This window comes from Haloarchaeobius litoreus (assembly GCF_024495425.1).
Classification (GTDB): domain Archaea; phylum Halobacteriota; class Halobacteria; order Halobacteriales; family Natrialbaceae; genus Haloarchaeobius; species Haloarchaeobius litoreus.
Genome location: NZ_JANHJR010000003.1, coordinates 886554 through 1001896, shown reverse-complemented (window position 1 = coordinate 1001896; position 115343 = coordinate 886554). Strand labels below are relative to the sequence as shown.

Annotated in this window: 103 protein-coding genes (2 of these 103 cut by a window edge); 57 read left to right on the top strand and 46 right to left on the bottom strand. The window is 68.8% G+C overall.

Annotated elements, in window-relative coordinates:
* On the bottom strand, nt 1-46 hold the 5' end (the start) of the coding sequence (locus NOW55_RS17415; RefSeq protein ID WP_256401380.1) for a DUF2237 family protein. It extends 332 nt beyond the left edge of the window; the window shows 46 of its 378 coding nt (coding positions 1-46); the start codon lies at nt 44-46; its stop codon lies off the left edge, out of view.
* 568 nt (nt 47-614) lie between these two features.
* Between NOW55_RS17415 and NOW55_RS17410 the strand changes: the two genes are divergently transcribed.
* Nucleotides 615-1760, top strand: coding sequence for a right-handed parallel beta-helix repeat-containing protein (locus NOW55_RS17410; protein WP_368407784.1), 1146 nt, complete (start codon nt 615-617; stop codon nt 1758-1760).
* 56 nt (nt 1761-1816) lie between these two features.
* On the opposite strand, the gene leuS (NOW55_RS17405) is transcribed toward NOW55_RS17410, so the two are convergent.
* Complete coding sequence (gene leuS / locus NOW55_RS17405; RefSeq protein ID WP_256401379.1) at nt 1817-4699, bottom strand: leucine--tRNA ligase; 2883 nt, start codon at nt 4697-4699, stop codon at nt 1817-1819.
* A gap of 219 nt (nt 4700-4918) precedes the next feature.
* On the opposite strand from leuS (NOW55_RS17405), the gene leuS (NOW55_RS17400) reads away from it, so the two are divergent.
* Together leuS (NOW55_RS17400) and NOW55_RS17395 are read left to right on the top strand one after the other, a co-directional pair.
* Nucleotides 4919-7609: a leucine--tRNA ligase gene (gene leuS, locus NOW55_RS17400; RefSeq protein ID WP_256401378.1), complete on the top strand. Its 2691-nt coding sequence runs from the start codon at nt 4919-4921 to the stop codon at nt 7607-7609.
* A gap of 25 nt (nt 7610-7634) precedes the next feature.
* Nucleotides 7635-8105 carry a hypothetical protein gene (locus NOW55_RS17395; RefSeq protein ID WP_256401377.1) on the top strand — a complete coding sequence of 157 codons (471 nt, stop codon included), beginning with the start codon at nt 7635-7637 and terminating at the stop codon, nt 8103-8105.
* A 6-nt stretch (nt 8106-8111) separates the two neighbouring features.
* Here NOW55_RS17395 and NOW55_RS17390 read toward each other — a convergent pair whose 3' ends face one another.
* The 10 genes from NOW55_RS17390 to lipA all read right to left on the bottom strand — a co-directional run bounded on the left by NOW55_RS17390 (nt 8112) and on the right by lipA (nt 17882).
* Nucleotides 8112-8516 carry an Hsp20/alpha crystallin family protein gene (locus tag NOW55_RS17390; RefSeq protein WP_256401376.1) on the bottom strand — a complete coding sequence of 135 codons (405 nt, stop codon included), beginning with the start codon at nt 8514-8516 and terminating at the stop codon, nt 8112-8114.
* Between the two features lie 173 nt (nt 8517-8689).
* The gene (pheA, locus tag NOW55_RS17385) at nt 8690-9496 is read right to left on the bottom strand and encodes a prephenate dehydratase (protein ID WP_256401375.1); all 807 of its coding nucleotides are present in this window, start codon (nt 9494-9496) and stop codon (nt 8690-8692) included.
* Nucleotides 9497-9547: 51 nt separating this feature from the next.
* Entirely contained in the window at nt 9548-9730 is a 183-nt protein-coding gene (locus tag NOW55_RS17380; protein WP_256401374.1) for a hypothetical protein, read from the bottom strand.
* Between the two features lie 73 nt (nt 9731-9803).
* Nucleotides 9804-9971: a DUF7837 family putative zinc-binding protein gene (locus tag NOW55_RS17375; RefSeq protein WP_256401373.1), complete on the bottom strand. Its 168-nt coding sequence runs from the start codon at nt 9969-9971 to the stop codon at nt 9804-9806.
* A 105-nt stretch (nt 9972-10076) separates the two neighbouring features.
* A complete protein-coding gene (lpdA, locus tag NOW55_RS17370) occupies nt 10077-11543 on the bottom strand; it encodes a dihydrolipoyl dehydrogenase (protein ID WP_256401372.1) in 1467 nt (488 codons plus the stop codon).
* A 115-nt stretch (nt 11544-11658) separates the two neighbouring features.
* Nucleotides 11659-12426: a helix-turn-helix transcriptional regulator gene (locus NOW55_RS17365; RefSeq protein WP_256401371.1), complete on the bottom strand. Its 768-nt coding sequence runs from the start codon at nt 12424-12426 to the stop codon at nt 11659-11661.
* 312 nt (nt 12427-12738) lie between these two features.
* Nucleotides 12739-14304 (bottom strand): dihydrolipoamide acetyltransferase family protein, encoded by a 1566-nt coding sequence (locus NOW55_RS17360; RefSeq protein ID WP_256401370.1) that lies wholly within the window; start codon nt 14302-14304, stop codon nt 12739-12741.
* A 1-nt stretch (nt 14305) separates the two neighbouring features.
* A complete protein-coding gene (locus tag NOW55_RS17355; RefSeq protein ID WP_256401369.1) occupies nt 14306-15313 on the bottom strand; it encodes an alpha-ketoacid dehydrogenase subunit beta in 1008 nt (335 codons plus the stop codon).
* 3 nt (nt 15314-15316) lie between these two features.
* Nucleotides 15317-16426, bottom strand: coding sequence for a pyruvate dehydrogenase (acetyl-transferring) E1 component subunit alpha (pdhA, locus tag NOW55_RS17350; RefSeq protein ID WP_256401368.1), 1110 nt, complete (start codon nt 16424-16426; stop codon nt 15317-15319).
* Between the two features lie 511 nt (nt 16427-16937).
* Nucleotides 16938-17882, bottom strand: coding sequence for a lipoyl synthase (gene lipA, locus NOW55_RS17345; protein ID WP_256401367.1), 945 nt, complete (start codon nt 17880-17882; stop codon nt 16938-16940).
* A 150-nt stretch (nt 17883-18032) separates the two neighbouring features.
* Here lipA and NOW55_RS17340 point away from each other — a divergent pair, with 150 nt between their 5' ends.
* From NOW55_RS17340 to NOW55_RS17330, 3 genes are all read left to right on the top strand, one after another.
* A complete protein-coding gene (locus NOW55_RS17340) occupies nt 18033-19460 on the top strand; it encodes an MATE family efflux transporter (protein ID WP_256401366.1) in 1428 nt (475 codons plus the stop codon).
* Nucleotides 19461-19953: 493 nt separating this feature from the next.
* Complete coding sequence (locus NOW55_RS17335) at nt 19954-22299, top strand: DEAD/DEAH box helicase (RefSeq protein WP_256401365.1); 2346 nt, start codon at nt 19954-19956, stop codon at nt 22297-22299.
* A gap of 75 nt (nt 22300-22374) precedes the next feature.
* Nucleotides 22375-22872, top strand: a complete 498-nt coding sequence (locus NOW55_RS17330) for an RNA-binding protein (protein ID WP_256401364.1) — start codon at nt 22375-22377, stop codon at nt 22870-22872.
* 2 nt (nt 22873-22874) lie between these two features.
* Here NOW55_RS17330 and NOW55_RS17325 read toward each other — a convergent pair whose 3' ends face one another.
* Nucleotides 22875-23528, bottom strand: coding sequence for an HAD family hydrolase (locus NOW55_RS17325; RefSeq protein ID WP_256401363.1), 654 nt, complete (start codon nt 23526-23528; stop codon nt 22875-22877).
* 158 nt (nt 23529-23686) lie between these two features.
* Here NOW55_RS17325 and NOW55_RS17320 point away from each other — a divergent pair, with 158 nt between their 5' ends.
* From NOW55_RS17320 to endA, 3 genes are all read left to right on the top strand, one after another.
* Nucleotides 23687-24136 (top strand): RDD family protein, encoded by a 450-nt coding sequence (locus NOW55_RS17320; RefSeq protein WP_256401362.1) that lies wholly within the window; start codon nt 23687-23689, stop codon nt 24134-24136.
* A 47-nt stretch (nt 24137-24183) separates the two neighbouring features.
* Complete coding sequence (locus NOW55_RS17315; RefSeq protein WP_256401361.1) at nt 24184-24939, top strand: topoisomerase DNA-binding C4 zinc finger domain-containing protein; 756 nt, start codon at nt 24184-24186, stop codon at nt 24937-24939.
* A 75-nt stretch (nt 24940-25014) separates the two neighbouring features.
* The gene (gene endA / locus NOW55_RS17310) at nt 25015-26058 is read left to right on the top strand and encodes a tRNA-intron lyase (protein WP_256401360.1); all 1044 of its coding nucleotides are present in this window, start codon (nt 25015-25017) and stop codon (nt 26056-26058) included.
* Between the two features lies 1 nt (nt 26059).
* On the opposite strand, the gene NOW55_RS17305 is transcribed toward endA, so the two are convergent.
* The 3 genes from NOW55_RS17305 to NOW55_RS17295 all read right to left on the bottom strand — a co-directional run bounded on the left by NOW55_RS17305 (nt 26060) and on the right by NOW55_RS17295 (nt 29735).
* A complete protein-coding gene (locus tag NOW55_RS17305) occupies nt 26060-27430 on the bottom strand; it encodes an MFS transporter (protein WP_256401359.1) in 1371 nt (456 codons plus the stop codon).
* A 96-nt stretch (nt 27431-27526) separates the two neighbouring features.
* Nucleotides 27527-28441 (bottom strand): ArsR/SmtB family transcription factor, encoded by a 915-nt coding sequence (locus NOW55_RS17300; protein ID WP_256401358.1) that lies wholly within the window; start codon nt 28439-28441, stop codon nt 27527-27529.
* Nucleotides 28442-28511: 70 nt separating this feature from the next.
* Nucleotides 28512-29735, bottom strand: a complete 1224-nt coding sequence (locus NOW55_RS17295) for a tryptophan--tRNA ligase (protein WP_256401357.1) — start codon at nt 29733-29735, stop codon at nt 28512-28514.
* A gap of 245 nt (nt 29736-29980) precedes the next feature.
* Between NOW55_RS17295 and NOW55_RS17290 the strand changes: the two genes are divergently transcribed.
* The gene (locus tag NOW55_RS17290; RefSeq protein ID WP_256401356.1) at nt 29981-32368 is read left to right on the top strand and encodes a DUF7282 domain-containing protein; all 2388 of its coding nucleotides are present in this window, start codon (nt 29981-29983) and stop codon (nt 32366-32368) included.
* Nucleotides 32369-32434: 66 nt separating this feature from the next.
* A complete protein-coding gene (locus NOW55_RS17285; protein WP_256401355.1) occupies nt 32435-33913 on the top strand; it encodes a DUF7282 domain-containing protein in 1479 nt (492 codons plus the stop codon).
* Here NOW55_RS17285 and rio1 read toward each other — a convergent pair whose 3' ends face one another.
* Both rio1 and eif1A read right to left on the bottom strand, forming a co-directional pair.
* On the bottom strand, nt 33914-34798 hold the full coding sequence (gene rio1 / locus NOW55_RS17280; RefSeq protein WP_256401354.1) for a serine/threonine-protein kinase Rio1: 885 nt from the start codon (nt 34796-34798) through the stop codon (nt 33914-33916).
* A 59-nt stretch (nt 34799-34857) separates the two neighbouring features.
* On the bottom strand, nt 34858-35145 hold the full coding sequence (eif1A, locus tag NOW55_RS17275) for a translation initiation factor eIF-1A (RefSeq protein ID WP_256401353.1): 288 nt from the start codon (nt 35143-35145) through the stop codon (nt 34858-34860).
* A 189-nt stretch (nt 35146-35334) separates the two neighbouring features.
* Here eif1A and NOW55_RS17270 point away from each other — a divergent pair, with 189 nt between their 5' ends.
* Nucleotides 35335-35574, top strand: a complete 240-nt coding sequence (locus tag NOW55_RS17270; protein ID WP_256401352.1) for a DUF7470 family protein — start codon at nt 35335-35337, stop codon at nt 35572-35574.
* Here the strand turns inward: NOW55_RS17270 and NOW55_RS17265 are convergent.
* From NOW55_RS17265 to rnz, 3 genes are all read right to left on the bottom strand, one after another.
* The gene (locus NOW55_RS17265; protein WP_256401351.1) at nt 35571-37553 is read right to left on the bottom strand and encodes a DUF460 domain-containing protein; all 1983 of its coding nucleotides are present in this window, start codon (nt 37551-37553) and stop codon (nt 35571-35573) included. The genes NOW55_RS17270 and NOW55_RS17265 overlap by 4 nt on opposite strands.
* A gap of 89 nt (nt 37554-37642) precedes the next feature.
* Entirely contained in the window at nt 37643-38524 is an 882-nt protein-coding gene (locus NOW55_RS17260; RefSeq protein WP_256401350.1) for a PhzF family phenazine biosynthesis protein, read from the bottom strand.
* A 128-nt stretch (nt 38525-38652) separates the two neighbouring features.
* Nucleotides 38653-39582, bottom strand: a complete 930-nt coding sequence (gene rnz / locus NOW55_RS17255; RefSeq protein ID WP_256401349.1) for a ribonuclease Z — start codon at nt 39580-39582, stop codon at nt 38653-38655.
* Nucleotides 39583-39744: 162 nt separating this feature from the next.
* Between rnz and NOW55_RS17250 the strand changes: the two genes are divergently transcribed.
* From NOW55_RS17250 to NOW55_RS17230, 5 genes are all read left to right on the top strand, one after another.
* Nucleotides 39745-40923 (top strand): DUF4382 domain-containing protein, encoded by a 1179-nt coding sequence (locus NOW55_RS17250; protein WP_256401348.1) that lies wholly within the window; start codon nt 39745-39747, stop codon nt 40921-40923.
* A gap of 401 nt (nt 40924-41324) precedes the next feature.
* Nucleotides 41325-44588: a S8 family serine peptidase gene (locus tag NOW55_RS17245; protein ID WP_256401347.1), complete on the top strand. Its 3264-nt coding sequence runs from the start codon at nt 41325-41327 to the stop codon at nt 44586-44588.
* A gap of 149 nt (nt 44589-44737) precedes the next feature.
* Entirely contained in the window at nt 44738-45454 is a 717-nt protein-coding gene (locus tag NOW55_RS17240) for a cohesin domain-containing protein (protein ID WP_256401346.1), read from the top strand.
* Between the two features lie 42 nt (nt 45455-45496).
* Nucleotides 45497-46507 (top strand): AAA family ATPase, encoded by a 1011-nt coding sequence (locus tag NOW55_RS17235; protein ID WP_256401345.1) that lies wholly within the window; start codon nt 45497-45499, stop codon nt 46505-46507.
* A 185-nt stretch (nt 46508-46692) separates the two neighbouring features.
* On the top strand, nt 46693-47133 hold the full coding sequence (locus NOW55_RS17230) for an acyl-CoA thioesterase (protein WP_256401344.1): 441 nt from the start codon (nt 46693-46695) through the stop codon (nt 47131-47133).
* Here NOW55_RS17230 and NOW55_RS17225 read toward each other — a convergent pair.
* Nucleotides 47130-48182 (bottom strand): methyltransferase domain-containing protein, encoded by a 1053-nt coding sequence (locus NOW55_RS17225; RefSeq protein ID WP_256401343.1) that lies wholly within the window; start codon nt 48180-48182, stop codon nt 47130-47132. The genes NOW55_RS17230 and NOW55_RS17225 overlap by 4 nt on opposite strands.
* A gap of 229 nt (nt 48183-48411) precedes the next feature.
* Between NOW55_RS17225 and NOW55_RS17220 the strand changes: the two genes are divergently transcribed.
* The 4 genes from NOW55_RS17220 to NOW55_RS17205 all read left to right on the top strand — a co-directional run bounded on the left by NOW55_RS17220 (nt 48412) and on the right by NOW55_RS17205 (nt 51729).
* The gene (locus NOW55_RS17220) at nt 48412-48972 is read left to right on the top strand and encodes a TATA-box-binding protein (RefSeq protein ID WP_089731057.1); all 561 of its coding nucleotides are present in this window, start codon (nt 48412-48414) and stop codon (nt 48970-48972) included.
* An 81-nt stretch (nt 48973-49053) separates the two neighbouring features.
* On the top strand, nt 49054-50901 hold the full coding sequence (locus tag NOW55_RS17215; RefSeq protein WP_256401342.1) for a hybrid sensor histidine kinase/response regulator: 1848 nt from the start codon (nt 49054-49056) through the stop codon (nt 50899-50901).
* Between the two features lie 75 nt (nt 50902-50976).
* Nucleotides 50977-51354, top strand: coding sequence for a DUF7473 family protein (locus NOW55_RS17210; protein WP_256401341.1), 378 nt, complete (start codon nt 50977-50979; stop codon nt 51352-51354).
* Nucleotides 51355-51414: 60 nt separating this feature from the next.
* Entirely contained in the window at nt 51415-51729 is a 315-nt protein-coding gene (locus NOW55_RS17205; protein ID WP_256401340.1) for a hypothetical protein, read from the top strand.
* A 27-nt stretch (nt 51730-51756) separates the two neighbouring features.
* Here NOW55_RS17205 and hisG read toward each other — a convergent pair whose 3' ends face one another.
* Both hisG and NOW55_RS17195 read right to left on the bottom strand, forming a co-directional pair.
* Nucleotides 51757-52602, bottom strand: coding sequence for an ATP phosphoribosyltransferase (gene hisG, locus NOW55_RS17200; RefSeq protein WP_256401339.1), 846 nt, complete (start codon nt 52600-52602; stop codon nt 51757-51759).
* A gap of 78 nt (nt 52603-52680) precedes the next feature.
* Nucleotides 52681-53457, bottom strand: coding sequence for a stage II sporulation protein M (locus tag NOW55_RS17195; protein ID WP_256401338.1), 777 nt, complete (start codon nt 53455-53457; stop codon nt 52681-52683).
* Nucleotides 53458-53682: 225 nt separating this feature from the next.
* On the opposite strand from NOW55_RS17195, the gene NOW55_RS17190 reads away from it, so the two are divergent.
* Nucleotides 53683-54966 carry an amidohydrolase gene (locus NOW55_RS17190; RefSeq protein ID WP_256401337.1) on the top strand — a complete coding sequence of 428 codons (1284 nt, stop codon included), beginning with the start codon at nt 53683-53685 and terminating at the stop codon, nt 54964-54966.
* Between the two features lie 26 nt (nt 54967-54992).
* On the opposite strand, the gene NOW55_RS17185 is transcribed toward NOW55_RS17190, so the two are convergent.
* Entirely contained in the window at nt 54993-55970 is a 978-nt protein-coding gene (locus tag NOW55_RS17185; protein ID WP_256401336.1) for an archaellin/type IV pilin N-terminal domain-containing protein, read from the bottom strand.
* 216 nt (nt 55971-56186) lie between these two features.
* On the opposite strand from NOW55_RS17185, the gene NOW55_RS17180 reads away from it, so the two are divergent.
* The gene (locus NOW55_RS17180; RefSeq protein WP_256401335.1) at nt 56187-56777 is read left to right on the top strand and encodes a hypothetical protein; all 591 of its coding nucleotides are present in this window, start codon (nt 56187-56189) and stop codon (nt 56775-56777) included.
* Nucleotides 56778-56907: 130 nt separating this feature from the next.
* On the opposite strand, the gene NOW55_RS17175 is transcribed toward NOW55_RS17180, so the two are convergent.
* Entirely contained in the window at nt 56908-57639 is a 732-nt protein-coding gene (locus NOW55_RS17175; RefSeq protein ID WP_256401334.1) for an aspartate/glutamate racemase family protein, read from the bottom strand.
* 40 nt (nt 57640-57679) lie between these two features.
* Nucleotides 57680-59647: an ATP-binding protein gene (locus NOW55_RS17170; RefSeq protein WP_256401333.1), complete on the bottom strand. Its 1968-nt coding sequence runs from the start codon at nt 59645-59647 to the stop codon at nt 57680-57682.
* A gap of 163 nt (nt 59648-59810) precedes the next feature.
* Here NOW55_RS17170 and NOW55_RS17165 point away from each other — a divergent pair, with 163 nt between their 5' ends.
* The 3 genes from NOW55_RS17165 (at nt 59811) to hjc (ending at nt 64464) form a co-directional block, all read left to right on the top strand.
* Nucleotides 59811-61094, top strand: coding sequence for an adenosylhomocysteinase (locus NOW55_RS17165; RefSeq protein ID WP_256401332.1), 1284 nt, complete (start codon nt 59811-59813; stop codon nt 61092-61094).
* Nucleotides 61095-61213: 119 nt separating this feature from the next.
* Complete coding sequence (locus NOW55_RS17160) at nt 61214-63979, top strand: coiled-coil domain-containing protein (RefSeq protein WP_256401331.1); 2766 nt, start codon at nt 61214-61216, stop codon at nt 63977-63979.
* 59 nt (nt 63980-64038) lie between these two features.
* The gene (gene hjc / locus NOW55_RS17155) at nt 64039-64464 is read left to right on the top strand and encodes a Holliday junction resolvase Hjc (protein ID WP_256401330.1); all 426 of its coding nucleotides are present in this window, start codon (nt 64039-64041) and stop codon (nt 64462-64464) included.
* Between the two features lie 135 nt (nt 64465-64599).
* Here hjc and NOW55_RS17150 read toward each other — a convergent pair whose 3' ends face one another.
* Nucleotides 64600-65217 (bottom strand): SWIM zinc finger family protein, encoded by a 618-nt coding sequence (locus NOW55_RS17150; RefSeq protein ID WP_256401329.1) that lies wholly within the window; start codon nt 65215-65217, stop codon nt 64600-64602.
* A gap of 195 nt (nt 65218-65412) precedes the next feature.
* Here NOW55_RS17150 and NOW55_RS17145 point away from each other — a divergent pair, with 195 nt between their 5' ends.
* The 5 genes from NOW55_RS17145 to NOW55_RS17125 all read left to right on the top strand — a co-directional run bounded on the left by NOW55_RS17145 (nt 65413) and on the right by NOW55_RS17125 (nt 69119).
* Nucleotides 65413-65757, top strand: a complete 345-nt coding sequence (locus tag NOW55_RS17145) for a DUF7471 family protein (protein WP_256401328.1) — start codon at nt 65413-65415, stop codon at nt 65755-65757.
* Nucleotides 65754-66266 (top strand): winged helix-turn-helix transcriptional regulator, encoded by a 513-nt coding sequence (locus NOW55_RS17140; protein WP_256401327.1) that lies wholly within the window; start codon nt 65754-65756, stop codon nt 66264-66266. The genes NOW55_RS17145 and NOW55_RS17140 overlap by 4 nt, the downstream gene beginning before the upstream one ends.
* 165 nt (nt 66267-66431) lie before the next feature.
* Nucleotides 66432-67730, top strand: coding sequence for a DUF7405 family protein (locus NOW55_RS17135; RefSeq protein WP_256401326.1), 1299 nt, complete (start codon nt 66432-66434; stop codon nt 67728-67730).
* A gap of 68 nt (nt 67731-67798) precedes the next feature.
* Nucleotides 67799-68854 carry a DUF7350 domain-containing protein gene (locus NOW55_RS17130; protein ID WP_256401325.1) on the top strand — a complete coding sequence of 352 codons (1056 nt, stop codon included), beginning with the start codon at nt 67799-67801 and terminating at the stop codon, nt 68852-68854.
* A gap of 43 nt (nt 68855-68897) precedes the next feature.
* Nucleotides 68898-69119: a DUF7472 family protein gene (locus NOW55_RS17125; RefSeq protein ID WP_256401324.1), complete on the top strand. Its 222-nt coding sequence runs from the start codon at nt 68898-68900 to the stop codon at nt 69117-69119.
* Here NOW55_RS17125 and NOW55_RS17120 read toward each other — a convergent pair whose 3' ends face one another.
* Both NOW55_RS17120 and NOW55_RS17115 read right to left on the bottom strand, forming a co-directional pair.
* Nucleotides 69120-70148 carry a DNA primase large subunit PriL gene (locus NOW55_RS17120; protein WP_256401323.1) on the bottom strand — a complete coding sequence of 343 codons (1029 nt, stop codon included), beginning with the start codon at nt 70146-70148 and terminating at the stop codon, nt 69120-69122. It lies immediately after the preceding gene.
* A gap of 236 nt (nt 70149-70384) precedes the next feature.
* Nucleotides 70385-70819: a MaoC family dehydratase gene (locus NOW55_RS17115; RefSeq protein ID WP_256401322.1), complete on the bottom strand. Its 435-nt coding sequence runs from the start codon at nt 70817-70819 to the stop codon at nt 70385-70387.
* 88 nt (nt 70820-70907) lie between these two features.
* Between NOW55_RS17115 and NOW55_RS17110 the strand changes: the two genes are divergently transcribed.
* From NOW55_RS17110 to NOW55_RS17065, 10 genes are all read left to right on the top strand, one after another.
* The gene (locus tag NOW55_RS17110) at nt 70908-71753 is read left to right on the top strand and encodes an alpha/beta fold hydrolase (RefSeq protein WP_256401321.1); all 846 of its coding nucleotides are present in this window, start codon (nt 70908-70910) and stop codon (nt 71751-71753) included.
* Nucleotides 71746-73425 (top strand): AMP-binding protein, encoded by a 1680-nt coding sequence (locus NOW55_RS17105; protein ID WP_256401320.1) that lies wholly within the window; start codon nt 71746-71748, stop codon nt 73423-73425. Before NOW55_RS17110 ends, NOW55_RS17105 begins: the two co-directional genes overlap by 8 nt.
* A gap of 236 nt (nt 73426-73661) precedes the next feature.
* Entirely contained in the window at nt 73662-74591 is a 930-nt protein-coding gene (locus NOW55_RS17100) for a hypothetical protein (protein WP_256401319.1), read from the top strand.
* Between the two features lie 112 nt (nt 74592-74703).
* Nucleotides 74704-75408, top strand: a complete 705-nt coding sequence (locus NOW55_RS17095) for a helix-turn-helix domain-containing protein (protein WP_256401318.1) — start codon at nt 74704-74706, stop codon at nt 75406-75408.
* An 86-nt stretch (nt 75409-75494) separates the two neighbouring features.
* Nucleotides 75495-76898, top strand: coding sequence for an ABC transporter substrate-binding protein (locus NOW55_RS17090; RefSeq protein WP_256401317.1), 1404 nt, complete (start codon nt 75495-75497; stop codon nt 76896-76898).
* A gap of 3 nt (nt 76899-76901) precedes the next feature.
* Complete coding sequence (locus NOW55_RS17085; protein WP_303648766.1) at nt 76902-77738, top strand: ABC transporter ATP-binding protein; 837 nt, start codon at nt 76902-76904, stop codon at nt 77736-77738.
* Nucleotides 77735-78433: an ABC transporter ATP-binding protein gene (locus tag NOW55_RS17080; protein WP_256401316.1), complete on the top strand. Its 699-nt coding sequence runs from the start codon at nt 77735-77737 to the stop codon at nt 78431-78433. The genes NOW55_RS17085 and NOW55_RS17080 overlap by 4 nt, the downstream gene beginning before the upstream one ends.
* A complete protein-coding gene (locus NOW55_RS17075) occupies nt 78430-79437 on the top strand; it encodes a branched-chain amino acid ABC transporter permease (protein ID WP_390293372.1) in 1008 nt (335 codons plus the stop codon). The genes NOW55_RS17080 and NOW55_RS17075 overlap by 4 nt, the downstream gene beginning before the upstream one ends.
* Before the next feature lie 274 nt (nt 79438-79711).
* The gene (locus NOW55_RS17070) at nt 79712-80884 is read left to right on the top strand and encodes a branched-chain amino acid ABC transporter permease (protein ID WP_256401441.1); all 1173 of its coding nucleotides are present in this window, start codon (nt 79712-79714) and stop codon (nt 80882-80884) included.
* Nucleotides 80881-81954, top strand: a complete 1074-nt coding sequence (locus tag NOW55_RS17065; protein WP_256401315.1) for a 3-oxoacyl-ACP synthase — start codon at nt 80881-80883, stop codon at nt 81952-81954. Before NOW55_RS17070 ends, NOW55_RS17065 begins: the two co-directional genes overlap by 4 nt.
* A gap of 59 nt (nt 81955-82013) precedes the next feature.
* Here the strand turns inward: NOW55_RS17065 and NOW55_RS17060 are convergent, their stop codons facing one another.
* Nucleotides 82014-82205: a hypothetical protein gene (locus tag NOW55_RS17060; protein WP_256401314.1), complete on the bottom strand. Its 192-nt coding sequence runs from the start codon at nt 82203-82205 to the stop codon at nt 82014-82016.
* 187 nt (nt 82206-82392) lie between these two features.
* On the opposite strand from NOW55_RS17060, the gene NOW55_RS17055 reads away from it, so the two are divergent.
* The 4 genes from NOW55_RS17055 to NOW55_RS17040 all read left to right on the top strand — a co-directional run bounded on the left by NOW55_RS17055 (nt 82393) and on the right by NOW55_RS17040 (nt 87518).
* A complete protein-coding gene (locus NOW55_RS17055; protein WP_256401313.1) occupies nt 82393-83478 on the top strand; it encodes a sulfite exporter TauE/SafE family protein in 1086 nt (361 codons plus the stop codon).
* A 56-nt stretch (nt 83479-83534) separates the two neighbouring features.
* Nucleotides 83535-83969 (top strand): universal stress protein, encoded by a 435-nt coding sequence (locus tag NOW55_RS17050; protein WP_256401312.1) that lies wholly within the window; start codon nt 83535-83537, stop codon nt 83967-83969.
* 72 nt (nt 83970-84041) lie between these two features.
* Nucleotides 84042-85664, top strand: a complete 1623-nt coding sequence (locus NOW55_RS17045; RefSeq protein ID WP_256401311.1) for a tryptophan--tRNA ligase — start codon at nt 84042-84044, stop codon at nt 85662-85664.
* A gap of 69 nt (nt 85665-85733) precedes the next feature.
* Nucleotides 85734-87518: a hypothetical protein gene (locus NOW55_RS17040; protein WP_256401310.1), complete on the top strand. Its 1785-nt coding sequence runs from the start codon at nt 85734-85736 to the stop codon at nt 87516-87518.
* Nucleotides 87519-87521: 3 nt separating this feature from the next.
* Here NOW55_RS17040 and NOW55_RS17035 read toward each other — a convergent pair whose 3' ends face one another.
* The gene (locus NOW55_RS17035; RefSeq protein WP_256401309.1) at nt 87522-88169 is read right to left on the bottom strand and encodes a class I SAM-dependent methyltransferase; all 648 of its coding nucleotides are present in this window, start codon (nt 88167-88169) and stop codon (nt 87522-87524) included.
* Nucleotides 88170-88307: 138 nt separating this feature from the next.
* Here NOW55_RS17035 and NOW55_RS17030 point away from each other — a divergent pair, with 138 nt between their 5' ends.
* Complete coding sequence (locus NOW55_RS17030) at nt 88308-89072, top strand: hypothetical protein (RefSeq protein ID WP_256401308.1); 765 nt, start codon at nt 88308-88310, stop codon at nt 89070-89072.
* 9 nt (nt 89073-89081) lie between these two features.
* Here the strand turns inward: NOW55_RS17030 and NOW55_RS17025 are convergent, their stop codons facing one another.
* Nucleotides 89082-91436: an ATP-dependent DNA helicase gene (locus NOW55_RS17025; protein ID WP_368407783.1), complete on the bottom strand. Its 2355-nt coding sequence runs from the start codon at nt 91434-91436 to the stop codon at nt 89082-89084.
* Between the two features lie 143 nt (nt 91437-91579).
* Between NOW55_RS17025 and NOW55_RS17020 the strand changes: the two genes are divergently transcribed.
* On the top strand, nt 91580-92197 hold the full coding sequence (locus NOW55_RS17020; protein ID WP_256401306.1) for a DUF1684 domain-containing protein: 618 nt from the start codon (nt 91580-91582) through the stop codon (nt 92195-92197).
* Nucleotides 92198-92218: 21 nt separating this feature from the next.
* Here NOW55_RS17020 and NOW55_RS17015 read toward each other — a convergent pair whose 3' ends face one another.
* Nucleotides 92219-92899, bottom strand: a complete 681-nt coding sequence (locus NOW55_RS17015) for a class I SAM-dependent methyltransferase (RefSeq protein WP_256401305.1) — start codon at nt 92897-92899, stop codon at nt 92219-92221.
* A 111-nt stretch (nt 92900-93010) separates the two neighbouring features.
* Here NOW55_RS17015 and NOW55_RS17010 point away from each other — a divergent pair, with 111 nt between their 5' ends.
* The 3 genes from NOW55_RS17010 to NOW55_RS17000 all read left to right on the top strand — a co-directional run bounded on the left by NOW55_RS17010 (nt 93011) and on the right by NOW55_RS17000 (nt 94496).
* A complete protein-coding gene (locus tag NOW55_RS17010) occupies nt 93011-93454 on the top strand; it encodes a DUF2391 family protein (protein WP_256401304.1) in 444 nt (147 codons plus the stop codon).
* Nucleotides 93455-93592: 138 nt separating this feature from the next.
* Nucleotides 93593-94171 (top strand): DUF7090 family protein, encoded by a 579-nt coding sequence (locus tag NOW55_RS17005; RefSeq protein WP_256401303.1) that lies wholly within the window; start codon nt 93593-93595, stop codon nt 94169-94171.
* A 13-nt stretch (nt 94172-94184) separates the two neighbouring features.
* On the top strand, nt 94185-94496 hold the full coding sequence (locus tag NOW55_RS17000) for a nucleoside triphosphate pyrophosphohydrolase (RefSeq protein WP_256401302.1): 312 nt from the start codon (nt 94185-94187) through the stop codon (nt 94494-94496).
* Nucleotides 94497-94521: 25 nt separating this feature from the next.
* Here the strand turns inward: NOW55_RS17000 and NOW55_RS16995 are convergent, their stop codons facing one another.
* The 4 genes from NOW55_RS16995 to NOW55_RS16980 all read right to left on the bottom strand — a co-directional run bounded on the left by NOW55_RS16995 (nt 94522) and on the right by NOW55_RS16980 (nt 97602).
* Complete coding sequence (locus tag NOW55_RS16995; RefSeq protein WP_256401301.1) at nt 94522-95307, bottom strand: DUF7089 family protein; 786 nt, start codon at nt 95305-95307, stop codon at nt 94522-94524.
* 257 nt (nt 95308-95564) lie between these two features.
* On the bottom strand, nt 95565-96563 hold the full coding sequence (locus tag NOW55_RS16990) for an OapC/ArvC family zinc-ribbon domain-containing protein (protein ID WP_256401300.1): 999 nt from the start codon (nt 96561-96563) through the stop codon (nt 95565-95567).
* Nucleotides 96563-96949 (bottom strand): DUF2073 domain-containing protein, encoded by a 387-nt coding sequence (locus tag NOW55_RS16985; protein ID WP_256401299.1) that lies wholly within the window; start codon nt 96947-96949, stop codon nt 96563-96565. The genes NOW55_RS16990 and NOW55_RS16985 overlap by 1 nt, the downstream gene beginning before the upstream one ends.
* 5 nt (nt 96950-96954) lie before the next feature.
* Nucleotides 96955-97602 carry an Era-like GTP-binding protein gene (locus NOW55_RS16980; RefSeq protein WP_256401298.1) on the bottom strand — a complete coding sequence of 216 codons (648 nt, stop codon included), beginning with the start codon at nt 97600-97602 and terminating at the stop codon, nt 96955-96957.
* Between the two features lie 1744 nt (nt 97603-99346).
* Between NOW55_RS16980 and NOW55_RS16975 the strand changes: the two genes are divergently transcribed.
* Nucleotides 99347-100876, top strand: coding sequence for a Cdc6/Cdc18 family protein (locus NOW55_RS16975; protein WP_256401297.1), 1530 nt, complete (start codon nt 99347-99349; stop codon nt 100874-100876).
* 21 nt (nt 100877-100897) lie between these two features.
* Here NOW55_RS16975 and NOW55_RS16970 read toward each other — a convergent pair whose 3' ends face one another.
* Nucleotides 100898-102034 (bottom strand): S26 family signal peptidase, encoded by a 1137-nt coding sequence (locus NOW55_RS16970; protein ID WP_256401296.1) that lies wholly within the window; start codon nt 102032-102034, stop codon nt 100898-100900.
* Nucleotides 102035-102176: 142 nt separating this feature from the next.
* On the opposite strand from NOW55_RS16970, the gene NOW55_RS16965 reads away from it, so the two are divergent.
* A complete protein-coding gene (locus tag NOW55_RS16965) occupies nt 102177-104093 on the top strand; it encodes a DNA-directed DNA polymerase II small subunit (RefSeq protein ID WP_256401295.1) in 1917 nt (638 codons plus the stop codon).
* 21 nt (nt 104094-104114) lie between these two features.
* Here the strand turns inward: NOW55_RS16965 and NOW55_RS16960 are convergent, their stop codons facing one another.
* Nucleotides 104115-104552 (bottom strand): hypothetical protein, encoded by a 438-nt coding sequence (locus tag NOW55_RS16960; protein ID WP_256401294.1) that lies wholly within the window; start codon nt 104550-104552, stop codon nt 104115-104117.
* Nucleotides 104553-104930: 378 nt separating this feature from the next.
* Between NOW55_RS16960 and NOW55_RS16955 the strand changes: the two genes are divergently transcribed.
* Together NOW55_RS16955 and NOW55_RS16950 are read left to right on the top strand one after the other, a co-directional pair.
* On the top strand, nt 104931-106109 hold the full coding sequence (locus tag NOW55_RS16955) for an aspartate kinase (protein WP_256401293.1): 1179 nt from the start codon (nt 104931-104933) through the stop codon (nt 106107-106109).
* Nucleotides 106110-106253: 144 nt separating this feature from the next.
* Nucleotides 106254-107594: a tryptophanase gene (locus tag NOW55_RS16950; protein ID WP_256401292.1), complete on the top strand. Its 1341-nt coding sequence runs from the start codon at nt 106254-106256 to the stop codon at nt 107592-107594.
* Between the two features lie 141 nt (nt 107595-107735).
* Here the strand turns inward: NOW55_RS16950 and NOW55_RS16945 are convergent, their stop codons facing one another.
* Nucleotides 107736-108395 (bottom strand): metallophosphoesterase family protein, encoded by a 660-nt coding sequence (locus NOW55_RS16945; RefSeq protein WP_256401291.1) that lies wholly within the window; start codon nt 108393-108395, stop codon nt 107736-107738.
* Between the two features lie 68 nt (nt 108396-108463).
* The gene (locus tag NOW55_RS16940) at nt 108464-109039 is read right to left on the bottom strand and encodes an IMP cyclohydrolase (RefSeq protein ID WP_256401290.1); all 576 of its coding nucleotides are present in this window, start codon (nt 109037-109039) and stop codon (nt 108464-108466) included.
* A 188-nt stretch (nt 109040-109227) separates the two neighbouring features.
* Here NOW55_RS16940 and NOW55_RS16935 point away from each other — a divergent pair, with 188 nt between their 5' ends.
* Entirely contained in the window at nt 109228-110052 is an 825-nt protein-coding gene (locus NOW55_RS16935) for a hypothetical protein (RefSeq protein WP_256401289.1), read from the top strand.
* Nucleotides 110053-110068: 16 nt separating this feature from the next.
* On the opposite strand, the gene NOW55_RS16930 is transcribed toward NOW55_RS16935, so the two are convergent.
* Nucleotides 110069-112219: a heterodisulfide reductase-related iron-sulfur binding cluster gene (locus NOW55_RS16930; protein ID WP_256401288.1), complete on the bottom strand. Its 2151-nt coding sequence runs from the start codon at nt 112217-112219 to the stop codon at nt 110069-110071.
* 210 nt (nt 112220-112429) lie between these two features.
* Here NOW55_RS16930 and NOW55_RS16925 point away from each other — a divergent pair, with 210 nt between their 5' ends.
* Both NOW55_RS16925 and NOW55_RS16920 read left to right on the top strand, forming a co-directional pair.
* Nucleotides 112430-113029 (top strand): conditioned medium-induced protein 4, encoded by a 600-nt coding sequence (locus NOW55_RS16925; RefSeq protein ID WP_256401287.1) that lies wholly within the window; start codon nt 112430-112432, stop codon nt 113027-113029.
* A gap of 25 nt (nt 113030-113054) precedes the next feature.
* Nucleotides 113055-113708: a hypothetical protein gene (locus tag NOW55_RS16920; RefSeq protein WP_256401286.1), complete on the top strand. Its 654-nt coding sequence runs from the start codon at nt 113055-113057 to the stop codon at nt 113706-113708.
* Between the two features lie 17 nt (nt 113709-113725).
* Here NOW55_RS16920 and NOW55_RS16915 read toward each other — a convergent pair whose 3' ends face one another.
* The 3 genes from NOW55_RS16915 to NOW55_RS16905 all read right to left on the bottom strand — a co-directional run.
* Entirely contained in the window at nt 113726-114190 is a 465-nt protein-coding gene (locus NOW55_RS16915) for a GyrI-like domain-containing protein (protein WP_256401285.1), read from the bottom strand.
* Between the two features lie 67 nt (nt 114191-114257).
* Nucleotides 114258-114842, bottom strand: coding sequence for an L-threonylcarbamoyladenylate synthase (locus NOW55_RS16910; protein WP_256401284.1), 585 nt, complete (start codon nt 114840-114842; stop codon nt 114258-114260).
* 53 nt (nt 114843-114895) lie between these two features.
* On the bottom strand, nt 114896-115343 hold the 3' portion of the coding sequence (locus tag NOW55_RS16905) for a redoxin domain-containing protein (RefSeq protein WP_256401283.1). 68 nt of this gene lie beyond the right edge of the window; the window shows 448 of its 516 coding nt (coding positions 69-516); its start codon lies beyond the right edge, outside the window; the stop codon is at nt 114896-114898.

Below are 115343 nucleotides of genomic sequence, written 5' to 3'. Positions count from 1 at the left end.
CGAGCGGCTCGCCGTGGACGTTCCGGTCGTCGTGGTCGTCGCTCATAACCGGGCTTCGGACGGGAGGGAGAAATGCCTGTTCGACGGCGACGGTGACCGGCGGCTCCCCGTCCAGGGACGACAGCTCAGGACCCGTCGGACCGCGGCCGGACGACCAGCCCCGACCGGACACTCGCAACGTCGCCGGACCCGGGTCACCCCACCCGGGATGGCAGGGTGGTAGGAACGGCTTTCGAAGCGCGGCGTCGACCGTCGACCGACCGACTGCTTCGGGCCGTGCTCGCGGGCGTCACCTGGCCGGCGGGCTCGCGGACGCTCCTCTGTCGACCCAGGACGGCCACCGTTCGGCGGTGCCTGACGGCCGCGAAACCGAACGTTGCGCTCCATAACAATCACCCGTGCCACGTCACTCGTTCCCGATGGCACTCCAACCGATACGAATGTCGACCGTCCTGGTGCTGGTCGCGTGCCTCCTGGCCGCACCAGCGTTCGGGGCGGTCCCGGTCGGCGCAACCGACACACCTGTCACGAGCATCAGCTCGTGTCGAACCATCAGCTCCTCCGGGACCTAGGAGCTCACCAGGGACCTCCGTGACCGCGGCGAGACGAACTGCATCGTCATCGAGGCGGACGACGTCACGTTCGACGGCGACGGCCACCTGGTCGAGGGGCAGTCCCGCTCGGGCACCGTCGGCATCCTGATCCGTGGCGCCGACGGGGTCACCGTCGAGGACGTCGAGGTTCGCGAGTGGGGCAACGGCATCGAGCTCGAGTACAAGTCGCCGGGCACCCGGAACGTGAGAATCGTCGACAGCCACGTCACCGACAACGTCCGCACCGGCATCCGCGGGGACGACGTGGGTAAGACGACGATCCGCGCCACCCACGTCGGGGACAACGGCGTCGGCATCCACTTCAGCGTGTCGAGCACGCTCGCCGTCCACGACACCGACATATACGACAACGACGGCCGCGGCATCTACCTCGACGACACCTCCAGGGCGAGCATCGAGGGGAACGAGATCTTCGACAACGGCGGCCAGGGCATCTACACCATCGACCTCGGCGCCGACGTCGTCGACAACGAGGTCTCCGGAAACGCCATGACCGGCATCCACGTCGATGCTGACAACAACGCCCGGCTCTACGAAATCTCCGGCAACGAGGCCTGGGACAACGGCGAGCACGGCATCGTCGTCCGCGAGATCGCCGAGACCGAGGTCTCCGACAACGAGGTTCGGGGCAACGACGTCGACGGCATCCTGCTCGTCGACTTCCACGACGGCGAGGTCATCGACAACGAAGCCCGGAAGAACGGCGACGACGGCCTCCACGTCCTCAAGGAGTCGACCGGGTCCTTCGGTGGTGACTCGAACGTCATCGAGAACAACGTCCTCGAGGAGAACGACGACGACGGCCTCTTCGTCGAGTTCTCGTCCGAGAATGTCGTCGAGAACAACGAGATGACCGGCAACGGTGACGACGGCGTCCAGTTCTCCGGCACCGAGGACAACGAACTCGTCGACAACGAGGTCACCGACAACGACGACGACGGCGCCCGCTTCGTCGAGGCGAACGACAACGACGTCGTCGGGAACACCATCGAGGAGAACGACGACGACGGCCTGGACCTCGAGAACTCGGACGACAACGACATCGAGGAGAACTCCATCTGCGGCAACGGCGACTCCCAGATCGTCGACGACGCCACCTCCACCGGCAACGACTACGACGACAACGACGTCGCCAGTCGGTGCTGAGCTGGCCGTCTACTCGACATTTTTCGCGGCGATGGTCGGCCCTGTTCCGGCTCGGTCTACTCGATGTGGACCGCCGGCCGGAACGGGATGGCCTGTCCGGCCTTCCCGCCGGGGTCGACCACGTCGTCGTCGTCCTCGCGGTAGAGTTCGACGGTGGCGTCGTACTCGCGTTCGAGCGCGTCGAGCGCCTCGGCGTACACGGCGGCCTCGTCGAGGCCGGCCAGCGTCTCCAGCGTCCCGTCGTCGCGCTCGCGGACGAACGCGACGAGGTCCTGCACGAGGTCGTTGACCGCGTCGCCCCTCTCGCGCAGGTCAGGGTCCGACATGACCTGGCCCATCACCGCACCCACGTCGGGGCCGGTGTCGACGACCTGTGCGAACACGTCGTGCTTCCAGTCGGCGGCGACGTAGACGCGGACGGTCTCGGGGTCGGTGTCGGTCACGTCGACGATGTCGCGCACGTCGTCGGTGAGGTCCGCGACGAGGGACTCCTCGACCTCGACCTGCGGGTCGACCAGCGCCTCGTCGACCGACGGCCACGGGGCGTCCTCGGCGGGCTCGCCCGCGAGCTGCTCGTGGAGGTCGTTCGCCATGTAGGGGACGAACGGCGCGAGCATCCGCAGGCGGGCCTCCAGCACGGTCCGGCGGGTGCGCCGTGCGCCCTCGCGCTCGGTGTCGGTACGTCGGCGGTACCAGCGCAGGTTCTCCTGGAAGTCGTAGAAGGCGGCCTGGCTCGCCGACCGGGTCTCGAAGTTCTCCATCGACTCGGTGACGATCCCGATGGTGTCCTGCAGCTTCGAGAGCAGCCAGCGGTCGATGCGCTGGAGGTCGTCGGCGTCGCTCGCGTCGACCGGTTCCGGCACGTCGCCGTCGCCGATGAGCTCCTCGGCGCGCCGCCAGAAGCGGTCGAGCTGGTCGCGCGTGCTCGTCACCTGGTCCGCGCGCCAGTCGAAGTCCTGCCACGGCTCCGCGGAGTTCATCAGGAAGAACCGGACGGTGTCGGCCCCGTACCGGTCGATGGCCTCGCCGGGGAGGACGACGTGGCCCTTCGAGGAGGACATCTTCTCGCCCTCCAGCAGGCCCATGCCCATCACGGTGATGCCCTGGGGCCAGTTCGGCTGGTCGAACAGCTCGGCGTGGTGGAACAGGTAGAACGTCAGGTGGTTGTTCACCAGGTCGTTCGCCGAGCAGCGGTAGTCGACGGGGTACCAGTAGTCCCACTCCTCGCGCAGGGAGAGGGCGGTCTCGTCGGGGTCGTCGACGGCCTCGGGGCCGTAGAACAGCGTGTCGAAGAACTCCCGGTCCATCGCCTCGGGCTCGACCTCGTCGATGCGGTGGGCGATGGTGTAGTACGACATGTACAGCGTCGAGTCCGACAGCGGCTCGATGACGAAGTCCTGGTCCCACGGCAGGCGGGTGCCCAGCCCGTAGTTCCGGATGCAGGGCCACTCGTTGAGCCAGTCGATGGTGTGGTCGTACTGCTCGCGGGTGTTCTCCGGGATGGCGTCGAGGTTCGCGACGGCCTCGTGGGTCTTCCCCTTCCAGTCGGGGTCGTTGTAGCGGAGGAACCAGGTGTCCTGCTGGGCGACCTCGACGTCGCCGCCGCAGCGACAGACGACCTCCTCGGAGAACTCCTGCATCGTGCCGAAGGCAGTACCCAGATAGGACTGCTTGAACTCGTCGCGCACGTCCTCGACGACGCCACCGGCGAACTCGCCGTAGCTGTCGAGCAGCTCGCCCGAGTGGAACTCGGCGTTGTAGAGGTCCTGCGTGACCGCCTTCAGCCCGGGGTCCTCGGAGGAGTCGATGCCGGCGGACTCGACGGCGTCCTTCGCGGGGATGTCGCCGTAGCCCTCGATGGTGAGGATGGGGACCGGCTCGATTCCGCGGACCTCGTCGGCGTCGATGCCGTACTCGGCCATGTCGTCGGCCGCTTCCTTCGCCTCCTGCAGCGCGAGGTAGTCGTCGGGCGAGTGCGCCGGGACGGACATCACGACGCCCGTCGCGTTGTCGGCGTCGACGAAGCCAGCGGGCAGCACGAGCACGTCGTCGCCGGTGACGGGGTTCGTCACCCGCTTGCCGACGAGATCGCGGCCCGCGTACTCGTAGCGGGTCTCGACCTCGTGACCCTGGAGTCTGAGCTTCTCGGCGGCGCTCGCGGAGACGAACCAGAACTCGCCGTCGACCTCCGCGACCACGTAGTCGGCGTCGGGGTCGACGAACGCGTTCGTCACCCCACGAACGGTCTCCGGTCGGAGCGTCGCCATCGGCGCGACGACGTCGGCCCCGTCGATCTCGGTCTCGAACTTGACCAGCGTGTACTCCTGGAACTCGGCCTCCTCGCCCTCCAGGATGTCGTGGGTCGTCACCGGCTGGTCCTCGTTCGTGCAGTACTTGACCGGGTGCAGCCCCTTCTCCAGCAGGCCGCGCTCCCTGAGCGTCTCGTACTGCCAGGTGATGAACTTCGAGTAGCGCTCGTCGTTCGTCGTGAACTCGCGTCGCCAGTCGACCGAGATGCCGAGGCGCTTCATCCCCTTCTTGTAGTGCTCCTCGATGAAGTGCCGGGCGAAGCCCATCGGCGTCTCCAGGTCCTGCAGGGTCTCCTCGGGGACGTTGTACGTGTTCTTGAGCACGTCCATCTGCTCCGGCTCGCGCTTCTTCAGGCGCTCGACCGCACCGATGATGGGCGTGCCGGTGACGTGCCACGCGATGGGGAAGAGGACGTTGTCGCCCTGCTGGCGTCGGTATCGCGCGTAGACGTCCGGCACGGTGTACGTCCGGGCGTGCCCGATGTGCATCCCGCCGCTGGGGTACGGGTAGGGCACCGTGACGAATGTGGGGTCCTCGTCCGCGACGGCGTCGGGATTCGCCTCGTAGCGCCCCTCGCTCCGCCAGCGGTCCCGCCACTCCGATTCGAGTGTCTGCGGGTCGTAGGTCATGGGGAACCGTTCACTCGGAGTCGTTAAAAGGACTATCAATCCCGTCTCGTGGGGCGGACCGGCCAGTCCTCCCACTGCGGCGTGGGCCGGTGAGCGTCGCTCCCCCACGATACACCACCACACGCCACCGTCAATTATTGCCGCGACCAGACACACCGGAATGTCAGATGGACACGAATTGAACGACTGCCCACCTCCCACGAACCAAGAGTCCCCACGATGCCACAACAGACGCAGCAGACGGAGTTCGACCACACACGAATCGAGCGACGATGGCAGGACCGCTGGGACGACGCCGACGTGTTCCAGGTCCCGGACGACGCCGACGACCCGACGTACGTGCTCGCGATGTTCCCCTACACCTCCGGCGAGCTCCACATGGGTCACGTCCGGAACTACGCCATCACCGACGCCTACGCGAGATACCGCCGGATGCGAGGCGAGACGGTGCTCCACCCGATGGGCTGGGACGCGTTCGGCCTGCCCGCCGAGAACGCCGCGCTGGAGCGCGACACCGACCCCGACGCCTGGACGCGCCGCTGCATCGAGCGGATGCGCGAGCAGTTCGAGTCGCTGGGCTTCGGCTACGACTGGGACCGCGAGGTCACCACCTGCGACCCCGACTACTACCGGTGGAACCAGTGGCTGTTCGCCCGGTTCCGCGAGGCCGGCCTCGTCGAGCGCGAGGCCAGCGCGGTCAACTGGTGTCCCGGCTGCGAGACGGTGCTCGCCGACGAACAGGTCGAAGGAGCGGCCCCGACGGCGTCCACGAGCGGCGACGGCGACGGCGTCTGCTGGCGCTGTGACTCCCCCGTAGCGGCCCGGGAGCTGGACCAGTGGTTCCTGCGCATCACCGACTACGCCGACGAGCTGCTGGACGACATCGACCGGCTGGACGACTGGCCCGCCGGCGTGCGCGACCGCCAGCGCAACTGGATCGGCCGCACCGAGGGTGCCGAGGTGCCCTTCCCCGTCCAGACGCCCGACGGCGAACGCGAGATGACCGCCTTCACGACCCGGCTGGACACCATCCACGGCGCGACCTTCGTCGCGCTCGCGCCGGACCACCCGCTGGCCGAGGCCGCCGCCGAGCGCGATTCCGAGGTGGCGCACTTCGTCGAGAACGTGGCCGACCCCGACGCCGACGACCCCCAGGGCGTCGTGACCGACATGACCGCCACGAACCCCGCGACCGGCGAGGAGCTACCCGTCTACGTCGCCGACTTCGTCCTGAGCGACGTGGGCACGGGCGCGCTGATGGCCGTGCCCGCCCACGATGAGCGCGACCACGCGTTCGCGACGGCGCACGACCTCGACATCCGGCCGGTGGTCGAGCCCGCAGACGGAAGCGAGGTCGACGTACTGGAGGCCGCATTCAGCGACGACGGCGTGCTCGTCAACTCCGGCGAGTACGACGGGCTGGACAGCGCCGCCGCTCGCGAGCGGCTGGTCGCTGACCTGCCCGGTGCCGAGGCGACGACACAGTACCGGCTGCGCGACTGGGGCATCTCCCGCCAACGGTACTGGGGGACGCCGATTCCGGTCGTCCACTGCGACGACTGCGGCCCGGTCACGGTACCGGACGAGGACCTGCCGGTCGAGCTCCCCGAGTTCGTCCACACGACGGGGAACCCGCTGGACGCCGCTACGGAGTGGAAGCAGACCGCCTGTCCGGAGTGCGGTGCCGACGCCGTCCGCGAGACGGACACGATGGACACGTTCGTCGACTCCTCGTGGTACTACCTGCGGTTCGTCGCACCCGACCTGACGGACGCACCGTTCGACACCGACCGTGCGAACGACTGGCTGCCGGTGGACGAGTACGTCGGTGGCGACGAACACGCCGTCATGCACCTGCTGTACGCCCGGTTCGTGACGAAGGCGCTCGCCGACCTGGGGCTACTCGACCACCGCGAGCCGTTCGACGCAGTGCTCACGCAGGGGATGGTGCAGGGTGAAGATGGCGCGAAGATGTCCAAGTCGGGCGACAACGGCGTCTCCCCGGAGCGCATCGTCTCGGAGTTCGGCGCGGACACCGCCCGGCTGTTCGTCCTGCGGGCGGCCCGTCCGGCCAAGGACTTCGCGTGGCGCGAGGAGGGCGTCCGTTCGAGCCACCGGCTGCTCCAGCGACTCTACCGGCTGTCGACCACGGTGTCGGGCGACGTCGAAGGCGACTTCGACAGCCCGGCCGCCGCGTACGTCGCCCACGAAGTCGACGCGACGGTCGCCGCTGCCACCGACGCCTACGAGTCGATGCGGTTCGAGCGCGCCGTCCGCGAGATGACGGACCTGTTCGAGCTGCTGACCCGGTACCGGGAGCGCGACGAAAACGAGCCCGGTGTCGTCGCTCGCGGCGTCGCCGCCGTCGTGCGACTGCTGGCCCCGATCGCCCCGCACGTCTGCGAGGAGGCGTGGCGTGAACTCGGCCACGAGGGGTTCGTCGCGACGGCCGACTGGCCGACAGCGGAGCACGAGATGGACGACCACGAGCGAGACCGGTCGCTGGTCGAGAACACCCGGAGCGACGTGCGCCAGATACTCGACGTGGCCGACATCGACGACCCGGCCGCCATCGACGTGGTCGTCGCGCCGGCGTGGAAGTACCGCGCACTGGAGCTCGCCCGCGGCATCGACGATGGCGACGTGGTCGGCGCGGTGATGGCCGACCCGGAACTGCGCCAACAGGGCGAGGCGGCTGCCAGCTTCGCGAAGGACCTCGCGGCCGAGCATCCCGGGCTGGACGCGTCGCTCGGCGCTGACCGGGAGCGCACCGTCCTGGGGCGGGCCGCGTGGCTGGTCGAGGACGAGTTCGACGCGCCGGTACGGGTGCTGTCGCCCGACGAGGCCGACGACGGATTGGCGTCGAAGGCACGGCCCGGGCGGCCCGCGATTCACGTCCACGAGGACTAAGTCGAGGGCGGCCCAGCTGCAGCTCGTGGGCGAGTTCGCACGCGAGGGACAGGAACGACTGGCCGCGGACCTCGAAGCGGCGCGACCGGACCTGACGTGGGCGGTCGAACACCAGATCGGCTCGACACCCGTCGACGTGGCCGGCGTCGGCGAGGACGTGCTGGTGCTCGTCGAACTGGAGATGCGTCGGGCGGACCCGGCGAACAACACGGTGACGCTCCTGCGCTCGCTGGAGGCCGGCACTCTCGACGAGTACGAGACGGTCGTCGTCTGCCAGGCGTTCAGCGCGTACTACGACCTCGCCAGCGGCGGTGTGAGCACGAAGCGGGAGAACGCGGCGTTCGTGGGACGACTCGCCGAAGACGCGTTCGACCGGGTGACGTTCCACGCCGCCGAGTTCCCGGTCGAACCGCCGAAACGTGGGGCGGATTGGCCCGACGACTGGACCGACGCGCTCGCGACGACCGTTGACGCGGTCGTCGACGCGACACCGTAGCTCGCGTCAGTCGATGTCGATGCGGTGGCCCTCGTCCGCCTCGGCCTTCGGCGCGGTGACCGTGAGGGTGCCGTTCCGGTAGCTCGCGCTGATGGCCTCCTCGTCGACAGCCTCGGGGAGCCGGATGCTGCGACTGACCGAACTGTGGCGCTCGCGGTGGACGTAGTGGCCATCATCCTCCTCTTCGGTTTCCTCCTCGCGGCTCGCGTCGATGGTGATTGCACCCTCGGAGAACGTGAGTTCGATGTCCTCGGTGTCGTACCCAGGGACGTCCGCGACGATCTCGTACTCGTCGCCGTGGTCCTGCATGTCGACCGGCACCGATTCGAGCGTCGGCATGCCGCGCTGCTCGAACTGTCGGCCCATGCGGTCGAACATCTCCTCTAGCTCCTCGAACGGATTCCGTCGCATTGTGTCCGACAGATACGGCGGGCTGATACTTAAGTTCAGCGCGTGGCCGGGGCTCGGGAGTGGCGAACAGGCGGCGGTCTCGCACCCCGGGGTGTGCCGCACACCTGCCTCGTCCCCCGGGGCAGCCGGGGTCAGGTCACGCCGGTCCTGGCCCCGGCATCGGACAAAAAGACTCAGTCCAGCACGTGCTCGACGTCGTACGACCCGAGCACGCGCACCCAGCCCGCACTCGCGAGCTCCCGAACATCCTCCAGCGCGGCCTGCGTGCGCTCCTCGAACAGGCCGGCGTCGACGTCGACGTGGAAGGCGTAGTCGCCGAGGCGCTCGCCCGACGGCCGGGATTCGAGCCGGGAGAGGTTGATGTCCCGGTCGGCGAACGGCTGGAGGAGTTCGAGCAGGAGTCCGGGGTAGTTCGCGCCGGGGTAGACGACGAGCGTGGTCTTCCCGCCGGCGTCCGAGCGGTCCTCCGGCGGCGCGACGACGAAGAACCGGGTCGCGTTCGACGTGCGGTCCTGGATGTCCTCGGCGAGCAGCGAGACGGTGTCGTCGGCGGTGCCGGGGTGGGCGATGGCCGCGACGGTGGCATCCTCGCGGGCCCGTTCGACCCCGCGGGCGGTGCTGGCGACGGCCTCGCGGTCGGCGTCGGGGTAGTGTTCGTCGAGGAAGCCCCGGCACTGCGCGAGCGCCTGCGGGTGGCTCGCGACGGTGTCGAACACCTCGCCCTGGGCGAGCAGCGCATGGCGGATGGGCGTCACGACCTCCTGCGTGACGGCCACGTCGAACTCGGCGAGTGCGTCCAGCGTCTCCGTCACGCTGCCCTCGATGCTGTTCTCGATGGGGACGACGCCGCGCTCGGCGTCACCGTCGGCGACGGCCTCGACGATGCTCGTCACGGACTCGCGGAACTCGACCCCGTCGGCGACGGCGCTGGCGGCGCGGTGCGAGTACGTCCCGGCGGGCCCGAGCGTGACGACTGTCATGGCGGGCCGTACAGCGCTGGTGGCCAAAAGGGCGTCGGGGCGACAGGCTGCTCAGCGCTGCTCGTCGGGGGTGTCGTCTCCGGAGCCGTCCCCATCGTCGAGAGCCAGTCCGAGGGTGAGGAACACCGTCCCGACCGCGATGAACGTCCCCCACAGCGTCACGTCGCTCCCGACCGAGGTGGCGATACCGATGGCGAGGAACACCGCTCCGATGACGAGGAACACCGCCTGCATGGTGATAGCACGACTCTAGGCGGCAAATACGTGCCGATGATCGTGCGGTCGCCGACGGTCGAACGGCGGGCGGCTAGGCCGGATGCACGACGACCTCGCAGTCGGGACACTCCGCGAGGAGCTGCGGCCAGCCGTCGGGGGGCTCGTACACCGCGAGCAGTCGTCCGGACGGAATCGACACCTCGCAGTCCGGACAGCGTCCGAGGAACCGCCGTAACGCCGTACTGTCGCTCCCTCCCATACGACGACGTTGGGACTGCTCGGGCATTGTTACGGGCAACCTATGGAACAGCGGGCACGGCCTACCGGATGGGAACGTGTCGGAGCCGTCCGTCGAATCCGGCGATCAGCGGTTCAGCGTGTGGATGGCGTGGCCAAGCGCGTTCTCGGCGGCCTCCATCGTCGACTCGGCGAGCGTCGGGTGCGTGTGCACCGTCGAGGCGACGTCTTCGAGCGTCGCACCCATCTCGATGGCGAGGGCGAGCTCGGCGATCAGTTCGCTGGCCTCCGGGCCGACGATCTGTGCGCCCAGCACGAAGCCGCTGGGCTCGTCGGCGACGATGCGGACGAAGCCGTCGGTCTCGTTCGCGGTCATCGCACGACCGCTGGCGTTGAACGGGAACTTGCCGATGACGGGTTCGAAGCCCTGCTCTTCGGCCTCGTCGGCGGTCAGGCCGACGGTGCCGATCTCGGGCGAGGTGAACACGGCTGCGGGCATCGCCTGGTAGTCGATGGCCGAGGGCTCGCCGGCGATGACCTCGGCGGCGACCTGCCCCTCCGTGCTGGCCTTGTGCGCGAGCATCGGCTCGCCGGCCACGTCGCCGACCGCGAAGATGTGCTCCTTCTCGGTGCGGGCGCGGTCGTCCGTCTGGATGAAGCCGCGCTCGTCCGTCTCGATGCCGGCCGCTTCGAGGCTCATCGTGTCGGTGACCGGCTGGCGGCCGACTGCGACGAGCACCTTGTCGGCCGAGAGTTCGAGGGTCTCCCGTTCGTCGTCCTCCTCGGCCTCGGCGGCCTCGCCACCGTCGGCGGCGGCGGGCGTGGCGGTGACGACGACCCCGTCGCCCGATTCCTCCCAGTCCTCGGCGGTGTAGCCGAAGTGGAACTCGACGCCGAGCTCCTCGGCGTGCTTGCGGACGACGCGGCTCACGTCGTCCTCGTACGGTGGCAGCACGTCGTCGAGCATCTCGATGACGGTCACGTCGGTGCCGAGACGGGCGTAGACCCCGGCGAGCTCCATGCCGATGTAGCCCGCGCCGACGACGACCAGCTCGTCCGGAACGGTCTGGAGGTCGAGCGCGCCCTCGGCGGAGATGACGTGCTCGCCGTCGAACTCGAAGCCGGGCACCTGGATGGGCCGCGAGCCGGTGGCGATGATACAGTGCTCGAAGTCGATGGACTCGCTGCCCTGGCCCTCGCCGCCGTGGACGACGCGGACCGAGTTCTCGCCCGAGAACTCCGCGGTGCCCTCGACCAGGTTGACGCCGTTGGCCTTGCAGAGCTTCTCGACGCCGCCGGTCAGCCCGTCGACGATTCCGTCCTTCCAGTTCATCATCTGCGAGAGGTCCACGGCGGGGTTCGCGTGGATGCCGAGGTCCTCCGCGTTGCCCGCGTCGTGGGCGAGCTTCGAGCCAGTGATGAGCGCCTTCGACGGGATGCAGCCCCGGTTGAGGCAGGCCCCGCCGTAGGCGTCGCGCTCGACGAGCGTCACGTCGAGGTCGAGCTGTCCGGCGCGGATGGCGGCCACGTAGCCCCCCGGACCCGCGCCGATGACCAGTACGTCCGTGCCAGTAGTGACGTCTCCGACGACCATACTACAACAGCCGACCAGCAGCCATAAAAAGCCGCAGGAATTGCCAGCGCGGGCGGAACCGGGAGACTGCACCGCGGCCGAGGGCGTCGTGTGTGAGCACGTGACGAAGACCGGGTCAGTCGAGCGGCTCTGCCCGGTCGCGACACGCCTCGAAGACGCCGCGTGCCCACTCGACGGCTGCGGCGTCGTCGGTCCACGCCATCGCCGTGACGGCACCGCTCTCCCCGTCGTAGCCGGGAACCACGAGCCTGTCGTCGTAGATGGCGATGTCGAGCGGTGGGTGCTCGATGAGGTAGGTGGCCGTCGTGTCCATCGCCATGAGCTGGTCGTGTCCCTCACCGTGCTGTTCGAGGACGCCCTCGAACGCCGCCGGCGTGAGGACCCACTCGACCGCGACGCCCCTCCGGATGACCTCGTACGTCCGCTCCATCACCGTCGGCGACCCGAAGGAGGTCGTGACGCCGACCATCTCCCGCTCGGTGTCGGCGACGATGGCCGCGAGCTCCTGGTCGAGGCGGTACGGTGCGGACGGGTCCACGGTGACGACCGTCGCGTCGGTGAACAGCTCGGTGTTGGAGACGAGTTCGGGTGCGTCGACGTGGGCCAGCACGGGTGCCAGCGTCCGGGCTCCCGCCAGCCCCCGATCGAACGACTCGATGTGGGTGAGGACGGCACGCCCGAGCCCGGTGAGCCGGTAGCCCGCGGCCTCTCGCTCCAGGACGCCCCGCTCGGTCAGGGCGTTCGTCGCCCGGTACGCCGTCGCCCGCGAGACCGACGCACGCTCGGCGATGGTGGCCCGGTCCGCGGGACCGTCGCGACAGGCGGCGAGGACGGGCGCACGTTGCAACAGGGCGACGGCGTCGTCGACAGCGTCCCGGTCCATGCTGTCGCATTCGAGGGAGCCGAGTTAACCGTTCGCAAACCGACGTGGCGTCTCACGGCTGAGACGGCGTCTCAGCGGTGCCTATAACCGATATTCGTGCATCAGAGTAGTTGGGCAGACCGAATTCGACGACGGTTCGGGGGGACCGTCGCGGCGCTGCCGAGTGCGCGGCCGTCGGGGGGCGGTCGCCACGGGGGAACGGGGCGGCTCGCCCGACCGGGGCGGCCGCTTCCGTGCGACAGCGGCGGTTCGTACTCTTGTGTGGCTGTGTCCCGCGAACTACGAGCGGTGCGTTGTCGAAAGGGAGAGAGACTACTCCAGCAGGAGCAGCTGCGGGTTCTCGAGGTACTTCATGACCTCGTTGGTGAACTGTGCGCCCTCCGCGCCGTCGATGATGCGGTGGTCGAACGAGAGCGACAGCGTCAGCACGTGGCGGATCTCGATGGAGTCCTCGCCGTCGTCGTCGGTGACGACGCGGGGCTTCTTCTTGATCTCGCCGAGCGCGAGGATGGCGGTCTCGGGGTAGTTGATGATCGGCGTGGCGTACTCGCCGCCGATGCCGCCGATGTTCGTGATGGTGAACGTGCCGCCGCGCATCTCCTCCAGCGCGATCGAGCGCTCCCGGGCCTTCGAGACGAGCTCGTTCATCTCGGAGGAGAGCTGGAGCAGGCCCTTCCTGTCGGCCTGCTTGACGACGGGGACCATCAGGCCCACGTCGGTCGCGGTGGCGACGCCGATGTTGTAGTAGTGCTTCTTGACGATCTCCTCGTTCTCCTCGTCGAGCGAGGAGTTGACGATGGGGAACTCCTTCAGCGCCGCCACACACGCCTTCATCACGAACGGCATGTAGGTCAGCTTGATGTCCTTCTCGGCGGCGTGGGGCTTGAGCTCCTCGCGGGCCTCGACGAGCGCGGTCACGTCCACCTCGTCGTGGTGGGTGACGTGCGGGGCGGTGTACTTCGACTCCGCCATCGCGTCGGCGATGGTCTGGCGGACGCCACGGAACGATTCGCGCGTCTCGCGCTGCTGGGGCTCGCCCATCGGCTCGCCGGCGGCCATCGCCTGCGCGTCGGCCTCCTGGGCCTGGCGCTGTGCCTCGGCGTACTCGCGGACGGCCTCCGGCGTGACGAACGCCTCGCCGTCTTTCGTCTCGTCCGTCGGGACGGCGTTCAGGTCGACGCCCTCCTCCTCGGCGAGCTTCCGGGTCGCCGGCGCGGCCAGCGTCTGCTCGCGGTTCGCGGCCTCGACCTGCTGCGGCGCGGCCGTCGTGGCGCTCGCGGACGCCTGCCCGCCGGCAGCGCCCGTGTCGGCGGACTCGCTCGCGGCGGCACCGTCGTCGCCACCTTCGGCGGTCGCCGGTTCGGGCTCGGCCTCGTCGCCGCCCTCGGCGTGGGCGCGCACGTCCTGGTCGGTGACGCGGCCCGAGGGGCCGGTCCCCTCGACCGCGCCGATGTCGACGCCGAGTTCGCGGGCGAGCTTCCGGGCGCTCGGCGGGGCGAACACGCGACCCGAGGGGGTCTCGACCTCCTCGGTGTCGCCGGCGGGTTCGGCGTCGGCCGCTGCCTCGGCACCGCCGGCGTCGGCCTCAGCGGACTCCTCGCTCCCGCCGGACGGCGTCGTGTCGTCGAGGTCGTCCTCGCCCTCGACGTTGTACACCATGATGACGTCGCCGACGGGCACCATCTCGCCCGCCTCGACGAGCAGTTCCTTCACCGTGCCGTTGTACGGCGAGGGGACGTCGACCGCGGCCTTGTCCGTCTCGACCTTCGCGACCGGCTGGTCCTCGGTGACGGTGTCGCCGGGCTCGACGAGCCACTCGAGCAGCTCGCCCTCGGCGACGCCCTCGCCCACGTCGGGAAGCTTGAATTCCTTGGGCATGTCAGAAGCTCACCGCGTCGCGGATGCCCTTCTTGATGCGTGCGGGCTCCGGCAGGTAGTAGTCCTCGAGCGCGTACAGCGGGAACGGCGTGTCGAAGCCGGTGATGCGCTCGACCGGTGCCTCCTGGTACAGCAGCGCCTCCTCCTGGATGATGGAGGCGATCTCGCCGCCGAGACCGCCGGACTTCGGGGCCTCGTGGACGACGGCCGCGCGGCCGGTCTTCTTGAATGACTCGACGATGGTCTCCTCGTCGAGCGGCGAGATGGAGCGGATGTCGACGACCTCGACGTCGATTCCGTCCTCCTCTGCGAGCTCCTCGGCGGCCTCCATCGTCGGCCGGGACATCGCACCCCACGTGTACACCGAGATGTCGGTGCCCTCGCGGCGCACGGCGGCCTCACCGAGCGGGACCTCGTAGTCGTCCGTCGGGACCTCGTCGCGGAACGCGCGGTAGATGAGCTTCGGCTCGAGGAACACGACCGGGTCCGGGTCGCGGATGGCCGAGATGAGCATCCCCTTCGCGTCGTAGGGCGTGCTCGGGATCTGGACCTTCAGACCGGGCTGGTGGGCGAACATCGCCTCCGTCGACTCGGAGTGGTGCTCCGGCGCACGGATGCCGCCACCGTACGGTGCGCGGACGACCATCGGGCAGGTGAACCGACCGCGGGAGCGCGTGCGGATGCGCGCCGCGTGACTCACGATCTGGTCGAACGCGGGGTAGATGAAGCCCATGAACTGGATCTCGGGGACGGGCTTCAGGCCGTAGGCGGCCATCCCGATGGCCGTGCCGACGATGCCGGACTCGGCCAGCGGCGTGTCGATGACGCGGTCCCCGCCGAACTCCTCGTAGAGCCCCTCGGTCGCGCGGAACACGCCGCCGTTCTTCCCGACGTCCTCGCCCATGACGAGCACGTCTTCGTCCTTTTTCATCTCGGTGTACAGCCCGTCGCGGACGGACTGCACGAGCGTCAGGTTCTCCGTCTCGGATGCAGTGTCTTGCGTTGCCATGTGTTAGTCCTCCAGGAGTGCGTCGTCGCCGAACTCTTCGCGGACGCTGTTGAACCACTCCAGCTGTTCGTCCAGCTTCTTCGGCATGCCCGCATAAACGTGTTTGAATATCTCTTCGGGCTCGGGGCGCTCGACGGCCTCGGCCGCGGCGATGGCGTCGGCGACCTCGTCCTTGATCTCGGCCTCGATGGCGTCGACGCGCTCGTCGTCGAGCAGCCCGTGCTGGCGCAGGAACGTCTCCATGCGCGGGATGGGGTCCTTCTGCTTCCAGCGCTCGACCTCCTCGTCGTCGCGGTAGACCGAGGGGTCGTCGGCGGTGGTGTGTGCGCCGAAGCGGTACTGGACCGCCTCGATGAGCGTCGGGCGCAGCTCGTCGTCGTCGGGGTTCTTCGCCTTCTCGACGGCATCGCGCGTGACCTTGTACACCGCGAGGGGGTCCATCCCGTCGACCTGCACGCCCTCGAAGCCGTAGGCGGTGGCCTTCTGGGCGATGGTCTCGCTCGCGGTCTGCTTCTCCCGCGGGACCGAGATGGCCCACTGGTTGTTGTTGCAGAAGAACACGTTCGGCGTGTCGAAGACGCCGGCGAAGTTCAGGCCCTCGTGGAAGTCACCCTCCGAGGTCGCGCCGTCGCCGAAGTAGCAGATGAACGCCCTGTTCTCGTCCTTGAGCTTCGACGCCCAGGCCGCGCCGGTCGCGTGGGGCACCTGCGTCGCGATGGGGACCGCGGTGGTGAACATGTTCACGTCGTCCGGGATGTTATTGCCGGTCTCGTGGCCCATCCAGGTCAGTAGGGTCTTCTCCAGCGAAACGCCACGGACGAGCGCCGCGCCGTGTTCGCGGTAGGACGGGAACAGCCAGTCCTCCTGGTCCAGCGCGTGGGCGCTCGCGATCTGTGCGCCCTCCTGCCCGGAGAGTGGGGGGTAGGTCCCCATGCGGCCCTGCCGCTGGAGCGAGACGGCCCGCTGGTCGAAGTGGCGGGCCAGCCGCATCTGTTTGTACATCTCGACGAGCTCGTCGTCGTCGACGTCCGGCACCTCCGCGTCGTCGAGCACCCGGCCCGCGTCGTCGAGCACCTGTACGCGCTCGCGGGGGTCGTGCTGAATCGTACTCACGGTAGAACCCACCTTGACATGTATCGAATGTCTCCCGCTCGCGTTATATGGTTTTCGTAAAAACGTTACTATCAACCCTATTCTTGCCATACAGTCGCACAGATTTGCGATTTTCGCCCGGAAGCTGAACACATCTCCACTTTCGTTCCGCAATAGCCGGGTGTCCTAGGTTCCTCACGGTCTTCTATCCTCAATTCTGGACGAATGGGCGGGAGTTTATTTCGCCGTGTGCGTGTGTCTCTATCCCGATGGTGTGGTGTGTTCACGTGGGGCGTCTCCGGTCTGGCTTCCAGGTTTCGTTCCGGGGTCGTGTGCGACGCCGAAGACGAGGGAGTTCGTGCAATCGGGCGCTGTTTGTACGCGAAACACGATGTCAGAGCCCGACGCAACCCGTCAGAGCCCGACGCAACCGAGAAACCGGACCCGTACCGCAGGCCCCGGACCTCCTCGACCGGTTCCTCACGGCTCGTCCACTCGTCGTTCGTCAGCCCTCACGCGATGGCCCGGACGACTAGTCCGAGGCGACGCTCCGTGCCGCCTCCCTCGCCTCCTCGACGCTCTTCCCGTCGCGCAGCACGGCGTCGACGAACAGCTCGCCGGCCTTGTACGACGAGCGGACCATCGGGCCGGAGGCGCAGTAGAGGAACTCGAACTCCTGTTCCGCCACGTCGCGCCAGGTGTCGAACTCGTCGGGGTGGACGTACCGCTCCACGTCGAGGTGGGTCAGCGACGGCTGGAGGTACTGGCCGAGCGTGACGATGTCGAGGTCGATCTCGGCGAGATCCGAGAGCGTCTGCCAGATCTCGTGGTGGTACTCGCCGACGCCGAGCATCAGGCTCGTCTTCGTGTAGATGTCGGACTCCCGGGACACCTGTTCGAGCACCGCGAGCGACTGCTCGTAGCCGGCACGGCGGTCCCGCACCGGCCACTGGAGGCGCTCGACGGTCTCGACGTTGTGCGCGATGACGTCGGGTTCGGCGTCGATTATCTTCCGGACGAGGTCGGATTCGCCCTGGAAGTCCGGGATGAGGACCTCCACCAGAATCCCGGGGTGGCGCTCCTTGATCTCGCGGATGGTCTCGGCGAAGTGGCCCGCGCCCTGGTCGGGGAGGTCGTCCCGGTCGACCGACGTGAGGACGACGTAGTCCAGCCCGATCTCGGCGATGGCCTCGGCGACGTTCGTCGGCTCGTCGGGGTCGAGCGGCTCCATCCCGCCGGTCTCGACGTCGCAGAAGTTACAGCCGCGCGAACAGCGGTGGCCCATCAGCATGAACGTCGCCGTGCCGCCGTCGCTGCTCCCGTTGCGGCCGCTCCAGCACTCACCGAGGTTCGGGCAGTTCGCCTCCTCGCAGACGGTGTTGAGGTCGTGCTCGCGCAACGTCTGCTTGATGTCGGTGAACTCCCGGCCCGCCGGCGGTTGCATCTTCAGCCAGTCGGGCTTCCGCGAACGGCTCATACCGAGAACTGCGGTCCGGGAGGGGAAAAAGCGTCGGGGTTCCGGACACGCCCCCCGACCGCGTCGGGGGACCATGAGTATTCAACACCGACCATCGGTGATGGTCGACAGAGTTTTGTGCCAGTCGCGTACCAGTGCACTAACGAGCAGATGTTCGACGTGTCACCGGACGACATACGGACGGGCTCCATACCGAAGGTGCTCGTGGCACTCGCGGCACCGCTGGTGGTCCAGAACCTCGTCCAGGTCGTCCAGCAGGTGGTCGACGCCTTCTGGCTCGGCCGTATCGGCGAAGCCGAGCTCGGAGCGGTCGGGCTCGTGACGCCGCTGACATCCGTCCTCGTCGCGCTGGCCGTCGTCGGTCCGATGGTCGGCTCGCACGTCGTCGTCTCCCAGCGCGTCGGCGCGGACGAGGAGGAGTCGGCCCGTCGCGCCGCGTTCAACGGCGTCGTCCTCACGTTCCTGTTCGGCTCCGCGGCCGCGCTGCTGGCCTTCTTCTTCGCAGACGAACTCGTCTACGCTATCGCGGCCGTCAACCCCGACGCACCCGCCGTCGAACCCGCCATCACGTACTTCGCGGCCTACGCACCCGTCTTCCTGTTCATGGGCCTCTCGGACTCGCTGGAGGCCGGCTTCCTCGGCTGGGGCGACACCCGCGCGACGCTGTACGTCAACGTCACCGCCGTCGCCGTCAACGTCGTCCTCGATCCGGTCCTCATCTTCGGCTACGGCGTTCCCGGCTTCGACGGGCTGGCGGTCACCGGGGCCGCGCTCGCGACCGCCGCGGGCTACGCCGCGAGCTTCTGCCTCGTGCTCGCGTTCGCCCTCGGTGTCCGTGACTCCTTCCGACTCACCCGCGACGACGCCACCGTCTCCGTGTCGGACTGCCGCGAACTCCTCGACGTGGGCTGGCCCACCACCGGCCAGCGCGTCGCACAGGACGCCGTCCGCATCGTCGTCGTCGTCCTCGTGTTCGTCGCCGGCGGCACCGCCGGCCTCGCCGCCTACGTCATCGGCGCACGGATCGCCAGCGTGGCGTTCATCCCCGCCAGCGGCCTCCAGCAGGCCGCCCAGTCGATGATCGGGCAGAACCTCGGCGCGGGCCACACCGAGCGCGCCCGCTCGACCACCTGGACCGGCGTCGTCATCGCGGTCGTCATGCTCACCCTCGCCGGGGTCGTCCAGTGGCTCGTCCCCGGTGCCCTCGCGACCGTCTTCGTCCCCGACATCGCGCCGCAGGCGCTCGCGTACACGGTCGACTACCTTCAGATCCTCGCCCTCGGCTACTGGGCCATCGGCGCGGGCTACCTGCTCCGGGGCGGGTTCAACGCCGCCCGGCGGACCAAGACCAGCATGGTCGCCTCCCTCCTGCAGTACTGGGGCGTCCGCCTCCCCATCGCCGCCGTCGGCGTCTACCTGCTCGACGGCGGCGTCCAGTCCATCTTCTGGGCCGTCACGCTCTCGAACGTCGCCGTCGCGCTCGGGTTGGCGGCGTACTACTGGTACGAGACCAGCGACGGGATGCTGGAGCGCGCCGCGGCGAAGGCGTCCGACGCCGCCGCCGAATCCGCCGGGTGAACGCCGTCGTTCCGTGTCAGTTCGCACCACCCGACCAATCAGCCGGCCGGCGCGCGCTGGCGAGCGTGTCGAGCGAAGCGAGGTCTCCGCGAACGCAGTGAGCGGAGGGCAGCGAGACGACGGAGGAGTCTCGCCAGGCCGCGAGCCATTCCGCGCGAGGGATGAGCACCGCAGCGGAGCGAGGAGCGCAAGAGGCTGGGGAGGCGTGAGGTGCGGTCGCAGTTGGGCAGGACTGAAAGGGGCGAGGTTCTCGGTGAACCCCGACGAAGCAAGGACCGGAACGGAGTGAGGACCGCAGCGAGTCGCGGGAGCCGAGAACCTCGGGGCTTTCTGGCTGTTGTCGTCTCCAGTTTTTCCCACGACTGACGGGACGCTCCAGCTGTCTCCACGACCATCACAGCCACCACAAAGAGACACGATAACACGCACCAGTATCACTTTCGCTCCGCTACGGAAACGCCTTTGAACACACGGCTCTCGGACACACACGAGAATGGAGGTCGCCGAGGTCGTCCCCGATTTTGCAGACGCCTTCGCCTTCGACGAGTTCAACAGGATGCAGCAGGAGGCACTGCCCGCGCTGCTGGACTCGGAGGCGAACGTCGTCGCCAGCGCGCCGACCGCGAGCGGGAAGACGGCGCTCGCCGAGCTCGCCATCTGCAAGACGCTGGACGCCGGCGGCACCGCGCTGTTCATCGCGCCGCTGCGCGCGCTGACGAACGAGAAGGAGGCGGACTGGGACCGGTTCGAGGAGCTGGGCTACTCGGTGTACGTCGTCACGGGCGAGCGGGACCTGAACCCCCGAAGAGCCCGCCACGCGGACATCCTCGTGATGACGCCGGAGAAGCTGGATTCGGCGACGCGCAAGCACGACACGGCGCGGTACGACTTCATCACGGACGTGGACGTCTGCATCATCGACGAGGTGCACCTGCTGGATTCGGACCGGCGCGGCGCGACCCTGGAGGTGACGGTGTCGCGGCTCCGGCGGCTCTGTGACCCCCGGGTCGTGGCGCTGTCGGCGACGATGCCGAACGTCGACGACGTGGCGGCGTGGCTGGACGCGCCGCCGGAGGCGACGTTCGAGTTCGGCGACGAGTACCGACCCGTAGATTTGAACGCGGGCGTGAAGACGTACACCCACGGCGAGAACTCCTTCGCGGACAAGTACCGCCGGCTCTACCGGGCCCTCGACCTCGCGGAGCCGCACCTGAACGAGGACGGACAGGCGCTCGTGTTCGTCTCCTCGCGTCAGGACACCGTGCAGGCGGCGAAGAAGGCCCGCGACGAGGTCGCTGAACGTGACGTGGACATGGGCGCACGAGGCGACTACGACTTCCACACGGAGACCCAGCAGCTGGACAACGACACGCTGCGCAACTCCTGCATCGACGGGGTGGCGTTCCACCACGCGGGCCTCTCGAAGAACGACAAGGACCTCGTCGAGGAGTGGTTCAAGCGGGGGAAACTGGAGCTGCTGTTCTCGACGTCGACGCTGGCGTGGGGCGTGAACCTGCCCGCGCGCTGCGTCGTCATTCGGGACACGAAGCTGCACGACCCCCTCGAAGGGGAGGTGGACATGAGCCCGCTCGACGTGCTCCAGATGCTCGGGCGCGCGGGGCGACCGGGCTACGACGACGTGGGCTACGGCTGGGTGGTCTGCGACGGGTCGGACGCCGGGAAGTACCGCCGGCTGCTCCGCGAGGGCAAGGAGATCGAGAGCCGACTCGCCGAGAACCTCGACGCGCACCTCAACGCCGAGATCGCCATGGGGACGGTGCAGGATCTGGACGACGTGATGAGCTGGCTGGAGACGACGTTCTACTTCCAGCGCGCCCGGTCGAATCCGGAGGCGTACGGCTTCGAGGACCGCCGCGAGCGCGTCCGGACGGTGCTCGAATCCCTCGTCGAGCGGGGGTTCGTCGAGACCGGCGCGGACCTCGGCATCGAGGCGACGGGACTCGGCGTGCTCGCCTCGAAGTTCTACCTCCGACTCGACACCGCGGAGCGGTTCTACGACCTCGCGACGAGCGAGGGAATCGACGAGAAGGCGGTCCTCGGCGCGGTCGCGACGGCCGCCGAGTTCGACAGCGTGAGCGCGCGCCAGTCCGAGAAGGAGGCCGTCGACGACGTGCTCGTGGGACAGGACACGGGCGACATGGACGCCGGCGCGCGGAAGGTGCTCGCCATCCTCGTCGGCTCGATGAACGGGACGACGCCGGCGGACCTCCGCTCGGACGCCTGGGTCATCAAGCAGAACACGCTGCGGCTGCTCGCCGCGCTGCAGGCGTTCCTCGACCGGTTCGCCGACCCCCACGCCGCGAACTGCGCACGCCGCGCCGAGGCCCGCGTCGAGAACGGCGTCGCTCCGGACGCGGTCGGCCTGACCGCCATCGACGGCGTCGGCGCGGGACGCGCTTCGAAGCTCGCGAAGGAGGGCTACCGCACACCCGGCGACGTGGCCGACGCGGGGCCCGACGCGCTGGAGGACGCCGGACTCTCGGCTGGCGTCGCCGAGCAGGTCCACGAGGGCGCGTCGGGCCTCCCGAACGTCGCGGTCGAGTGGGGCGACTTCCCCGACACGGTGGCCCGCGGCGAGAACGAGATGTGTGAGGTGACGGTCCGGAACAGCGGGGACGGTGCGAACGCGGGAATCCAGGTGACCGTCAACGGCGTCGAGATGACTGCCACCGGGACGTACCTCGACGGCGAGGCGACGGTCCCGGTGGGCGTCTTCGGCGCGACCGACGACGTGCTCTCCTACGAGGTGTCCGTCGCGTTCCCCGACCTCCCGCTGGTGCCGGTGACGGCGACGCGGACCGTACAGGTCGAGGACTGACGCGGCCCCACGGTCATCCCTGCCCGGGTGATCGCCACCAAAACCGTTAGTGAGCGCGGCCGGAAACAGGGTGGTATGGAGTCGGACGGCCGCGTCGACGTGCTCCGGTATCCCGACAGCGTCGATGAGCCGCGCGTCCGCGCCGTCACCGCCGGCGAGGGCCGGTCGGTCGTGCACGAGGCGGCCGCCGAGTACCGCCGGAAGCGCCGGAAGGACCGCTTCCCCCTCTGGATATCGTTCCCGCTGGTCGCCGGCGCGATGACGATCGGCCCGACCGGCCAGCTCGACCTGCCGCTGTGGACCCCGGTCGCTGCTGCCTTCGCGGCGCTGTCGCTGCTGTGGTGGCTGTTCACCGCCGTCGACGCGCGCCGGGGCGACCCGGTTCCCGAACTCGTCGCCACGGACTGCACGGTCGCGGTGGCGCGGAACCGGTTCGGTGCGACCGTCGTGGAGGAGCCGGTACCGCCCGACGACGGCGGGGCGGCCGAACCGACGTGGACCGGCGAGACCGCGGCGGCCGACGACACGCCAGCAGTCGGCGACGCGACGGCGGTCGAGGAGCGCGAGACGTGACCTCAGTTTCGGCCGAGCAGCTCGTCGACAGTCGCGAGCAGTCCCGCTGGCGAGTCGACGACGTGGTCGGCCCCGGAGTGGTCGAGGCTGTCGTCCGCGCCGGAGACGTAGCCGATGCATGTGCAGCCGGCCGCGACGGCCGACGCGATGCCGTGCTCGGAGTCCTCGACGGCGACGCAGCGTTCGGGCGCAGCGCCGACGACCCCGGCTGCGTGTTCGTAGATGTCGGGCTCGGGTTTACCGGGGGCGTCGATGTCCTCGGCGCTGACGCGAGCGTCGAACGCGAGGTCGAAGCGCTCACAGACCATCGCGATCCAGTCCTGCGGCGAGGAGGAGACGACAGCGACCGGGACGTCCTCGCGCGCGGCCGGTAGCCAGTCCGCAAAGCCCGGCAACAGGGCCGCGTGCTCGGTGTATATGTCGGCGGCCGTCTCGTCGAAGCGGTCGACCCAGGCCTCCTTGCTGACGGCCACGTCGTAGTGTTCGGCGAGGTAGTCGTGTATCTCGCGGTAGTTCATCCCGGTTATCTCGCTGGGTGCGACGGTCGCGTCGGGGACCGCCCACGGGAGGATGTCGCGCTCCTCGCGCTCGACCCAGTAGTGCTCGGAGTCGACGAGCACGCCGTCCATGTCGAACAGGACCGCCTCGTGGTGCATACGTTCGCTCGGACCGCGAGCCGTATCGGTCCGTCGGTCCCCGCCACGGGTCGGCTGGGGCGACGGCGGTCTCCGACGGCTGGCACCGTTCGCGTCTGTTTTGTTGCCAACGTCTTTGGGCCGATAATTTTTATACCCGGTAGGCAGGAAGGGTCCGTATGGCAACCCAACACAGTCACGCGCGGAGAGCCGGAAACACGGACACGCTGGGGGCGCGAATCGTCGCATACTTCATCGACAGCATCATCGCCAGCGTCATCGGTGGGGGGCTGGCGCTCGTCGGCCTCTTCGCCGGCGGCATCATCGGCTCGGTGTCGGAGGGGCTCGGTGCGCTCGTCATGTTCCTCTTCTTCGCTCTCGCGTTCGTCGGCGCGGCCGGCTACAAGATCTACTTCGAGGCGAACGGCGGCCAGCCCTTCGGCAAGCAGATGATGGACATCAGGGTCGTCATGGACGACGGCCGCGAGTGCACGTGGGGTGCCTCCATCATCCGGAACCTGCTGCTGGGCTTCGAGGGCGGCCTCATCGCCGTCATCGTCATCCTCGTCACCGACGACAGCCAGCGCATCGGCGACCTCCTCGGCAGCACCGTCGTCGTCAAGGCGTAGGCACCCCCGTCTCAGGGTTCAAGTACCGGAACGCGACCAGAGGGGGTATGTCCGATACCCTCCGCCTCTTCGTCGGCGACTGTACGGCAACGTTCGAGAACGGCGACCGCACCGAGCACCGCGGTCAGGTCGCCGTCGTCGTCAAACCGGACGACACCGTCCTCGTCCACGACGCCGACGGCTACCAGCCGGTCGCGTGGCTCACCCGCGCCGACGCGGTGGCAGTCACCACCAGCGACGGCCTCGACCTGACCGCCCACGACGGGGACCGGACGCTCCGTGTCCGCTCGCACGCGCTCCACCTCGCCGGCTCGTACCCCGTCTCCGACGCCGGCGAACCGGTCGGGCACTGCCCCGACTGCGACGGCGTCCTCGTGCGGACGACCCGTGCCATAACGTGCGTCGGCTGCGACCGTCGCTACGGCATCCCCACCGACGCGACCTGCCACGGCGGGCGCTGTGACTGCGGACTCCCCCGGATCCGGGTCGAGCGCGGCACGCCCATCGACTGCTGCATCGACTACACCTGCGAGTCGCTGTACGAGGCCGTCATCGACCGGTTCGACCGCGCGTGGGCCTGCCCGGACTGCGGCGACGACCTCCGGGTGTTCCGCAAGGGCGGCCTGCTCGTCGGCTGCGACGACTACCCCGACTGCGATGCGACCTACAGCTTCCCATCGGGGAGCGTCGTCGGCGATTGCGACTGCGGCCTCCCCGTGTTCGAGACGGGCGGCGGCCGGCGGTGTCTGGACGCCGCCTGCGGAGGAGACGCCGAGCGGGCCAGCCCGACGCCGGGGACGTGAGACGGAGCGCCGGCCAGTCCTCCCGTGCCGGCCCGGACCGTCACCGCTTTGCGGCGCGGGACCGCAAAATCCCCCATGAACGGACACATCGACGGTGACGTCGTTCGCGTGGGGGGCGACGCCCGTCAGCGGTTCCACGACTCGCGGGGGTACGGCTACCCCACCGGGGGGAACGGCATCGCCCTCGCACACGTCGAGGCCGCACACCTGCTCTACCGGGGTGACCTCGACGCGGTCGACGGGATGGACTTCCGCGCGTTCGTCCGCGACGCGACCGGCAACAGGTTCCTCCCGCAGTTCCTCGTCTACGCCGACCTCCGGGAGCGCGGGTTCTACGTCTCGCCCGCCCGCGAGGAGTGGCTCCAGCAGGTCACCGCCCCGGAGTCGGATCTTGTCGTCTACCCGCGAGGGAAGGGGCCGGGCGACGGCGAGGTCGCCTACCGCGTCCGCGTCGTCGGCGAACGGCAGACCATCGCCGCGGCCGCGCTCGGGGACTGCGTGCTCGCCGTCGTCGACGAGGAGAGCGAGATCACGTACTTCGAGACGGCCAGTCCCGACCCGGCCGGAGCGGCCGACATCGAGCTCCCGACGGGCGTGGACGCCGACCTGCTCGCGGACCGCGTGGTCTGCTGGGGGCCGCCGGCGGCGCTGTACGAGTCGGGGTTCTACGGCACGCCGCTTGCGGGGCGGGACGCCGACCACGACGCGCTCCAGCTCTCGCTCGTCGAGGCGGCGTATCTCGCCGAACGTGGGGCCATCGCGCTCGACGCGGCGACGGTCCGCGAACGCGGCCAGACCGTCGAGGGTGACCGGTTCGGGCGACGGCTCCGGACGTACGGAGCTCTCCGCGAGCGGAACGTCGTCCCCAAGACCGGGTTCAAGTTCGGTGCGGACTTCCGGACCTACGCCGAGTTCGAGGACATCGACGAGTTCGGCCACTCGGAACTGCTCGTGCGCGTGCTCCCGGCGGGACACGTGTTCTCGCCGCGCGACCTCTCGCTCGACGTGCGACTCGCCAACGGCGTCCGCAAGCAGATGGTGTTCGCGGTGGTCGACGAGACGGGGGGACGCGACGGCGAGGGGATCACGTGGCTCCGTGTCGGCCGGCTGACGCCCTGACTCAGGCCGCGAGCGTCTCGATGTCGCCGACCGGTGCGAGCCCGCGGAGACGCGCGTCCGAGAGCCAGTAGACGCCGAGTCCGAGGATGGAGATGCCGGCGGCGCCGAACAGCACCAGCGGGCCGACGACCGCGGTGAGCGTGCCGCCGACGAGCGCGCCGACCGGCATCGCCGCCGACGCCGCACTCCCGAGGACGCTCGACACCCGGCCGACGAGCCGCTCGGGGACGATGGACTGGACGACCGCCGACAGCAGCACGTTCGAGACGCCGACGGGGATGAACGCGGCCGTGAACAGCACGGCGGTCGCGGCCAGCGAGCCGGTCGTCGAGGCGGCCAGCCCCGCGAACCAGAGCACGCCGCTCAGGACGAACGCGAACGCCGACAGCATGCCGAACGGCCGGTCATCCAGGCGGGACGAGACGAGCGCGCCGAGCAGCGAGCCGACCGAGATGGCGGCCATCAGGGCACCGTACGCGCCGGAGCCGCCCATGGTGTCGGCGAACGCCGGCATCGCGGCCATGACCGTCCCGCCGGCAGCGAAGTTGACCACGGTCGCCCCGGCGATGATGGGGACGAGGACGGTGCCACGGACGTAGCCGACGCCCTCGCGGAGGGCGGCGAGGTAGCCGGATTCGCTGTCGTCGGGAGCGTCCGTGTCGTCGGGGGCATCCGTGTCGGCGGGGGTATCCGTGTCCCCAGCGCCACCGTCGGTAGCGACGGGTGTCGCCTCGGCGGCACCCGGGGAGCCGTCGCCCTCGACAGGCCGTGCGTCCGTGTCACCGTCGTCGTCCGCGCCCGCCGCCGGGACGGTGACGAACGCGAACAGGGTCGCCGCGACGGCGAAGGTGACGGCGTCGACGGCGAACAGCGCGACCGCGCCGACGAGCGCGACGAGGACCCCACCGAGTGCGTTCGCCACCGTGTCGGTCGCCTGGTAGGCGAGCGAGAAGAGCGAGTTCGCGCTCACGAGCTCCTCGTCCTCGACGATGCGGGGGAGCGCGGCCGTCTGGGCCGGGTAGACCAGCTGGTTCAACAGCGCGAGCAGCGGCATCACGGTGAGCACGACCCACACCGAGAGGGAGCCGAAGTGCGCGGCGACGGGGAGTGCCGCGATGACGACGCACTGGACGAGCTGTGTGCCGACGAGCAGCCGCCGGATGTTCCAGCGGTCCACCAGTGGACCGGCGAACGCCTGGAGCGCGCTCGGCCCGAGCACGAGAAAGCCGGCGATGCCGGAGTAGGTCGCGTTCCCCGTGAGGTCGTACACCAGCCACATCGCCGCGACGAAGTAGAGGCTGTCGCCGACGTTCGTGACGACGCGACCCGCGAACAGTCGCGCGAAGTCGGGATTGCGGAAGAGTGCTCGCATGGGAGAACACACGACCGAACCCCGGATAAACGTAATCAGAATTACACTTCTGTAAGGCCCAGAACAGATGACTTCTTCGGTTGTGGAGTTGATATGTCAGCCGGTCGTGGCCGCATCGGTGGCCGACCCGTCGACGCCACCAGCAACCACGTCGGCCCCTTCGTCGACGGTGAGCGAGAGCGTGTCGTCGCCCAGTGTGACGGTCACTGTGACCCGCATCGGGTCCTCGGAGACGACCTCGGGTGCGACCGTCAGCCAGGGAAGCTGCCACGAGGGCAGCAGCGCCACATCGAGCCCGTGGTCGTGGTAGAACGCGACGACGGCCGGGTCGCGCGCCACCGCCTCGGGGACCGTCGCGAGCACCACCTCGCCACAGCGCTGGCACTCGTACTCGACGTGGACGTCCGCGGCCTCCGCGAACTTCGCGGCCCGTGAGCCGTCGTCGACGGCGGGCGCGACCCGCGCCTCGGTCGGACCCTGACAGGCCATGCAGAACCCGCCAGCGACGCCAGCGACCAGCGTGCGGAGCCACCGGTCGAACAGCACCGGCGCGTCGGCGCGGGGGCGGCCCTCGAACACGCCCGGCGGCACGTTCGCCGACGCGACCGCGTAGTCGCAGTCGAGACACGCGATGGTGGCCCGTTCGTCCTCGTAGGTGAGCGCCACGTCGCCGCCACAGTCGGCACAGGGGTCGCCGGTCGAGACGGGCTCGTCGAAACCGCCGGCCTCGTACTGGCCCGCGAGCACCGCCGCGACGACCATCCCGCCGGCCGCCCGCAGCGTGTATCCCTCGTCGGTCTTGCGCACGAAGCGGTCGCAGAGCTTCCTCAGGTGGTAGTTGAACTGCCCCGAGTCGCGGGTGCCGACCCGCTCGCGGAGCTCGGAGAACGGGAGCGGGCCCTCCCGCGCCGCCGCCCACAGCTCGCGCAGGATGGCCACCCGCGTCTCGTTGCCCAGCGTCGCGAAGGCCTCGCCGGGCCCCGTCCAGTCCGCGTCGTCCCGGTCGGTCATGTCGGACCTGACGCGCCGGGAGGGTATCGCGTTATCGCCGGCTGGCGGCGCGACCGCCCGGCCGTCAGCCCTACCCGCGCAGCCCGACTGCCTGCCGGGCGCGCTCGCGCTCCGCGTCGGTCAGCCGGTAGGGGTCGAGTTCGGAGTCGAGCTCTCCCAGTGCCGCCCGACGACGCTGGTGTGCGCTCAGGAACTCGCCGATGCGGTCCGACGCGAGCTCCTTCAGCTCGCCGCTGAGCAGCTCGCCCTCCCGGTAGGACTCCTCGATCCGGGCCAGCTCGTCGTCGTCGCGCTCGAAGAAGAAGCGGAGGTACTGGAACGGCACGTCGACGCTCGGGTCGCCGCCGTGCTCGCGGTGTTCGGCGACGCTCGCACGGCCGCCGGTGAACGCGTGTTCGCGGATGACGTCGCGGACGTCGTCGGGCTCGTCGGTGAGGTCGATGGCCGGCACGTCGTCGCTGGCGGACATCTTCCCGGGGCCGTCGAGCGTCGGGAGGAACCGCCCGAGCAGCGCGCCCGGCTTCGAGACGGGGAAGCGCTCCTTCGCGGCCACGTCACGACACACCCGGACGTGCGGGTCCTGGTCGACCGCGACCGGCACCAGCGTCGGGTGCTCGCCGTGGACGAGCTGGGGCAACAGCAGGTGGGCCGCCTGGACCGCCGGGTAGAACGAGAGCCCGACGTTGTCGGGTTCGCCGTACGTCGCGTCGACCGTCGACTGCGTGAGGTGCCGGGCGAGCGCGCTCGCGACCGGGTACATCACGTCCGCGTCCTCCGTGTCGACCACGATGGTCGTCTTCTCGGGGTCGAAGCCGACCGCGAGCAGGTCGCGCAGGTTCTCGTCGCGGTACTCCGAGATCTCCTCGTAGGTGAGGTCCTTCGCGTAGTACTTCTCGTCGTCCGAGAGCGGGATGAGCACCTCCGCCCCGGTCGCGTCCTGCAGTTCCTTCGCGAGGTAGAACACGAGCGCGTGGCCGAGGTGCATCGGGCCAGAGGGCCCGACGCCGGTGACGATGGAGTGCGTCTCGCCCGCCTCGGCGGCGTCCAGATACCGGTCCACGCTCCGGCCGGCGTAGTAGATGCGTCGCCGGAGCATCGGGTGGTCGGGGAACCGTCCCACCTGCTCGTCGGTGAGCCGGTCCGCCCCGAACCGTTCGAGCAGCCGGTCGTAGTCGACCGTCCCCGACACGTCGTACGGAGTGACGGTGAAGTGGTCCTCGTCGTCGCTGGCCGCGTTGTCGTCGGCCGGTGTGTTCGAATCGTGCTGTCCTGTCGTGGTGTCGTCTGTCGTCATCTGTGGATGGTGAAACCGCTGGCTGGCGAGCGATGCGCGAGAGAACGAGTGAGCACCGCGCCGCCGGCGACCCGGTTACGCCGCGTCGACGCCGAGCGCGATACTGTCCGCTCCCGAGGACTCGTGCCAGCGCCAGGCGGGAGCGGACTGCATACCCATACGTAGTCGGGCATCGGGTTTCATCGTTTCGGAGTCTGGCGGGTGCTGCACGAGACTTATGCCCACCGAGCGAGCAGTCGTGTGATATGTCACACCCTCCGCAGTTCGTGGTGGTCATCACCGCGCTTGTCGTCGCGGCGGCCATCCTCCCGGCCGTCGGCGTGGGTGCGCCGACGGGTGGGAACGATGGCCCGGTCGACGCGGCGGCACCGACTGTGCCGACGGTCGAGTCTCCCACCGAAAACGACACGGCGGTCAGCCTCTGGGCCGGGCCACCGGGACTCACCGGGAGCGTGGACGACGCCGACGACCTGCCGGACCACATCGGGAACCTGTCCCGCCAGTCGAACGTCGTTCCGCCCAACGGGTCGTTCGTCGTCCGGGTCCGGCTCCCGGGACTCGACGAGCAGGTCCGGAACGCCACCGGCACGAACCGCACCGAACGGTTCCTCTCCGTTGCGGACGGCCCCGCTCTGAACCTCAGGCTCTGGGCCTGGCAGGACGGGGCGATGGAGACACGGTTCGCCGCGCTGTCCCCCGCGAACGCGACGGTCGTCCGTGGTGACTCCCCGGACACGTACCACCTCGTCACCGAACCGCGCGACCTCCCGGCGGTTCCGGCCACCGACGACACCGAGTTGCAGTACGTCGGCGACGGGACCGGCGGGCCGCTTTCGTTCGCCCCCTCGCCCACCGAACTGGAGCAGGGACCCCACGAACCCGGCACCGGCCGGCTCTACTTCACGGCCGACCTCGAACGCCAGGATGGCCCGCCCGAGCACGCCCGCCTCACCCGAACACCGCCCACACTGACCGTCGCCCCACGAGCGCCCGGCATCGCACTCGTCGACAGGACGGGCGCGACGGTCCACGGGACGACCTCGCTCCCGCCCGGCACCAGCGTCGACGTGCGCGTCGAGACCGCCGACGGCGAGGCTGTCGCAACGACGACCGCGACGGTCCGAGCGAACAGCTCGGGGCCGGACATCTGGCCGGGGAGACCGAACGGCTGGTCCACCACCATCGACGCCACCGAACTCCCCGACGATGCCGACCTCTCCGTCGTCGCGAGTGCGGACTGGGGCGAGACACAGGTGACCGAGCGCGTCGACACCGCGGTCGTGCCGAACGAGTCGCTCGCCGAGCCGCGACTCCGACTCCAGCGAGTGTCCAACGACACCGACCCGACAAACCTCCCGGACTACGTCGGTCTCCACGGCCCGAGCACGCCGACGGTGCTGCTCAGCGACGACCCCGTCGTCACCGTCCAGTCGGCGGTCATCGCCGCCGCGGTCGAGGATGCACCCGGCGACAACCTGACCGAGCGGTTCGGTGCAGCCTGGGCCGAGGATATGAGACTCCTCGTTGGCTACGACTACCGACCCGGCCACGCACCGCCGTCGGTGTTCGACCTCGCCGACACGGCGAACGTCACGGTCGTCACTGGCGACGCACCGGCGACGTACCACGTCGTCCCGGACCGCTCGGCGGCCGACATCTTCCGTGGGGAACCCAACGCCGACACCAGACGGGGAGGACCGCCGTACGCCACCATCGGTTCGACGTACCTCGCCGGGTTCAACCTGTTCGACGAGTTCGCACCGCAGCCGACCGAGTTGTCGCCGAACAGGACGGCCGAAATAGCCACCCCCGATGCAACCATCACGGACGACAGCGTCGGGTCGACGCTTCTGTTCCGGCCGTCCACGAACCTGACCGTCACCGGCGAGACGACCCTCCCGCTCTCGGTGCCGCTCACCGTCGAACTGATCGAGGTGAACTCGTCGACTGTGCTCGCACGGGAGCGGACGACCCCGACTCGCTCCAGCGGACCACGGTGGCGGCCCGACTCAAACTTCGCCGCGACCTTCGAGTACGACGCCGAGCAGGGGGTCGACTACGTCGTCCGGGTCGTCCGTAACGGGACGGTCATGTCCAGCCGCGTTCCACTCGAGGTCGTCCCCCGCGAGGCGTCGCTCACGTTCGACGACCAGACGAGCCAGTGGGGGGCGACGCTGAACGGGACGAACCTCACACACGGCGGCTTCGTCGTCCTCCGGAACGGCAGCATCGACGGCGAGCTGCTGGCCAGCCCGGAGTACGTCTACCCCAGGGACACCCGTGCCATCGTGCAGTTCGACGAGGCACTCGCGAACCGCACGACCGTCGTCGCGGTCGCCTACCGCGATGTCGATGCCAACGCGACGCTCGACGCTACCGACGAACCGTATCTGGAGGACGGCGAGCCCGTGACCGCGACGGCGGTCATCCAACCGCCGGATGAGACGGCGACGACCACGCCGAGGTCCGTCGTCGACACGCCGGCGACGACGAGCCCCGAGCCGACGCCGACCCTCGGGATGGCCGACCCGAACGGGACCGACGACGATGGTTCGGTTCCCGGGTTCGGCATCAGCGGGACGCTCGCGGCGCTCCTCGCTCTCTGTGCCCTCGTCGTGCTCAGGCACCGGTGAGACGGTCGACCCGTCGCTTTCGGTTTCAGGACAAGAGATTTGTACCGCGGCAGTTCATGCCAACTCATGCCACAGTCCCCGCGAACCGTGACAGTGGTGACGCTGCTCGTCGTCACGGCGACGCTCCTCCCCGTCGTCGGCGTCGCCACGGTCGGTCACGGTGACACCGCCGAACTGAATAGTCCGACAGACACCCTCCCCCGGAACGACACGACCGTCCGGCTCCACCGCGTCCCGAACGGCACCAGTCCGACGAGTCTCCCCGACCACGTCGGGCTCGACGAACCGAGCGACCCCGTCTTCTTCCCGGGTGACCGGCTGGTCGTCACGGTGCAGTCGCAGGCCCTCGCGAGGAACGTCTCGAACGCCTCCGGCGCGAGCCTCACCGAACGGTTCGCCGCCACGCAGACGAACGGGTCGCGGCTCTGGGTGACCCAGACCAATCCGACGCCGCAGCAGGAACCGAAGGTCGTCGACCTCTCGGACGCGGCGAACCTGACGGTCGTCGCTGGCGACCGGCCGGCGACGTACCACGTCGTCGTCGACACGTGGGCGGTCGAGACGGTCTACGGTGACCCAGCGGATGCCGAACTGCACGCCGCGGAGCTCCGCCCGGAGGAGGAGTTCTACGCCGGGTTCGACGAGTTCCCCGACGGGGAGCCGCCGATGAACCGGACGATATCGGTCGGGACGGCCGACATCGACGTACCGGGCGGCTACAGGTCGGAGGTGTACCGGCTCCAGCCGGAGGCGAACGCGACCGTCAGCGGGGACGCCGTACTCCCACCGTCGACGCCGGTGACGGTCGAGCTGGTGAACGCGACGACCGGCCGCGTCGTCGCCAGCGACCGGGCGACCGTCGAGCGGACCGACGGCGGCGACAGCACCGAGTTCCGGTTCACCGCCGGCCTGAACCTCACCGGCGAGTACGGCGACGGGTACGAGCTACACGTCCGCTCCAACGGGACCGGCATCGGCGACGCGGTTCCCGCCGCGGTCCACCCGCGCGAGGCGTCGCTCTCGTTCCGCAACGACACCGCACGGTGGGGGACGACCGTCGAGAACGCGACGCTCACCTGGGGCGGCTTCGTCGTGCTCCGAGAGGTCGGTGACCCCGCCGTCTTCCTGGGAGCCTCGTCGTACGTGTACCCGGGAACCGAGCCCGAACAGGTCGGCGTGCAGTTCGACGACGCCATCGACGAGCCGACGACCGTCGTCGCCGTCGCCTACCGCGACGTGGACCGCGACGGGGAGTTCGACCAGGCAGACGAACCCTACCTGCACAACGGCGAGCCCGTGACCGCGATGGCCGTCGTCGAACCGCCCGAGGAGACCGCGACACCGACGGCGACACCCACATCGTCGGCAACACCGACCCCGCGAGACGTGGGGACGACAGCTACCACGGACACCGCCACGACGCCGACCCTCGGGATGTCCGACCCCGACGACACCGACGACGACGGGTCGATCCCCGGATTCGGCGTGTCAGGAACGCTCGCTGCGCTGCTCGCACTCGGCGCACTCGGCGTCCGTCGCCGATGATCAGAACCGCTCGTCGTCCTCGACGACGAACTCGTAGAGCTCCTCGCCGGTCACGTCGATGCCCTGGCGGGAGAAGAAGGCGGCCACGTTCCGGCAGTCGCGTTCGAGGAACTCCTCGGCGTTCGGGTGGTGGACCGTCACCGCCTGCCCGAGGTCGATGATCACCAGCTCGCCGTCGTGGATGACCATGTTGTACTCGGAGAGGTCGCCGTGGACCAGCCCGGCGGTGTGGAGCCGGCGCATGTACTCGCGGACGACCTCGTATGCGGTCCGGGGGTTCTCGACGTTCACCTCGGCGAGGCGCTTCGCCCGGCCCTCCTCCGCGCCGATGTACTCCATGACGAGGACGTTCCGCTCGACGGCGAGCGGATAGGGAACGCGGACGCCGGCACGGCGGGCGCGCTGGAGGTTCGCGTACTCCTTGCGCACCCACGCGATGACGACCTGGGACTTCTTCCCACCGATGCCCTCGAATCGGGGGTCGCCGACGAGGTAGTCGCGCATGTCGCGGAAGTCCGAGGCGTTGATGCGGTACACCTTGATGGCGACCTCGGGGGCCTCCGCACCGAGCACGTCGGCCGCGCCGTCGCCGCCGAGGGCGGAGTAGACGTTGGCCTCCTTCCCGGTCGAGATGGGGCCGCCCAGCGCGTCGACCCAGCCGTCCTGTACGAGCTTGTAGAGGGCGGCGTAGGTCGCGTCGTCGAACACCGACGCCTCGACCTTCAGCGACTCGTTGTCCTTGATGCGCTTTCTGAACTGGTCGAACTTCCGGTCGCGCTTGCGGGCGATGCGGTCGGCCTCGGTGTCGGACACGTCGATGGCCTCCCACTCGTCGCCCGGCTCGTCGACCGCCTCCGGTTCCACCAGTCCGTACTCGTCGCTCATCTACGGCAGGATAACGTGACGGACGCGTAAAAGGGTGGGTATCCCGGTTACGAGACGGCTCAGATGTGCCCCTCGTCGCGGAGCTGGTCGGCGTCCTGTTTCTCGTAGCGCCACGTGATGTCGGCCTTCTCGTCCTGCCAGTCCCACGGTTCGACGAGCACCACGTCGTCCTCCCGGATCCAGACCCGTTTCTGCATCTTGCCCGGAATCCGGGCCGTGCGCTCGACGCCGTCGGCACAGCGGACACGGACCCGGTTCGCACCGAGCATGTTCGTCACCGTCGCGAACACCTCGTCGTCCTCCGGCATCCGCAGGTTTCGTCGGCCACCGTCGTCGTTGTCACTCATGTGTCCCCGTATGGATGCCACTACTTTTAATTCTTGTAGGATGCGTTTCGGCCCGGCTGCTGACGGTGTCGGCCTCCCTCGTCCACGGGACCGGTGGGTCGCGGCGGACAGTTCCGCACCGAGACGCGTATCTGCCAGTTCGAAGGACAAACCACCACGTTCATTCGGCTCGGCGGTGGACTGCGTGACATGGCTGCCGACATGAGTCCGGGCGGAGGCTCGTCCGGTCCGGCGAAGTACGCGAAGATGCTCGGGATCTCCGGCGCTATCGGGTTCCTGTTCGTCCTCGCAGGTATCGGGATGATCGGCTACTTCGGCTCGCTCGAACTCGCCGCCGGCTTCGCGCTCGTCATCGCGGGGCTCGGACTGCTCCTGAAGGCGCTCGTGAGCAACGCGCTCGGGATGCTCGGGATGGGCGGGATGTTCTAGAAGGCGTTGCTCCCGGCCTCGTCGGCGCGGTGCTCGCTGATGAGCCGGTCGACCATCTCCGACTTCCGGTCCTTCTTGCGCTCTTCCGCGCGCTCCTCCCAGTCCTCGATGACCGACTCCACGTCGTCCTCGCGGGCGACGGCGAGCTCGTCGACCTCCTGCATCGCCACGTCGTCCGCGGGGCCGACGGGAATCCCGTGCTCGAACAGCACCTCGTCGGCGACGTCGGAGAGCCCGCCCTCCTTGAGGACGACGCGGGGTTCGTGTTTGACGAGCTTCTCGGCGGTCGACCGGCCCGCGCCGGAGGCGTCGCGCAGGTAGACCACGTCGTCGGGGGCGAGCCCGTAGCGGTCATGGGCGTCCTCTATGGCACCCTTCGTGAACTTCGCGACCGGCTTGACCGGGACGAGGCCCCGTTTCTTCTCCTCGACGTCGGCGAAGTTCGAGTGGTCGAGCTTCCAGAGCTCCTTCAGGCGGTCGAGCTTGCCCTCCAGCGCCTCGATGGTCTCCTCGCGGTCCGCGACGTCGCGTTCGAGCGCGTTGTTCCGACGTTCGAGTCGGGTGACGGTGCGGCGCTCTCTGGCCTCGCGGCGCTCCTCGCGGCGGGCATCGGAGAGCTCCGATTCGAGCTCGTCGATGCGCTCGTCCTTCTCCGAGACGGTGTCCTGTAGCTCGTCGACGTGGGACTGGAGTCGCTCGACCTGGCGTTCGAGGTCGCGGATGCGCTTCTCCTCTGCGGTGAGCTCGCGCGGGTCGTGCTCGTGTTCCTCCTCGTCCTCTTCGTCCTCCTCGATGAGGTCCGAGACGACGGCCTCGACGCCGCCCTCCCCCGCGAGCACGCGCGAGATGACGACGCCCCGGTCGAGCGCGGGTGGGGTCTTCCGGGCGATGCGCTCGAACTGGTCCTCGTGGTCGTCGAAGGCGAACAGCGCGGCGGCGAGTGCGTCGCGCTCGTGGTCGTTGTCGTAGCCGGTCTCGCGGGTCCGGTGCTGCTTCTCGTCGATCGGGAGGTCCGAGGTGGGAATCCAGGGGGCGGCGTCGAAGCTCCGGCGGACCTTCTCGACGGTCTCGGGCATCGGCTCCACGTCGGCGGCGACGATGACGGGCCGCCCGCGCTCGATGACCCACTCGATGACGGCGGCGGTGTCGGCTGTTCGCGTCGAGAGCACGTCGTGGACCTGCCCGTCGAGGGAGACGACGGCGACCGCCGTGGTCGTGCCGGGGTCCATCCCGACGATGACGTGGTCGCGGCGCTTCGCCAGCGGTTCGAACTCGATGCCGTCGCGGCGCTCCCGCTCGATCTCGATTCGCGTGTCGCCCGAGCGGCCGCGGGAGACGGGGATGTCGGCTGGGTGGGCGTCGACGGTGAAGACGGCGTTGGCGTAGCCGCCGTACTTCTCGGTCACGTCGCGCTCGAAGTCGAGCCCGGCGTCGTCCAGCTTCGAGGCGACCTCCCGCGAGCGGGTCTTGACGTTGCCGTGGATGCGCCGGGTGTAGCGGTCCTGGCTCCAGCCGCCGCTGCCGGTCGAGCGGCCACGGGACACCTTCACCGTCGTCGTGTCGGTGAAGGCGCTGACCTCGTAGCCGACGTTCGCGGCGGCGAGGCGCGCGGCGGCCTCGGCCTCCTTCATGGGGTCCTTCCCGTAGGGGACGCCGTGGCGGGAGGCGACGCGCGAGAGGGGTTCGGGCTGTTCGTCGCCCGTCACCTGCACGAGCCGTGTCTCGTCCGGCAGGCTACCGAGGAAGTGGACGAGGGCGTCCTTGTCCTCGGCGAGTTCGTACATGTTGTCGGTGGCGACGATGGCTGGCTCCTCGTCGTCGATGCGTCGGCGCAGCTTCCGGTAGGTGACGACATCGCGCTCGACGGACTCGCCGTCGAAGGCGACGAGCGCGTACGACGGGGCGTCCCCCCGGACGTCCCCGCTCTGGATGTCCACGCCGAACACAACCGCGTCGAGGGCCGTGGTACGGGCGCTCACAGGCGGGGGTTGGGGAGGTATCTGTATAAATTTCGCGGGCACCGCACCGTCGACGGTACGGTCGTTCGTCGCGTGTGTCGTTTCCGGACTCAGTACAGCTCGCCGCGTGCGACCGGCACGACCCGGCCACCGACCTGCACCTCGATCTCACCGTCTCCGTCGCTCCCGTCTCGCTCCCCGGCGACGAGGTGGAGCAGCGACGGCCGGCTCATCTCGTAGCCCTGCTCGACGACCGCGTCGAGCGGCTCGTCCCGGTGCCGGACCAGGTAGCCCGCGAGACAGCCGTTCGAGGAGCCCGTCGCCGGGTCCTCCGTCACGCCGTAGAACGGCGCGAACACGCGGTCGGCGTAGTCGTGGGCCGGGTCGCGCGGCTCCGGACAGAACGCGAGCACGTTCTTCCCGTCGTGGTCGCCCGTCAGCGCCGCGTAGCCGTCGAGGTCGACCTCGGCACGTTCGAGGGCAGCGCGGTCCTGGAGGGGGACGACGACCGTCGGCAGCCCGGTCGACACCCACTGGACGGGGAGGTCATCTCGCACGTCCTCCGCGGAGAGGCCGAGCGCGGCGGCGGCCGTCTCGCGGTCGAACGTCTCGCCGAACTCGGGCGGCTGCTGGTTCATCCAGTACAGCGGGTCGTCGGACTCCCCCTCGACGCGGACCGGCACGTCGCCGACTTCGAGGTGGAGGGTGACCGGGTCCGGGTCGTCATCCGCGAGGTGCTCGCGGACGACCGCCGCGGTCCCGAGCGTCGGGTGGCCCGCGAACGGGATCTCGCTGTTGGGGGTGAAGATGCGCACGTCCCAGCCCTCGTCGTCGCTGCCGGTGACGAACGTCGACTCCGAGTAGTTCATCTCGTTGGCGACGGCCTGCATCTCGTCGGTCGAGAGGTCGCCCGCGTCCGGGATCACCGCGAGCTGGTTCCCGGCGTAGCGTTCCGTGGCGAACACGTCGCAGAGGTGGAACTCGTGGGGCATGGCTGAAGATGCGACCGCGACCGTGAAAAACGAACCCGCCCCGCGTCAATCACCCACACGGTGTCGGCGGCGGCGCGGGCACTGTCACCGGGGTGGGCATCGGCGCAGGTGCGGGCGTCGGGGGCGGCTCACTCCCCGTCCGGGTACGGAACCTCGACGGTGTCGCCGTCGTCCGGAATCAGCAGTTCGCCGTCGAACGCCTCCCGAGCTTCCGCGCGGTGATGCTCGACATCGTTGGCGTAGCGCGAGGAGACGTGCGTGAGCGCGAGCCGCTTCGCCCCGGCGCGCTGGGCGATCTCTCCGGCCTGCTTCGCCGTCGAGTGGCCGGTCTGGCCGGCGCGGTCGCGGCGGTCCTCGGCGAACGTCGCGTCGTGGACCAGCAGGTCGGCGTCCTCGGCGGCCGCGACGGTCGCGTCGGTGGGCTGTGTGTCGCCGGTGTAGACGAACCGTCGACCGGGTCGGGGGTCGCCCACGACCTGGTCCGGGGTGACGACCGTGCCGTCGTCGAGCTCGACCGCGTTCCCCTCGTGCAGTTCCGAGAACTTCGGGCCGACCGGAACGCCCAGCTCCTCGGCGTGTGCGCGGTCGAACCGGCCCTTCCGGTCGTCCTCGACGAGCGCGTAGCCGACCGCCGTCGTCCGGTGGTCGACGTGGAACACGCGGATCTCGTACTCGTCGCGGCGCAGGGCAACATCGCCCGCACTCACCTCGTGGACGCGGACCGGGAAGGAGGGTCGCGCGCCGGTCGCGCTGACGAGGTTCTCGACGAGCTGCCTCTCGCCGGGGGGGCAGTGGATCGCGAGCGCGGCGTCGCGCTCGTTGAAGTCCATGGTCTGGACCAGTCCCGGGATGCCCAGCACGTGGTCGCCGTGGGTGTGCGTGACGAAGATGTGGTCCACCGAGAAGCCCGTCCCGAAACGCATCATCTGGCGCTGGGTCCCCTCGCCGCAGTCGAAGAGGAAGCCGTCACCCTCGCGCTGGCAGTAGATGGCGGTGGGGTTGCGCTGGGTGGTCGGCACGGCCCCGCTGGTCCCGAGGAAGGTCACGCGCATCGACATGGTACACCGTCAGCCGGGGACCGGTAAACCGGTATCGAAACGGTCGACCCGCAGTTGAAACCGTTCACGACCGTTCAGAACCGCCAATCCGGTTGAATCCGACCAAACCCTCCGCAACCGAGTTCCCGGTTTATGCCCCCGGAGCCGTCAGGGACAAGCACGATGTCACGACCAAATGCACTGCTCGCAATCGCACTGGCCGCCCTCCTCGTGACCGCCGGATGCCTCGGCGGCATCACCGGTAGCGGGGACGGCGCGAACTCGGACGACGACGCCAGCGTGTCGTTCTACGTGAGCGACCGCCCGGGTGCCATCGACCAGTTCGAACACCTCAACGTCACCATCACCGCGGTCGGCTTCCACCAGGCCGACGAGAGCGGTGACGATTCGGACGAGAGCGATGGCGACGACTCCGACGACGAGCGCGACGATATCGAGAACGAGACCACCGACACCCTCGAGGACGCGAACGAGACGGCCACCCAGACCGAGACGAACACGACCACCGAGGCACCGGAGACGGAGACCGACGACTCGGACAACAGCACCGAAACCGAGAGCAACGACGGCGACGACGCCGAAGACAGCGACGACTCCGACGACAGCGAACCCGGCAGCGAGTCGGAGGACTGGGTCACGCACGAGGTCGACAACCGCACGGTCGACCTGACCGAGCTGCAGGGCGCGAACGCCTCCCGGCTCACCGACTTCAACATCAGCGCCGGCGAGTACGACAAGGTGTTCGTCCACGTCAGCGACGTGCAGGGCACCCTGGAGAACGGTGAGCAGGTCGACGTTCAGCTCCCGAGCGACAAGCTCCAGATCAACAAGCAGTTCACCGCCGAGTCCGGCTCGAACCTGAGCTTCGTGTTCGACATCATGGTCCACGAGGCCGGCAACTCCGGGCAGTACATCCTCCGCCCGGTCGTCAGCGAGTCCGGTACCGGTGACCAGGTCGAGATCGACGACGTCGATGCAGAGGACGACGAGGAGCGCGGCCCGCCGGAGGACGCGGGTCCCGAGAACGACGACGATGATAGCGACGACAGCGACGACTCCGACGACAGCGACCTCGAACTCGCGGTCGACGGGCAGGTCCGCGCCGGTGAGAACGTGACGCTGACCGTCACCGGGAACGACGACGCCGCCGTCGCAAACGCCACCGTGAGCGTCGGCGGCGAGGCGGTCGGCACCACCGACGCCGACGGCACCATCCAGCTCACCGTGCCCGACGACGCCGAGGAGCTCGAGGTGACCGCCACGACGGCCGACGCCGAGACCGAAACGTCGTGGCCGGTCCGCGGCGACGGCGGCCAGAGCAGCCTGACGCTCCCGGTCTGACTACGACACGACCGGCCACCATTTATTTACACGGCGAATCCCCGAGATAGTTTCCGGCCACCCCTGTTTTCACCGCCGTTAACGAGCGCGTTAACTACCCCACCGGGCGATTCTCTGGGCAAACCCGCCGGTTCTCAACTAATGGAAATGACCATTAGAGAGCCCGGAGAACGGGATTTCGTTCGTTCCATGTGACCGTGCAACGAGGACGGCCGAGGGAGTGGGCAAACCCGCCCACCGATGCACGGACCTGTACCTCGTTTCGACACGTTTCGATTACACCACCGTTATCTGGAAATTAACTTTGGTAGCGTAGAAAGGAGTGCGACGTGCTGCGGGAACGACTCTCGCAGGGGGAAAGGATGAATCGGAAACTCCTAGCACTACTGCTCGCCAGTCTGATGGTATTCGGATTCACGACTCCGTACGTTGCGGCCGGAGCGCCATCCGCCCAGCAGACAGGCACTTCGACAGATATCGTACAGGCAGGCGTCAGCGACGACGTCGCCACCAGTACCGTTTCACCCGACGAGAGCGGCTCGTCGGTCGCATCAATCGACCCGGCACTCCAGAGTGCCGACGGCTGGGTCGACGTCGTCGTCCGGCTCGAAGAGGCCGAAACCAGCGCCTCGATGAGTCAGGACGCCGTCGTCAACACCCTCCAGCAGCAGGCCCAGCAGACCCAGGAGCCCGTGATCAACCGTGCCCACGAGATGGAGGGCGTCCGCTACGTCAACTCCTTCTGGATCACCAACGCCGTCCTGCTCCGGGTCAACACGAACGAGGTCGACCTCGACACGTTCGCGCGCATGGACCGCGTCACGCAGCTCCACGCGAACTTCGAGCTGGCCCTCCCGGAGACGGAGCGGGGCAGCGCCACCAGTGACGGGGTCTCGTCCGACGACTACAACACGACCTACGGGCTCGACCAGATCAACGCGACCGAGGTCTGGGACGAGTACGGCACCATGGGTGAGGGCGTCAGCGTCGCCGTCCTCGACACCGGTGTCGACCCGGACCATCCGGACATCCAGATTCAGAACGAGAACTGGGCCGAGTTCGACTCGAACGGCGACCAGGTTCCGGGCAGCGAACCCCACGACACCGACACGCACGGTACCCACACCTCGGGCACCGTGACCGGTGGCAACGCCAGCGGCGAGTACATCGGCGTCGCACCCGAAGCGACGCTGTACCACGGTCTCGTCATCCCCGGCGGCGGCGGCAGCTTCGCCCAGGTCGCCGGCGGGATGCAGTGGGCCGTCAACGAGAGCGTCGATGTCATCTCGATGAGCCTCGGCGCCAGCGGCTACTACACCGAGATGATCGAGCCGTCCGAGAACGCCCGCGACGCAGGCGTCATCCTCGCCGGCTCCTCCGGCAACAGCGGCGAAGGGACCAGCGGCTCGCCCGGCAACGTCTACCCGAACATCGCTGTCGGTGCCTCCGACGAGAACTACGACATCGCGAGCTTCTCCAGCGGTGAGGAGATTGACACCAGCTCCGCCTGGGGCAGCGCCGCACCCAGCTACTGGCCCGACAACTACACCGCACCGAACGTCGCCGCGCCCGGCGTGGCGGTCAAGAGCTCCGTCCCCGGCGGCGGCTACGCCGAGTACGACGGCACCTCCATGGCCGCCCCGCACGCCGCGGGCGCGTTCGCCCTGATGCTCTCCGCCGCGGGCGACCTTCCGCGTGAAACCGCCATCGACGCGATGGAGGACACGGCGTGGAAGCCCGACGGCTGGAGCGAGCCCGGCGACGAGTACGACACTCGCTACGGGCTCGGCATCATCGACGTCGCGGCCGCGACGGACCAGGTCGCCCTCGAACAGGGCATCAACGGCACCGTCACGGACGCCGACGGGAACGCACTGCAGGGCATCACCGTCTCCACCGACCAGGACTTCTCGGACACGACCGACGCATCCGGTGCGTACTCCGTCCTCTCCGAGACCGGCTCGGTCGACGTGACCGCCGACGGCTTCGGCTACGAGGCGGCCACCGCGACGGTGACTGTCCAGAACGGCACCTACGCCACGCAGGACTTCTCGCTGGCCCCGACGCTCGACGTCCAACTGGTCAGCCCGCAACCCTCGGCCATCGAGGGCGGCGAGAGCCTCAGCGCGACCGCACAGGCCGCGAACCTCGAGTCCTACACCGCCGAGCTCGGCGAGGGCTACGACGAGGCCAACGCGACCCTGTACGTCAACGGCGACGAGGTCCCGTGGGGCCAGCCGGTCACCTTCGACGAACCGACCGACGTCACCGCAACGGTGACCGTCGAGACGACCGCGGACACCAGCGGTACCGTCTCGGTCGTCCACACCTTCGAGGGGCTCAACGAGTCCATCGAGGTCACGACCGGCCCGACCCAGGTGTTCGAGGAGTTCACCCAGGTCGGTGTCGTCGACGACGACGGTGACTACGGACAGGCGGTCAAGGGCACCCTCCAGGAGTACCTGCCCGCCAACTACCAGGTGTCGGTTATGACCTCCGACGAGGCCATGAACAACGTCGAGACGTACGACAGCTTCGTCGTGCAGAACATCGACGAGTCCAACGGCGAGGAGTTCGCGACCGCCACGAGCGCGGTCACGACCGGCGTCGTCTGGCTGGACAACTGGGGCAGCGACAGTAACGGTGTCCCGGTCCGCTCGTCCGCCATCGGCGACCCCGCGAACACCGGCGACGCGTTCGGTGACGGCGTCGTCTCCTACGCGGCGACCGCGGACCACCCGATCCTCGACGGCATCGTCGCACCCGGTGAGAGCGTCCAGCTCCACACCGCGACGACGTTCAACGACCACTCGTGGTTCGGCGGCTCCGACGCGACCACGCTCGCCGACCTCAGCACCGCCGACGCCGGCGTGAAGGGCACTGGCCTCGCGGTCGACGAGGAGCGCCACGCCGTGCTCGCATCCACGCTCGGCCGCGAGACGTTCGTCGAGGACCCCGCGTTCACCGACGCGGCAGACCAGATCCTCGCCAACTCGGTGGTCTGGGCGTCCGACACGCCCGAACCCGCCGGGACGGTCGACGTGACCGAGACGACGGTCCAGCCCGGTGAGACCGCGACGGTCACCGTCTACTCGGACGACCTCGAGGACATCTCCGGTTACCAGGCGACGCTCGAGTTCAACGCGAGCAAGCTCGAGGTCACCGACGTCACCGGCATCGACTTCGCCGACCCGGTGACCAACATCGACAACGAGAACGGCACCATCTCGATGGCCCAGGCCGGCGCGTCCGGTGTGAACAACCCCGAGATGGTCGAGATCGAGTTCGACGTGCTGATGGACGACTTCGGCCAGTCGGCCGAGGTCTCCTGGAACGTCGGTGGCTCGATGGTCACCTACCCGAACGGCACCGCGCCGCTCGTGGGCTGGTCCGGTGGCTCGGTCCAGACCGCCGAGTGTACGGCTGGTGACGTCAACTCCGACGGGTCGATCACCGTCCAGGACGCGACGCTCGTCCAGCAGTACATCGTCGGCCAGGAGCCGGCCAACTTCAACCCGAGCTGCGCCGACATGAACGGTGACGGCCAGATCACCTCCGCCGACGTGACCCTCATCCTCGAGGAGATCGTCGGCAGCAGCGTCTCGGCACCGCAGCCGATGACGGTCTCCGACCTCGTCGGCTCGCAGCTTCAGGCCGAAGCCTAACCGGGCCTCCACACCCTGTCGCACCGCTCGCCGACCACCTCGCATCCGTGCGAGGCCGTTTCGAAGACACCACGCGCGGCTTTGCGTACTGCCCGCTCGACGGGCACCACGGGCGGCCGGGGACACCCGGTCGCCGATTTCCACCACCCATGACCACGACCCACCTTCCCGACGGAACGACACTGCTGCTGGTAGCCCTCTGTCTCGCACTCGTGGCCGTCCCCATCGCGGCCACGCAGGAGTCCGCGACCCTCTCGCTGTCCTCGGCCGAAGCCGAGTCGACCAGCGACACCGTGACGGTCACGCTCGCGGCGGACGGCTCCAACGTCGCCGGCTACCAGGCCAACGTCACGTTCGACCCGTCGGTCGTCCAGGTGCAACGCGTCTCCGGGGCGGACTACTCCGACCCGGTGCAGAACGTGAACAACGAGGAGGGCTGGGTGTTCCTCACCCAGTCGCAGGCGAACGGGGTCGACGACCCACAGCTCGCGACCATCACGTTCGAGGTGGTCGGCGACGCGGGCCAGCGCTCGACCCTCTCGTTCGTCGAGTCCGACACCCGCATCAACGACGGGGCCGGTGAGCACGTCGACGCGAGCCTCGACAGCGGTGCCATCACGGTCGGCAGCAGCGCCGTCTCCGCCGACGAGAACGGCTCGATGGCGACCGACGACGCGGGCGACGACCAAGCCAACCAGGCCGACCAGCAGTCGACCCCCGACACGGCCGCGAACGGTGGCGACAGCGACGCTGTCGACGACGGCGACGCTACCGGGAACGGCACCGGCGTCTCGACGCCCGTCCTCGTCGGCGCGGGTGCCGCCCTCCTCGTCGGTGGCGTGTTGCTCGGTCGGCGCGCATCCTGAGAACCGACCGATTCTTACCGGGCGCTCGCCTACCGGCGCGTGATGGACGCGCCGCTGTGGACCGACGCCCACGCCCCGTCGCTCGAGGAGTTACCACAGCCGGACGCACGGGAGTACCTGCAGAAGGCGGTCGACGAGCCGCTGAACCTGCTGCTGCACGGTCCGCCCGGCGTCGGCAAGACCGCCGGGGTCCGGGCGCTCGGCCGCGAGGCCCACGACGACCCCGACAACGACCTCGTGGAGATCAACGTCGCCGACTTCTTCGGCCGGACGAAGACGGAGATCAAGAACGACCCCCGGTTCGCGTCGTTCCTCGACGGGAGGTCGCGGCTCTCGAAGCGCGACATGATCAACCACGTCCTAAAGGAGTCCGCGAGCTACGCGCCGGTGTCGGGCAGCTACAAGACGGTCGTGCTGGACAACGCCGAGGACGTGCGCGTGGACTTCCAGCAGGCGCTCCGCCGGGTGATGGAGCGCTACCACCGGACGACGCAGTTCGTCATCTGCACGCGGCAGCCGACGAAGCTCATCCCGCCCATCCGCTCGCGCTGTTTCCAGGTGCCGATGCGGGCGGCGACGAACGACGAGCTGGTGACGGTGCTCCGTCGTATCGTCGAGGCGGAGGGCGTCGACCACGACGACGACGGGCTGGAGTACGTCGCGGGCTACGCCGACGGTGACGTGCGCGAGGCAATCCTCGCCGCCCAGACCACCGTCTCCAAGGAGGACGAGCTGACGATGCAGACCGCCTACGAGACCCTCGGCGACGTGGGGACGCTCTCGACAGTCGGCGAGATGCTGGACGACGCAGAGGCCGGCGAGTTCACCGACGCCCGGTCGACGCTCGACGACCTGCTCGTCGACGAGGGCTACAGCGGGAGCGAGGTGCTGGAGGAGATCCTGACCGTCGGCCGCAAGCGCTACGACGGGGACCGGCTGGCGCGGCTCCACCGCCTCGCGGGCGAGGCCGACCACGACATGAGCGAGGGGACGAGCGACCGGGTCCACCTCGGGCACCTGCTGGCGGAGCTGGGGCGGGCGTCGACGGCGTAGTAGCGACTTCGTGACGCGATTCTCGCCGGGATGCTGGCGAACAGGCGACGCGTGAGCGTTCGGTCCGGGGCGCGTCGCACTCCCGCCTCGACCACCGGACCGCGGGGGTCAGACCACGCCGCGATTGCGGCGGTATCCCTGAAGAACCCTCGCCCTCTTTTGCGGCAGGGCGCGACGGTCCGGGTATGCAGGCAGTCTCCGAGACGCGGATCACGAACCGCCAGCGGGTCCAGCCGAACCACGCGAACAACTACGAGGCGGTCCACGGCGGCAACCTGATGAAGTGGATGGACGAGGTCGGCGCGATGGCGGCGATGCGCTTCGCGGGTGAGACCTGCGTCACGGCCGCGGTGGACGAGTTCTCCTTCGAGCGGCCGATTCCAGTCGGCGAGACGGCGCTCATCGACGCGTACGTCTTCGACGCGGGGCGGACGAGCGCCAGGGTGTTCCTGCGGGCGTACCGCGAGGAGCCGCGCTCGGGCGAGACGAAGCAGACGACGGCGGCGTGTTTCACCTTCGTCGCGGTGGACGACCACGGCGAGCCGGTGCCGGTGCCGTCGCTGCGGGTCGAGAACGACGAGGACGAACGGTTACAGGCGGCGGCGCGGGACGCGGTCGACACCTAGTCGAGCACGAGCACGTACCGGGTCAGCGAGCGGTGGACGCGGCGCTCGAACGAAGCCTCGACCGTCCAGCCGGCCCGCCGGGCGACGCCGGCCCAGGAGCGGTCGGCGACGACGACGGCGCGGTCGGCGACCCGACGAGATTCGGCGAGCGCGCCGGCGACGAGGTCGTCGAGCGCGTGGGTCTCGATCTTCGACTGGCGGCCGTAGGGGGCGTCGAAGACGGCCGCGTCGACGGCGTCGTCGACGAGCGGGAGCCGGGTGGCGTCGCCGCGGCAGACGTGCCAGTCGCCCGGTTCCGCGATGGGGTGGGCGTCGCCGTCGTCGAGGAAGTGCGCGAGGTTCTGGCGTGCGCCGTTCGCCATCTTCGCCTGGGCGTCGACGCCGACGACGTCCGCGCCGACGAGTCCGGCCTCGACGAGCACGCCGCCGGTGCCACACATCGGGTCGAGGATGCGACTGCCGGGGCCCGCGCCGGCGACGTTGGTGACGGCCCGGGCGAGCAGCGGGTCCATGCTGCCGGGCTGGAAGAACGGCTTGTCGGTCGGCTTGCGGTCGCCGAAGTCGCGGACGGATTCTGTGACGAGCCAGCCGAGGGCGCAGACGCCGGCCTCGCCGGCTGCGACGTCGGGTCCTTCGGGGGAGTCGTCCCCGTCGTCGCTGGCCGGCGCGAACAGCGCCCGGAGCTCGTGGTCGGGGTCGTCGAGGTCGACGGCGAACCCGCGGTCGACGAGCACCTGACCGAGCGCGCGTTCGGTGTCGCTGGTGGAGACGCCGGTGTCGCCGCGGACGTCCCGGGCACGGACGGCGACGGTGCCCTCGCGGTCGATGGGGGCGGCTTCCAGCAGGGCGACGGCGCTGTCGACGCTGGCGTCGGTCCGGCCGAGGAGCTCGCTCGCGCGGCGGGTGTAGGCGAGCCCGCGGACGCGGTCGGTGGCGACGCTGTGCGCGATAGCGAGGCCGCCACCGATGCGCTCGACGCCGGTGGCCGCGCTCGCGGCCTCGCAGGCGGCGAAGGCGTCGTCCTCGCCGCCGAGTTCCAGCAGGTACACGTCCAACCGTGTGCGAGGGCGGGCAATCAGCGTGTCGACTGTCGGGCGCGGCGCGTGTCGGCACGGGACCCTGCCACCGCCGGGGTGCTGACCGTTCAGGTCGACCGTTTATCGGCAGAATTGACCGATTCCGTCGCAGCGAATGGGCCGTCCAGTCGCTCGGTCTGGCGGCGTGCGGGCACGTGGCACCAACCTTTATAAACCTTAAATACGACTTTTAAGTCGAGTTATGACCGACCCCAAGGAGACTATAAATATCGAGAACGTCGTCGCCTCGACCGGTATCGGCCAGGAGCTCGACCTGCAGAGCGTCGCCATGGACCTCGAGGGGGCCGACTACGACCCCGAGCAGTTCCCCGGCCTCGTCTACCGCACCCAGGAGCCCAAGTCCGCCGCGCTCATCTTCCGGTCCGGGAAGATCGTCTGCACCGGCGCGAAGAGCACCGACGACGTCCACGAGAGCCTCCGCATCGTCTTCGACAAGCTCCGCGACCTCAACATCCAGGTGAACGAGGACCCGGAGATCGTCGTCCAGAACATCGTCACATCTGCCGATCTCGGCCGCAATCTCAACCTCAACGCCATCGCCATCGGCCTCGGGCTGGAGAACATCGAGTACGAGCCCGAGCAGTTCCCCGGCCTCGTCTACCGCCTCGACGAGCCGGAGGTCGTCGCCCTGCTGTTCGGCTCCGGGAAGCTCGTCATCACCGGCGGGAAGAAGCCCGAGGACGCCGAGCACGCCGTCGACAAGATCGTCTCGCGGCTCGAAGACCTCGGCCTGCTGGAGTAGCTCGACGGTTCCGTCGGCACCTGTTTCGCGGCGACACACGTCCCCAGAAGAGACATTGCCGTCGAACCCCAGAGGACGGGTATGTCAGCGGAGCCGGCGGCGACGACAGTCCTCCACGTCGACGACGACGAGGAGTTCACCGCCCTCACTGCCGAGTTTCTCGAACGGCAGAGCGACCGCATCAGCGTCGTCTCCACCACGACGGGTGACGAGGCACTCGACCTGCTCGAACGCGAGTCCATCGACTGCGTCGTCTCCGACTACGAGATGCCGGAGCTGGACGGGCTGGAGCTGCTCGCTGCCGTCCGCGAACGGCACGAAGGACTCCCTTTCATCCTCTTCACCGGACGGGGGAGCGAGGAGATCGCCAGCGAGGCCATCTCGGTGGGCGTCACCGACTACCTCCGCAAGGGCGGCGGGACCGACCAGTTCGCCCTGCTCGCGAACCGCATCGAGAACGCCGTCGAGCAGGCCCGGTCGCGTGTGAGCTACCGTGCCGTGTTCGAGAACACCGACGTCGGGCTCACCATCCGCGACACCGAGACGGGCACCGTCGTCGATGTGAACCAGGAGTACTGCGACCTGCTCGGCTACGACCGCAAGACGCTCGTCGGCTCCGGCATCGAGGAGATCACCACGGACGTACCCGGGTACGACGCCGAGCGCGCGGTCGAGCTCCTCGAACGCGCCACCGACGAGGAGTCGTTCCGGTTCGAGTGGCCCGACAGATGCAGCGACGGCTCGACGCGCTGGGTCGAGATCGACGCGACACGCGTCGAGATCGAGGGCAGCGAGCGGTCTCTCATCACGGTCCACGACATCCACGAGCGCCACGAGCGCGAGCAGGTCCTGACGACGCTCCACCGCGTCGCGACCGAGATACAGGACTGCGAGACCATCGAGGCGGCCTGCGAACGGACGGTCGCGGCCGCGGAGTCCATCCTGGAGTTCGAGATGTGCAGCGTGATGGTCGCGGAGGAGGGCTGGCTGGTCCCGAAGGCCATGTCCACCGGCGCACCCGAGGACGGTGCCCGACGGATGCGACCGGACCAGGGACTCGTCGGGAAGACCTACCGGACCGGGGAGTCCACCGTCGTCGACGACGTGGGGTCCGACGGGGAATCGGACCCCGCCAAGGACACCTACCGGTCCGGCCTCAGCGTGCCGATCGGGGAGACGGCGGTGTTCCAGGCCGTCGCCACGGAGCCCGCGGCCTTCTCCCGGCAGGACCGCGAACTCGCGGAGCTGCTCGTCGCCCACACCGCGCGGGCACTCGACAGGATTCGGTTCGAGGCGGAGCTCCGACGGCAGAACGACCGCCTCAACGAGTTCGCGAGCGTCGTGAGCCACGACCTCCGGAACCCGCTCACCGTTGCACAGGGCAAGCTCGACATGGCCAGCGAGCAGTGCGACAGCGAGCACCTCGACCACCTCGGGGACGCGCTCGAACGGATGACGAGCATCACCGAGGACACGCTCCGTCTCGCCCGTCACGGGGGGACCGTCGACGACCCGGGACGCGTCGACCTCGTGACGTTCGCCGACCGCTGCTGGAGCGTCGTCGCGACCGGTGGGACGACACTGACCGTCGCCGACCCCGTCGCCATCCGTGCCGACCCGGACCGGCTCCAGCACGTCCTCGAGAACCTGTTCCGGAACAGTGTGGAACACGCCGGTGAGACGCCGGTCGACGTCCGCATCGGCGGCCTTCCCGACGGCTTCTACGTCGCGGACGACGGCCCCGGAATCCCCGAGGACGAACGCGACCAGGTGTTCGAACCGGGGTACACGACCGCCCGGGACGGAACCGGTTTCGGCCTGGCAATCGTCAGGGAGTTCGCCACCGCGCACGGCTGGAGCGTGCGTGTGACAGAGGGCGAAACCGGCGGTGCGCGCTTCGAGTTCACCGGTGTCGAGCGACTCGACTGACCGAGGTGCCCGCACCCGACGGGCGTGACACCGAGAAGCGGCAGGCACATGACAGCCGGGCCGCTAGCCACGGGCATGGTCGGTCTCACGCCGCTCCAGCTGGACCCGTCGGCCGGCACACCCGTCGCCTACGTCGGGACGTTCCTCGTCGCCACCCTCTTCTACTCGGTGACGCTGCACATCGCGGCACGGAACGTCCTCGGCGACGTGCCGGTCAAGCTCGCGTTCGTCGTCGGCCCGGCGCTCGCGCTCGTCTCGCTGCTGCTCCAGCAGTACGGGCCCGCCGTCGTCCTCCCCGTGACGCTGGTCGCCGACGCGGTCGCCATCCACCTGGTCTACCGCCTCGACGCGAAGCTCACCGCGTTCGTCTCCGTCATCCACTACACGGTCGCGGTCATCCTCGGGTTCACGCTGTTCAACCTCGTCGCGCTTTTGTCCACCGCGCCGGCCTGAGGCCGGGTGGGCGGAATCGCGCATGACCGCCTTTTTGTCGTCGCTCCGCCGAGGAGCCGTATGGACGCATCGAGCCGGACCCGGGTCGCCCGGGGCGGACTGTCGCTGTTGCTCGCCGGTGCCATCGTCGGACTCGTCGCCGTGAGCGGGCTCCAGAACACGACCGGGCTCGCCGTCGCGTTCGTCGTGTTCGGGGTCGCCGCGCTCGTCGTCGGGAAGGCCGCCGAACAGCAGGTGCTGCTCGGCATCTGGCTCGCGCCGGTCGTCGCCGGCGTCATCGTCTACGCGTTCGAGCCGGACGCGCTGCTGACGCAGTCGTTCCTGCTCGGCGTCATCGGCGTCGCGCAGCTGCTGTTCTCGCAGGCAGGGAAGTAGAAGGGGAACTGCGGTTCGGACGGTCGGCTACTCCACGAGCCGCTCTATCTCGGTGACGAGGATGTCGCTCGCGCCCTCGCCCTTGACCTCGTTGATGGTCTCGAACACGTCCCGTTCGTCGACGACGGCGTGGACCGCCAGCTTGTCCGAGCCAGCGATGTTCATGACCGTCGGGCCACCCATGCCGGGGATGACCTCGCGGACGGCGTCGAGGTTCGCCTCGGGGACGTTCATCATCAGGTAGCGCTTGCCCTCCGCGGCGATGACGGAGTCGAACGCCATCCGGATCTGCTCGGTCTTCTCGTCGTCGGCCACGTCCGGGCGGGCGACGAGACGGACCGAGGATTTGAGCACCTCGTCGATGATGGCGAGGCGGTTGACCTTCAGCGTCGTCCCCGTGGAGGTGATGTCGACGATGGCGTCGGCCATGTCCACGTGGGGCGTGAGCTCGGTCGCGCCGGTCACCTCGACGATGTCGGCGTCGATGTTGCGCTCGTCGAAGTACTCACGGGTGATGCGGGGGAACTCCGTGGCGACGGTCCGTCCGTCGAGGTCGAACGGCGTCTGGATGTCGCCGTCCTCCGGCGCGGCGAGCACGAGCCGGCACTGCCCGTAGCCGAGGTCGAGCAGGTCGGCGACGTCGACGCCGGCCTCGCGGACCTGGTCGTGACCCGTCACCCCGAGGTCGGCCGCGCCGTCGGCGACGTACTCGGGGATGTCGGCGGCCCGGGCGAACAGCAGGGTCACGTCGGGGTCGACGGTGTCGGCGTACAGCTTCCGGTCGGCCCCGTCGACGACGTGGAGTCCGGCCCGTTCCAGCAGGTCGATGGTCGGGTCGTGCAGTCGGCCCTTGTTCGGTACCGCGATGCGCATTTGACGGCTCTTCGCGTCCGGGCGGGAACTGCCTTTCCATCCGCCCGGAGCTTGCCGGTTCGGCGCGCAACAGGGGCGTCAGGGCGCTGGCGTGCCGTACACCTGCTCCAGCAGCCACGTCGTCACGTGCATCTCGACGACGGCGGCGACGGCGAGCGCGGCCACCGAGACGGCGACGAGCAGGCCCGTCCGTTTCACCTCGCCGCGGGTGTAGAAGTGGTCGCGGCGGTCGAAGACGTAGAGCACGATGTTCCCCAGGAAGCGGTACGCGATGGCCGCCCCGACGAACAGCGCCGGCAGTTCGAGGACGCCGTGGGGGAGCAGCGCCAGCAGCACGAAGCCGTAGCCCTCCTGTGCGGCGGCGGGCGTGACGACGTAGCCGACGAGCACGCCGTTGAAGACGAGGCCGATGGTCGTCAGGATGCCGCCCGTCAACGCGCCGAGGATGAACACGAAGAAGGCGCGGGTGTTGTTCAGGAAGATGAACAGCGCGGTGATGTCGTCGGGGAACATCTCGCTCGGCGAGCTGAACCCCATCGCGCCGAACAGGTCGAAGCCGACCTCCCAGAGCGCGACGCCGAGCGGGATGCTCAGCAGGAACAGCACCGCGGCGAACGCGGTGTAGCGGCGGTGCTCGCGCCAGCCGAGCGCGAACCCGTCCCACGAGAGCGTCGGCGGGTCGTCGTGCCCGGGTGGAGTCGTCTCGCCGGTCTCGGCTGTCGCGTCGGGTCCGGCGGTCTCGGCTTTCGCCGCTTCCGGCTCATCGGTGTCGAACGACCAGCCGACGCCGTCGTCGGTCTCGGTCGGCTTCGTCGCTGGCTCCCCGTCTGGAGGGTCGTCGGGGCGGTCGGTCATGGTCGTCGTTACGACCGCCAGCCGAAAAAACCGCCCGTCGGTCGCCGGGACTCACCGGGACGCCCCGAGAGCTTACAGATATCGTAAACCTCCGCCGGTGTCGGCCGCCAACCAGCCGGGGCTTACCGGTCGAACTATCCATCGCCACTCGGGTGAGCACCACCCGGAGAGAACACGAACCGTACCCGATGGAGTCTTGACCCGTCCACCGAAAACACGCCCAACATGGAACTCGCAGTCACCGGTGGACGGGTCCTCTCGCCGGACCTCACAGTGAGGGAGGCAGACGTGCTGGTCGACGCCGACGAGGGCGTCGTTCGCGAGGTCGGCCAGACGCTCACTGGCGACGAAGAACTGGACGCGAGCGGCGGGCTCGTGATGCCCGGGCTGGTGAACGCCCACACGCACGTCGCGATGACACTGCTCCGGGGCTACGCGGACGACAAGCCGCTCGAGGCGTGGCTCCAGGAGGACATCTGGCCGGCGGAGGGCGAGCTGACGCCGGCGGACGTGCGGGTCGGTGCCGAACTGGGGATGCTGGAGATGATCAAGACGGGGACGACCGCCTTCGCGGACATGTACTTCCACGTCCCGGAGATCGTCGACGCGGTCGCGGACGCTGGCCTCCGGGCGCGGCTCGGCCACGGCGTCGTCACCGTGGCGAAGGGGACGGAGACGGCCCACGACGACGCCGAGGAGAGCATCGAAGTGGCGCGGGAGTTCGACGGCGCGGCCGACGGCCGGGTCCGCACCGCGTTCATGCCGCACTCGCTGACGACCGTCGGGAGCAACTTCCTCGACGAGTACGTCCCGCAGGCCCGCGAGGCGGGCGTCCCGGTGCACATCCACGCGAACGAGACCGTCGACGAGGTCGAGCCCATCGTCGAGGAGTACGGGATGCGACCCCTGGAGTACGCCCGCGAGCACGGCCTGCTCGAACCCGAGGACTTCGTCGCCCACGGCGTCCACACCACGCCGGAGGAGCACGAGCTGCTCGCGGAGACGGGCGCGGGCGTCGTCCACTGCCCGGCGTCGAACATGAAGCTCGCGAGCGGGATGGCCCCCGTGCAGGCGATGCGCGACGCGGGCGTCTCGGTCGGCCTCGGAACGGACGGCGCGGCGTCGAACAACGACCTCTCGCTGTTCGACGAGATGCGCGACGCGGCGATGCTCGGCAAGCTCGCGGCCGACGACGCGAGCGCGGTGCCCGCCGAGGCAGTCGTCGAGATGGCGACGCAGGGCGGCGCTGACGTGACGGGGCTCCCGGGCGGGCGCATCGAGGCCGGTTCGGCGGCGGACCTCGTCGTCGTCGACCTCGACGCGCCGCACCTCACGCCCGGCCACGACCTCGTGAGCCACCTCGCCTACGCCGCGACGGGGAGCGACGTGCGCCACACGATGTGCGACGGGGCGGTGCTCATGCGCGACCGCGAGGTGCTGACGATGGACGAGGAGAGCGTGCTGGAGCGGGCGGAGACGACAGCCGCCGAGCTGGTCGAGCGGGTCTGAGTCGAGAGACCGGCGTCGGCACGCGACTACGCGACCGACACCGGTGCGAGCGAGGCGGAACTGTCGTTCTCGTAGATTCTGACGTTGCGGAACCGCGAGTTCGGTGGGTCCTCACGGTCGGGAGTACAGCCGGAGTTCGTGTCGCAGTCGGTGATGAACACGATGTACTCCGTGTTGCCGTCGTAGCCGTTCGCCTCGTAGTGGTCACCGATGGGCACCTCGTAGCGGACCCAGCCGTCGCTCTGCTGGTAACGCTCCAGGCCGTCGAAGTTGGCCACGTCGTGGCCCCAGTACTGGTCGCCGTACACCTCGATGACCCGGCCCCCGGTCTGGTCCTGGTCGTCCTCCAGCCCGATACCGTGTATCTCACCCATCGAGGTGCTCCTGAACTCGAAGACGAGCGTCGTGTTCTCGGTCACGGTGTAGTCGCGCTCGATGTACTTCCACTGGTTCCCCTCCATCGAGACGGTCGCGCCGCTATCCTCGACGGTCGTGTCGCCGGTGCCGTCCTGGTTGCTCTCGAACGACTGCGTCGGCGCGCTGGACTCGAAGTCGACGACCGACGGACTGCTGGCGGATGGGAGCGTGACGCGCTGCTCGTCGACGACGGCGTCGGTCGGCCGGTGGATCAGCTGGACCGTGGTCGGCCCGGAGAGGAGTTGCGTCGTCCGGAGACTGTCGCCCGCGTCGACGATGCCGTCGCTGGTGCCGGAGCGGTTCCCGAACGCCGACAGGGCCATCCGCGAGGTCGAGTTCCCGTCGCGGACGACGACGTCGAACTCCTCGATTCGCAGGTCGTCGCCGCCCTGATGGCTGACGACGAGCGTCTGTGCGTCCGGGCCGTTGCCCTCGACGCTCACGTCGATGCTCGCCGACGGCGCGTTGCCGAGCAGGTCCGGCGACAGGTCGAAGATGACGACCCCGGCCGCCCCCGCCGCGACGAGCACCAGCGCGACCATCAGCAGCGTCCCGATCGGTGCCGACTGTCCCCGTCCCCTTCGCATGCTCGGCAGTGGGTGAGCGACGACCATCAAATTATCGGCCTGTTGACAAGGTTAGTGGGTTATCCTATCACGGCGACAGGCGCAGAATTGAACGTCGAGAATCGTTTGTAAACGGTGAAACAATCTCTGCGTCCGTCTGGCCGAGCCGGCAAACGGAATGAACCAGATGAACGTGCTCACGGCTTTATCCCCCTCTCTGTCACAGGATGGGGTGTGATGAGCACAAAGACGACGTTCGCACTGTTCGGCGCACTGCTGCTCGTGGTCGGTGCCGTCGCCCCGGCGGCCGCCGCCGCAGGCGCGACGCCGGCACAGCCCGTGGACAGCACAGCCACGGACCTGACGCCGGACGACAACGAGACCGACGACAACGAGACTGACCTGCCCGACAACGAGACCGACGACGCCGACGAGAACGAGACCGACATCGACGGCGACAACGAGACGGAACTCGACGGGAACGAGACGGACAGCGAGCAGAGCTCCGCGGACGCCCACAACGAGTTCGCCCGGATGCTCACCGAGTACGTCCAGAACGTGACGAACGACTCGAACGTTTCGGCACCCGGCCTCCACATCGCGGAGTGGGTCATCGAGCACAACCCCGGTAACGCGCCGGAGCACGCCGGCCCACCGGCACACGCAGGCCCCGGTGCGGACAACACGACCGCCAACGAGACGGACGGCGGCCAGGGTCCCCCGGACCACGTCGGTGACGACGGCGACGACGACGAAGAGGAGGACGACGGCAGCGGTTCCGACAACGGTTCGTCGGCCAGCGTCTTCGCGTTCCTCGCGTTCTTCTGACCACCGAGGCTGACCCCTCGAGCTGATTCCCCGACCGCGTCGGCCCGACCGACCGCGGATCCCCCACCGCGTCGGCACCGCCGACCGCGACTCCCCCGTATCACGGCGGGTCGGTTCCCACCACTCCCCCTTACTGCGACGCTCCGACGCCGAGACTCCGGTCCACGGCGTCTGCGACGTGCAACGCGGTCGTGTCGAACAGCGGCGTGTCGGGCACGTCCGACTGCGCGACGAGCATCTCGATCTCGGTGCAGCCGAGGACGACGCCCTGGGCACCCGCGGCGACGAGTTCCTCGATGGCCGCGATGTAGGCTGCACGGGACTCGTCCGTGACGATGCCCTTCGTCAGCTCGTCGAAGATGACGTCGTGGACCTGCTGGCGACGGTCGGCGTCCGGCACGACCACGTCGATGCCGTGGTCGGCGAAGCGGCTCTCGTAGAACTCGCCCTCCATCACCGGCCGGGTGCCGAGGACACCCACGGTGTCGAGCCCGGCGTCGGCGATGGCTTCGGCCGTCGGGTCGACGATGTGGACGAACGGCACCGAGAGCGCGTCCTCGATGGCGGGCGCGACGCGGTGCATCGTGTTCGTCGCCATGACGACGAAGTCCGCGCCCCCGGCTTCGAGGTCGGCGGCCGCGTCGGCGAGGTAGTCGCCGGCGTCGTCCCACCGCTCGTCGGCGATGAAGCCCTCGATGTCCGCGAAGTTCACGCTCCGGATGACCACCTGCCCGGCGGTGTGGCCGCCCCGCTCCGCGTTGATGCCCGCGTCGATGCCGCGGTAGTACTGGACCGTCGATTCGCTGCTCATCCCGCCGAGGATACCGACCGTCTGGAGGGTGCTGTCGCGTGGGGCGTCCATACACCGGGGTCGGCCCGATGCGAGAAAAAACCGACCGACCCTACGGTCGAGGGAGCCCGACGGTGAACGCCGCCCCGCCCCGCTCGCGGTTGGTCGCCTCGACGCGCCCCCCGTACGAGTCCACGATCTCGTGGACGAGGTAGAGCCCGAAGCCGGTGCCGGGGCTCTCGAACCCCTTCTGGCCCTTCTCGAAGACGTGCGCCATCACCGCCTCGTCGATGCCCGGCCCGTCGTCGAGCACCCGGACGACCACCTCGTCGTCGCCCACCTCGGTCTCGACGCGAACCCGTGCGGTCGGCCCCTCGTTGTGCTGGACCGCGTTCGTCAGCAGGTTCTCGAACACCTCCGGCAACAGGTCGTCCGCGAGCACCGGGACGTCCGGGAGTTCGTCGTGCTCGAACGTCGCGTCGTCGTAGGCACGGTCGGCCTTCGCCAGCTCGTCGTCGAGCACGTCGTCGAGCGCCACCGGCTGCGACTCGTGCTCCTCGCCCTCGACGATGGCCTTCATGAACGTCCGCATCGTCTCGATGAGGTCGGTCATGTCCTCGACACGCTCCTGGATGGTGGCGAGGTGGGGCGCGACGTCGTCGTCGACGTGCCCTTCGAGGATGTTCGCCCGCGCCTCGACCACGTTCATCCCGTTGAGGAGGTTGTGTCGGATGATGCGGTTGACGAACTCCAGCCGCTCGCGCTCGTGCTCGAGCTGTTTCTCGCGTGCCCGCCGCTCGGTCATGTCGCGGGTCACCTTCAGGAAGCCCTGGAGCTCGCCGTCGTCGTCGTGCAGCGCCGTGATGACGGCGTTCACCCAGATGCGCGAGCCGTCGGCCCGGACCCGCCAGCCCGTGTCGACCGCCCGACCCCGCTCCCGGGCACGGTCGAGCAGCTCGTCGGCGTAACCGATCTCGCGGTCGGCCTCGGTGTGGAACGTCCGGACGTGCTCGCCGACGATATCCCGCTCCTCGTAGCCCTTGATCTCCTCCGCGCCGCGGTTCCAGCTCTCGACGTGTCCGTCGGGGTCGAGCCGGAAGATGGCGTAGTCCTCGACGTCCTGCACCAGCGACTCGAACTCGCGTCGCGCCTGCTGGAGCTGCTCCTCGGCACGGTCCTCCCGGATGCTGTTGGCGAGCTCGTGGCCCAGCGAGTTCGCGGTGATGTCGAGCAGCGTGAGCTCCCAGTCGAGCCCTCCCTGCTTCGGTGCGGCATCGGCGAACGACAGCACGCCGTACTGCTCGCCCTCGACGGCGACCGGGACGCCGACGTAGTAGTCCAGGCCCGCGTCCCCGGCGACGCCGACCGGGTGGCGGTCCGGCCACCGCTCTGCCGCGTCGTCGGCGTGGACGAGCGCGTCCCGCCCCGAGACGACGCCCGCGATCGTCTCCGACGTGTCGATGGCGTGGCCGGGGGCGACGGCCGCGTCGACGCTGGAGATGACGTTCTCGACGAGCACGCGCCCGTCGCCGAACCGGGCGAAGGCGGCGTGGTCAGCTCCGAGCATCCGCCCGGCCACGTCGAGCAGTTCGTCGAGGCGGTCGTCGAGGTCGCGCGACCGGTCGAGCAGGATGTCGTGGACGGCGCGGAGGGTCCGTTCGCGCCGGTCGAGTCGGTCGAGCGCGTGCTTCTGGTCGCTGACGTCGACGTAGCACTCCACCCGACCGCCCGCGTACTCCCCGTCCTCTATCGGATGGGTGCGGCGTTCGAGCCACCGGTCCTCGGCACCATCGACGACGTGGAGCTCCCGGTTGGGACCGTCGACGCCGCCCTCGGACACGGCATCGACGAACCCCTCACCGTCGGCGAGCCGGGGGGCGACCTGCTCAGCGAACACCTCGGCGGTCAGCCCGCCGACTGTCGTGGCGTCGACACCGAGGTACCGCGTCGCCGCGTCGTTCGACCAGACCACCCGGCCATCGGCGTCGAGGACGACGACACCCGTGTCCGCGGCGGCGAGCAGCGCCGCACCCGCCGGCGGCTCCTTCCCCCGGGCGGACGCGTTCCCCTCGCCGCTCACACGAGCGACACCTCGCTCGGTCCGCAGCGTCGAGTCATGGACGGGGCTAGTCGACCCGAACCTAAAATCGTGCGCCCTACATACGTCGTCGAAGGCGATGCGAGCGGCAGCAGCGCCAGCCGACTCCGGTAGGGTTTTCCACCAGCTACCCCTCCCAGAACGTATGAGTCAGTACCCGCCGATCAGCGAGCAACTCGACGATATCGAGGCGGCTCGCGACGAGGGCCGACGCAAGATGGACTGGGCACGCCAGCACATGCCCATCCTGAACGCACTGCGCGAGGAGTTCGAGCGCGACCAGCCGTTCGCGGACCAGCGCATCGGCATGGCGATGCACGTCGAGGCGAAGACCGCGAACCTCGTCGAACTGCTCGCCGACGGCGGCGCGGAGGTGGCCATCACCGGCTGCAACCCGCTGTCGACACACGACGACGTGAGCGCGGCGCTCGACACCCACGACAACATCACGAGCTACGCGAAACGGGGCGTCGACGACGACGAGTACTACGAGGCCATCGAGGCCGTCATCGACATCGAGCCGACCATCACGGTCGACGACGGGATGGACATGGTCGCCGCCATCCACGAGGACTACCCGGAGCTCATCGACTCCATCGTCGGCGGTGCCGAGGAGACGACGACCGGCGTCCACCGCCTCCGCGCGATGGACGAGGACGGCGCGCTCGACTACCCCGTCTTCGCCGTCAACGACACGCCGATGAAGCGCCTGTTCGACAACGTCCACGGCACCGGCGAGTCCTCGCTGGCCACCATCGCGATGACGACGAACCTCTCCTACGCGGGCAAGAACATCGTCGTCGCGGGCTACGGCGACTGCGGCCGCGGCGTCGCCAAGAAGGCGAGCGGACAGAACGCGAACGTCATCGTCACCGAGGTCGAGCCCCGGCGCGCGCTCGAAGCCCACATGGAGGGCTACGACGTGATGCCGATGGCCGAGGCCGCCGAGGTCGGCGACGTGTTCCTCACCGTCACCGGCAACCGCGACGTCGTCACCGCCGAGCACTTCGAGCGGATGAAAGACGGCGTGCTGCTCGCCAACGCCGGCCACTTCGACATCGAGGTCGACCTCGACGCGCTCTCGGACATGGCGGTCGACCGGTACGAGGCCCGCGACGGCGTCGAGGCCTACGAGATGGACGACGGCCGCCGGCTGAACGTGCTCGCCGAGGGTCGGCTGGTCAACCTCGCCTCGCCCATCGCGCTCGGCCACCCCGTCGAGGTCATGGACCAGTCCTTCGGCGTGCAGGCCGTCTGCGTGCGCGAACTCGTCGAGAACGGCGACGCCTACGATGCGGGCGTCCACGAGGTGCCCGACCGACTCGACCGGGAGGTCGCGGAGATAAAGCTCGACGCAGAAGGCGTCGACTTCGATTCGCTGACAGACGCCCAGACCGAGTACATGGGCTCCTGGCAGCACGGGACCTAGGGCGGTCGGCGATTTTCCCGCCGTACACCTCGGATTGCATCAATTTACCCCATTGAACTCTTAATTTCCATGAAACCTTCCGATAGGATGAAATGGGTCGGGGATGTTGATGCACCAACGTGAGCGAGGAACACGAACTATCGACGGACGAGGAATCGGTCGACTGGCCACCAGCGGACGGTGATGCCGTGGTGGTCGCCGAGGGGGGCGTCCGGGTTCGAAAGTGGGTGACTGACCGAGGGGCGGCCGTGCCAGTCGTGACGTACGACATCGCATCGATGCGCGACGAGCCGGTGACACTGGAGCTCCGGGACTCGACACCGGACTCGCTGGAGCCGGACGAGTTCGGCTTCCACGACGATTACGAGGCCGAGAACTGGCGGCGGACCGGACCACACGACATCGCGTACCGCCGCCGGCTCGAACCGGACGAATCGGTGACGACGGTGTACGGCGTCCGGCGCTCGTCGCTGGACGACCCCGCACCCTTCCTGAACGAGCCGGCCATCGGCGTCACGGTCGACGCGGACGAGACCGCCGAGGCCGCCGGCGAGGCCGTCTCCACGCTGGACGTCGATGGCGAGGAGATGAGCGTGAACGAACCCGAGGGGAGCGACGATGCCGACGCGGCGGACGAGAAACCGGTCGAGACGCTCTCGCTGGACGATCCGAGCGAGACACCCGGGTCGGCGACCGACGACGTGGCGACGACGGAGGCACCCTCGGCGTTCGACGACGCGGCGACCGCGGCCTCCGACGGCGACGGCGCGGACGACGAGAGCGACGACGAGGCCGCGGAGACGCCGCCCGAGTCGGCACCGGAACCACGCGAGGGCGAGCCGGTCGGCTCCCGACTCGCGGCCGAACTGCGCGAGGGACGGCTCCCGGAAGGCGACCGCGACGCCATCGCCTCGGCGCTGAACCTGGAGCTCTCCGAGTCGACGGCCGCCTTCCTGGACCGGCTCCGCGACCGCGTCCAACAGCGCCGCGACCAGCTCGAAGGCGAGATCGAGGAGCTCGACGAGAGCATCGCCGAGCTGTACGGGCTCAAGGCCGACGCGGCCGACGTCCAGCAGACCCGGGCCGACCTGGCAGATCTCGACGACGCGGCCGCCCGCGCCGACGACCTCGAGACCGTGCGCGACGCCGTCGAGACGCTCGACCAGGCGAAAGCCGAGGTCGACAGGCTCGCCGCGCTGGAGTCCCGGCTCGACGACCTCTCACAGGAGGCCGCCCGTGCAGAGGCGGTCGACCAGCTCGACGCCCGCGTCGACGACCTCGACGACACAGCCGCCCGTGCAGACGACCTCGACGACCTCGTGGAGACGGTCGACGATGTCGAGGAACGGATGGCGACCGCCGAGTCGCTGGCCGAGACGGACGACCGGCTCGCCGACCTCGACGACGCAGCCGCCCGCGCCGACGACCTCGACGCGCTCCGCGAGCGCGTCACGGCGCACGAGACCGGGACGGCCGACGAGTTCGAGGTGCTCCGGGGCGAGCTCGACAGCGCAGTCGAGTCGGCACGCTCGGACCTCGGTGCCGACATCGAGGCAGCCCGGTCCGAGCTCAGCGCCGAGATAGAGTCGGTCCGGACGGACCTCGTGGCCGACGTCGAGGCGCTCCGTGCGGAGCGCGAAGCCGCGACCGCCACGGTCCGCGACGACCTGACCGGGCGCGTGACCGACCTCCGGGCCGACACCGAGGCCGACGTCGCAGCCATCGAGCAGACGCTCCAGGACGAGTACGTCACGCAGGCCGACGTCGACGCGGTCATCGAGGACCGGATCGAGACGAGTCTCCGGGCCATGATGCTGCTGGCGCTCGGCTCCGGCGGCGTGCTCCTCTCGCTGGTGCTCGCCGCGACCGGTGCGGCGTCCATCGCGCTCAGCGCCTTCCTCGTGGGGGCGCTGCTGCTCGGCGGCTGGTGGTACCTCCAGCCCGGCGACATCCTGCCGGGCAGTGATGCGGCGGCCAACGCCGGCGTCCCCGGCGCCGATGCGGTCGCCTCCGGGGGCAGCGGCGCTGAGCCGGGTGACGACGATGGCGGTTCGGCCGAGGCAGCGGACGCCGGGGCGACGGTGGACGCATCGACGGTCGACGAGCCCGGACCGGCCCCTGCTGCCGAGGAGAGCGACGAGGCATCCGAGGTCATCGACGAGAGCGACGATGACGAGGTCTCCGAGGCTGTTACAGACGACGACGAGCCCGGGGCCGTTACCGACCCAGACGACGGGTCTTCGGGCGAGGACGACGACGAACCAGACGCCGAGGCCAGTGTCGAAGCCGACGACGGTACCGTCTCCGAGGCGGTCACGGACGACGAGGTCGACGTCGGCGACGAGTTCGGTGCCGGCGCGGACCTCGAGGTCGGCGACATCGACCTCGTAGACGAGGCAGCCGACGAACCCGCGGGTGAGGAGGAGGTCACCGAGATGTCGGACGCCGCCAGCGCGGAACCGGCACCCGTCGACGCTGAAGACGAGGACGCCGAACCGTCGCAGGCCGAAGACGAAGCGACACCGGACGACGAGGACCCGGCGGAGGTCGAACTGGACGGCGACGACGATGAAGCGGTCGACGCTGCAGACGAAGGCATCGAGGACGCCGAGACCGGTGACGAGGCAGCCGACGCCGACGACGAGGCAGCCGACGCCGACGACGAGGCAGCCGACACCGACGACGAGGCAGCCGACACCGACGACGAGGCAGCCGATACCGACGACGAGACGGCCGATGTCGCAGACGCCGACGAGGGCAGCGCGGAACCCGACGACGTGGCCGCCGCTGCCGCCGCAGCCATCGAGGCCGTCGAGGACGGCGACGAGGAGGACCGTCGGATGGACGCCGACGGCGGCACCGAGCTGACCGACGACGAGACGTAGCCGGCGGCCGCGCGACCGACGACGGGTCATTTTTAACCGGCGCTCGCCGATGAACTGCCATGAGTTCCAGCCGCAAGGGCGACAGGCGGGAGCGCGAGCTCGTCAACCGCCTCGACGAGGCCGGCTTCGCGGTGATGCGTGCGCCGGCGAGCGGGAGTGCGACGGAGCGGGAGCTACCGGACGTCCTGGCGGGCGACGGCGAGCGGTTCTACGCCATCGAGGCGAAGTCCTCCTCGGGGCGGCCCATCTACCTCGACGGAGAGGAGATCGAGGCGCTGCTGTACTTCTCGCAGAACTTCGGCGCGAAGGCCAGGGTCGGGGTCCGCTTCGACCGCGAGGACTGGTTCTTCTTCCACCCGGCGGACCTGCACACGACCGACGGGGGGAACTACCGGGTGAAGAAGGAGACGGCGCTCAGCGACGGCACCGACTTCGAGGAGTTCGTCGGCGGCTCGCGGAAGCGCGACCTCGGGGAGTACGAGTAGGCGAACAGGGGTGCTGCGGAGCGGCCGGTGCAGGCGACGCCCGGGGACGTCCGGCGACACACCGCGCGACCGCGTCGCGCCGGACGATGGCTGGTCAGGACACGCCCGGGTTGGCCACGTCCTGCTATTTGAACCTCAGTGCTGGTCGGGGTCGACGCGCCGGAGTCGTGACACCGGGAACGAGTAGACCCGGAGCGAGTCCGGCGTCGTGCCGTCGTCGAACTCGGCACCGGCGGGGAAGACGGCGGTCACGACCGGGTCGTCCGGGGGGTACGCGCGGTTGGTCTCGTACTCGGCGACGGTGCAGTCGTGGCTCTCGATGCGGACCTCGTCGGCCCGACGTGGGGAGACACCGACGACGAGGACGGTCGCGCCCGTCTCGCGGTCCGTGGCGAGGTCGCCGCGGCGGAGCGCGTGCTGGTCGCAGAGGTGCGGTTCAGGTCCGTCCGGATGGACGAACGTCGTGCTACCACAGACGGCACAGCCGACGGCGACGTGGCTCGGCGGGGGGACCGCACCCTCCGTGATCTCGATGGCGACGCGGCGGAGGTGCTTGCAGCGTTCGTCCCGGAACGTGTGGTCCGGGCAGGTACAGCGGTGCTCGCGTGCGTCGACGAGGTACGAGCCGTGCTCGGTCGCGACGGCGTAGCGGCCGCTCCCGAGCGGGGCGACAGCCATCGGTTCGGTCCGTGCCCGCCGCGACCGGGGGTCGAGGTGGGCGTCGGCGGGGACGGGTCGGGTGTACCGTGCCATGGTATCGGTCGTCGGTGGGGGCGACGAGTCGGGGTGCTCTGACGCGGGTGAGCTTCTGGTGTGCGCCATGGGTATGCTCCATCGAACCGTGCGTTTCAGCCCGGTTCGAATTCGAGTGGAAATAGGGGTCGGGAGTACGTAAGTCTTCCACCCGAATCGAACGATTGAGGTGTCGTGAACACCTACAGCGACCAAATGGGCTTCCCACCGGGGGGCACTCCGCTCCACGCACAGACGACCATCGTCGACCCGGTGCTGCTCGCGGTCGTCGGACTGGCCGCGCTCGGCTCGGCCGTCCTGCTCGGCCTGGGACTCGCTGCCTACGTCCGCCGACGCTCGCGGCCGTTTCTGCTCGTGGTGCTCGCGCTGGCCGCCATCGCCGCGCGGTCTGCCGTCGCGTGGGTCACGATGCTGGGGATGCTCCCGGACGCGACCCACCACCTCGTCGAGCACGGTCTCGACGTGGTGATGACGGCGCTCGTCGTCGGTGCGGTGTGGTACGCGCGGTCCCTCCGGCAGGGGACGGGGGTCAACCAATGACGGACACGAGAGTACTCATCGCGACCGAGATCGAGAAGACGCCGGGGGTACACTTCAACGAGCTCGTCCGTGAGCTGCCCGTCGCACCGGGGCAGGTCCAGTACCACGTGCGCGACCTTGTCGGCGCTGGCGAGGTGGTCCGTGAGGAGCTGTTCGGCAGGACACACTACTACCCGCCGGAGTACGACGAGTTCGACCGCGCGGCCGTCGCACTCATCCGTCGCGAGACGACCCGCGAGGTGCTCGTGACGCTCATCGAGGGCGGCCCGCAGGGGCCGGCGACGGTCGCCGACGAGGTCGGTATCGCTCGCTCCACGCTCGAACACCACGTCGACAACCTCGTCGAAGCGGACCTCGTCCGGAAGCGACGGGACTCCCGGAACCGAGTCACGCTGGTCCTCGCCACCCCCGAGCGGACCGGCGAACTGCTCTCGGACGTGACGCCCACGCTGCCCGAGCGCCTCGTGGACCGGTTCACCCTGCTGGTCGACGAGCTACTCGCCGAGTAGTTCTTATACGAAGCCGCGGCCAGCCCCGGCGTGTCCTGACCGACGCGCGCCGGCGGCCCGGGCGGGTGTGCGACGAACCCCGGCGCGACAGCTGTTCGTCGCCTGTTCGCCCTTTCGACTCGCGCACCACGCCGTTTTTTGCCGGAGCGTTCCAAGCACATCGCAATGAGTCCCAGCGAGAGCCGCGGAATCGACCGCCGAGAGTTCGTCAAGTCGGCGGTCGCCATCGGCGGCATGAGTGCCCTCTCCGCCTGTCTCGGCCGGTTCGGCGACGACGCCGAGTCCGTCCCGTCGGGCGTCGATGACCCGAGCAGCCTGCCGGACCGACAGCACGCCTGGAACGACGCCCTCCCGAGCGACGACCACGGCAACCACGTCCTCGCCAGCCACCACGTCCTCCTGTACGCGGACTACGCCGGTGACGGCACGCCGACGGCCGACGAGAGTGAGACGGTCGAATCCGCCCTCCAGAACCTCGAGCAGGCCTTCGAGTGGTCGAACGAGGGACTGCTGTTCACGATCGGCTACTCGCCGCGCTACTTCGACCGGTTCGAGGAGTCCCTGCCCGACTCCGTGGACCTGCCCGGGCCGGCGGCGCTCACCTCCTTCGAGGACCCCGAACTGGACACGAACGACGTCGTCGTCCACCTCGCCAGCGACAGCGGGACGGCGCTGCTCGAGGCCGAGGAGGCCCTGAAGGGCAACAGCGACACCGCCAACGGCGTCGAGATGGACGCCCACCTCGGCGACGTGTTCGACCTGCCCGACGAGTTCCCGGGCCGTCGGACCGGCTTCGTCGGTGCCGGCCTCCCGGCGGAGAACAGCGACGTGTCGGGCATCCCGGAGGAGGCCGACGTGCCGGAGGAGTCGCCGCTGTACATGGGGTTCAAGGCCGGGTTCGAGAAGACCCAGGCGACGGAGGACGGCGTCACCATCGCCGAGGGACCGTTCGCAGGCGGGACGACCCAGCACGTCTCGCGGATCCGGCTCCGGCTCGACGACTGGTACGTCGAGCAGGACCAGGACGAGCGCGTCGCGGAGATGTTCTGCCCCGCCCACGCGGACGAGGGAACCGTCGAGGGCGTCGGCGAGAACCTCGGCGACGACTCCGGCGCCGGCGCCTGTGCGGAGACGGTCAGGGAGGACGCCCGCTCGGCGGGACGCGTCGGCCACGCACAGAAGACGGCCCGGGCACGGCGGGACGGCCGGCCGATCATCCTCCGTCGCGACTTCGACTCGACGGACCGCGGCGAGGCTGGCCTGCACTTCCTCGCCGTGCAGGAGGGCATCGGTGACTTCGTCGCGACGAAGACCGCGATGGCCGGGGAGGACCTGACCGACACCCCGACCATCCGCCAGCGCGTCAACAACGGCATCCAGGAGTACACGTTCATCAAGCGCCGCGGGAACTTCCTGCTGCCGCCGCGCCGTCACCGCGCGCTCCCGACGCCGCAGCCGGAGTAGGCCGGAACACGGACCGTTTCGACGGGCAAACCAGAAGCCGTTTTTCCGTCAGTCCCCGAGGCAGCAACATGCACAGACGCACGTTTCTCGCGGCTTCGGCGGGGGCCGCGAGCGCCGGGCTGGCCGGCTGTTTCGGTCTGCTGGAGACACAGACTGCCGGGCAGCCGCCGGTCCTCTCCGACCGCCCGGACGCCGTCTACCACCCCACGCACGTCGAGGGGATGCAGATGGAGGATATGGGCACGGACGGCGACTTCGCGGCCGCCGTGATGTACAGCTACCCGCACCGGTTCTGGACGGTCTCCGGCTCGGCGGTCACGAAGCACTCGATCGACTCCGACGACGCGGCCCACATCATGGTCGCGGTCTGGGACCCCGAGACCGGGGTCGTCGTCCCCGACGCCGGCGTCAGCATCACCGTCACGAAGGACGACGAGGTCGTCTCCGAGGAGGTCATCTACCCGATGCTCTCCCAGCCGATGGGCTTTCACTACGGGGCGAACTTCGCGCTCGACGGCACCGCGAGATACACCGTCGAGGTCGATATCGGCGGCCTGAGCGGCGTCCGGACGACCGGTTCGTTCGAGGGACGGTTCGAGGAGTCCGCGAGCATCGACCTCGGCCTCTCCTACAGCGAGGCCGAGAAGGGGAACATCTCCTACGAGAACACCCCGGACCGGGCGGGTGATCTGACCGCGGTCGGCGCGATGACGGCGATGGACATGCCGCTGGGGATCGCCCCGGCCGCCGACGAACTGCCGGGGACGACCGTCGGCACGGCCAGCTCCGGCGACGCGCAGTTCGTCGTGCAGGCGGTCGAGGCGGACCGGTTCGACGCGGGCACCCACCTCGCCGTCTCGCCGCGGACACCGTACAACGGGATGCTCGTCCCCCGGCTCGGGCTGGAGGCGACCGTTACCCGGGACGGCGAGACAGTCTTCGACGAGGAGCTCGACGCCGTCCTCGACCCCGAGCTCGGCTACCACTACGGCACCGGCCTCGACGCGCTGGAGTCAGGCGACGAGGTAGCGCTCCGGGTGACCATCCCGCCGCAGGTGGCCCGGCACGAGGGGTACGAGACCGCGTTCCTGTCGTTCGAGCCGATGACGCTGTCGGTCGCGTAAGTACGACACGCTTTTGTCCCGGCCACTGAAACGCCGACACGAGATGGACGCTGATACCGTCAAGGAGGTCGTGGTCGCCGGCGCCTCTGTCCTGGCCGTCATCGCCGCCATGGCCTACGTCGGGATGGCCTACGGGAACGACACGGGTGTGTTGAGTACCCAGGGAGGCCAGATGCTCGCCTACGCCATCGCCGGCTTCGTCGTCCTGATGACCATCGTCGGCTACACGCGCCAGTACTGGCTCGACCTCGACGACGACGAGTAATCAGTCGTCGGCCGCGAGTCGTGCCTCGTAGTACGACAGCGGGTGCGCGATGGTCTCGCAGGTCTCGTCCTTGTTCACGCAGTCGCCGTACGTCTGCATCGTTGCACACGACACCGGTGGGTACGCGATCTCGCCCTCCGACGTCGCGACGCGCTCGATCCCGTAGCGGATGCGCTCGGCGACCGTCTCGTCGTCCGGGTCGACGATGGCGACGACCTCCTCGGCGTGCATCCCGACCGTCGCACAGAACGACAGCAGGACGAGCCACGAGTGGTCGGGCAGTTCCTCGCCGTCGCGGGCCCGCTCGAGCAGCGCGTCCATGCACGGCGGGAACGCCGCCGGCTCGACGGACTCGAACTCGGTCGGGATGGCCGGGTCCGAGAGCACGTCCTCGACGGCGGCGACGGCGTGGTCGAGGTGCTCGGCGATGGCGTCGGGCACGGCGAACGGCAGCCCGGCGGCGACGCGCTCCTCGATGGCGGCCCGAAGCAGTTCGAGCAGTTCGTCGTGGGTGACCGGCACCTGGCCGTCGGCGAGGCTCCGCCGTGGGAGCCGCCAGTCCGGGTCGTCGAGGTCGCCCGCGAGCCGCAGGTACCGCGTGACAGCGACCTCGTAGCCGTCGTCGGTCGGCACCACGTCGTCGTCGAGGTCGAACTCCGCGAGGAGCCGCTCGACCGTGAGGTCGGTGTCGTTGCTGGTGAACTTGAGTCCGTCCCCGTCGTCCAGGTCCGCGAGCACCCGTTCGTGGGCGGTCGCGGCCTCCGCCTTCGCGTACGTCCGGGTGACCACCGGGTCGTCCACCAGCGAGACGACGACACGTGCGACCGGGTACGACAGCAGCTCGATGCGGTCGTCGCCGTGGGGCTCGCCGATGGTGTGGTCGGTGAGCGCGGACACGACCCGGTCGACGGCACGGTCGACCGCCGGCTCGTCGGGCCGGGCGACCAGCTCGCCGAGGTCGACCGCCGCCGCGTCGACCGCCTCGCGGGCGGCCGCGAAGAACGGGTACCGGGCGTGGAGACGCTCCATCGGCGTCACGTTCCCAGTGCGGGCGGATAAACGCGACGGTCGGTCTCAACGGGATGTGTCGAGTGGTGTTCAGCCGACTTTCGAGTCGCTGTCACCACCTCGAAAGTTCCACCCGACCGCGACCGTACCGCATACCTCGTCAGCCGCGCGCCGTGGTGGTTGGTGCGAGGGTCGCCCGAGAGTGGAGAGTCTACAATATTCGTAAACCTCCCGCGTCGAGCGACGCCAGAACAGCGTCAGTCCGCGCCGGCTTCGGCCTCGCAGCTGCCCTCGGCGGGCTCGTGGGCGAGCGAGAGGACGACGGCCTCGCCGCCGAGGACGGTCGTGCCGTCGACTTCGGCGGTGGTGCTGACCCGGAGCTGGCCCTCGCCGAGGTCCTCGACGACCTCGACCGTCGCCTCGACGGTGTCGCCGGGGCGGACCGGCGCGCGGAACTCGAGGTCCTGCGAGACGTACACCACGTCGCCGGGGAGGTCGGCGAGTGCGGCGCTGACGAGGCCGGCAGGGAGCATCCCGTGGGCGATGCGGCCCTCGAACATCGTCTCGGCGGCGTAGCCGTCGTCCACGTGGAGCGGGTTGTCGTCGCCGACGAGCGCGGCGTAGTCCTCGATCTCGTCGGTCGATACCGTCATGCGTACCGTGGCGGAGTCCCCCACCGTCGCGACTGTCATGTCCGAAGGGGAACGTCGTACCCGGTTCAAGCTAGGGGTTAACATGTAAAACGGGGTCTTTTCTATCCCGACAATCGTTGCCACAGCTATGCCGACCGTGGACAACGACGGGGTGACTATCTCCTACGACGTGGACGGACCGCAGGACGCGCCGGTGGTGGCCTTCTGCGAGGGACTGGGCTACGCGCGCTGGATGTGGCGGTTCCAGCGCGAGCGACTGGACGACTACCGGACCGTCGCCTTCGACAACCGGGGGACGGGCGAGTCCGAGGTGCCCGAAGACCCGGAGGCGTACAGCATCGACGCGTTCGCCAGCGACCTCGAGGCGGTCCTCGACGCCGAGAACATCGACGAGGCGCACGTCGTCGGCGCGAGCATGGGCGGGATGACCGCCCAGCAGTACGCCCGGGACCACGACCGCGCCGTCTCGTTGACCCTGCTCTGTACCTCCCACGGCGGCGAGGACGCCGTCGAGACCCCCCCGGAGACACAGGAGTACATGTTCGACGTGCCCGAGGAGTACGACGAACGCGAGGCCATCCGCTACAAGATGACGCCCGCGATGACCGGGGAGTTCGCCGCGGAGAACGAGGAACTCGTCGAGCGGATCGTCGACTGGCGGCTCGACTCCGACGCGCCGGAGGCCGCACGGAACGCCCAGGCCGGCGCGGTCGCGGCCTTCGACAGCACGCCGTGGCTCGACGAGCTGACGCTGCCGACGCTGGTGCTCCACGGCACCGACGACCGCGTGCTTCCGGTCGCAAACGGCGAGCGGCTGGCCGCGGCGCTCCCGAACGCCGAACTCGAGCTGTACGAGGGGGGCTCGCACCTGTTCTTCATCGAGTCCGCGGACGACGTGACGGCGAACATCCGGGGACACGTGACGGTACACGCCGGCGACGCGCACGCGGGTGTGGAGGCACACGATGGGTAGTTCGGGGGACGACGGGACAGCCGGCGGGACCGACGGCCGGGATGGAACGGGCTCGACCGCCGGACAGCGGGCAGGCGGCTGGGTCGGTGCCTGGTCCGAGCGGCGGGCGTCGCTCTCTCCGGATCGCGTCGGACTGCGTGACGCGACGACGGGCGAGGCGTACACCTACGCGGAACTCGACCGACGGGCGAACCGCGTCGCACGGCTCCTCCGGCGGTACGGCGTCGACGCCGAGGATGCGGAGACGATGCCGAACGTCGGCGGGGCCGGGCGGGCGACCCCGGGCGAGGGCGACCCCGGAGACGTGACTGTCGGCGGCCGGGTCGCCGTCGTCTCGCGGAACCGACCGGAGCTCGTCGACCTGTTCTTCGCGACGGGCAAGACCGGCGGCGTGCTCGCGCCGCTGTCGCACCGGCTCGCCCCGCGCGAACTGGGTGAACTGCTCTCGGACGTGGCCCCGTCGCTGCTCGTCGTCGAGGAGCCGTTCGAGGACCTGATTGCCGACGCGCTGGACCACGACGCCTGCGACTACGACGGCCCGGTGCTCGGACTGGGCGAGATGGGTCACGAGTCCTTCGAGGAGGCATTGCCCGGGGACGACTCGCCGGTCGAGCCGGCGGGCGTCGACGAGGACCACGCCCACATGTTCCTGCACACGGGCGGCTCGACCGGGACGCCGAAGGAGACGGTGCTCACGCACGGCACCATCGCCTGGAACTCGGTCAACACCATCACTGCGTGGGGACTCCGCCCGGAGGACGTGACGCCGATGGTGTTCCCGATGTTCCACACGGGCGGCTGGAACGTCATCACCGTCCCGCTGTTTCACCTCGGGGCTGAGGTCGTCATCGCGCGCGAGTTCGACCAGAGCGAGGTGCTCTCCATCGTCGATGAACGGGATGCCACACTGCTCGTCGCGGTCCCCGCCGTCCTGCGGATGATGACGCAGGCCGACGGCTGGGACGACGCCGACCTCTCGACGCTCCGGTTCGTCAAGTCGGGCGGCGGCCCCTGCCGGGCGTCGGTCATGCAGGCGTGGTGGGACCGGGGCGTCGATCTCTCGCAGGGCTACGGGCTCACGGAGTGCGGGCCGAACAACTTCACGATGCCGACCAACTGGCCCCACGAGAAGGCCGACAGCGTCGGCGTCCCCGCGATGCACGTCGACGTGCGCATCGTCGACGACGAGGGGAACCCCGTCGACCCGGGCACCGTCGGCGAGCTCGAACTCGCCAGCCCGCACGCCGCAGCGGGCTACTGGCACGCGCCCGAGGAGACCGAGGCGACGTTCGGGCAGGGGTGGGTGTCGACAGGCGACCTCGCCCGCCGCGACGACGCGGGCTACGTCTACATCGAGGGCCGCAAGAAGAACATGTTCGTCTCCGGCGGCGAGAACGTCTACCCTGCCGCGGTGGAGGACGTCGTCTCCGGGCACCCGAAGGTCGACGAGGTCGTCGTCGTCCCCGTCCCGGACGAGCAGTGGGGGCAGGTCGGCAAGGCCGTCGTGGAGGGCGACGACTCCCTGACCCTCGAGGAGCTGACCGCGTTCCTCGACGGCAAGCTCGCCCGATTCAAACGCCCGCGCCACCTCGCGTTCGTCGACGAGATGCCCACGTCGGGCCCGTCGAAGGTCGACCGCGAGGGCATCGCGCGGGAGTTCGGCGGGGAGTAGACGGCTGGTTGCCGGCCAGGCAGCCGGACGGTCCGTTTCTGTGGAGCCGTTCCCACCGTAGTGAGAGAGGCATGCCACCACACCCCATTTATAAATTTACTTTATATACAATGTCGAAAGTTATTTTTATTCGAGTACCGAATATACAGTAACTATACCGCAGCGTCCGCGAAGCGAATCGCCGTTGGTGGTGGGGGCCACCGGCGGCGTGGGGGGTGCGGATAGGGGGGAAGCGAATGTCGATACGCTACCGGAAGAGCCGGGGGAGCGAGCGGAAGCCGAGGCTGTGGCTGGTCTGTCTCGTCGTGGTGGCGGTGCTCTGTGCACCGTTCGTCGCCGCGACGATGGGGGGCGGGACAGCTACCGAGCAGCAGGACCAGGTCAGCGAACAACAGCAGGCGAACACGGGTGAGGTGCCACAGGAATACGCCGGCACGGACGACCCGGCCGACCTGGCGAGCCCCGGCACGAGCGAGGCGAACCAACCGGCTGGGGAGGCGGTTTCGTCGGTGGGCACGACCGCCGAGAACCCTGAACTGGCGTCGGAAGAGACGGTTCCCGGAGCCACCGGGACCGAGGATGACGACTTCGCGAATCCGGTGGACGACGAGTTGGCACAGCGGGTGACTGCGTTCGAAACCGGCTCGGCGACCGTCGCCGACGGCACCGTACCGGGCCCCGACGCGGGCGACGAGCCCACGTTCGAGGCCGAAAGCACGGCCGACTTCGACGCGAACGGCCCGGCCGACAGCACAGACGCCAGCACCGACACCCGAGTGGAGAACGACCGAGGAAGCGGCGAAGGCGACGGTGGCGGCGCGGACGGCGCGGACGGGGCACGCGGCGACGGGGGAGAGACCAGCCCAGGAGGTCCGGGGAGTGACGGAGACCGACACGACGGGAGCGACTGGAAACCGCTGAACCAGTCGGCCTCGACGGGGGGAGAGAACGTCACCATGGCACCTCACTCGAGAACCGCGGCCGATACCGGCGCGGCGTCGCCGGCTCCTGCCACAACGGTCGCCGACGCGGGAGCACCACCGGGACCAGCGATGGCGGCCACGGCAGGTGAGGACGCGTCCCGACCCCCGTTCGGGGTGAAAATCGCTGTCGCCGGGATGATACTCCTCGGCCTCGCGGTCGCGTTCCGCCTCGCGCGCGAGTGATGCGCAGGCCTCGACGCTGCTTTTTTCCGGCGTTCCGGCGCCGAAACAGTCGTTGGGAAAGAAACGCTTATGAACAGACGTACTGATGTGTGAACACTAGGCACGAACGATTATGATAGATCTCTCGGTGGACATGCAGCAGTACGACTGCCCGTTCATCGACACCACCACCGACCACGACGTGGCGTTCGCAGCGGCGCACTGGGAGTTCCACCCGGTCGCGGAGGAGCTCGAATGCCGCATGGTCGTCGAAGGGGCAGACAGGGGGGCGCTCGACAACGGGTTGCACGCGCTGCAGGAGCACGACCACATGCACGAGATCGACCTGCTGGCCAAGCGTGACGACGTGGCGCACCTGAAGACGGTGATGGGTCAGACCGACGCCATGGAGACGATTCGGCGCAACGACGGCTACATCACGGGCCCGTTCTACATCGAGGACGGCAGCGAGATGTGGCACGTCGGCTTCGACGACGAGGGACGCGCCGACGGCACGCTCTCGGAGCTGGAGAAGGCGAACGAGTTCGACGTGGTCGAGCGCGACTCGGTCACGCTGCCGTCGATGAACGACATCGTCCAGAACGCGGGCGCGGCGATGACGCTCATCGGCGGCTGTCGCGACCTCTCGGACGTGGAGCGCACCACGCTGGAGACGGCGGCGAACGAGGGCTACTTCGAGAGCCCGCGGGAGACGACGCTGGGCGACCTCGCCGACGAGTTCGGCGTCTCGAAACCCGCCGTCTCGAAGAACCTGCGGCGCGGTCAGCAGAAGATGGTCGAACGGGTCGTCGACGCGCTCTCCGAACTCGACGACTGACGGTTTAACATGTTAACCTCGCAATTCTTGCCCGTCTTGATTCGATAGTATCGAGTATGTCGCGCGTGAGCATTTCACGAAGACGAATGATGGCCACGTTGGGTGCACTCAGTTCCGGCGCGCTGGCCGGGTGTACGAGTGGTGGAGACGGCAACGGCACGGAGACGCAGAACACAGCCACGGACGGGGGAACGACGAACGGTGGTGGACAGCAGACCACGACCCAGGCGGACGTGTCTGCCTCGGGGACTGTCAAGGTCGGCATCATGCAGCCGATGTCCGGCGACCTCCAGTACTACGGGATGCAGTCCATCTGGGGCTTCCTCTCGGGGCTGGCCTACCGGACGGACTCCGACCCGCTGACCGACGTCCAGACCGGGACGCGGACCATCGACGACGGCGACGTGACCTGGGAGCTCATCTTCAAGGACACGCAGTTCTCGGCGGACGTGGCACAGACGGCAGCGACCGACCTCGTGCAGCAGGACGGAGTCGACGTGCTCTTCGGCTGCTCCTCGTCGGGGTCGGCGACGCGCGTCGCACAGACCGTCGTGAACACGTCGGGGGTCGACATCCCGTTCATCGCGGGGCCGGCGGCCTCGGCCGACATCACGGCGAACGGCGAGACCTGCTCGGATCAGGTGTTCCGCGCCAACGAGAACACGGCGATGGACGCCCGCTCCGGCGGCACGTACGCCGCACAGGAGACGGACATCCAGCGCGTGTTCCTGATGGGTGCGGACTACTCGTTCGGTCGCGCCGTCGTGAACAACTACCGCACGGTGCTGGAGAACAACGGCATCGAGATCGTCGGCGAACGGTTCGTCCCGCAGGGGTACTCCGAGTTCGAGGGGCTGTTCGAGGCCGCGGTGGACGCGAACGCCGACGCGGTCGTCCCCGGCTTCACGGTCGCCACGCTGCCGAACTTCATGACGACCGCGGCGGGCTACGACATGCGAGTCTTCGGCGGCTTCGCCACGGAGATCACGAACGCGGTCGTCGGGCAGGTCCTGACGAACCTGCTCGGCGAGCCGCTGACCGCAGAGAAGATCCGCGACTCGCGCATCGGGCCGTTCACGACCCGGTACCACTGGAACCAGTACAGCAACGACATCAACACCGCGTTCGTCGACATGTACACGAGCGCCTACGGGAAGGTGCCGGACCTGTTCACCTCGGGGACGTTCACCGCGGCCTCCTCGCTACACCAGGCGGTGCAGGCCTCGGGCTCGACCGAGGGCATCGACATCGCGGGTTCGATGCGCGGGATGACGGTCGCGGACACCCCGAAGGGAGCGGACGCGTACACCTACCAGGAGTACAACAACCAGGCGCGCTCCGAGGTGACCGTCGCGTACCCCGTGCCGACGAGCGACGAGTGGGCCGACAACTGGGGAGCCAGCATCATGCCCGGCGAGCCCGTCGCCCGCGTCGGCAAGGACCAGACGACCATCCCGGCCGACGACCCCGGGATGGGCTGCGACCTGTAGGCGATGGCGGACCAGGTGTTACGCACCGACGGGCTGACGAAGCACTTCGGCGGCATCACCGCCGTCGACGGTGTCTCGTTCGGCCTCGACAGCGACGAGTGCTGCGCGCTCATCGGCCCGAACGGGGCGGGGAAGACGACGTTCTTCAACCTGCTCACCGGCGAGCTCGAACCCAGCGAGGGCAGCGTCGAGTTCCACGACGACGACGGGTGGCACGACCTGACCGGGCTCGCACCGCACGAGACGGCGAGCGCCGGCCTCCACCGGTCGTACCAGATAACCAACCTGTTCCCGACGACGACGGTCCGCGAGAACGTCCGCGTCGCGGCACAGGCCCACGGCGACGCAACGACGCGCTTCTGGCGCAACGTCGGCGCGTTCCCGGAGTACGTCGACGAGGCCGAAACCATCCTCGAACGGGTGGGGCTGGCGGCGAAGGCAGACGACATCGCACAGAACCTCAGCCACGGCGAGAAGCGCCAGCTGGAGCTCGGTGTCGCACTCGCGGGCGACCCCGACGTGCTGTTGCTCGACGAGCCGGCGGCGGGCGTCTCCTCCGAGAGCGTCGACGAGGTCGTCGACCTCATCCGGAACGTGGCGACCGACCACGCCGTCCTGCTCGTCGAGCACAACATGGACGTCGTGATGGACCTCGCCGACCGCATCGCCGTCCTGCACCAGGGCGAACTTATCGCCGACGGCCCGCCGACCGAGGTGCGCGACGACGACGCCGTGCAGGAGGCGTACCTCGGCGGCTACGACCCCGACGCGCCGACCGCCGGCGACGACAGCGGTGACGGGAGCGGAGCGACGGGCGAGGACGGAGGTGGCGTCGCGTGAGCCACCTGCTCGAACTCGACGACGTGCACACGTACTACGGCGAGAGCCACATCCTCGAAGGCGTCTCGCTGCACGTCGACCCGGGCGAGACGGTCGCGCTCGTCGGCCGCAACGGCGTCGGCAAGACGACGACGCTGCGGACCGCACTCCAGCTGACCCCGCCGCGTGACGGCACCGTCACCTTCGACGGCGAGGACGTGACCGGCCGGCAGACCCACGACGTCGCACAGGCCGGCATGGGCTGGATTCCGGAGGACCGACGCATGTTCTCCCAGCTCACCGTCGAGGAGAACATCGAGGTCGCCGTGAAAGACGGCGAGGGCGTCGTCAGACACCTCGACCGTGCGTTCGAGGCGTTCCCCGACCTCCGCGAGTTCCGGCAGCGCAAGGCCGGCAACCTCTCCGGTGGTCAGCAGCAGATGGTCGCCATCGCCCGCGGCCTCGTCGGCGAGAACGAGCTGCTGCTCGTCGACGAGCCCAGCGAGGGGCTCGCACCCCAGATCGTCGAGGACGTGGCGAACGCGCTGCGTGCGGTCGCCAGCGACGCCTCGTTGCTGCTCGTCGAGCAGAACTTCCCGCTCGCGATGGACCTGGCGGACCGGTTCTACCTGATGGACCACGGCGAGGTCGTCCACTCGGACACGACCGAGGGCGTCAGCGCCGACGACGAGGAGATACGGAGGTACCTGACGTGATCCCGCTCGTCTCGCTCGTCGACGCACTCCTGCACTTCCTCGACCCGTCGGTGCTCGCGCGGGTGCTGTTCGACGGGCTCGCGAAGGCGTCGCTCTACGTGATGATAGCCGCCGGGCTGACGCTCATCTTCGGCCTGATGGGCGTGCTCAACTTCGCACACGGCTCGCTGACCGCCATCGGGGCCTACCTCGGCGGACTCGTGATGGTTACCTTCGCGGCGAGTGCGACCGGCAACGTCGGCCGTATCGCGCTCTTTTTCGTCGCCATCGTCGTCGTGTTCGCGCTGCTGACGGCGTTCGGTGGCGCGATGGAGGTGACGCTCATCAGGCCGCTGTACGACCGGCCGCCGCTGTACCAGATACTGCTGACGTTCGGCGTCACGCTCGTGCTGGAGGAACTCCTTCGGATGGTGCTGCTGTTCTACGACATCCAGCCGTCGACCGACTGGCTGGCCGCACAGGGAACCCGTCCGGATATCATCTCGAAGACCCACGACGTGTTCGGCCTTGGCGTCGAGGGGCTGGAGGTGTTCCAGATACTGCTCGGCATCGTCATCACCGCCGGCGTCTGGCTGTTCCTCACCCGGACCCGGTACGGTCTCTACATCCGTGCCGGCAGCGAGGACGGCGAGATGGCCCAGGCCCTCGGCGTGAACGTCCACCAGGCGTTCACCGTCGTCTTCGGCGTGGGCGTCGGCATCACCGGCGTCGCCGGTGCACTGTTGATGTGGGACAGCGCCTGGGCGGCGAGCATCGACCTCGGTGCGGAGGTGCTGCTGCCCGCGTTCGTGGTCGTCATCGTCGGCGGCCTCGGCACGTTCCGGGGCACCGTCGTCGCCGGGCTGCTGGTCGGTCTCGTCGACGCGTTCACGACGGAGCTGTTCACCAGCGACATCGTGGGCTTCTCCGCGCTGCCGGAGCTGTTCATCTTCCTCATCCTCGTGGGCACGCTCGTGCTGCGTCCGCAGGGCCTGTTCGGCGTCGAGGAGGTGGGTGGCCATTAGCGACCCCACCGACGCGCCCGACGAGGGTGCGACCGACGCCGCCGACGTGACGGCGGACGACACCGACGCGGGAACCGACACGCCCGAAACCGACGGCGGTGCGGCCGCCACGGCCGACTCCACCGACGTCGCGGCCGAGACGGCCACCGACGAGCACTACCTCGTCGACTACCTCCGCGAGCACGTCGTCCACGCGTTCGTCGTGGCGTTCTTCGGGCTCTACCCGTTCGTCCACGCCTTCGCTATCGGCTCGCCGCTCGGCGCGGAGATGGCGATGTTCCTGCCGCGCGTGCAGACGATGATCACGGTGTTCTACTTCGGCCTGTTCGCGATGAGCTTCGACTTCATCAGCGGCTACACGGGGTACCTCTCGTTCGGCCACTCGGCGTTCTACGGCCTCGGGGCGTACTTCGTCATCCTCGTCGCGAACGGGAAGGTACCGCTGCTCGGCAACGGCACGCCGTTCATGGTGCTGTTGCTCCTCGCGGGACTGCTCGCCGTGGTCATGGCGCTGCTGATGGGTGCCGTCGCGTTCCGACTCACCGGCGTCTACTTCGCGATGATCACGCTCGGGTTCGCCCAGATCCTCTACGTGTTCTTCTCGAACTGGGATTACGTCGGCGCGAACCCGCGTGACGGCATCGCCGTCCTCGGCCGGCAGGACGGCTTCGCCATCGGCGTTCCGTACGTCGACTCGCTGAACATGACCATCGGCCAGCTCCAGGGCGACACGTTCACCTGGGGGATGGACTTCGCGGCGATGACCGGCATCGGCGCGCTCTCCCCCATCAGCCACACCATCGCCCTCGGCCCGGGCGAGGTGTCGTACTACATGGTCGGGCTGGTCGTGCTGGTCTGTTACTTCGCGATGCAGCGCATCATCCACTCGCCGTTCGGGCGGGCGATGATCGCCATCCGCGAGAACGAGGAGCGCGCCCGCGCGGTCGGCTACGACACGTTCCGCGTGAAGATGGGTGCGTTCGCCATCTCGGGGTTCTTCGGAGCCGTCGCAGGTGGCCTGTTCACGGGCTATCGGACCTCCGTCGCACCCGAGAACTCGTTCTACTTCCTCACCGCCGGGGACGCGCTGCTCGCGTCCATCATCGGCGGCTTCGGCACCGTCGCCGGGCCGCTGTTCGGCCGGCTGTTCCACGAGGGGCTGCACGAGTTCCTCACGAAGGAGGGCGGCGGGCTGCTGCCGTACCTCCGCAGCCAGCTCGGCGAGGGGACGCTGAACACGGTCATCATCGACGGCTTCACCGTCGCCGAGGCCATCGAGGTGTTCCTCAACGGACGCGCCGGCCTCTACATCGGCCTGCTGTTCGTCCTGTTCGTGCTGTACGTGCCCAACGGGCTGCTCGGGACGCTCCGGGCGTACCTCGGCGGGACCGTCGCCGGACAGGTCGCACAGGCCGTGAAGGGTCGCGTCAGGGGGTGGAAGCTGTGAGCGGGACCGGGCCCGACCGCGGCGGGCCCGAACCCGACGGCGGCACCGACGACACGACCGTCGCGCTCACCGGCTACGGCACCTACGTCCCCGACGAGACCGTCTCCGGCGCGGAGATCGCCGCCGAGAGCGGCATCCCCGAGGCGGTCGTCGTCGAGAAGATGGGCCTGCGCGAGAAGCACGTCTGTCCGCCCGACGACGACCACGCGACCGGCATGGCCGTCGCCGCCGGCCGCGAGGCTCTCGCCGACGCGGGACTCGAACCGGCGGACCTCGACCTCGTGTGCTACCACGGCAGCGAGTACAAGGACCACGTCGTCTGGTCGGCCGCGGCCGCCATCGCCGAGGAGCTGGGGGCGGAGAACGCCTACGCGAACGAGTCGTACGCACTCTGTGCCGGTGCGCCGCTGGCCATCCGCCAAACTAAGGCGCAGCTGCTCGCCGACCACGTCGACCGCGCGTTGCTCGTCACAGCGAGCCGGGAGGAGGACCTCGTCGACTACGGCAACGAGCGCTCGTCGTTCATGTTCAACTTCGGCTCCGGTGCGAGCGCGATGGTGCTCGAATCGGACCCCGACGAGGAGTGGGTTCGGGCGACCGTCGGCGAGAGCGCGGCCGTCACCGACGGCTCGTTCGCCGACGACGTGGTGATGCCCGCCGGCGGCTCGAAGCGCCCGCCGAGTCACGACACGGTCGACTCCGGGCTGCACACGCTCGACGTACCCGACCAGGAGTCGATGAAGGAACGGCTCGCCGAGGTGAGCCTGCCGAACTTCCGCGAGGTCGCAGAGACGGCGATGGACCGCTCCGGCGTCGAGTCGGTCGACTTCCTCGCCGTGACGCACATGAAGCGGTCGTTCCACGAGTACCTCTGCGACGACCTCGGCTGCGACCCCGAGTCGGACGCCTACTACCTCGACGACTACGGCCACGTCCAGTCCGCCGACCAGATTCTCGCGCTGGACGAGGGGCTGTCTCGGGGGCGGGTCGAACCCGGCGACGACGTGCTCTTCCTCGCCGCCGGCACCGGATACACCTGGGCGGCGACCTGTCTCAGCTGGCGGGGGTAGCGCCGGCGAGACCCGCCGCTGGTCGTCGCGGAAACCGCAGGAAGAAGTCGACCGCTACGCTACTCCCGACGACCGGTTCTGGCTTCGACGCGCATCTCCACGTAGCGTCCGGCCCAGGTGTCGAAATGTCGCCGGATCGGGTCGAGCAGCGTCGAGAACGGGCCATCCTTCGGGGCGGGGTCGACCGCATCACCACTGTCGTCTACTGGCGTCCGCTCGCTCGGCTCGGGTTGCCCCTCTGGAAAACTCATACGTTACACTCTAGCACGACCCACGGGATAAATATTAGGCATTCTAGGGCCAGCCCCCGAAACCGGGATTCGGTAGACGCTGACGCCGTCGAACAGTTCGATTTCGAAACCCGGTGATTAATCCAGCCAGACCATCCGAGACGAAAATCCACTTATACCCCACCTCCCAACGGTGCCGGTACCCCCAATGAACGACCCGTCGTCGTCTGGGAGCATCCAGAAGACCTTCCTCAAGTACCAGCACGTGTTCGTGTTCCTCGCGCCGGTACTGTTCGTCGTCGGTGTATACTCCTTCGCACCGACCGGCGACCCCGGGGCGGGCTACTGGCTCGAGTACTGGTGGATATTCTTCTTCTTCCTCACCGGTGCCACCATCGTCAACACGGTGGGAATCAGCGGCTCCGCGCTGTTCGTGCCGTTCCTCATCTTCATCTACCCCGTCATCACCGGCGAGGGGCTCTCGCCCGAGACGCTCGTCAAGATCGGCCTCATCAGCGAGTCGTTCGGCCTCTCCAGCTCCTCGCTCGCGTTCATCCAGTACGGGCTGGTCGACCGGCGACTCGCCGGGTCGCTCGTCCTCGGCGCGGTGCCGTTCGTCGTCGCGGGCGCGTTGCTCTCGTTCATCATCCCCGAGCCGCTGTTCCACGCGCTGCTCGGCATCGCGCTGCTCGCCGCCTCCTACCTGCTGTTCCGGGCCGACCTCGGCCACGAGGAGCCGGCCGGGAGCGACGACGGCGCGGAGCAGGTGTCGGCCGACGGCGGAGCCGAACTCCCGAACGACGCGGACAAGCTCGGCCCGGCGGGTGTCTCCACCAACGCCGACGGAATTGTCACGCGAGTCGACCGCGACGGCAACGACTACGAGTACTCCCGCGGCGGCTACGTCGAACGGTTCCTCAACTACAGCGTCGGCGGCATCTTCCAGGGGCTGGCCGGCTTCGGCATCGGCGAACTCGGCATCATCTCGATGCTGCGGACGAAGGTCCCCGTTCGGGTCGCCATCGGCACCAACCACATCGTCGTCGCGACGACGGCCGTCCTCGCCTCCCTCGTCCACGTCTTCGGCGGCGGCCTCGTCGGCGGCCACACGATGAACCTCGCGACGACCCGCTGGGACATCGTCGTCTGGACCGTGCCGGCGGCGACCCTCGGCGGTCAGATCGCCCCGTACGTCTCGGCGGCACTCGACACGGGGACCATCAAGAAGGGCGTCGGCGTGCTGTTCGCCGTCATCGCGGTCGCGCTGTTCCTCATGGCGACCGGTGGGTTCTGAGCCCCCACCGAGCCCGCAATCCCGGGTTTGAAGACGCTCCCGACGCGCCATCCGGTGTGTACGACGATATCCTCCTGCCGACCGACGGGAGCGACGGTATCGACGCCGCAGCCGAGCACGCCGCGGTCCTCGCCGACCGGTTCGACGCGACGGTCCACGTGCTCTCGGTCGTTGACACGCGGAACCGATTCGAGAGCCCCACCAGCGGCCTCTCGCCGGAGGTCTGGGACAAGGCGGAGCGCGAGCGCGCCGATGTAGCCATCGAGGGGACCGTCGAGGCGCTGCCCGACGACCTGCCGGTGGAGACGTACCGGCGCGAGGGCGTCCCGCGGAAGGAGATTCTGGGGTTCGTCGAGGACGAGCCGGTCGACATGGTCGTGATGGGCACCCACGGCCGGACCGGGCTCGACCACTACTTCATCGGGAGCGTCGCCGAGCAGGTGGTCCGGACGTCGCCGGTGCCGGTCGTCACGGTCCGGCTCTCCGAGTAGGACGGCTGGGTGGCCGACGACGGCCCACAAGCGAAGCTTTTTGCGCGCGCCAGCGCCACGTTCCGGTAACAGATGACGCGCGATACGGATGCTCCACCGGCCGACGACGTGCTGCCCGACGGGGGCGACGCGGCGGCTGAGGGAGCCGACGACGTGGCGCTGGACCCGTGGGGCTCCTCGACCGTCGCGGACTACCGGAAGCTGTTCGAGGAGTTCGGCATCGAGGAGTTCGACGAGCTGCTGCCCGAGATCCCGAAGCCGCACTACCTGATGCGACGCGGGGTCATCTTCGGCCACCGCGACTACCGCCCCGTGGCGGCGGCGATGCGGGACGACGAGCCGTTCGCGGTGCTCTCGGGCTTCATGCCGACCGGCGACCCGCACATCGGGCACAAGCTGGTGTTCGACGAGATAATCTGGCACCAGGAGCGCGGCGGCGACGCCTACGGGCTCATCGCCGACCTCGAAGCCCACTCCGCCCGCGGGCTGACGTGGGACGAGATCGACGAGCACTCCCGGGACTACCTCCTGAGCCTGCTCGCGCTCGGCTTCGACGCCGAGGACGGGGAGCTGTACCGGCAGTCCGACAACCGCGAGCTGCAGGACCTCGCGTTCGAGCTCGGCATCGAGGCGAACTACTCGGAGCTGCAGGCCATCTACGGCTTCGACGGCGAGACGGACGTGAGCCACATGCAGAGCGTCGTCACCCAGATGGCGGACATCCTCTACCCGCAGCTCGACGAGCCCAAGCCGACGGTCATCCCGGTCGGGCCGGACCAGGACCCGCACATCCGCCTCGCGCGCGACCTCGCGACCCGGATGCGATTCTTCAAGGTGACCGAGGCGTACGCGAGCTTCGAGGCCGACGACGCGGAACGGGAGCTGCTCGGGGAGGCGTGGGACGCGCTCTCCGAGCTGGCCGCAGTTCGCGACGCCGAGACGACCGTCCGCTGCGTCCACGCCGCCCAGTACCTCGCCCACGGCGAGAGCGGGGTCGACTTCGAGTCCGACCGGCCGAGCGTCGACGTACCGGAGATCGAGGAGTCCGCCCGGGCGAGCGTCGTGAAGAAGCTCCAGTCCGCCGGTATGGAGCCGTTCCGGCCCCGAACGCGCTTTTTCGACCGACAGGCGACCGACGAGGCGTTCGAAGGGCTGGTCGACGCCGTCGAGGGCGAGAAGCGCGTCTACGAGGGCCACGTCGACTCGTTCGAACTCGACGCCGAGGCGGCAGCGGAGCTCGCACGGCAGGTCGAGGTCGACCACGGCGGCTACGGCTTCATCCCGCCGTCGTCCATCTACCACCGTTTCATGACCGGGTTGACGGGCGGGAAGATGTCCTCCTCGGTGCCGGCGAGCCACATCAGCCTGCTCGACGACCCGGAGGACGGCTACGACAAGGTGAAGGCGGCGACGACCGGCGGCCGGGAGACCGCCGAGGAACAGCGCGAGCTCGGCGGCGAGGCCGACGACTGCCCCGTCTACGAGCTGTACGCCTACCTGCTCGCGAACGACGACGACGGCCTCGCGACCGAGGTGTACGAGGAGTGCGTCAACGGCGAGCGTCTGTGCGGTGGATGCAAGGAACAGGCCGCCGTGCTGATGCGCGAGTTCCTCGAGGACCACCAGGAGAAGCGTGCCGAGGCCGAGGAACTCCTCGACAGCCTCGACATCGACCTCGACAGCGACCGCGCCTGACCGGGGTGGGCCGTTTTCTTCAATAGCTAGCAAGAAATATTTAACCGCGTGCTCGGCCAACTCGGGACGATGACCTCCCGGTCTCGACGCGAGGACGAGCACGACGCGGTCGTCTGTGCCGACGTACTCGGCTCGTTCGGCGTCTCCGTCGCGGACGTGCGCGCTCGGACGGACGCGCCGGCCTCCGAGGGTGCACTCGCCAGCGCGCTCGAGGCGGCAGGCCACCCGACGGAGTTCCTGCGGGACGTCGTCGTCGCGTCGGACCGCGGTATCGATGCGCCGGCCCGCTACTGGAGCCACGCCCCGGCCACCCACCTCGAATCGGTCTTCGACGCCATCGACTGGTCGTTCTCGATGCGGGACGCCCACGGCCGACCGGTCTCGGCCGACGGCGAATCGCCCGGGCCCTACACGCTCTCGGTGACCGACGCGAACGGGATCACCCGCGAGGCCCCGTTCGAGTACCCGGACACCCCACTCGGCGACTACAACCTGCCCGCGCTCGTCGACGCGGTGAACGTCCGGCTGCTGTACGGGCTCGGCTGTGAGTTCGTCCAGCTCTCCGACGGGACCGACCGCTGGCGGTTCGCGCTCGTCGAGACCGACGAGCGTGCACGCCTCGACGAGTCCTACGGCCCGCGCGTCGAGGTGTTCGACCGGCCGTTGCTCGCGAAGTACCAGCCCGGCGCGTACGTCCCCGGCGACGGCGACGACGTGCCGCTCCCGGACTGGGTCACCGAGACCGACGGGCCCTCGCTCGCGGACCGCACCCCCGACCGGGCCACCGGCGTCGCCGACCTCGACGCCCCCGTCGAGGCGGACCCCGACGCCGTCCTCGACGACGAGGGCGGGTTCGTGGCGGACGACCCGGGGACGACGGCGGACGATCCGGGGACGACGGACGACCCGGCCGACCTCATCGACTTCGTCGGTGACGATGCAAACCACCGGGACGACGCGGGCGAGACACACGCCGGCCACGAAGCAGGCGAGGCGGACGATGGTGAGAGCCCCGGCACCGACGACGACACGACGCCGTTCTGGGACGACGACGACTGGGTGCTCGACCCCGGCGGCGAGGACGACGACGACGCACACGACCCCGTAGCCGACGAAGACGCCGACGTTGCAGCCGACGGAAGCGAGACCGACGACGACAGCGAGACCGACGACGACAGCGAGACCGACGACGACAGCGAGACGGACGCCTCGGTGGCCGACGATGGCTGGAGCGACGGGCTCCTGCCGGCCGACGGCGAGGAGGCGACGGCAGACGAAGGTATCGAGGCACGTGCGGCCACGGCGGTCGACACTGCACCAGCGGGGAGCCAGGATGCCGGCTCGACCGGCGACGACACCGACACGACCGGTTCGAGCACCGACGGCTTCGAGCTCCGTGGCGGTGGCCCGGCCGTCTCGCGGGCGGCCGACGACGCGCTCGGCGACGTGTTCGACGAGCTGGAGGAGGAGGCGGCGACCGAGTCGGTCGGCGAGCCCGCCGACGAGGGGCGCGACGACGACGCACTCGACGTGACCGACCTCGCCGGTACCGGCCCGAAACGCACGGAGGCCCGAATCACCGACGACGACTTCGGCGTCGACGTCGAGTCCAGCGAGGACGACCGGCTCGCGGCCTACGGAGCGGCCATCCACGTTGGCGGCGGTATCTCCGTGAAGGGCCTGCTGGACGACGACGAGTTCGTCCCGGAGTTCCCCGCCGCCGAGCGCGACGAAGTCCGCATCGAGTTCGATGAGACGTTCGACCCCGCGACGCCCTCGCCCGCGGAGCGCCGCGAGACCGACGACGGCTTCGTCTGGGTCAACGAGAACACGCTCGCCGAGAACCGGCTCTGAGGGCTACTCCGGCTTCGTGACGTACACCGCCGGGCTCGACCGGCGGGCGTAGTCGGCGTCGCCCGCGCCGACGGCCGACCAGTAGCTCCGGGGGGTGCGACCGAGCAGTTCGCCGATCCAATCGTACGACAGCAGGTTCTCGCCGCGGCCGACGAGTTCGAACGCCGCGCGCCGCGTGTCGTCGGTGTCCTCGTTCACCCACACCTTCGTGTAGCGGTTCGGGTAGTTGCAGACGAGTGTCCCGCCGGGCGCGACCAGCTCGTACAGTTCGGTGACGGCGCGCTCGGCGTCCGCGACGAAGTACAGCGTCGCCATGCAGTAGACGAGGTCGAACTCGCTGTCGACCCCGAGGTCGGGGAGTCCCGCCACCGAGAAGTGGAGGTTGTCGAGGCCCTCCTCGGCCGCCCGTTCGCGGTTCGCCTCGACGACCGAGGGCGCAACGTCGTAGCAGTAGAAGTCAGTGTCGGGCGACCCGGGTGCGAGCTCGAACGGGACCAGCGCGGGGCCACAGCCCACGTCCGCGACCGATTCGGGGACGCCGACGCGCTCGAAGAAGCGCTCCAGATGACCGGGCATCGCCTCGCCGCCGAGGTAGGCACCGCGGTCCCAGTCCGTGGCCGCGTAGAAGTCCCGCTCCCAGTCGAACGACATACCCGCGAGTGGCCGCCGTCGGGGGAAGTGCGTTCCGGTCGCCCCGCCGGCCACCGTGGCACACGTTGACTGGCCAACAGGTTTCTGTTCGGATTCTGTTGGGAAAGAATTAACTGGAGCTGCTCCAGTATGAGAGGTATGACCGTGGGCAGGTCCGATGGGCAGTCGACCGGCATCGGCGTCGTCAGTGCCGGGCTCTCCGCCGTCTACGATGCGCTCGGGGTGGGGCGCGAAGACGGCGACGAGGAGGGGTCGGAGACGACCGACGACGACGACGGCGGCGTCACCTACATCGACGAGACCATCACCGACACCGACGAGGGACAGACCGACGACGATCCGTTCGACGACCTCGACCCGGACGCGCTCTCGCTACCGGCCGAGACCGACGCGGACCCAACCGAGGAGTCCGTCGCGGACGACGGCGACGACATCTCCTGGGACGACGTCACCGACGACCAGGAGCTGGCGTGGTCCGACGACGATGACGACGACTGGGGCTTCGACGACGACGGCGAGGAGGAGACGTTCACCTTCGGCGGCGAGAGCGAACCGGAGACCGTCCGGGTCGAGAACGACTCCTTCGGCCTCGACGACGTGCGTGTCGACGACCCGGACGAGCACTACGAGACCGCCCACGACGAGTTCAAGGCCGTCGCCGAGGAGCTGGAGTTCTCCGGCACCGTCGACGACCTCGAACTCGACGCGCTCACACTCGGTGACTCCACGGACCTCCCCGAACTCGACGACGATATGGAGACCGTCGACCTCGACGACCTCACCCGCGAGGAGCCCGCGGAGCCCGCGAACGACGACCCCGACTGGGACCCCGGTTTCGACGGCGACGGTCCCGACATGGAGGGGTTCAACTTCGGCGTCGAGGAGTCCGACGGCTGGGACTGAGCTCCCGTTCTACCTCTGTGTCGACCAGAACCGGTCCAGCCCCAGGTCCAGCATGTCGGGACTGACCGGCTGGAACTCCTCGCGCTCCGTCTCGGGGAAGTACTCGCGCACCGAATCCCACGAGTCCCGGGCGTAGCGCGCGTCGACGAACACCCTGACGCCGACCTCCTCGGGGCCACGGATAACCCGCCCGATGGCCTGCCTCGCCTTCCGGACCGCCGGCACGGTCAGCGCGTACTCGAAGCCGTCGCCCCATTTGTCGTCGTAGGCGCGCTTCAGGGCCCGCGTCCGTGGCGAGGCGGTGTTGATGAGCGGGACACCGCAGACGACCGCGGCCGAGAGCCGGTCGCCGCGGTAGTCCACGCCCTCGGTGAGCGTGCCCCGGAGGCTGGTGACGAGCACCTTCCCGTCGCCCGCGAAGAACTCGTCCTTCAGCGACTCCGTGGTGCTGTCCGCGCTCGATTCGTCCAGCAGGACGGGCTTGTCGAGCCGCTCGTCGCAGACGCCCGCGATCCACTCCGCCTCGCGGTAGTTCGGCATCCCGACGAGCACGTTGCCCGGCCGGCTCGCGACCGCACAGACCGCGTCGGCGTGCATCCGCCGGGTCCGGTTCTCCTCGCCGGGGTCGCCCCGGTTGTCGTAGGTGAACTTCGGCGCGTCGACCGCGAAGGATTCGCGGTTCTCCGCGGGGAAGTGCAGGCCGTAGGTTCGCGTCTCGACCGGCCGCCCCTCGTTCTGGAGGTGTTTCAGGCCGGTGACCTCCGCGAAGGCGTCGAGCGGTTCGAGCGTCGCGCTCATCAGCACACCGCCACCGAACTCGGCGAGGTGCTCGCCGATGACGCCGGAGGGGACGCAGTTCTGGATCGCCAGCCGGGCGTTGTACGCGCGCCGCCAGGAGTCGGCGGGCTCGGTGTCGTCCCAGGTGCGTTCCAGCTCTATCTCGCGGAAGTACTCGGTGTGGCCGCGGTGGTACCACGACGCGAGCGTGCGGGCCATCCCCTCGACGGCCCTGGACTTCTCCTCGTCCTCGGCGTCGTTGAGGACTCTGGCGACGACGGCCGCGACGCTCGGGAGGTTCGTCCAGTCGGCGGGGCCGTACCCAGCCCGTTCGGCCCACTCGGTCAGCTCGTCGGGCTGTGGCGTGTCCGGGTCCCGCAGCGGTATCTCGTCGTCGTGTAGCTCTGTCAGGTCCGCGCGCCATGAGCGGTGCTCGCGGTCGAGGTGGGCGGTGACACGGCGGTCCAGCTCCTCGCGGACGTCGGTGACGAACGAGCGTGCGGCCTTCAGCTCGGGGAGGCCGACCTCGGCGTCCGAGAGTTCGGCCCGGACGAGTTCGGCGTCGGCAGTGGTGTGCCGGGCCGCCTCCCCGCTGCCCTCGTCGAACTCGACGGGCTGGATGACCCGGGTGAGTTCGGCCTCGGCGTCGCGGAGCGTCGCGTCGGCCACGCGGTCGCTGACGAGGTCTCTGACGCGGGGTTCGAGCATGTGCGCCTCGTCGCAGACGACGAAGGTCGAGTCGTCGAGCAGCGCGCCGGTGAACGAGCTCGTCGTCCGGGGGTCGAACGCGTGGTAGTAGTTGCCGACGACGACCTCGGCGTGGCCGAGAAGCACCCCCATCAGCGAGTGCGGGCAGGAGCCGTACTCCATCCCCTTCGCGACGAGGTCGTCGGGGCGCAGGAGGCCGGTCTCGGTCAGGTCGAACGGCACCGCCTCCGCGGGGTCGCCGTCGTCGGGCAGGTCGGCGAGGAACCGGGCGTAGAACGGGCAGAACTCCACGTCCGCGCCGCCCGTGTCGTACTCGGGCATCGTCGGCGGGTACGGCGACATCTCGCCCGCGCTCTCCAGGTAGGACGCTGCGGGGCCGCCCGCGCCGGAGCCCGCGAGGTCTATCTGCTGGCTCCTCGCTTCGGCGGCGAGGGCCTCCGCAGTCGTCGCACCGCCCTCCCCGGCGAGGTCGCGGGTGCGCTCGCGGAGCGAGTCGCAGCGGTCGTAGACGTTCTCGTCGTCGATGCCGCCCGCATGCTCGCGGTTGTACGGGCAGACGTCGGACTTCCCGACCAGCGTCAGCGCCGAGACGGGGTCCCAGTCCGTGGGCAGGTTCTCGTTTATCGTCTCCAGATCCGCTTCGAACTGGCGGAGCTGCTGTTTGACGCTCGTGAGTACGAGGACGCGCTCGTAGTCGCTGTCGGGGTCGCGGACGAGGTGGATGCCCGCCGTCAGCGCGAGCATCGTCTTGCCAGTCCCGCAGGCCCCCTCGACCACCGTGAATCCGCCGTCACGGGCGGTGTCGATGGTCGTCTCGATGCCGTCGACCTGCTCGTCGTACGGCGCTGCGTGTCCGAACACGTCCCGCCAGTCGTCCATCTGGATTGCGCTCATCGTCCCCCGTGCATAGGCTTGTCGGAGGGTGGGCCGGCATCGTTCAAGAAGGGTGAGATTCGGGCGGCGCGGTCCCACGCCCATCCCGGAGCGCAACAGCTACCCATCTCCACCGGAAATCAAGGGGTATGACCGACAGCGACGCCGGCGAGACGGCCGACGACGCCGGGACAGCCGCCGAGTTCGACGTCGACGACTGGCGCGAGGAGCTCGCGGCGAAACGGGCCGAGAAGGACGAGTTCTTCGCGAGCCACCCGCACTCGCCGGTTCCCGAACCCGAGCGCGACGCGTTCGACGGGCTGGACTACTTCGAGCCGGACCCCGACTACCGCGTGACGGCGACGCTCCACCTCGTCGACGGCGACGACGACGAGATCGCCCGGATGGAGACGACGACGGGCGGCGAGCAGCGCTACCGGAAGGTCGGCGAGCTGACGTTCGAGCTCGGCGGCGAGACGCACGCGCTGGCGGCGTACCGACCGACCGGCGAGGACCGCGAGACGCTGTTCGTCCCGTTCCGCGACAAGACGACCGGACAGCAGAGCTACGACGCCGGCCGGTACATGGACCTCGAAGCGGAGCAGGAGCTGGACGACGGTGAGGCCGTCGTCGTCGACTTCAACCTCGCCTACACGCCGTTCTGTGGCTTCAGCGACGCCTACGCCTGCCCGCTACCGCCCGAGGAGAACTGGCTGGAGACCGTCGTCGAGGCCGGCGAGAAGACACCCGACCCGCGCGAGCACTGAACGAGTCCGTCCGAAACGGTGTCAGGGCGCCACACCGACCGTCAGCAGCGTCCCGTAGGTCCGGTAGCGCTCGACCATGTCCTCGCGCGTCTCCCAGTCGTCGGTCGGGAACGCGTCGGCGTCGGGGATGTCGATGTCCCGGTCCGGGATGGTGTCCTGCTCGGCGACGTGGAGGCCGGCCTCGCGGAACCGCTCGCGGTACTCCGGGGCGCTCCAGCGGGTCATCTCGACCTCGATGAACTCCTGCCACTCGTGGGAGTGGACGTTCTCCTCGTAGTAGTTCACCGCGCAGTAGAACGTCCCGCCGGGGCGGAGGATGCGGGCGACCTCCTCGAGTGTGTGCGCCGGGTCGGCGGCGTAGTAGAACGCCTCCATGGACCAGACGTGGTCGACCGAATCGGTCGCGAACGGGAGCGAACCGAAGTCGCCGACGAGGTAGGCGACCGCCCCGTCGTCGGTGTACGACCGCGCGTTGTGGGCCATCTCCGGCGAGCCGTCGAGCCCCCAGACCCGGCCCGCGTCCTTCGTGTCACGCAGTGCCCGGCCGGCGTAGCCGGAGCCACAGCCGAGGTCGACGATCGTGTCGCCGGCCTCGACGGGCATCCGCGCCAGTGCGTGCTTGGCGGTGTGCCAATGGCGCTCCTCCATCCCCCGGTCGCGGCCGTCCTTCGCCCAGGCGTCGAACTCTGCTCTGACGCTCATGGCTACGGGTTCGGTCGCCCCGACCAAAACGGGTTCGACACGGCAGCGACGGCCACTCCACCCCGTCCGAGAGCGGAACCGTTTACTCGGGTGCCCGAGTCAGGGGTGGATATGGTCGGCTCCCGACGGCGCTTCCAGCTCGCCGACAGCGCCCAGCAGATCGTCGGCGGCTTCCTGCTCGCGGGGCCGTTCGTCGTCACCGAGGAGGTCTGGGTGCTCGCGGCGAGCATGAGCACGGCCCACGCCGTCGCCGTCGTCGCCATCGTCTTCGCCATCGGCTACGGTGCGCTGTACAAGGCCGACGACGACCGCAACCCCGACCGCGAGGCCGAGGTCGGCGGTGTCCCGCTGCGGTTCGTCTCGCTGATGGTCGTCTCCTTCGGCTCCGTCCTCATCCTCGCACTGGCTTTCGACGCGCCGAACACGTTCCTCGTCGACGGCGAGGTTCTGACCGACCCCACGAACATGGACGTGGTCGAGACGACGCTCAAGGCCACCGCCGTCGGTGCCATCTTCAGCGTCGTCGGTGCCGCGACGGCCGACTCGCTGCTGTGACGGACTCGGATCCCCCGTCCCGGTCTCGAATCTCGTCAGCGGTTCCGAATCGCCCCCCAACACGGCCGGGTGTCCCCCGCTACCGTCACGCAATCGACCACCCGCACGCTTAAGTTCACGCCACCGGTTCCCGCGTGTATGGACTACACGCTCGGTATCGATGGGAGCGACCGAACCGTCGCGGGTGGAACGAGCATCCTGCTGGTCCATCCCTCGACAGGGGAGACCGACCGCATCGACACCAACTTCCTCCGCGACGACACCGACCACTTTCTCGTCATCTCGACACGGACCACGGCCCGCGAGGTACGCCAGAAGCTCGACTACTACGACGTCGACGACTCCAAGGCGGTCATCCTCGACACGCTGAGCGTCGAACGCGGCTACTCGCGCCGGTCGAGCGACCGCGTCCACTACGTCTCCGCCCCCGACGACGTCGCCGGCATCGTCGAGCAGGCCGAACGCTTCTTCGACGAACACGACGGCAAACTGCGGGTCAGCTTCGACTCCATCACCGAGCTCGCCTACTACGCCGGCGAGGACGAGGCCCGCAATGCCGTCGAACGCCTCGTCGACCTCGTCGACGAACACGACGCCATCGCGCTGTGTCACCTCTCCGACGAGGTCCACGACGAGGACACCGAGACCGGTTACCGCGACCTGTTCGACGTGGTCGTCGACCTCGATGTCGACGGGAACGTCGAGATCCGGGACTGACCGACGTTCAGAGATGCGAACGTACGACAAGCTCGTCCGCGACCGCATCCCCGAGGTGATCCGCGAGAACGACGAGACACCAGTCACGCACACCGTCGAGGGGGAGGCGTACCGCGAACGGCTCCGGGAGAAGCTCGTCGAGGAGGCCACCGAGTTCCGCGACGATCCGAGCGCCGCGGAGCTGGGCGACGTGCTCGACGTCGTCGCGGCGATACGCGACGCCGAGACCATCGACGCGGACGAACTCCAGCAGAAACGACGGGCGAAATGCGAGGAGCGCGGCGGGTTCGACGACGGGGTCGTGCTCGACCGCGTCGAGGAGTAGGAAGCGGACGGCCGGCCGAACGAGGTCAGTTCTCGTCGAGTCTCTCGAACGTCTTCTCCGCCCAGCGAACCGCGTACGGGGCACCCCGGTCGCGGTAGGCATGTGCGTCCAGCGCGCCGAACGGGGCCGGGAGCTCCAGCGCGTGCTTGATGGCGCTACAGGCGAGTTCCGTGGCGTCGGCGAAGTCGGTCTTGCCGAGTGCCACCTCGCGGGAGAGCCCGTCGAGCCGCCCTTCGAGCCGGTTTCCGGCGTCCTGCCAAGCGTCCCCGAGTGCCGGTTCCGTCTCGAGCCAACCGGCGAAGACGTCCCGTGTGTGCAGGCCGACCCAGCCGTCGTACAGCGCGGCCGCGACCTGGTAGGTGGCGTTCGGGTCCAGCGACACCGCAGCGTCGAACTCGCGGTAGTGCTCCTGGAAGAAGCCGAGGAAGTGCTCCGGCACGTCGAGCCCGACCTCCACGAGCGCCTCCGCGACGAGAAAGTCGACGAACTCCGTCGGCGAGCCCTGCACACGCGGTTTGACGATGACGACCGGGGGGTCGGTCTGATGTGTCCACGCGATGCTGCCGTCGCCCGGCGCACCGATGGTGAACGTGGAGCCGGCGAGCCGGTCGAGCACCGCCGGCGCGTCCGCGGGGAGCCACTCCCGCGGGTACGTCTTCGGGTCGAGCGAGTCGACGAGCAGCCCGAGGTCCTCCGCCTGCGCGGGCGGCAGCGTCTCGAAGTCCTTCGCCGCGTCGAGGACGAGCGCGTCGGGTGCGTGGCGCTCACGGACGGCGGCGACCTGCGGAGAAAGCTCCCGTTCCTGGAACATCAGATGCCGAGGCTGGCGACGACCAGCGCGACAGACAGTGCTCCGGCGATTCCGACCGTCGCGAGTACGATCTTCGTGGCTTCGCTCATGTTCGTCACGAACGGGTGGGAGTGCTTAAAACTATCAGTTCCGGCGTCCGTGCTACACCACTGTTTCGACTGGAATCCGGATAGCTATTATATTCACGTTTCCACGCCTATCAGGGAGCTCTGGAGTAGAAGTAGAGGGGTGTCGAGACGAACGGTGGGAGGTGGGCCTCAGTCGTCGCCGCGCCAGGAGTCCGGCACGTCGATGACGTAACGGCCGTCCTCGCGCAGCGAGATGATGTACTCCTCGCGGTCGTACAGCTCCATCAGGTTCAGCTCGTACTGACCCGGATTGAGGATCTTGATGCTCTCGAACTGCTGGTTGAGCTCCTCGCGAAGCTCGTCGAGATCCGGCCGGTCCTCGATCTGGGTGTCCGCCGGATCCGCGACCTCGTGGCGGTCGGCGGCGGTGTCGGGAGACGGACCGGGGACGTCGGGGGCCCCGGAGCTCTCCGCCGGACTCTCCCGACCACCCGCTGCCGTCCCCGGTTCGGGTGCGCGTCCGGACTCGTTCGCAGCGGCGTCGGCCATCTCCGGTGCATCCGCCGGCGGTGTCGCGGTCCCCTCCGGCAGTTCGTCCGGCGAGACGACATCCGACCGGGCGCTCGCCTGTGCGTTGTCCTCGTCACCGGCTGCCCGGGCCTGGATGGTGCCGTCGTCGCTGTTCGGGTCGGTGTGCGTCGTGGACGCCGCCTCCGACTGGGCATCGGCCGTAGAGGTATCGGTCGCCGAGGCGTCGGTGGTCGTGTCAGCCGTCGCGGACGCGTCGGCGGCCGTGTCAGCCGTCGCGGACGCCCCGGCGCTCGCCCCACCCTCGTCGCTGGACCGGGCGGCCGCCTTCTCCGCGGGCGTGTCGTAGTCCTCGGTCGCGGACTTCGGCCACTCGTCGGACGGGCGGTCACCGGACGACCGGTCGCGGCCCGGTCGCCGCTCGGCGTCGTCGCTGCCGCCGCCGACCCAGTCGCGGACCGTGGTGGCCGCCTTGCTCACCGCGCCAGCGGAGGAGCTCCGGCTCGGGGGGTCCCCCGGTGAGTTCGCCTCGACCGACTCGTCGACGGCGTCGGCCGGGATGAACTGGAACTTGTTGCCGCCACAGTCCGGACAGCCCGACAGCATCTCCTTCGAGCCGTCCTCGAACGTGCGCCCGCAGTCGGTACACTGGTGCGGCATTATTTCCGGGAGACGAGGGCGCTGATGAGCGTTTCGTCCTTGTGCAACGTCTCGATCTGGTTCGCCGGACCGATGACGGTGAGCTTCGCCGTCTCCTCCTTCCCCATGATGCGGTCGAGGATGGAGGCGTCGTTGGTCTGGGAGCGTGGGTACGTCTCGATCTCGATGCCGTTGAACTCGTCCGGGCTGATCTCGGTCATCGTCACCTCGATGAGCTTGGACTCCTCGTCGGGGGAGAGCCCCTCTTCGAGGATGACGATGTTCCCGTCGCGAACCCCGTCGAGGATGATGCGGATCTTCTCCATGCTCGCGAGGTTCTCCATGCGCTGTCCGCTGATGAGGTCGATCTGGACCCCGCCGTTGTCTGAGGTTTTTGCTTCCGGCATCTGTCTCACCCAAAGTACTCCGCGATCTTGTCGTACACTTCGTCCATGTTCTCGCCCTCGAGCGCCGAGAGCGGCACCGTCTCGTGCTGGGGGAACGCGTCCTCGATGCGCTTGATGCTCGAATCGTCGAGGTCTATCTTGTTCGCGAAGATGAGCACGGGAAGGTCCCGCGACTCGATGATGCCGATGAGCATCGTGTTCACCTGCGTGAAGGGGTCCGTCGTGCTGTCGAGCACGTAGATGACGCCGTCGACGTCCTCGCGAAGCCAGTGCATGGCCTCGGCGACGCCCTCCGTCGCCTCGCGCGACCGGCGAACGGCCTCGTCCTGGTCGAACTCCTCGTAGTCGAGGAACTCCTCGTAGTCGACCTTCGTCGTCACGCCGGGCGTGTCGACGATGTCGATGTTGACCGAGCTCCCGTTGCGCTTGATCTCGACGTTCTCCTTCCGGCGTGCGCGTCGTGTCTCGTGTGGCACGTGACTCTCAGGGCCGACGGCGTCGCCGGTCCAGTCACGGGCGATTCGATTCGCGAGTGTCGTCTTCCCCGCGTTGGGTGGGCCGTAGATGCCGATTCGCTTCTGTTGATCCTCCTCGGCGAACAGCGTCTCTCGTACCTGCTGAAGACTGTCTTTGAGTCCTGAAATGAGTCCCATCCTATTCTGTCCTCCCACACGCGTCTCGAACCGGCGAGTCACGTGCGTCTGGCAGTAGTACCGCACTCGATTCACTTAAGCGTACGTCAGACATGGAGTTTCGAGCCCCACGCGTTGACCGTTTTCCAGTCGAAATACGGGGGTGTTATCACGATGGTAAGGCCGCGTTATTGTAGATTTCGGCCGTCGAGAACCCCGGTTCAGTCGCCCTGACGCGACAACCGAACCGTTTCACGTGGAGGTGGATGACGGAGGAGAATCACGGGACTGGCGACCGGAAACGAGCCGAACGACCCCCCGCGCTCCGCAGCCCGCCGGCGACCAGTCCAGAGTACCACTGCGCGTGCGAGGTGGCACCGACCACAACTGCACCCGCCAACCACAGCTGCACTACCCGGCACAGCCCGCCCAGCCACGCCGGCTGTTCCGGCACACAGCAGAGTTCGCGGACTCGTCACCTGGGGCTGGCGGGGTCGGGAGCAGGGTGAGACCCCGTCGGATGTCGCGTGGTCGAACGATCGACGAGGGCCTGCCCCGAGCTCGTCAGTCCGACCCGACCTCGACCCGACGGAGCCACCTCAACCCCACGGAGCCACCCCGACCGAGGCCGATTCGAGTCGACTCGACTCGAACTGCTCGTCGTGAGCCGTACCGGTACGAACGTCCAATCACATGATATCACGATGCCGCCGGGCCGTGCCGTCATTCTAGCATGCCCTGCGCTAGCATCCCTTTGCAGAGCCTGTAGCCCCCCACCCCTTCGTTTCAACTGGAACGGGCAGTGGCAGTGGGTGGGGAGGTGGACGAACTGGTGGTTTCGTTCTAGTAGTCGAACAGGAATGGACGAACGTCTAGTGTTGAATATAGCTAGTAACTAGTAGAAGTTGGTTTTACTTTGGTTCGCGGATACTGTTTCAAGAGTAGTGTATTAAAGATTGCCCTTACTAGATGACCGCCTCCCCCCACCCCACCCGTTCCCCGGTTCCACCCGAAACGAAGGGGTGGGGGGGTTCGACCCCTCGTGCTAGCATGCTACACGACCCCCCGACAAAGGAGTCTCCCAGCCCCGTGCCCTCGTCTCACCGACCAGTCGCGACCGTCCCCCACGGGAGACCCCCCTCCCGTTCAGGTCGAACGTGGCTCCCTCCCGAAACAGCCCCACCGCAGTCTCCCACTTCGAGTCATACCTATCGACCGCCTACCCCACCGTTTCGCGTCGACACGGTTTGGTCCCGCCGACGATCTCGCGACGAGTTCCCGTCGTGGCTGCCTGCATGAGGACCAGAAACCGTCTCGTGATCCAGTGTCAATCTGTCGTCTCTCAAACGACACTGGCTCTCGCGAACCAGTTCCCACGAAGTAGCTCCCACGAACCAGCTCCCACGACTAGCTCCGACGATGGAGACGAAACGGACCGGTTCCGTCTACCGCTGTCGCTCCGCTGAGCGTGGGCATCGAGGTGAAACGGCCCTGTGTCGCCAGTCGCGACACTCGATTTCCGCTCGAGAAGCGCCGAGAACCCCGTAGAACGGTCGTCACACACTCCATCGCGCGATGTAGTACTACTGACCGCTATTACTGAAGGGCAACTATTATTACCCTCCTATTCATCTGCTTCGTTTGCATCAACTGGACGGGGTATCGTCGAGTCGTTCGTCTCAAGTCCGACGTACGACGGGTACACGTCCGCTTACACGGGACCTCGTATCGAGTTCCAATCGAAACGAGGGGGTGAACCAAAGGGATGACAGACAACGACGATGACGACGCGGATACGGACGTTTCCGGTGGTACGGAGCCGACGCCACCGGAGACATCGCGGGACTTCGAGGTCGACCTCGACGACGTCGTCCTCGACGAATCGGACGACGAGGGGGCATCACAGGGACTGTTCGACGACCTCCTCAGCGGGGAGCCGATCTTCGAGAACAAGGAAGTCCTGCGGCCGTCCTACACACCGCACGAACTACCGCACCGGAAAGAACAGATCAACAAGATGGCGACCATCCTGGTCGCCGCGTTGCGCGGTGAGACGCCGTCGAACATCCTCATCTACGGGAAGACGGGGACCGGCAAGACCGCGAGCGCGAAGTTCGTCTCGAACGAGCTCGAGAGCACCTCGAAGAAGTACGAGGTGCCCTGCTCGGTCGAGTACATCAACTGCGAGGTGACGGACACGCAGTACCGCGTGCTCGCCCAGCTCGCGAACAAGTTCATCGACGAGAACGAGGCGTACATCGAGGACCGCGTCGGTGAACTCGAGGAGCTGCTCGACCGAATCGACGACGACGCTGGAGACGGGACCCGCCCCCTCGCCGACACGGAGTTCGACTCGCGCGGGGACGTCCGCGAGCGCATCGACGAACTGGAGGCCGACGCCGAGGAGTTCGAGGACGTGCCGATGACGGGCTGGCCGACCGACCGCGTCTACAGCGTCTTCTTCGACGCGGTCGACTACGAGGAGCGCGTCGTCGTCATCATGCTCGACGAGATCGACAAGCTCGTCGAGAAGTCGGGTGACGACACCCTGTACAACCTCTCGCGGATGAACTCCGAGCTGGAGAACTCCCGCGTGAGCATCATGGGTATCTCGAACGACCTGAAGTTCACCGACTTCCTCGACCCCCGTGTCAAGTCCAGTCTGGGGGAGGAGGAGATCGTCTTCCCGCCGTACGACGCGAACCAGCTCCGGGACATCCTCCAGCACCGCTCGGACGTGGCGTTCGAGCCGGGCGCGCTCACCGAAGACGTCATCCCGCTCTGTGCCGCCTTCGCCGCTCAGGAACACGGTGACGCCCGGCGCGCGCTCGACCTGCTCCGAACTGCGGGCGAACTCGCGGAGCGTTCGCAGTCCGAGGTCGTCGACGAGGAGCACGTCCGGCAGGCCCAGGACAAGATCGAGCTCGACCGCGTGGTCGAGGTCGTCCGTACCCTGCCGACCCAGAGCAAGCTCGTCCTGTTCGCCATCATCCTGCTGGAGAAGAACGGCGTCCACAACATCAACACCGGCGAGGTGTTCAACATCTACAAGCGCCTCTGCGAGGAGATCGACGCCGACGTGCTCACCCAGCGCCGCGTCACCGACCTCATCTCCGAGCTCGACATGCTCGGCATCGTCAACGCGGTCGTCGTCTCGAAGGGGCGCTACGGGCGCACGAAGGAGATCAGCCTCTCGGTTCCCATCGAGGAGACCGAGGCCGTCCTCCTCAGCGACTCCAGACTCGGCGACATCGAGGAGGTGCAGCCGTTCGTGCAGGCCCGGTTCAACAACTAGTTTCTCGTCCGCGATACCCGTTCAGAGGACGGCGCGCCGCCGAGCGACGACCGTTCCGACGCCCGCGGCCACGACGCCGAGTTGCATCCGAAGCGCTCCGAGCGAGCTCGGACCGACCCCGCCGAACGTCGTCGCCAGCTGTGCGAACTGGAGGCGAATCCAGCCCAGCAGGGGGACGCGGACCTTCGCCTTCCCGTGGACCCAGTCGGGCCTGACGACGTTGCTCTGGCCGCCGACCTGGTCGTAGACCTCGTTGTTGTCACCCATCGTGATGAACCCGCTGTGGTCGGGTCGACAGGCCGTTATCTCGGCGCAGTCGAACTCCCGGTTCGCCGATTCGGATCGGCTGAGGTACTGCGGATTCGCCTTTCCGGTGCCGCCTTCCGCCTCGCTGTCGACCCAGTTCTCGCCCGCCTCGACCCAGAAGCGGGCGCGATGGATGATGGGTGTGCGTCGCTCGCTGCCGTCGGGCTGGTAGACGACGACGTTCCCGTAGTCGCCGAAGCTCCAGTAGCCCTCGTTCTGCTGGGCGGCGCGGTGGGTCACGACCCCCGTTCCGGGCTGTGCGCTGTCGCCGACGAAGCGGCCCTCCTCGACGATGAACACGAGGTCGTTCTTGTGCATGTGCGGCTCCATGCTCCCGCTCTCGACGGCGACGAGCGGGGGCCAGATACCGCTGACCGCGAAGAGCACGATTCCGATGAACGCGACGGTGAGGAGGCTGCTGCCGACGTCCCGCACCGTCACGACGAGCGAGTCGTTCGTGTGGAGGAACCAGTCGATGGGGCCGTCGAACTCCTCGCGTCTCTCGTCGTCGCCGGGGATCGGCGGCGCGTCGGGCTCGCCGGTCGGCTCCCTGTCGCGTTCGGGACCCGGTTCCGATGGCCCCCTCGCTTCGACTGGACCGTCCCCGTTGGTGTCCGAATCGGCGGGGATAGACGGGTCGGTGTCGGCAGCCTCCTCTCGACCCGAACTGGTGTTGTCCCACCCCCGGTCGGCGGTCGCCTCGTCGACGGTGTCGTCGTCGCCAGCGGGGTCACCGCCGTCGCTGTCAGGTTCGCCGTCGGTACCGGCCCGGGTGCGGTCGGTGTCGCGGGGAGGGTCGGTCCGCTCGTCGCGGTGGTCGTCGGACTCGTCGTCGCTGCCGGGTCCGGTCATCTGCGCGTCGGTTGGACGGCCCCACCAATCAACTTTCTGATGCCGGGAGCGGGTTCGGTGGGGCCGCGCTGTCACCCGGTTCCGGCGCGCTGTCGTCGGTGGTTTCGGCACCCTTTTGGCGTATCGAGTGCTGTGGAGTGATGTGCCACAGGAGGCGACCGCACGCATCGTCGGCGAGCTCGCGAGGCGTGGCTACAACGCCGAACGGGAGGCCGTGACGCTCATCGCGAGTGCCGAGGACCCCGACGCGACGCTCGCGGCGGTCGTGGAGGCGACCGCGGCTGATGCGCTGAAGGTGACGGCCGAGGACGTGCGTTCGGTGCAGGACGAGACCGCCCCACGCGGCGCATCGGCGCTCCGGAACGGGGGCGACGGCCAGCCGCCGTCGTCGTCCGGGGACCGGTCGACCACGGCAGACCCCGAACCACAGGATGGAGCCCCGGACGGGGCCGATCCACACCCCTCTGTTTCCAGTGGAGAACGGGATTCCCAGACGCGTTCGACTGGGTCGGATTCCGGCGGTGTTTCTCCAGACGAAACAGGGGGGTCTGGAGCGTCGACGGTCGACGCAGTCGGCGGGTCTCCAGCTGACACCGGGACCTCCACCGCCGCCGACGCCGACACCGGAACGGACACGAACACCGACACTGGGACCGTCGCTGGAACGGGCACCGGAACCGGTGCTGTGGAGGACACTGGAACCGGTGCTGCGGCGGACGCCGGAACCGGTGCCGTGGAGGACACTGGAACCGGTGCTGCGGCGGATGCCGGAACCGGTGCCGAGGCTGACGCCGGAACCGACGCCGCGACGGTGCAGGGCTCACGGGACCAAGCCGCGGACCGGTCGACGGACCAGCGCTCGGTGAGCGTCGAGAACGACATGACCGGCCGGAGCACCGGCACCGGCGAGTACAGCGACTTCGTCTCGGTGTTCCGCGACCGCTACGACAAGCTCGCCTCGAAGCTCCGCGGGCGGGTGAACCACCGGCCGACCGACGCCATCGAGTCGATGGCCGGCGGGAGCGAGGTCGCACTGGTCGGGATGGTCAACGACATCCGCTCGACCGCGTCGGGCCACTGGCTTGTCGAACTGGAGGACACCAAGGGGACGTTCCCCTGTCTGGTGATGAAGGACCGGAACATCGCGGAGCTGGTCGACGAGCTCCTGTACGACGAGGTCATCGCCATCGAGGGAACCCTCGCAGACGACGCGGGCATCGTCTTCGTCGACTCGATGTACTTCCCGGACGTCCCCCGGACACACGAGCCGAGCTACGCCGACCGGCACGTCCAGGCCGCGCTCATCTCCGACGTCCACGTCGGCAGCCAGGAGTTCATGCACGAGGAGTGGGACGCGTTCGCGGACTGGCTCTACACCGAGGGGGCGGAAGCCATCGAGTACCTGCTCATCGCGGGCGACATGGTCGAGGGCGTCGGCGTCTACCCGAACCAGGACGAGGAGCTCGACGTGGTCGACATCTACGACCAGTACGAGACGTTCAACGAGAAGCTCAAGCAGATCCCGGGCGACATCGACGTGACCATGATCCCGGGCAACCACGACGCCGTCCGGCTCGCCGAGCCCCAGCCGGGGTTCGACGAGGAGCTCCGGAACATCATGACGGCACACGACCCCCGAATCGTGAGCAACCCCTCGACGGTGACCATCGAGGGCGTCTCGGTGCTGATGTACCACGGCGTCTCGCTCGACGAGGTCATCGCGGAGACGCCCGAGCATACCGCGAGCTACGACGAGCCGCACAAGGCGATGTACCAGCTGCTGAAGAAGCGCCACGTCGCCCCGCAGTACGGCGGTCACACCCGCCTCGCGCCCGAGGAGAAGGACTACCTCGTCATCGAGGACGTGCCGGACATCTTCCACACGGGCCACGTCCACAAGCTCGGTTTTGGGAAGTACCACAACGTACTCGCCATCAACTCGGGCTGCTGGCAGCGCCAGACCGACTTCCAGAAGTCCGTGAACATCCAGCCCGACTCGGGCTACGCGCCCGTGGTCGACCTCGACACGCTTGACGTGACGGTCAGGAAGTTCTCGTAGCGTGCCGACGCTCTCCTCGGCTCAGTCGCTCGTCGCGTAGCGGTACCTGACCGTCTGCTGGCGGTCGAACCGCGGCCCGGCCCCGGTCTGCTCGAAGCCGACGCGTTCTGCGGCGACGCCGGCGGGCTCGCCGGGGTCGGTGACGAGCAGCTCCACGTCCATGCTCTCGCTTCGGGCGAACCGTAGCGGCTCGGCGAGCAGGCGCTCGCAGGCGTCGGGCGTGCCGTCGAGCTGGGTCACGTAGACCACGTCGGTGGCGGCGTCGAAGCTGACGAAGCCCAGCAGTTCGGGTGTCTCGGGCTCCTCGACGTCGACGTTCGGGTCGTTGGTGCGCGCGTCCTCGCCCTCCGCGACGCGGACCGTCCGGTCGTGGATGAGGTTCCGCATCACGTCGACCGGGCCGTCGGCGATGGCGGCCATCGCGTCGGCGTCGGCTTCGACCGCCTCACGCACGTACATCGGTCGACCATTGGCTCTCCGTGCGTATAAATCCAGCCGGGAACGGTCGTCAGGTGTGAATCCGGCGGATCTCGGTCTCTACTGTCCGTGTCGGTGGTTCTCGATTCGACAGCAGGACTGGAACTACTGGCGCTACATACCGCCCCGCACAGCACCCGGCTGTATGGGAACTACGCCCCCGGTTCGGTGGGAAGCATCGTCCGGGTGGGCACCCTCGGCCGCGTTGGCGAGTGCCCCCGAGCCCCGTGCCACGGACCCCGAAGCCCGGCAGGTATTTCCACTGGGGGACATAGTTATGGCCCCGACACGGCTACGAGGGGGTATGAGTGACGTCAGTATCGACGGGACGAGCGCACACGGGACCGACGCGGTGGTAGGATGCGCGTAGTCGCCAAGTTCGGGGGGACGAGCCTCGGCAGCGGCGACCGCATCAACCGGGCCGCGGACTCGGTCGCCAGCGCGGTCCGCGAGGGCCACGAGATAGCCGTCGTGGCGAGTGCGATGGGGAACACGACCGACGAGCTGCTCGACGACATCACGTTCGAGGCGGACGGTGCCGACCGGGCCGAGATCGTCAGCATGGGCGAGCGAACGTCGGTACGGATGCTGAAGGCCGCACTGACGGCCCGGGGCATCGACGCGGTGTTCCTCGAACCCGGCCACCCCGACTGGCCGGTCGTCACCGACGAACACGGCGAGGTCGACGTCGCGGAGACGACGAAGCGCGCGAAGAAGCTCGCCGCCGAACTCGACGGCGTCGTGCCGGTCATCACGGGCTTCCTCGCGGAGACACCTGACGGCTCGGTGGCGACGCTCGGTCGCGGCGGCAGCGACACGACGGCGGTGATGCTCGGCAAGTACATGGGGGCCGACGAGGTCGTCATCGTCACCGACGTCGAGGGCGTCATGACCGGCGACCCGCACGTCGTCGAAGGTGCCCGGAACGTCGGCCAGATCTCGGTCGACGAGCTCCGCAACCTCTCGTTCCGCGGGGCCGAGGTCGTCGCCCCCTCCGCGCTCTCGTACAAGGACGACGAGCTGGCGGTCCGGGTCGTCCACTACCAGCACGGCGACCTGCTCACGGGCGGGACGAGCATCACCGGCGAGTTCCGCCACCTCGTCGACCTCCGCGAGGAACCGCTGGCCTGCGTCACCGTCGCGGGGCGGGCGATCCGCAACCAGTCCGGCGTGTTCCACCAGCTCGCGTCGTCGCTGGCGGAGTCCGGCATCAACGTCGACGCCGTCGCCAGCGGGATGGACACCGTCACGTTCTACGTGGACGAGAGGGAGTCCGAGCGCGCCGAGAACATCCTCCACCGCGAGGTCATCGACGACGAGAGCCTCTCCTCGGTCACCGTCGAGGACGGGCTCGCGGTCGTGCGCATCACCGGCGGCGAGCTCCCGAACGAGCCCGGCGTCATCAACAACATCGTCTCGCCGATGGCCGAGGCGGGCATCAACATCCACGAGCTCATCACCTCCGCGACCAGCGTCGCCGTCGTCGTCGCCTGGGACGACCGCGAGGAGACACTGGAGATTCTGCAGGAGCTGTACTGACCGGCCTCGAACCCGCCACGAGGCTGCGTTCCCCGACAGTGTTGTCTCACAGTTACCGTATCCGTACACTCACCCGGCGTTCTGTCGTCCGCCCCGCAGACACCGCCAACTAGGACTTTCACGCTCTCGCCCCTCTCCCCGTCCATGACAACGTACAAGTCGAAGATGGTGGAGCGCATCCACCTGCCGGCACGCGAGGAGCGAGCGGCTAACCTCGAGGCGGCGGGCTACAACCTGTTCAACCTGGACGCCGACGACGTGTTCGTCGACCTGCTCACCGACTCCGGTACCGGGACGATGTCCGACGAGCAGTGGGCGGCGATGATCCGCGGCGACGAGGCCTACGCCGGGAGTTCGAGCTTCCGGAAGCTCGAGGACGCGGTCGCCGACGTGATGGGCTTCGACTACGTCGTCCCCGCCCACCAGGGCCGCGGCGCGGAGAACGTGCTCTACGGCACCATCCTGGAGGAGGGCGACGTGGTGCTGAACAACACCCACTTCGACACGACCAGAGCGCACGTCGCGAACCAGGGCGCCGAGGCCGTCGACTGCCCCGTCCCCGAGGCAAGCGAGTTCGACGCCGAGGGCGACTTCAAGGGCAACTTCTCGGTTGACGAGGCCCGGCGCGTCGTCGACGAGGTCGGCGCCGACGCCGTTCCCGCGGTCATCCTGACCATCACGAACAACTCCGCCGCCGGCCAGCCCGTCTCCGTCGCGAACACCCGCGAGGTGCGCGAGTTCTGCGACGAGATCGACGCCACGTTCGTCGTCGACGCCTGCCGGTTCGCCGAGAACGCCTACTTCGTCACCCAGCGCGAGCCCGAGTTCGCCGACGCGAGCGTCGCCGAGGTCGCCCGCGAGCAGCTCTCCTACGCCGACGCCGCCGTCATGTCCGGCAAGAAGGACGGCCTCGTCAACATCGGCGGCTTCGTGGCCTGCAACGACGAGACGCTGTTCGAGCACGCCAAGCAGCGCGGCATCCTCTACGAGGGCTTCTCCACCTACGGCGGGATGTCCGGCCGCGACATCGAGGCGATGGCGGTCGGCCTGCGCGAGGCCGTCGAGGAGGCGTACATCGCCGACCGCGTCGAGCAGGTCCGCTTCCTGGGCGAGCGCATCGCCGAGCACGGCGTCCCCGTCTTCCAGCCCGTCGGCGGCCACGCGGTCTACCTCGACGCCGGCGCGTTCCTGCCCCACATCCCGGCCGAGGAGTTCCCCGGGCAGGCGCTCGCCGTCGAGATATACCGCGAGGGCGGCGTCCGCTGTGTCGAACTCGGCAGCTTCGCGTTCCCGGACAGCGACCGCCCCGAACTCGTCCGGATGGCGGTCCCGCGCCGGATGTACCACAAGGAGCACATCGAGCACGTCGTCGACACCGTCGCCGCGGTGTGGGAGCGTCGCGACGAGATCGGCGGCTACGAGGTCGTCGACGAGCCGCCGATGAAGGAGATCCGGCACTTCTCGGCCGAGCTGGCTCCGCTCTGAGTCGGCACTCCGTTCGACCGTGTTCACCACGATCACAGCAGGACTCTGTTCGGGTTCGAGTCGGTGGTCTCCCGGCTGGATGTTGGTTAATAACCGGTGTCGACCCGGGCTGTGTTGGTTAAACCGGTGGGAGACCCGCCCTTACCGCCCGTCTTCCAGCCGGGTTCCGATACGTTCGGGCAGGCCGGCCTCCCGCACCTGCTCCTGCACCCGCTCGATGTCGTACTCGACCCGTCGCTCGTCGACCTCACCAGCGTCCATGTCGAGGACGGCGTAGGCGGCGCGAGGGTCGCTGTCTCTCGGCTGGCCGACGCTCCCGGGGTTCATGACGACGCCCTCGTCGTAGCGCTCGTGGTGCTGGACGTGGGTGTGGCCCATGACGAGGACGGCCTCGCCGCGGAGCAGGTCGGGGGAGAACTCGTGGGGCCGGGTGTAGTGGTCGGGGTCGTCGGGGTGGCCGTGGACGAGCTTGACGTAGCCGTCGTGCTCCCGGCGCTCGGTCGGGAGGTCGGCGAGCCAGGAAAGCTGGGCGTCGGTGAGCTGTTCGCGGGCGTACTCGACGCCGGCACGGGCCATGTCGTTGAAGCGGAACGCGGTGTCGGTGACGACCGCGCGGTCGTGGTTGCCCGAGACGCTCGCCACGTCGCGGCCGGCGAGCTCGTCGACGCACTCGCCGGGGGCGGGACCGTAGCCGACCACGTCGCCGGCACAGAGGAGCCCGTCGACGGGTGGCATGTCGTCGAGGACGGCACGCAGGGCGACCGCGTTGGCGTGCACGTCGGAGATGACGCCGAAGCGCATGTCGCGAGAGGAGTACCTCGCGGCCGTTCAATCCTGCGGTGGTGTGAGAAGCGTGGTGGAGACGGCGCTCAGGCGTCCAGACTCGCCAGCGAGAACCCGTCGCCGTCGCGGACGACGCCGGCGGCACAGACCGCGTGTTCGAACTCGGCCTCGAGCACCTCGCGGGCGGCCGCCTCGGCGTCGGTCGCGTCGAAGTCGTACGCCTCGGGGGTGTCCTTCTCGTACGTCGCGACGAGCGTCGGCTCGGTGACCTCGTGGACGAGCAGGGCGTCGCGGCGCACGATGCCGACGAACGCGGCGTCGTCGCCGATGACCCCGGCGATGCGGGGCGTGTCGTAGTCGTCCTTCTCGTAGTCCAGCGAGAGCAGCGCGGTCGCGAGCGCGTCGCGGGCTGGGTAGCCCATCGCCAGCTTCTCCGCGACGGGGTCGACGTGCGAGCCGTTGCCGAGGACCGCGCCGGCGTCGGTGACGCGGACGCAGTTGTACGCCACGTACGGGTTGTCCGTCTCCGGGGCGTCCGCCGTCGGGCCGACGGTCAGCGTGTCGTCGTCACGTCGCGAGATCGTCCGGTTCGGGAACGAGCGCGAGGACACGCGGTACGCGCCGACGTCCGGGCCGACCACCAGGAATCGTCCGATGTACATACACGGACGTGTGCAATTAGACGGTAAGAAGGCGTCGATGTATGCACGAACCATGGTATCTCCCTCGCAGCCGAGTCCGACGCCCACGCGTCGACTAAGCCCGGCTTACCTGTCAGGTCCGTCGGAACGTGTCACGTAACGACCGAGTACTATTCTCGCGTGTTCTCGATGCCACGACCGCCCCACACATGCCCACTCCGTCCCCTGAAGACGACTCCACCGACGGTGGCCGACTCTCCCGTCGCCGACTGCTCCAGCTCTCGGGCGGTGCCGTCGTCGTCACCGGCATCGGCAGCACAGGCTCGACCGCTGCCGCCGCCGAGACCACCACGACCGCCACGCGCACCACGACTCGCTGCCCGGACGCCACGTACCGGCCGAAGATGGTCCACTACGACGATTCGATCCACAGAACCTGCGGCGACTCCGAGGCGACCCGACTGTTCCAGCGGTCGGTCCGCCGGTCGTTCGAGCGCAACTTCCCAACCGTCGGTGCGCTCATCGACGCCGGGTTCATCCCGTACTTCGACTTCTTCGCGGCCGGCGACACCTCGCACTGGATCAACCCCCGCTGGATCGGCAACGGGGGCATCCTCGACGCCAGCCGGCCCGAGTCGGTCATCGTCGACCACGAGTACTGGCGACCCATCGGGGCGATGTTCATCGCCACGCGGAACGGTAACCGCATCGACCCCCCGCCGTCGGTGTACGACGACGACGGCCGGGAGTGCCGCCCGTGGCACACCCACGTCGGCTTCCCCGGCCGCTACGCCTGGTGGAAGTACCGGCTGGTCTACGATGACTACATCCGGTTCCCCTGTGACACCCCGTGGATGATGCACGTCTGGCGCTACGGCGACCCCGCCGACACCTACGACCATGCGCCGTCTGCAGATGGTGGCGGACCCGCCGAACCCGCCGGCTTCGACACCGAGGCCGACCCGCGCGAGGAGACGCTTGGGCCCGAGCACCTGCCGGACGCGGTCCGGGAGCTGGCCGAACGGCTCTGGTGAGCGCTCGTCGCGCCCGCTACAGCCCGGCGGTCTCGCTCTCGCCGATGGCCTCGACGACCAGTTCGGCGACGTCGACGACCTCGATGTCGTCCTCGAAGCCGCCGGTCTTCCGGCCGTCCTCGTACATCGTCATGCACATCGGGCAGGCGACGACGAACTTCTCGATCTGCGAGCCCGCAGCCGTGTCCTCCAGGGCCTCCCGGAGGCGCTCCTCGCTGGGCTTCGTCTCCTCCTCCAGCTCCATCCAGAGACCACCACCGCCGCCACCGCAGCAGAACGAGTCGTCCCGGTTGCGCGGCATCTCGTGGAGCTCGCAGCCGGTGGCCTTCACGAGCTCGCGCGGGGCCTCGTACTCGTCGTTGTACCGGCCGAGGTGGCACGGGTCGTGGTAGGTGACGGTGTAGTCGAGTTCGTTCCCGGAGAGGCCGAGCTGCGGGACGAGCTCCTCGACGACCTGCGTCCAGTGGTACACGTCGATCTCGCCGTCGGCGTTCCAGGTGCCCTCGTAGTCGAACGGCATCACGGGGTCGTCGGCGAACTCCTCGAAGTCGACCTCGGGGTACTCGTTCTTGATGGTGTTGTAGGAGTGCGGGTCGGTGCAGACGATCTTCTCGAACTCGCAGTCCTCGAAGGACTCGACGTGGTGACCCGCCAGCTCGATGTAGAGGAACTCCTCGCCGACGCGGCGGATGTCGTTGCCGTCGTACTTCTCGTCGTCGAACAGGATGCCGAAGCTCACGTCGGCGGCGTCGAGGATGGTCGCCAGCGAACGGGCGACCTTCTTGTTCCGGTCGTCGAAGCTCGGGTAGTCGCCGACGTACCAGAGGTACTCGACCTCCCGCTCGCGGGCGTCGGGCACGTCGACCTCGACGTCGTCGGCCCAGTCGCCGCGCTTTCTGTTGGGGTCGCCGAACGTGTTGCCCTTCTGCATCACGTTCTGGAACACCTCCTGCATCGAGGGCTGTATCTCCCCGGCGTCGGTCAGCTCGCGGTTCATCCGGGTGAAGCTCTTGAGGTGCTCGATCTCGACCGGGCAGGCGTCCATGCAGGCCATGCAGGACATGCAGGACTCCATCGTCTCCGCCTGGATGACCGATGAGCCGCCGTCGGCGACGATGGTCCTCTCGTCGCCGCCGGCCGCCAGGTTCTCCCGGTACTGCTTCAGGTCGAGGATGACGTCACGTGGGTCGAGGGGACGGCCCGAGGCCTTCGCCGGGCAGACCGAGGAACAGCGACCGCACTTCGTGCAGGCGTCCTGGTCGAGTATCTCCTTCCACGAGAAGTGGTCGATGCTCGCCGCGCCGGTCTCGGCGTCGAGGTCGGCCGGCACGGAGGGCAGCCGCTTGCCCGCCTTCTCGTCGCGGGTGACGACGTTCGCGAAGGAGGAGAGCATGTGGAACGGCTTCGCGAACGGGATGAGCGCGATGAACCCGAGCGCGAGCAGTGCGTGGCTCCACCACACCGCGACGTAGACGTCGGCGGCGAGACCCGGCGAGACGCCCACGGCCTGGAACGTCCGTGCGGTGAACCAGCCGACGAAGCTGACGATCTCGTACTCCGGCATCGAGGTGCTGCCCGCGCCGTCGCCGAGGATGCGCAGGCCCTCGACGACGTAGCCGCCGACGCCGAGCAGGAACAGGGTCCAGACGAACAGCGTGTCCTCGGTGCTGGTGTGCTTGCCCCAGAGGCGCTCGTTGCGCACCCAGTAGCGCCGGTAGATCGCCATGCCGATGCCGACGACGAACAGCAGACCCATGGCGTCCATCACGAGCGAGTAGGAGAGGTAGAACGCGCCCTGCAGGAACGGCTCGTTGCCGAGCGCCTTCTGCCAGAGGTCGATGTCGATGCCGATGATGACGGTGCCGATGAACAGCGTCAGGAAGCCCCACATGATGAACGTGTGCATCAGGCCCCCGTACAGGTCGCGGTTGAACTGCTTCTCGTTGGTGGCGACGATCTTCGTCGCCCCGACGACGCGCGAGACGATGCCGTCGGTCCGGTCGAACCAGTCGTCCGCGCCGCGCGTGTACCGCGTGAACCGCCGGTAGACGCCCCAGCCGAACGTCAGCAGCGCCATCGCAGCGAAGAAGTAGAACAGTATCTCCTGGACGTACCCGATCTGCCAGAACGTCTCCCGTCCGGGGGTCTGTAACGGCGGAACTGTCATAGTCTATCACCCGGACGATGGCGGCTTAAATCTTGCCACACCTCCCGGATGCCACCCCGGCGGTGTCTTGCGGGAATATCGAACTGGTTTCCAGTTTACCACCGGCCGGCTGCCGTCCGGCGGTTCCCGGCGACCAGCGCGCCGACCGCCCGGACCCCAACCAGTTCACCGCAGTCTTTTATAGCTCGTCCGCGTTATCTTCCTGTCACGATGGACAGAAAGACGGAGGAACTGCGCGACATCTTCATGTCCGTGACCGAAGGGGAGACCGTCACGGAGACCCAGGAGGAGTCGCGCGGCTCGCTCGCCGACAGGGGTGACGTCGGCCAGCGCCTGTCCGACGTCGTCGACCGGATGCGCGAGCGGTACGCGTTCCGGACCGACCTCGACGACGACGAGCTGAGCACCCTGGTCCGCGGCTTCTACGACGGGGAGACCGACGCCGACCTCGCACGCGAGCTCGAGGTCTCCCGACACACCGTGTTCCGGTCCCGGATGGACCTGCACCTGCTCCGCGAGACCGACCTCGACGCGCCGTTCGACCTCGACGTCCTGCGCGACTGGCTCGACGACGACGGGGACCCGCTGACGGACCTGGCCGACGACCTCGACGTGAGCGCGTCGACCGTGCGCCGCTACCGCGACGCGCTCGCGGCACGCAACGAGTCCCGCGCCGCCAACGACCGCTACCGCGGCGAGTTCGACAGCATCCTCGCCGACAGCGACCTGACCGGCGGCCTCACGGACGACGTGAAGGACGACGGGCTGAAGGACGCGACGGAGGACGCCGAGGTCGACGTCTCGTTTTAAGTAGGAAGCCGGGCCCAGACGGGGTGTGCTCGCGTTCAGCGACCTCCGTGAGGCGACCTACTGCCCGCGCAAGCTGTACTACGCCCGCCGCACCGACCGGACGGTCCCCGACGATGTCGAGGCGGTCAGGGAGCTGGCCCACCGGTACGACGAGCTGCTTTCGGGGGACTGGGAAGACGAACTCGCCGACAACGCCGCGCTTCCACCGCCGACGTACCGCCAGCAGCTCCGCCGCACCGCCGAGACCTGCCCCCGGTTCGACGCGCTCCGTGACCCCGCCGCCCGGGACGTGCTGCTGACCGGGCGCGACTGCCGCGGCATCGCGGGGAAGGTGCTCGCCGACCCGCCAGAACCGTCGCTCGTCTCACCCGGGAACCCACCCGAGAACGGCGTCTGGGAGACCCACTCCGTCTGGGCCGTCGCGGCCGCGAAGGCGCTCGCGTGGGAGCGCGAGACGCCCGTCGAGCGTGCGTTCGTCGAGTACCCCGCACACGGTGTCGTCCGCGCCGTCGACGTCACCGCGCGCCGAACGGCGGCCTATCGGCGGGCGATGCGCACCGTCGAGGCGATCGACGGCCCGCCGCCGCGGCTCAGGAACAGCCCGAAGTGCGGGTCATGCGAGTACGCGGACAGCTGCGGGGTGAAGACCCGCTCCCTGAGCTCGCTGCTCGGGCTGTAGTGTCCGGTGCCGCTCGCTCAGTCGTCGACCGGGACGTACACGTCGAGTGTCGCCTCGGCGTCGCGGGGGTCGAAGTCGGGGCCGTAGTACTCGAACTCGGGGTCGTCGGTCCGCTCGAACGTCACCGACGGGAACCACTCGTCGTACACGTAGTCCATCAGCGTCCCGACCTCGTCGAGCGGGACCGTGAACACCGCGTAGGTTCCACCGGGTACCTCGACCCGGTCGAGCGTCGACGGGACGTCCGTTTCGTTCGACGGCTCGACTCCGACGAGGTACGTGAACGAGCCGGTACCGGAATCGAAGTCGAACAGGACGCCGTACGCCTCGTCCGAGCCGATGCGGTCGGTGTACGAACGGTGCCGGTTCTCGAAGTCGCTCCAGTGCGCGCCGAGGTCGGTTTCGCCGGTCGCACGTGTGGAGAGTCCGACGACGGTGAACCCGTCTCGCTGGACCATTCGCGGGTCGTCGATGTTGGTCATGGGGTGGCTACGAGGTCAGCCGACTTGACGGTTGCTTGCCTGAGCCGGTGATAGCCGGTGCTCACCGTCACCCCTCGTCCAGCCAGTCCTCGATGCGGTCGGCGAGCGAGCCACGGCGGTGTATCTCGCCCGCCTCGACGTCGACGACGGTGCTCTCGGTGCCGTCGGTCGGGCCGGAGTCGACGACGTGGTCCACCTGCTCCAGGAGCTCCTCGTCGAGGTCGGCGGGATCGGTGACGCTCGGTCGCCCGCTCAGGTTCGCGCTCGTCGCCGTGACCGGGGTCCCGGCGGTCCGGTACAGCGCCAGCGCCGTCTGGTGGGCGGGCACCCGGACGCCGACCAGCTCGCGGCCGGCGGTCAGGATGTCGGGCACGTGCTCGCGGCGCTGGCAGAGCACCGTCACCGGACCGGGCAGGAACTCGTACATGAACGCCGTCTCGCGTTCGGTCGCCAGCACGTGCTCCGTCGCGGTCTCGACGTCGGGGACGCCGAGGGAGACGGGCTTGTCGCGGGCCCGTCCCTTCGCCTCGAACACGCGCTCGACGGCCTCGGCGTCGAGCGCATCGGCACCGAGTCCGTACACCGTCTCGGTGGGGTAGACGACGAGGCCGCCCTCGCGGACCACCTCGCCGGCGTGTGCCACGTCGGTCATGGCGGGAGCTACTCCGGGAGGGCCTAAAAGCGTGTCAGAATCCCCGAACCGGCCTACAGCTCGTCGAGCGCGGCCTCGACCGCGTCGTAGTCGGGGAAGTCGGGCCACTCCTGTGCGGTCCAGGCGTACTGGACCGTGCGGTCCCCGTCGACGAGGAAGACGGCGGGCCGGAACTCCGTGACGCCGGCCATCCCGTCGAGGTCGTGGCCGATGCCGTACTCGGCGGCGACGCCGGCGGCGGGGTCCGAGAACAGTGCGTGGTCGATGCCGCGCTCCTCGATGAGCCGCTTGTGGGCGTACGGGTCGGAGACGGAGATGCCGACGACCTGCGCGTCGAAGCGCTCGCCCCACTCGCGGTCGCGGATCTCGTTCCAGACGTACGTCGCCGGGAACGCCCCGTCCATCGAGTGGGCGACGAGCAAGACCGGCCCCTCGTCGGTCAGGTCCGAGAGGGAGGCGTCCTCCCAGTACTCGTCGTTCACGAGCGGGCGGGTGAAGTCG

Bases quoted from the DNA above. Each gene is read 5' to 3' on its own strand.
- NOW55_RS17335 (WP_256401365.1), top strand. From the start codon at position 19,954: ATGGAGGTCGCCGAGGTCGTCCCCGATTTTGCAGACGCCTTCGCCTTC.
- NOW55_RS16985 (WP_256401299.1), bottom strand. From the start codon at position 96,949: ATGCCGGAAGCAAAAACCTCAGACAACGGCGGGGTCCAGATCGACCTC.
- NOW55_RS17300 (WP_256401358.1), bottom strand. From the start codon at position 28,441: ATGACCGACCGGGACGACGCGGACTGGACGGGGCCCGGCGAGGCCTTC.
- NOW55_RS17055 (WP_256401313.1), top strand. From the start codon at position 82,393: ATGAACGACCCGTCGTCGTCTGGGAGCATCCAGAAGACCTTCCTCAAG.
- NOW55_RS16990 (WP_256401300.1), bottom strand. From the start codon at position 96,563: ATGCCGCACCAGTGTACCGACTGCGGGCGCACGTTCGAGGACGGCTCG.
- eif1A (WP_256401353.1), bottom strand. From the start codon at position 35,145: ATGAGTGACAACGACGACGGTGGCCGACGAAACCTGCGGATGCCGGAG.
- NOW55_RS17175 (WP_256401334.1), bottom strand. From the start codon at position 57,639: ATGGACGCCCCACGCGACAGCACCCTCCAGACGGTCGGTATCCTCGGC.
- NOW55_RS17245 (WP_256401347.1), top strand. From the start codon at position 41,325: ATGGTATTCGGATTCACGACTCCGTACGTTGCGGCCGGAGCGCCATCC.
- NOW55_RS16970 (WP_256401296.1), bottom strand. From the start codon at position 102,034: ATGACCGGACCCGGCAGCGACGACGAGTCCGACGACCACCGCGACGAG.
- NOW55_RS17320 (WP_256401362.1), top strand. From the start codon at position 23,687: ATGGCAACCCAACACAGTCACGCGCGGAGAGCCGGAAACACGGACACG.
- NOW55_RS17215 (WP_256401342.1), top strand. From the start codon at position 49,054: ATGTCAGCGGAGCCGGCGGCGACGACAGTCCTCCACGTCGACGACGAC.
- NOW55_RS17100 (WP_256401319.1), top strand. From the start codon at position 73,662: ATGTCGATACGCTACCGGAAGAGCCGGGGGAGCGAGCGGAAGCCGAGG.
- hisG (WP_256401339.1), bottom strand. From the start codon at position 52,602: ATGCGCATCGCGGTACCGAACAAGGGCCGACTGCACGACCCGACCATC.
- NOW55_RS17130 (WP_256401325.1), top strand. From the start codon at position 67,799: ATGCACAGACGCACGTTTCTCGCGGCTTCGGCGGGGGCCGCGAGCGCC.
- NOW55_RS17375 (WP_256401373.1), bottom strand. From the start codon at position 9,971: ATGGGAGGGAGCGACAGTACGGCGTTACGGCGGTTCCTCGGACGCTGT.
- rio1 (WP_256401354.1), bottom strand. From the start codon at position 34,798: ATGAGCGACGAGTACGGACTGGTGGAACCGGAGGCGGTCGACGAGCCG.
- NOW55_RS16910 (WP_256401284.1), bottom strand. From the start codon at position 114,842: ATGACCGACGTGGCACACGCCGGCGAGGTGGTCCGCGAGGGCGGCCTC.
- lipA (WP_256401367.1), bottom strand. From the start codon at position 17,882: ATGAGCCGTTCGCGGAAGCCCGACTGGCTGAAGATGCAACCGCCGGCG.
- lpdA (WP_256401372.1), bottom strand. From the start codon at position 11,543: ATGGTCGTCGGAGACGTCACTACTGGCACGGACGTACTGGTCATCGGC.
- NOW55_RS17045 (WP_256401311.1), top strand. From the start codon at position 84,042: ATGACGCGCGATACGGATGCTCCACCGGCCGACGACGTGCTGCCCGAC.
- NOW55_RS16960 (WP_256401294.1), bottom strand. From the start codon at position 104,552: ATGTACGTGCGTGAGGCGGTCGAAGCCGACGCCGACGCGATGGCCGCC.
- NOW55_RS17250 (WP_256401348.1), top strand. From the start codon at position 39,745: ATGTCACGACCAAATGCACTGCTCGCAATCGCACTGGCCGCCCTCCTC.
- NOW55_RS17115 (WP_256401322.1), bottom strand. From the start codon at position 70,819: ATGACAGTCGCGACGGTGGGGGACTCCGCCACGGTACGCATGACGGTA.
- NOW55_RS17015 (WP_256401305.1), bottom strand. From the start codon at position 92,899: ATGAGCGTCAGAGCAGAGTTCGACGCCTGGGCGAAGGACGGCCGCGAC.
- NOW55_RS17020 (WP_256401306.1), top strand. From the start codon at position 91,580: ATGACCGACAGCGACGCCGGCGAGACGGCCGACGACGCCGGGACAGCC.
- NOW55_RS17120 (WP_256401323.1), bottom strand. From the start codon at position 70,148: ATGGAGCGTCTCCACGCCCGGTACCCGTTCTTCGCGGCCGCCCGCGAG.
- NOW55_RS16940 (WP_256401290.1), bottom strand. From the start codon at position 109,039: ATGTACATCGGACGATTCCTGGTGGTCGGCCCGGACGTCGGCGCGTAC.
- leuS (WP_256401378.1), top strand. From the start codon at position 4,919: ATGCCACAACAGACGCAGCAGACGGAGTTCGACCACACACGAATCGAG.
- NOW55_RS17270 (WP_256401352.1), top strand. From the start codon at position 35,335: ATGGCTGCCGACATGAGTCCGGGCGGAGGCTCGTCCGGTCCGGCGAAG.
- NOW55_RS17360 (WP_256401370.1), bottom strand. From the start codon at position 14,304: ATGCCCAAGGAATTCAAGCTTCCCGACGTGGGCGAGGGCGTCGCCGAG.
- NOW55_RS17240 (WP_256401346.1), top strand. From the start codon at position 44,738: ATGACCACGACCCACCTTCCCGACGGAACGACACTGCTGCTGGTAGCC.
- NOW55_RS16955 (WP_256401293.1), top strand. From the start codon at position 104,931: ATGCGCGTAGTCGCCAAGTTCGGGGGGACGAGCCTCGGCAGCGGCGAC.
- NOW55_RS16925 (WP_256401287.1), top strand. From the start codon at position 112,430: ATGGACAGAAAGACGGAGGAACTGCGCGACATCTTCATGTCCGTGACC.
- NOW55_RS17390 (WP_256401376.1), bottom strand. From the start codon at position 8,516: ATGCGACGGAATCCGTTCGAGGAGCTAGAGGAGATGTTCGACCGCATG.
- NOW55_RS17005 (WP_256401303.1), top strand. From the start codon at position 93,593: ATGGACTACACGCTCGGTATCGATGGGAGCGACCGAACCGTCGCGGGT.
- NOW55_RS17205 (WP_256401340.1), top strand. From the start codon at position 51,415: ATGGACGCATCGAGCCGGACCCGGGTCGCCCGGGGCGGACTGTCGCTG.
- NOW55_RS17365 (WP_256401371.1), bottom strand. From the start codon at position 12,426: ATGGACCGGGACGCTGTCGACGACGCCGTCGCCCTGTTGCAACGTGCG.
- NOW55_RS17330 (WP_256401364.1), top strand. From the start codon at position 22,375: ATGGAGTCGGACGGCCGCGTCGACGTGCTCCGGTATCCCGACAGCGTC.
- NOW55_RS17295 (WP_256401357.1), bottom strand. From the start codon at position 29,735: ATGACGACAGACGACACCACGACAGGACAGCACGATTCGAACACACCG.
- NOW55_RS17210 (WP_256401341.1), top strand. From the start codon at position 50,977: ATGGTCGGTCTCACGCCGCTCCAGCTGGACCCGTCGGCCGGCACACCC.
- NOW55_RS16930 (WP_256401288.1), bottom strand. From the start codon at position 112,219: ATGACAGTTCCGCCGTTACAGACCCCCGGACGGGAGACGTTCTGGCAG.
- NOW55_RS17085 (WP_303648766.1), top strand. From the start codon at position 76,902: ATGGCGGACCAGGTGTTACGCACCGACGGGCTGACGAAGCACTTCGGC.
- NOW55_RS17285 (WP_256401355.1), top strand. From the start codon at position 32,435: ATGCCACAGTCCCCGCGAACCGTGACAGTGGTGACGCTGCTCGTCGTC.
- NOW55_RS17070 (WP_256401441.1), top strand. From the start codon at position 79,712: ATGTTCCTGCCGCGCGTGCAGACGATGATCACGGTGTTCTACTTCGGC.
- endA (WP_256401360.1), top strand. From the start codon at position 25,015: ATGAACGGACACATCGACGGTGACGTCGTTCGCGTGGGGGGCGACGCC.
- NOW55_RS17150 (WP_256401329.1), bottom strand. From the start codon at position 65,217: ATGGCACGGTACACCCGACCCGTCCCCGCCGACGCCCACCTCGACCCC.
- NOW55_RS16945 (WP_256401291.1), bottom strand. From the start codon at position 108,395: ATGCGCTTCGGCGTCATCTCCGACGTGCACGCCAACGCGGTCGCCCTG.
- NOW55_RS17290 (WP_256401356.1), top strand. From the start codon at position 29,981: ATGTCACACCCTCCGCAGTTCGTGGTGGTCATCACCGCGCTTGTCGTC.
- NOW55_RS16980 (WP_256401298.1), bottom strand. From the start codon at position 97,602: ATGGGACTCATTTCAGGACTCAAAGACAGTCTTCAGCAGGTACGAGAG.
- NOW55_RS17000 (WP_256401302.1), top strand. From the start codon at position 94,185: ATGCGAACGTACGACAAGCTCGTCCGCGACCGCATCCCCGAGGTGATC.
- NOW55_RS17380 (WP_256401374.1), bottom strand. From the start codon at position 9,730: ATGCAGGCGGTGTTCCTCGTCATCGGAGCGGTGTTCCTCGCCATCGGT.
- NOW55_RS17190 (WP_256401337.1), top strand. From the start codon at position 53,683: ATGGAACTCGCAGTCACCGGTGGACGGGTCCTCTCGCCGGACCTCACA.
- NOW55_RS16950 (WP_256401292.1), top strand. From the start codon at position 106,254: ATGACAACGTACAAGTCGAAGATGGTGGAGCGCATCCACCTGCCGGCA.
- NOW55_RS17040 (WP_256401310.1), top strand. From the start codon at position 85,734: ATGACCTCCCGGTCTCGACGCGAGGACGAGCACGACGCGGTCGTCTGT.
- NOW55_RS16995 (WP_256401301.1), bottom strand. From the start codon at position 95,307: ATGTTCCAGGAACGGGAGCTTTCTCCGCAGGTCGCCGCCGTCCGTGAG.
- hjc (WP_256401330.1), top strand. From the start codon at position 64,039: ATGAGTTCCAGCCGCAAGGGCGACAGGCGGGAGCGCGAGCTCGTCAAC.
- NOW55_RS17230 (WP_256401344.1), top strand. From the start codon at position 46,693: ATGCAGGCAGTCTCCGAGACGCGGATCACGAACCGCCAGCGGGTCCAG.
- NOW55_RS17140 (WP_256401327.1), top strand. From the start codon at position 65,754: ATGACGGACACGAGAGTACTCATCGCGACCGAGATCGAGAAGACGCCG.
- NOW55_RS17185 (WP_256401336.1), bottom strand. From the start codon at position 55,970: ATGCGAAGGGGACGGGGACAGTCGGCACCGATCGGGACGCTGCTGATG.
- NOW55_RS17235 (WP_256401345.1), top strand. From the start codon at position 45,497: ATGGACGCGCCGCTGTGGACCGACGCCCACGCCCCGTCGCTCGAGGAG.
- NOW55_RS17315 (WP_256401361.1), top strand. From the start codon at position 24,184: ATGTCCGATACCCTCCGCCTCTTCGTCGGCGACTGTACGGCAACGTTC.
- pheA (WP_256401375.1), bottom strand. From the start codon at position 9,496: ATGACAGTCGTCACGCTCGGGCCCGCCGGGACGTACTCGCACCGCGCC.
- NOW55_RS16915 (WP_256401285.1), bottom strand. From the start codon at position 114,190: ATGACCAACATCGACGACCCGCGAATGGTCCAGCGAGACGGGTTCACC.
- NOW55_RS17220 (WP_089731057.1), top strand. From the start codon at position 48,412: ATGACCGACCCCAAGGAGACTATAAATATCGAGAACGTCGTCGCCTCG.
- NOW55_RS16975 (WP_256401297.1), top strand. From the start codon at position 99,347: ATGACAGACAACGACGATGACGACGCGGATACGGACGTTTCCGGTGGT.
- NOW55_RS17105 (WP_256401320.1), top strand. From the start codon at position 71,746: ATGGGTAGTTCGGGGGACGACGGGACAGCCGGCGGGACCGACGGCCGG.
- NOW55_RS17355 (WP_256401369.1), bottom strand. From the start codon at position 15,313: ATGGCAACGCAAGACACTGCATCCGAGACGGAGAACCTGACGCTCGTG.
- NOW55_RS17060 (WP_256401314.1), bottom strand. From the start codon at position 82,205: ATGAGTTTTCCAGAGGGGCAACCCGAGCCGAGCGAGCGGACGCCAGTA.
- NOW55_RS17135 (WP_256401326.1), top strand. From the start codon at position 66,432: ATGAGTCCCAGCGAGAGCCGCGGAATCGACCGCCGAGAGTTCGTCAAG.
- NOW55_RS17095 (WP_256401318.1), top strand. From the start codon at position 74,704: ATGATAGATCTCTCGGTGGACATGCAGCAGTACGACTGCCCGTTCATC.
- NOW55_RS17030 (WP_256401308.1), top strand. From the start codon at position 88,308: ATGACCGTGGGCAGGTCCGATGGGCAGTCGACCGGCATCGGCGTCGTC.
- NOW55_RS17125 (WP_256401324.1), top strand. From the start codon at position 68,898: ATGGACGCTGATACCGTCAAGGAGGTCGTGGTCGCCGGCGCCTCTGTC.
- leuS (WP_256401379.1), bottom strand. From the start codon at position 4,699: ATGACCTACGACCCGCAGACACTCGAATCGGAGTGGCGGGACCGCTGG.
- NOW55_RS17145 (WP_256401328.1), top strand. From the start codon at position 65,413: ATGGGCTTCCCACCGGGGGGCACTCCGCTCCACGCACAGACGACCATC.
- NOW55_RS17090 (WP_256401317.1), top strand. From the start codon at position 75,495: ATGATGGCCACGTTGGGTGCACTCAGTTCCGGCGCGCTGGCCGGGTGT.
- NOW55_RS17025 (WP_368407783.1), bottom strand. From the start codon at position 91,436: ATGGACGACTGGCGGGACGTGTTCGGACACGCAGCGCCGTACGACGAG.
- NOW55_RS17165 (WP_256401332.1), top strand. From the start codon at position 59,811: ATGAGTCAGTACCCGCCGATCAGCGAGCAACTCGACGATATCGAGGCG.
- NOW55_RS17260 (WP_256401350.1), bottom strand. From the start codon at position 38,524: ATGCCCCACGAGTTCCACCTCTGCGACGTGTTCGCCACGGAACGCTAC.
- NOW55_RS17305 (WP_256401359.1), bottom strand. From the start codon at position 27,430: ATGCGAGCACTCTTCCGCAATCCCGACTTCGCGCGACTGTTCGCGGGT.
- NOW55_RS17010 (WP_256401304.1), top strand. From the start codon at position 93,011: ATGGTCGGCTCCCGACGGCGCTTCCAGCTCGCCGACAGCGCCCAGCAG.
- rnz (WP_256401349.1), bottom strand. From the start codon at position 39,582: ATGTCGATGCGCGTGACCTTCCTCGGGACCAGCGGGGCCGTGCCGACC.
- NOW55_RS17110 (WP_256401321.1), top strand. From the start codon at position 70,908: ATGCCGACCGTGGACAACGACGGGGTGACTATCTCCTACGACGTGGAC.
- NOW55_RS17325 (WP_256401363.1), bottom strand. From the start codon at position 23,528: ATGCACCACGAGGCGGTCCTGTTCGACATGGACGGCGTGCTCGTCGAC.
- NOW55_RS17035 (WP_256401309.1), bottom strand. From the start codon at position 88,169: ATGTCGTTCGACTGGGAGCGGGACTTCTACGCGGCCACGGACTGGGAC.
- NOW55_RS17340 (WP_256401366.1), top strand. From the start codon at position 18,033: ATGTTCGACGTGTCACCGGACGACATACGGACGGGCTCCATACCGAAG.
- NOW55_RS17195 (WP_256401338.1), bottom strand. From the start codon at position 53,457: ATGACCGACCGCCCCGACGACCCTCCAGACGGGGAGCCAGCGACGAAG.
- NOW55_RS16935 (WP_256401289.1), top strand. From the start codon at position 109,228: ATGCCCACTCCGTCCCCTGAAGACGACTCCACCGACGGTGGCCGACTC.
- NOW55_RS17180 (WP_256401335.1), top strand. From the start codon at position 56,187: ATGAGCACAAAGACGACGTTCGCACTGTTCGGCGCACTGCTGCTCGTG.